The 112,046-nt window shown below is 61.2% G+C and carries 106 protein-coding genes, 1 tRNA gene, 1 pseudogene and 2 riboswitches (2 of these 110 only partly in view); of the genes and pseudogenes, 39 read left to right on the top strand and 69 right to left on the bottom strand.

What is annotated here, in order from left to right:
- The 3 genes from FHT87_RS17935 to FHT87_RS17925 all read left to right on the top strand — a co-directional run.
- Positions 1–148, top strand: the end of a protein-coding gene (locus FHT87_RS17935) for a zinc ABC transporter substrate-binding protein (RefSeq protein ID WP_183736278.1). 833 nt of this gene lie to the left of the window's left edge; only the last 148 of its 981 coding nucleotides appear in the window; its start codon lies off the left edge, out of view; the stop codon is at positions 146–148.
- A 177-nt stretch (positions 149–325) separates the two neighbouring features.
- Complete coding sequence (zigA, locus tag FHT87_RS17930; protein WP_183736279.1) at positions 326–1,531, top strand: zinc metallochaperone GTPase ZigA; 1,206 nt, start codon at positions 326–328, stop codon at positions 1,529–1,531.
- A complete protein-coding gene (locus FHT87_RS17925) occupies positions 1,528–1,707 on the top strand; it encodes a hypothetical protein (protein WP_183803693.1) in 180 nt (59 codons plus the stop codon). The genes zigA and FHT87_RS17925 overlap by 4 nt, the downstream gene beginning before the upstream one ends.
- A gap of 181 nt (positions 1,708–1,888) precedes the next feature.
- Here the strand turns inward: FHT87_RS17925 and FHT87_RS17920 are convergent, their stop codons facing one another.
- From FHT87_RS17920 to FHT87_RS17870, 11 genes are all read right to left on the bottom strand, one after another.
- Complete coding sequence (locus FHT87_RS17920; protein ID WP_183803691.1) at positions 1,889–2,239, bottom strand: RcnB family protein; 351 nt, start codon at positions 2,237–2,239, stop codon at positions 1,889–1,891.
- Between the two features lie 303 nt (positions 2,240–2,542).
- Positions 2,543–3,043 (bottom strand): GNAT family N-acetyltransferase, encoded by a 501-nt coding sequence (locus FHT87_RS17915; RefSeq protein ID WP_183803688.1) that lies wholly within the window; start codon positions 3,041–3,043, stop codon positions 2,543–2,545.
- Between the two features lie 8 nt (positions 3,044–3,051).
- A complete protein-coding gene (locus FHT87_RS17910) occupies positions 3,052–4,665 on the bottom strand; it encodes a glycoside hydrolase family 43 protein (RefSeq protein ID WP_183736283.1) in 1,614 nt (537 codons plus the stop codon).
- A 257-nt stretch (positions 4,666–4,922) separates the two neighbouring features.
- Positions 4,923–5,954, bottom strand: a complete 1,032-nt coding sequence (gene mgrA, locus FHT87_RS17905) for an L-glyceraldehyde 3-phosphate reductase (protein ID WP_183736284.1) — start codon at positions 5,952–5,954, stop codon at positions 4,923–4,925.
- Positions 5,955–6,282: 328 nt separating this feature from the next.
- Entirely contained in the window at positions 6,283–7,416 is a 1,134-nt protein-coding gene (locus tag FHT87_RS17900) for a Gfo/Idh/MocA family oxidoreductase (RefSeq protein ID WP_183736129.1), read from the bottom strand.
- 8 nt (positions 7,417–7,424) lie between these two features.
- On the bottom strand, positions 7,425–8,189 hold the full coding sequence (locus FHT87_RS17895) for a sugar phosphate isomerase/epimerase (protein WP_183736128.1): 765 nt from the start codon (positions 8,187–8,189) through the stop codon (positions 7,425–7,427).
- A gap of 39 nt (positions 8,190–8,228) precedes the next feature.
- The gene (locus FHT87_RS17890) at positions 8,229–10,685 is read right to left on the bottom strand and encodes a glycoside hydrolase family 2 protein (RefSeq protein ID WP_183803685.1); all 2,457 of its coding nucleotides are present in this window, start codon (positions 10,683–10,685) and stop codon (positions 8,229–8,231) included.
- A gap of 238 nt (positions 10,686–10,923) precedes the next feature.
- Positions 10,924–12,030, bottom strand: coding sequence for an ABC transporter ATP-binding protein (locus FHT87_RS17885; RefSeq protein ID WP_183736126.1), 1,107 nt, complete (start codon positions 12,028–12,030; stop codon positions 10,924–10,926).
- 4 nt (positions 12,031–12,034) lie between these two features.
- Positions 12,035–12,979 carry a carbohydrate ABC transporter permease gene (locus tag FHT87_RS17880; protein ID WP_183736125.1) on the bottom strand — a complete coding sequence of 315 codons (945 nt, stop codon included), beginning with the start codon at positions 12,977–12,979 and terminating at the stop codon, positions 12,035–12,037.
- Positions 12,972–13,877, bottom strand: a complete 906-nt coding sequence (locus tag FHT87_RS17875) for a sugar ABC transporter permease (RefSeq protein ID WP_183736124.1) — start codon at positions 13,875–13,877, stop codon at positions 12,972–12,974. Before FHT87_RS17875 ends, FHT87_RS17880 begins: the two co-directional genes overlap by 8 nt.
- 172 nt (positions 13,878–14,049) lie before the next feature.
- Complete coding sequence (locus FHT87_RS17870) at positions 14,050–15,285, bottom strand: ABC transporter substrate-binding protein (RefSeq protein WP_183736123.1); 1,236 nt, start codon at positions 15,283–15,285, stop codon at positions 14,050–14,052.
- Between the two features lie 455 nt (positions 15,286–15,740).
- On the opposite strand from FHT87_RS17870, the gene FHT87_RS17865 reads away from it, so the two are divergent.
- Positions 15,741–16,781 (top strand): LacI family transcriptional regulator, encoded by a 1,041-nt coding sequence (locus FHT87_RS17865; RefSeq protein WP_183803682.1) that lies wholly within the window; start codon positions 15,741–15,743, stop codon positions 16,779–16,781.
- A 401-nt stretch (positions 16,782–17,182) separates the two neighbouring features.
- On the opposite strand, the gene gndA is transcribed toward FHT87_RS17865, so the two are convergent.
- A complete protein-coding gene (gene gndA, locus FHT87_RS17860) occupies positions 17,183–18,613 on the bottom strand; it encodes an NADP-dependent phosphogluconate dehydrogenase (RefSeq protein WP_183803679.1) in 1,431 nt (476 codons plus the stop codon).
- 155 nt (positions 18,614–18,768) lie between these two features.
- Here gndA and FHT87_RS17855 point away from each other — a divergent pair, with 155 nt between their 5' ends.
- The 3 genes from FHT87_RS17855 to FHT87_RS17845 all read left to right on the top strand — a co-directional run bounded on the left by FHT87_RS17855 (position 18,769) and on the right by FHT87_RS17845 (position 20,380).
- Positions 18,769–19,554, top strand: a complete 786-nt coding sequence (locus tag FHT87_RS17855) for a DUF6597 domain-containing transcriptional factor (RefSeq protein ID WP_183803676.1) — start codon at positions 18,769–18,771, stop codon at positions 19,552–19,554.
- Positions 19,555–19,617: 63 nt separating this feature from the next.
- Positions 19,618–20,016 carry an SRPBCC family protein gene (locus FHT87_RS17850; protein ID WP_183736117.1) on the top strand — a complete coding sequence of 133 codons (399 nt, stop codon included), beginning with the start codon at positions 19,618–19,620 and terminating at the stop codon, positions 20,014–20,016.
- A gap of 1 nt (position 20,017) precedes the next feature.
- Positions 20,018–20,380: a VOC family protein gene (locus FHT87_RS17845; protein ID WP_183803673.1), complete on the top strand. Its 363-nt coding sequence runs from the start codon at positions 20,018–20,020 to the stop codon at positions 20,378–20,380.
- A gap of 2 nt (positions 20,381–20,382) precedes the next feature.
- On the opposite strand, the gene FHT87_RS17840 is transcribed toward FHT87_RS17845, so the two are convergent.
- From FHT87_RS17840 to FHT87_RS17810, 7 genes are all read right to left on the bottom strand, one after another.
- Complete coding sequence (locus tag FHT87_RS17840; protein WP_183736115.1) at positions 20,383–21,075, bottom strand: PAS domain-containing protein; 693 nt, start codon at positions 21,073–21,075, stop codon at positions 20,383–20,385.
- Positions 21,076–21,273: 198 nt separating this feature from the next.
- Positions 21,274–22,209 (bottom strand): lipid A biosynthesis lauroyl acyltransferase, encoded by a 936-nt coding sequence (locus FHT87_RS17835; protein ID WP_183803669.1) that lies wholly within the window; start codon positions 22,207–22,209, stop codon positions 21,274–21,276.
- A 4-nt stretch (positions 22,210–22,213) separates the two neighbouring features.
- The gene (locus tag FHT87_RS17830) at positions 22,214–23,242 is read right to left on the bottom strand and encodes a zinc-binding dehydrogenase (protein ID WP_183803667.1); all 1,029 of its coding nucleotides are present in this window, start codon (positions 23,240–23,242) and stop codon (positions 22,214–22,216) included.
- A 167-nt stretch (positions 23,243–23,409) separates the two neighbouring features.
- Positions 23,410–24,696, bottom strand: a complete 1,287-nt coding sequence (locus tag FHT87_RS17825) for a beta-ketoacyl-ACP synthase (RefSeq protein WP_183803664.1) — start codon at positions 24,694–24,696, stop codon at positions 23,410–23,412.
- Positions 24,697–24,708: 12 nt separating this feature from the next.
- Positions 24,709–25,914, bottom strand: a complete 1,206-nt coding sequence (locus FHT87_RS17820; protein ID WP_183736111.1) for a beta-ketoacyl-ACP synthase — start codon at positions 25,912–25,914, stop codon at positions 24,709–24,711.
- On the bottom strand, positions 25,914–26,408 hold the full coding sequence (locus tag FHT87_RS17815) for a 3-hydroxyacyl-ACP dehydratase FabZ family protein (protein ID WP_183803661.1): 495 nt from the start codon (positions 26,406–26,408) through the stop codon (positions 25,914–25,916). Before FHT87_RS17815 ends, FHT87_RS17820 begins: the two co-directional genes overlap by 1 nt.
- A 114-nt stretch (positions 26,409–26,522) precedes the next feature.
- Positions 26,523–26,801, bottom strand: coding sequence for an acyl carrier protein (locus FHT87_RS17810; protein ID WP_007814022.1), 279 nt, complete (start codon positions 26,799–26,801; stop codon positions 26,523–26,525).
- 419 nt (positions 26,802–27,220) lie between these two features.
- On the opposite strand from FHT87_RS17810, the gene FHT87_RS17805 reads away from it, so the two are divergent.
- Positions 27,221–27,943 carry a Crp/Fnr family transcriptional regulator gene (locus tag FHT87_RS17805; RefSeq protein WP_183803658.1) on the top strand — a complete coding sequence of 241 codons (723 nt, stop codon included), beginning with the start codon at positions 27,221–27,223 and terminating at the stop codon, positions 27,941–27,943.
- 5 nt (positions 27,944–27,948) lie between these two features.
- Here the strand turns inward: FHT87_RS17805 and FHT87_RS17800 are convergent, their stop codons facing one another.
- Positions 27,949–28,377, bottom strand: a complete 429-nt coding sequence (locus FHT87_RS17800; protein ID WP_183803656.1) for a L,D-transpeptidase — start codon at positions 28,375–28,377, stop codon at positions 27,949–27,951.
- 136 nt (positions 28,378–28,513) lie between these two features.
- Positions 28,514–30,016 (bottom strand): winged helix-turn-helix domain-containing protein, encoded by a 1,503-nt coding sequence (locus tag FHT87_RS17795; protein WP_183803653.1) that lies wholly within the window; start codon positions 30,014–30,016, stop codon positions 28,514–28,516.
- A 139-nt stretch (positions 30,017–30,155) separates the two neighbouring features.
- On the opposite strand from FHT87_RS17795, the gene plsY reads away from it, so the two are divergent.
- Positions 30,156–30,818 (top strand): glycerol-3-phosphate 1-O-acyltransferase PlsY, encoded by a 663-nt coding sequence (plsY, locus tag FHT87_RS17790; protein WP_183803650.1) that lies wholly within the window; start codon positions 30,156–30,158, stop codon positions 30,816–30,818.
- A gap of 33 nt (positions 30,819–30,851) precedes the next feature.
- On the opposite strand, the gene FHT87_RS17785 is transcribed toward plsY, so the two are convergent.
- Genes FHT87_RS17785 through FHT87_RS17775 form a run of 3 tightly spaced genes read right to left on the bottom strand, consistent with a single transcriptional unit; the run spans position 30,852 to position 32,563 of the window.
- Positions 30,852–31,760 carry an agmatinase gene (locus FHT87_RS17785; RefSeq protein WP_183803647.1) on the bottom strand — a complete coding sequence of 303 codons (909 nt, stop codon included), beginning with the start codon at positions 31,758–31,760 and terminating at the stop codon, positions 30,852–30,854.
- Between the two features lie 19 nt (positions 31,761–31,779).
- A complete protein-coding gene (locus FHT87_RS17780) occupies positions 31,780–32,235 on the bottom strand; it encodes an SRPBCC domain-containing protein (RefSeq protein WP_183803644.1) in 456 nt (151 codons plus the stop codon).
- A gap of 1 nt (position 32,236) precedes the next feature.
- Complete coding sequence (locus FHT87_RS17775) at positions 32,237–32,563, bottom strand: metalloregulator ArsR/SmtB family transcription factor (RefSeq protein ID WP_183803641.1); 327 nt, start codon at positions 32,561–32,563, stop codon at positions 32,237–32,239.
- Positions 32,564–32,631: 68 nt separating this feature from the next.
- Between FHT87_RS17775 and FHT87_RS31035 the strand changes: the two genes are divergently transcribed.
- On the top strand, positions 32,632–32,913 hold the full coding sequence (locus tag FHT87_RS31035; protein ID WP_210277859.1) for a hypothetical protein: 282 nt from the start codon (positions 32,632–32,634) through the stop codon (positions 32,911–32,913).
- A gap of 74 nt (positions 32,914–32,987) precedes the next feature.
- Positions 32,988–34,190 (top strand): MFS transporter, encoded by a 1,203-nt coding sequence (locus tag FHT87_RS17770; RefSeq protein ID WP_183803638.1) that lies wholly within the window; start codon positions 32,988–32,990, stop codon positions 34,188–34,190.
- A gap of 8 nt (positions 34,191–34,198) precedes the next feature.
- On the opposite strand, the gene cbiB is transcribed toward FHT87_RS17770, so the two are convergent.
- From cbiB to FHT87_RS17740, 6 genes are all read right to left on the bottom strand, one after another.
- Positions 34,199–35,179 (bottom strand): adenosylcobinamide-phosphate synthase CbiB, encoded by a 981-nt coding sequence (gene cbiB / locus FHT87_RS17765; protein WP_183803635.1) that lies wholly within the window; start codon positions 35,177–35,179, stop codon positions 34,199–34,201.
- A complete protein-coding gene (gene cobD / locus FHT87_RS17760) occupies positions 35,176–36,177 on the bottom strand; it encodes a threonine-phosphate decarboxylase CobD (RefSeq protein ID WP_183803632.1) in 1,002 nt (333 codons plus the stop codon). The genes cbiB and cobD overlap by 4 nt, the downstream gene beginning before the upstream one ends.
- Complete coding sequence (locus FHT87_RS17755) at positions 36,174–37,481, bottom strand: cobyrinate a,c-diamide synthase (RefSeq protein WP_183803628.1); 1,308 nt, start codon at positions 37,479–37,481, stop codon at positions 36,174–36,176. Before FHT87_RS17755 ends, cobD begins: the two co-directional genes overlap by 4 nt.
- Positions 37,478–38,326 (bottom strand): uroporphyrinogen-III C-methyltransferase, encoded by an 849-nt coding sequence (cobA, locus tag FHT87_RS17750; RefSeq protein ID WP_183803625.1) that lies wholly within the window; start codon positions 38,324–38,326, stop codon positions 37,478–37,480. Before cobA ends, FHT87_RS17755 begins: the two co-directional genes overlap by 4 nt.
- Before the next feature lie 315 nt (positions 38,327–38,641).
- Complete coding sequence (locus tag FHT87_RS17745) at positions 38,642–39,592, bottom strand: nucleoside hydrolase (protein WP_183736097.1); 951 nt, start codon at positions 39,590–39,592, stop codon at positions 38,642–38,644.
- A 69-nt stretch (positions 39,593–39,661) separates the two neighbouring features.
- Positions 39,662–40,081, bottom strand: a complete 420-nt coding sequence (locus FHT87_RS17740) for a cobalamin biosynthesis protein (protein WP_183736096.1) — start codon at positions 40,079–40,081, stop codon at positions 39,662–39,664.
- 127 nt (positions 40,082–40,208) lie between these two features.
- Here FHT87_RS17740 and FHT87_RS17735 point away from each other — a divergent pair, with 127 nt between their 5' ends.
- Entirely contained in the window at positions 40,209–40,994 is a 786-nt protein-coding gene (locus FHT87_RS17735; protein WP_183803621.1) for a TSUP family transporter, read from the top strand.
- On the opposite strand, the gene FHT87_RS17730 is transcribed toward FHT87_RS17735, so the two are convergent.
- Positions 40,991–41,638 carry an isochorismatase family protein gene (locus tag FHT87_RS17730; RefSeq protein ID WP_183803618.1) on the bottom strand — a complete coding sequence of 216 codons (648 nt, stop codon included), beginning with the start codon at positions 41,636–41,638 and terminating at the stop codon, positions 40,991–40,993. The two genes, FHT87_RS17735 and FHT87_RS17730, sit on opposite strands and share 4 nt — an antisense overlap.
- A 243-nt stretch (positions 41,639–41,881) precedes the next feature.
- Here FHT87_RS17730 and FHT87_RS17725 point away from each other — a divergent pair, with 243 nt between their 5' ends.
- Both FHT87_RS17725 and FHT87_RS17720 read left to right on the top strand, forming a co-directional pair.
- Positions 41,882–42,262 (top strand): nuclear transport factor 2 family protein, encoded by a 381-nt coding sequence (locus FHT87_RS17725; RefSeq protein WP_246699616.1) that lies wholly within the window; start codon positions 41,882–41,884, stop codon positions 42,260–42,262.
- A complete protein-coding gene (locus FHT87_RS17720) occupies positions 42,262–43,056 on the top strand; it encodes a helix-turn-helix transcriptional regulator (RefSeq protein WP_183803612.1) in 795 nt (264 codons plus the stop codon). Before FHT87_RS17725 ends, FHT87_RS17720 begins: the two co-directional genes overlap by 1 nt.
- A 64-nt stretch (positions 43,057–43,120) precedes the next feature.
- On the opposite strand, the gene cobO is transcribed toward FHT87_RS17720, so the two are convergent.
- From cobO to cobU, 4 genes are read right to left on the bottom strand one after another with little or no spacing between them, the layout of a single operon-like run.
- Positions 43,121–43,753 (bottom strand): cob(I)yrinic acid a,c-diamide adenosyltransferase, encoded by a 633-nt coding sequence (gene cobO / locus FHT87_RS17715; RefSeq protein WP_183803609.1) that lies wholly within the window; start codon positions 43,751–43,753, stop codon positions 43,121–43,123.
- Entirely contained in the window at positions 43,750–47,832 is a 4,083-nt protein-coding gene (gene cobN, locus FHT87_RS17710) for a cobaltochelatase subunit CobN (RefSeq protein ID WP_183803606.1), read from the bottom strand. The genes cobO and cobN overlap by 4 nt, the downstream gene beginning before the upstream one ends.
- A 9-nt stretch (positions 47,833–47,841) precedes the next feature.
- On the bottom strand, positions 47,842–48,888 hold the full coding sequence (cobW, locus tag FHT87_RS17705) for a cobalamin biosynthesis protein CobW (RefSeq protein WP_183803603.1): 1,047 nt from the start codon (positions 48,886–48,888) through the stop codon (positions 47,842–47,844).
- A gap of 4 nt (positions 48,889–48,892) precedes the next feature.
- Positions 48,893–49,402 (bottom strand): bifunctional adenosylcobinamide kinase/adenosylcobinamide-phosphate guanylyltransferase, encoded by a 510-nt coding sequence (cobU, locus tag FHT87_RS17700; RefSeq protein ID WP_183803599.1) that lies wholly within the window; start codon positions 49,400–49,402, stop codon positions 48,893–48,895.
- Positions 49,403–49,752: 350 nt separating this feature from the next.
- Positions 49,753–50,147: riboswitch (cobalamin riboswitch) on the bottom strand.
- Between the two features lie 207 nt (positions 50,148–50,354).
- Between cobU and FHT87_RS17695 the strand changes: the two genes are divergently transcribed.
- Complete coding sequence (locus tag FHT87_RS17695) at positions 50,355–52,145, top strand: chloride channel protein (RefSeq protein ID WP_183804021.1); 1,791 nt, start codon at positions 50,355–50,357, stop codon at positions 52,143–52,145.
- 35 nt (positions 52,146–52,180) lie between these two features.
- Here the strand turns inward: FHT87_RS17695 and FHT87_RS17690 are convergent, their stop codons facing one another.
- Both FHT87_RS17690 and FHT87_RS17685 read right to left on the bottom strand, forming a co-directional pair.
- Positions 52,181–52,951 (bottom strand): SDR family oxidoreductase, encoded by a 771-nt coding sequence (locus FHT87_RS17690; protein WP_183803597.1) that lies wholly within the window; start codon positions 52,949–52,951, stop codon positions 52,181–52,183.
- A gap of 104 nt (positions 52,952–53,055) precedes the next feature.
- Complete coding sequence (locus FHT87_RS17685) at positions 53,056–54,510, bottom strand: cobyric acid synthase (RefSeq protein WP_183803594.1); 1,455 nt, start codon at positions 54,508–54,510, stop codon at positions 53,056–53,058.
- A 662-nt stretch (positions 54,511–55,172) separates the two neighbouring features.
- Between FHT87_RS17685 and FHT87_RS17680 the strand changes: the two genes are divergently transcribed.
- Together FHT87_RS17680 and FHT87_RS17675 are read left to right on the top strand one after the other, a co-directional pair.
- Positions 55,173–56,165, top strand: a complete 993-nt coding sequence (locus FHT87_RS17680; RefSeq protein ID WP_183803591.1) for a glycine betaine ABC transporter substrate-binding protein — start codon at positions 55,173–55,175, stop codon at positions 56,163–56,165.
- Positions 56,166–56,197: 32 nt separating this feature from the next.
- Positions 56,198–56,548 carry a hypothetical protein gene (locus FHT87_RS17675; RefSeq protein ID WP_183736084.1) on the top strand — a complete coding sequence of 117 codons (351 nt, stop codon included), beginning with the start codon at positions 56,198–56,200 and terminating at the stop codon, positions 56,546–56,548.
- 6 nt (positions 56,549–56,554) lie between these two features.
- Here the strand turns inward: FHT87_RS17675 and FHT87_RS17670 are convergent, their stop codons facing one another.
- The 3 genes from FHT87_RS17670 to FHT87_RS17660 all read right to left on the bottom strand — a co-directional run bounded on the left by FHT87_RS17670 (position 56,555) and on the right by FHT87_RS17660 (position 59,217).
- The gene (locus FHT87_RS17670; protein ID WP_112569658.1) at positions 56,555–56,710 is read right to left on the bottom strand and encodes an entericidin A/B family lipoprotein; all 156 of its coding nucleotides are present in this window, start codon (positions 56,708–56,710) and stop codon (positions 56,555–56,557) included.
- 95 nt (positions 56,711–56,805) lie between these two features.
- On the bottom strand, positions 56,806–57,705 hold the full coding sequence (locus FHT87_RS17665; RefSeq protein ID WP_183803588.1) for a LysR family transcriptional regulator: 900 nt from the start codon (positions 57,703–57,705) through the stop codon (positions 56,806–56,808).
- 108 nt (positions 57,706–57,813) lie between these two features.
- Positions 57,814–59,217, bottom strand: a complete 1,404-nt coding sequence (locus tag FHT87_RS17660) for a DUF882 domain-containing protein (protein WP_183803585.1) — start codon at positions 59,215–59,217, stop codon at positions 57,814–57,816.
- 289 nt (positions 59,218–59,506) lie between these two features.
- Between FHT87_RS17660 and FHT87_RS17655 the strand changes: the two genes are divergently transcribed.
- Both FHT87_RS17655 and FHT87_RS17650 read left to right on the top strand, forming a co-directional pair.
- Complete coding sequence (locus FHT87_RS17655) at positions 59,507–60,811, top strand: hemolysin family protein (protein WP_183803582.1); 1,305 nt, start codon at positions 59,507–59,509, stop codon at positions 60,809–60,811.
- A 139-nt stretch (positions 60,812–60,950) separates the two neighbouring features.
- Entirely contained in the window at positions 60,951–62,852 is a 1,902-nt protein-coding gene (locus tag FHT87_RS17650; RefSeq protein ID WP_183803579.1) for a potassium transporter Kup, read from the top strand.
- 5 nt (positions 62,853–62,857) lie between these two features.
- Here FHT87_RS17650 and FHT87_RS17645 read toward each other — a convergent pair whose 3' ends face one another.
- Positions 62,858–64,630, bottom strand: a complete 1,773-nt coding sequence (locus FHT87_RS17645; RefSeq protein WP_183736079.1) for an AAA family ATPase — start codon at positions 64,628–64,630, stop codon at positions 62,858–62,860.
- A 216-nt stretch (positions 64,631–64,846) separates the two neighbouring features.
- Here FHT87_RS17645 and FHT87_RS17640 point away from each other — a divergent pair, with 216 nt between their 5' ends.
- The 3 genes from FHT87_RS17640 to FHT87_RS17630 all read left to right on the top strand — a co-directional run bounded on the left by FHT87_RS17640 (position 64,847) and on the right by FHT87_RS17630 (position 66,659).
- On the top strand, positions 64,847–65,014 hold the full coding sequence (locus FHT87_RS17640) for a hypothetical protein (protein ID WP_183736078.1): 168 nt from the start codon (positions 64,847–64,849) through the stop codon (positions 65,012–65,014).
- A 116-nt stretch (positions 65,015–65,130) separates the two neighbouring features.
- Positions 65,131–65,334 (top strand): hypothetical protein, encoded by a 204-nt coding sequence (locus FHT87_RS17635; protein ID WP_183736077.1) that lies wholly within the window; start codon positions 65,131–65,133, stop codon positions 65,332–65,334.
- Positions 65,335–65,636: 302 nt separating this feature from the next.
- The gene (locus FHT87_RS17630; RefSeq protein ID WP_183736076.1) at positions 65,637–66,659 is read left to right on the top strand and encodes a GlxA family transcriptional regulator; all 1,023 of its coding nucleotides are present in this window, start codon (positions 65,637–65,639) and stop codon (positions 66,657–66,659) included.
- Between the two features lie 199 nt (positions 66,660–66,858).
- Here the strand turns inward: FHT87_RS17630 and FHT87_RS17625 are convergent, their stop codons facing one another.
- The 9 genes from FHT87_RS17625 to FHT87_RS17585 form a co-directional block, all read right to left on the bottom strand.
- The gene (locus FHT87_RS17625; RefSeq protein WP_183803576.1) at positions 66,859–68,190 is read right to left on the bottom strand and encodes a diguanylate cyclase; all 1,332 of its coding nucleotides are present in this window, start codon (positions 68,188–68,190) and stop codon (positions 66,859–66,861) included.
- Between the two features lie 201 nt (positions 68,191–68,391).
- Positions 68,392–69,222: a response regulator gene (locus tag FHT87_RS17620; protein ID WP_183736074.1), complete on the bottom strand. Its 831-nt coding sequence runs from the start codon at positions 69,220–69,222 to the stop codon at positions 68,392–68,394.
- Between the two features lie 168 nt (positions 69,223–69,390).
- Complete coding sequence (locus FHT87_RS17615) at positions 69,391–71,904, bottom strand: FAD-dependent oxidoreductase (protein ID WP_183736073.1); 2,514 nt, start codon at positions 71,902–71,904, stop codon at positions 69,391–69,393.
- A gap of 203 nt (positions 71,905–72,107) precedes the next feature.
- Positions 72,108–72,383: a hypothetical protein gene (locus FHT87_RS17610; RefSeq protein WP_183803573.1), complete on the bottom strand. Its 276-nt coding sequence runs from the start codon at positions 72,381–72,383 to the stop codon at positions 72,108–72,110.
- A gap of 101 nt (positions 72,384–72,484) precedes the next feature.
- On the bottom strand, positions 72,485–75,097 hold the full coding sequence (locus tag FHT87_RS17605) for a mechanosensitive ion channel family protein (RefSeq protein WP_183803570.1): 2,613 nt from the start codon (positions 75,095–75,097) through the stop codon (positions 72,485–72,487).
- 90 nt (positions 75,098–75,187) lie between these two features.
- Positions 75,188–75,745, bottom strand: coding sequence for a DUF924 family protein (locus FHT87_RS17600; protein ID WP_183803567.1), 558 nt, complete (start codon positions 75,743–75,745; stop codon positions 75,188–75,190).
- A gap of 37 nt (positions 75,746–75,782) precedes the next feature.
- Positions 75,783–76,838, bottom strand: a complete 1,056-nt coding sequence (locus FHT87_RS17595; protein ID WP_183803564.1) for a response regulator — start codon at positions 76,836–76,838, stop codon at positions 75,783–75,785.
- 272 nt (positions 76,839–77,110) lie between these two features.
- Positions 77,111–78,556, bottom strand: coding sequence for an MFS transporter (locus FHT87_RS17590; protein ID WP_183803562.1), 1,446 nt, complete (start codon positions 78,554–78,556; stop codon positions 77,111–77,113).
- Between the two features lie 166 nt (positions 78,557–78,722).
- Positions 78,723–79,802, bottom strand: a complete 1,080-nt coding sequence (locus FHT87_RS17585) for a glycosyltransferase family 2 protein (RefSeq protein ID WP_183736067.1) — start codon at positions 79,800–79,802, stop codon at positions 78,723–78,725.
- A gap of 188 nt (positions 79,803–79,990) precedes the next feature.
- Here FHT87_RS17585 and FHT87_RS17580 point away from each other — a divergent pair, with 188 nt between their 5' ends.
- Positions 79,991–80,680 carry an isoprenylcysteine carboxylmethyltransferase family protein gene (locus FHT87_RS17580; RefSeq protein WP_183803559.1) on the top strand — a complete coding sequence of 230 codons (690 nt, stop codon included), beginning with the start codon at positions 79,991–79,993 and terminating at the stop codon, positions 80,678–80,680.
- Positions 80,681–80,695: 15 nt separating this feature from the next.
- Here the strand turns inward: FHT87_RS17580 and FHT87_RS17575 are convergent, their stop codons facing one another.
- The 8 genes from FHT87_RS17575 to FHT87_RS17540 all read right to left on the bottom strand — a co-directional run bounded on the left by FHT87_RS17575 (position 80,696) and on the right by FHT87_RS17540 (position 87,422).
- Complete coding sequence (locus FHT87_RS17575; RefSeq protein ID WP_210277875.1) at positions 80,696–81,313, bottom strand: DUF1442 domain-containing protein; 618 nt, start codon at positions 81,311–81,313, stop codon at positions 80,696–80,698.
- Between the two features lie 111 nt (positions 81,314–81,424).
- Complete coding sequence (locus FHT87_RS17570) at positions 81,425–81,568, bottom strand: hypothetical protein (RefSeq protein ID WP_183736063.1); 144 nt, start codon at positions 81,566–81,568, stop codon at positions 81,425–81,427.
- An 18-nt stretch (positions 81,569–81,586) separates the two neighbouring features.
- Positions 81,587–81,662, bottom strand: a tRNA-Lys gene (locus FHT87_RS17565).
- 127 nt (positions 81,663–81,789) lie between these two features.
- Positions 81,790–82,701, bottom strand: coding sequence for a PhzF family phenazine biosynthesis protein (locus tag FHT87_RS17560; protein WP_183803555.1), 912 nt, complete (start codon positions 82,699–82,701; stop codon positions 81,790–81,792).
- 70 nt (positions 82,702–82,771) lie between these two features.
- On the bottom strand, positions 82,772–83,509 hold the full coding sequence (locus FHT87_RS17555; protein WP_183736061.1) for an NUDIX hydrolase: 738 nt from the start codon (positions 83,507–83,509) through the stop codon (positions 82,772–82,774).
- Positions 83,510–83,735: 226 nt separating this feature from the next.
- Positions 83,736–84,755: an ABC transporter ATP-binding protein gene (locus tag FHT87_RS17550; RefSeq protein ID WP_183803553.1), complete on the bottom strand. Its 1,020-nt coding sequence runs from the start codon at positions 84,753–84,755 to the stop codon at positions 83,736–83,738.
- Positions 84,743–86,437: an iron ABC transporter permease gene (locus tag FHT87_RS17545; RefSeq protein WP_183803551.1), complete on the bottom strand. Its 1,695-nt coding sequence runs from the start codon at positions 86,435–86,437 to the stop codon at positions 84,743–84,745. Before FHT87_RS17545 ends, FHT87_RS17550 begins: the two co-directional genes overlap by 13 nt.
- A 7-nt stretch (positions 86,438–86,444) precedes the next feature.
- A complete protein-coding gene (locus FHT87_RS17540) occupies positions 86,445–87,422 on the bottom strand; it encodes an ABC transporter substrate-binding protein (RefSeq protein WP_183803549.1) in 978 nt (325 codons plus the stop codon).
- 349 nt (positions 87,423–87,771) lie between these two features.
- Here FHT87_RS17540 and FHT87_RS17535 point away from each other — a divergent pair, with 349 nt between their 5' ends.
- Entirely contained in the window at positions 87,772–88,830 is a 1,059-nt protein-coding gene (locus FHT87_RS17535) for an aldo/keto reductase (protein WP_183736057.1), read from the top strand.
- A 95-nt stretch (positions 88,831–88,925) separates the two neighbouring features.
- On the top strand, positions 88,926–89,969 hold the full coding sequence (locus FHT87_RS17530) for a DUF2278 family protein (RefSeq protein WP_183803547.1): 1,044 nt from the start codon (positions 88,926–88,928) through the stop codon (positions 89,967–89,969).
- A gap of 23 nt (positions 89,970–89,992) precedes the next feature.
- Here FHT87_RS17530 and FHT87_RS17525 read toward each other — a convergent pair whose 3' ends face one another.
- A complete protein-coding gene (locus FHT87_RS17525; RefSeq protein ID WP_183803545.1) occupies positions 89,993–91,210 on the bottom strand; it encodes a PLP-dependent aminotransferase family protein in 1,218 nt (405 codons plus the stop codon).
- 315 nt (positions 91,211–91,525) lie between these two features.
- Here FHT87_RS17525 and FHT87_RS17520 point away from each other — a divergent pair, with 315 nt between their 5' ends.
- From FHT87_RS17520 to FHT87_RS17505, 5 genes and pseudogenes are all read left to right on the top strand, one after another.
- Positions 91,526–92,623, top strand: coding sequence for a branched-chain amino acid aminotransferase (locus FHT87_RS17520; RefSeq protein WP_183803543.1), 1,098 nt, complete (start codon positions 91,526–91,528; stop codon positions 92,621–92,623).
- A 163-nt stretch (positions 92,624–92,786) separates the two neighbouring features.
- Entirely contained in the window at positions 92,787–92,996 is a 210-nt protein-coding gene (locus FHT87_RS17515; RefSeq protein ID WP_183736053.1) for an AbrB/MazE/SpoVT family DNA-binding domain-containing protein, read from the top strand.
- On the top strand, positions 92,996–93,373 hold the full coding sequence (locus FHT87_RS17510) for a type II toxin-antitoxin system VapC family toxin (RefSeq protein WP_183736052.1): 378 nt from the start codon (positions 92,996–92,998) through the stop codon (positions 93,371–93,373). The genes FHT87_RS17515 and FHT87_RS17510 overlap by 1 nt, the downstream gene beginning before the upstream one ends.
- A 50-nt stretch (positions 93,374–93,423) precedes the next feature.
- Positions 93,424–93,558 (top strand): annotated as a pseudogene (locus FHT87_RS31240) (type II toxin-antitoxin system RelE/ParE family toxin); the annotation flags it as partial.
- Positions 93,559–93,573: 15 nt separating this feature from the next.
- Positions 93,574–94,164 (top strand): class I SAM-dependent methyltransferase, encoded by a 591-nt coding sequence (locus FHT87_RS17505; protein WP_183736051.1) that lies wholly within the window; start codon positions 93,574–93,576, stop codon positions 94,162–94,164.
- 51 nt (positions 94,165–94,215) lie between these two features.
- Here FHT87_RS17505 and ilvC read toward each other — a convergent pair whose 3' ends face one another.
- The gene (gene ilvC, locus FHT87_RS17500) at positions 94,216–95,235 is read right to left on the bottom strand and encodes a ketol-acid reductoisomerase (RefSeq protein ID WP_183736050.1); all 1,020 of its coding nucleotides are present in this window, start codon (positions 95,233–95,235) and stop codon (positions 94,216–94,218) included.
- A 47-nt stretch (positions 95,236–95,282) separates the two neighbouring features.
- A complete protein-coding gene (locus FHT87_RS17495; protein WP_183736049.1) occupies positions 95,283–95,948 on the bottom strand; it encodes a TetR/AcrR family transcriptional regulator in 666 nt (221 codons plus the stop codon).
- Between the two features lie 174 nt (positions 95,949–96,122).
- On the opposite strand from FHT87_RS17495, the gene FHT87_RS17490 reads away from it, so the two are divergent.
- Positions 96,123–96,479, top strand: coding sequence for a DUF4087 domain-containing protein (locus tag FHT87_RS17490; RefSeq protein WP_348649376.1), 357 nt, complete (start codon positions 96,123–96,125; stop codon positions 96,477–96,479).
- A gap of 2 nt (positions 96,480–96,481) precedes the next feature.
- Here the strand turns inward: FHT87_RS17490 and FHT87_RS17485 are convergent, their stop codons facing one another.
- The gene (locus FHT87_RS17485) at positions 96,482–97,390 is read right to left on the bottom strand and encodes an AraC family transcriptional regulator (protein ID WP_183803538.1); all 909 of its coding nucleotides are present in this window, start codon (positions 97,388–97,390) and stop codon (positions 96,482–96,484) included.
- Between the two features lie 200 nt (positions 97,391–97,590).
- On the opposite strand from FHT87_RS17485, the gene FHT87_RS17480 reads away from it, so the two are divergent.
- A complete protein-coding gene (locus tag FHT87_RS17480) occupies positions 97,591–98,637 on the top strand; it encodes an NAD(P)-dependent alcohol dehydrogenase (protein WP_183803536.1) in 1,047 nt (348 codons plus the stop codon).
- 231 nt (positions 98,638–98,868) lie between these two features.
- On the opposite strand, the gene FHT87_RS17475 is transcribed toward FHT87_RS17480, so the two are convergent.
- Together FHT87_RS17475 and FHT87_RS17470 are read right to left on the bottom strand one after the other, a co-directional pair.
- Positions 98,869–100,134: an NAD(P)/FAD-dependent oxidoreductase gene (locus tag FHT87_RS17475; RefSeq protein ID WP_183803533.1), complete on the bottom strand. Its 1,266-nt coding sequence runs from the start codon at positions 100,132–100,134 to the stop codon at positions 98,869–98,871.
- 88 nt (positions 100,135–100,222) lie between these two features.
- Positions 100,223–100,684 (bottom strand): Lrp/AsnC family transcriptional regulator, encoded by a 462-nt coding sequence (locus FHT87_RS17470; RefSeq protein WP_183736044.1) that lies wholly within the window; start codon positions 100,682–100,684, stop codon positions 100,223–100,225.
- A gap of 150 nt (positions 100,685–100,834) precedes the next feature.
- Between FHT87_RS17470 and FHT87_RS17465 the strand changes: the two genes are divergently transcribed.
- From FHT87_RS17465 to FHT87_RS17450, 4 genes are all read left to right on the top strand, one after another.
- The gene (locus FHT87_RS17465) at positions 100,835–101,557 is read left to right on the top strand and encodes an aspartate/glutamate racemase family protein (RefSeq protein WP_183803530.1); all 723 of its coding nucleotides are present in this window, start codon (positions 100,835–100,837) and stop codon (positions 101,555–101,557) included.
- 62 nt (positions 101,558–101,619) lie between these two features.
- Entirely contained in the window at positions 101,620–102,537 is a 918-nt protein-coding gene (locus FHT87_RS17460; RefSeq protein WP_183803527.1) for a bifunctional helix-turn-helix transcriptional regulator/GNAT family N-acetyltransferase, read from the top strand.
- Positions 102,538–102,597: 60 nt separating this feature from the next.
- The gene (locus FHT87_RS17455) at positions 102,598–103,221 is read left to right on the top strand and encodes a TetR/AcrR family transcriptional regulator (RefSeq protein WP_183803525.1); all 624 of its coding nucleotides are present in this window, start codon (positions 102,598–102,600) and stop codon (positions 103,219–103,221) included.
- A 94-nt stretch (positions 103,222–103,315) separates the two neighbouring features.
- The gene (locus FHT87_RS17450; protein ID WP_183803522.1) at positions 103,316–104,524 is read left to right on the top strand and encodes an MFS transporter; all 1,209 of its coding nucleotides are present in this window, start codon (positions 103,316–103,318) and stop codon (positions 104,522–104,524) included.
- 40 nt (positions 104,525–104,564) lie between these two features.
- On the opposite strand, the gene FHT87_RS17445 is transcribed toward FHT87_RS17450, so the two are convergent.
- Entirely contained in the window at positions 104,565–105,008 is a 444-nt protein-coding gene (locus tag FHT87_RS17445; protein WP_183803519.1) for a helix-turn-helix domain-containing protein, read from the bottom strand.
- Positions 105,009–105,127: 119 nt separating this feature from the next.
- Here FHT87_RS17445 and FHT87_RS17440 point away from each other — a divergent pair, with 119 nt between their 5' ends.
- Positions 105,128–106,009: an SDR family oxidoreductase gene (locus tag FHT87_RS17440; protein WP_183736038.1), complete on the top strand. Its 882-nt coding sequence runs from the start codon at positions 105,128–105,130 to the stop codon at positions 106,007–106,009.
- Between the two features lie 49 nt (positions 106,010–106,058).
- Here the strand turns inward: FHT87_RS17440 and FHT87_RS17435 are convergent, their stop codons facing one another.
- Positions 106,059–106,811: a pyridoxine 5'-phosphate synthase gene (locus FHT87_RS17435; protein WP_183736037.1), complete on the bottom strand. Its 753-nt coding sequence runs from the start codon at positions 106,809–106,811 to the stop codon at positions 106,059–106,061.
- 447 nt (positions 106,812–107,258) lie between these two features.
- Between FHT87_RS17435 and FHT87_RS17430 the strand changes: the two genes are divergently transcribed.
- Positions 107,259–107,951, top strand: coding sequence for a MerR family transcriptional regulator (locus tag FHT87_RS17430; RefSeq protein WP_183736036.1), 693 nt, complete (start codon positions 107,259–107,261; stop codon positions 107,949–107,951).
- Between the two features lie 100 nt (positions 107,952–108,051).
- Here the strand turns inward: FHT87_RS17430 and FHT87_RS17425 are convergent, their stop codons facing one another.
- The 3 genes from FHT87_RS17425 to FHT87_RS17415 form a co-directional block, all read right to left on the bottom strand.
- A complete protein-coding gene (locus FHT87_RS17425; protein ID WP_183736035.1) occupies positions 108,052–109,179 on the bottom strand; it encodes an ATP-dependent RecD-like DNA helicase in 1,128 nt (375 codons plus the stop codon).
- 125 nt (positions 109,180–109,304) lie between these two features.
- Positions 109,305–110,036: an alpha/beta hydrolase gene (locus tag FHT87_RS17420; RefSeq protein WP_246698252.1), complete on the bottom strand. Its 732-nt coding sequence runs from the start codon at positions 110,034–110,036 to the stop codon at positions 109,305–109,307.
- A 207-nt stretch (positions 110,037–110,243) separates the two neighbouring features.
- The gene (locus tag FHT87_RS17415) at positions 110,244–111,545 is read right to left on the bottom strand and encodes a Mur ligase family protein (RefSeq protein ID WP_348647673.1); all 1,302 of its coding nucleotides are present in this window, start codon (positions 111,543–111,545) and stop codon (positions 110,244–110,246) included.
- A 21-nt stretch (positions 111,546–111,566) separates the two neighbouring features.
- Positions 111,567–111,647: riboswitch (ZMP/ZTP riboswitch) on the bottom strand.
- Positions 111,648–111,833: 186 nt separating this feature from the next.
- Between FHT87_RS17415 and FHT87_RS17410 the strand changes: the two genes are divergently transcribed.
- A protein-coding gene (locus tag FHT87_RS17410; protein ID WP_183736033.1) for a hypothetical protein crosses the window boundary here: on the top strand, positions 111,834–112,046 show its 5' portion. It continues 168 nt past the right edge of the window; 213 of the gene's 381 nt are visible here — the first part of the coding sequence; its start codon is at positions 111,834–111,836; its stop codon lies beyond the right edge, outside the window.

Here is a 112,046-nt window from a genome sequence, read left to right as displayed (position 1 = left end):
CCTCGTCAATGTCGTCATCGAAGGCACAAAGGCGAAGTCGGGCGTGCTGGACCCCGAAGCCGCCACCCTGCCCGCCGGCCCGGAGCTTTATTTCACCCTCATGCGCGGCATTGCCGACAGCATGAGGAATTGCCTCGCCAGCGCATAATCCGAACGATCCTCGACAGGAATATGCGCCGCTCTATCAGGAAGGGAGCGTCTCAACGCTTCCCTTCGGACTTGCAGCCCGCCCCGCGAGCGCTGCGGCGAAAGAAGGCGGCGACACCCCCGTTCCGCCTTTTTTTGCTATCTATTAATGTTACGTTATAACATAAAGGATTACATCATGGACAACAGGCTGCCCGTTACCGTGCTCTCCGGCTTCCTCGGCGCCGGCAAGACGACGCTGCTCAATCACGTGCTCGCAAATCGCGAGGGCATGCGCGTCGCCGTCATCGTCAACGATATGAGCGAGGTGAATATCGACGCCGCGCTGGTGCGCGATGGCGGCGCCAATCTCTCGCGCACCGAAGAGCAGCTGGTGGAAATGACCAATGGCTGCATCTGCTGCACGCTGCGCGACGATCTGCTGAAGGAAGTCCGCCAGCTCGCCGAACAGGGTCGCTTCGATTACCTGCTGATCGAATCGACCGGCATTGCCGAGCCCCTGCCCGTCGCCACCACCTTCGAATTCCGCGACGAGAATGGACTCAGCCTCTCGGATGTCGCCCGCCTCGATACGATGATCACCGTCGTCGATGCCGCCAATCTGCTCGCCGATTACGCCTCGGCCGACTTCCTCGCCGACCGCGGCGAAACCGCCGGCGACGGCGACAACAGGACGATCATCGATCTCCTCGTCGAACAGATCGAATTTGCCGATATCGTCGTGCTGAACAAGATCGGCGCGGCAAGCGAAGAGCAACGCGATGCGGCTCGCAAGATCATCACCGGCCTCAACCCGGATGCCCGTATCATCGAAACGGATTTCGGCAAGGTCGCGCTGAAGGATGTGCTCGGAACCAGCCGCTTCGATATAGACAGGGCCGAGACCCATCCGCTCTGGTACAAGGAACTGCACGGCTTCAAGGACCATGTGCCGGAAACCGAGGAATACGGCATCCGCTCCTTCGTCTACCGCGAGAGGCGCCCCTTCCACCCCGCGAAACTGCAGGCCTTCCTCGACAAAAGCTGGCCGGGCATCGTGCGCGCCAAGGGCTTCTTCTGGCTCGCCACCCGCCCGCATTACGTCGGCGAAATCAGCCAAGCCGGCGCGATCGTGCGCACCAGCAAGATGGGCCTCTGGTGGGCGGCCGTCCCGCGCGAACAATGGCCTGGGGAACCTGCCTTCCTCCGTGCCATCGGTCCCTACCTCGACCCCATCTGGGGCGACCGCCGCCAGGAAATCGTCTTCATCGGTGCCGACCCGATGGATGAGAGCTGGATTCGCGCAGAGCTCGACGCTTGTCTGATCGAAAGCGACGCCTTCACGCCCGAACGCTGGCGCAACCTGCCGGATCCGTTCGTCGGCTGGAGCCCGCAGGCAGCATGAGGGCAACGGCAATCAAACCCTACCGGTGCCTGTGCATCGAGTGCGAACCGCTGCCGCCGATCGAGGGGCTGCATCCCCTGACCTATGGGGATACGGCGGAGAGCGAGGCGCGAAAGCCGAAGGGGTTGTTCGGTATGATCGCCGAGCGGGTGATGCCGTCGCGGCGACAGAACTAAATCGACAGGTCTATTCAGCAATGTAAACCCGGTTTTGGGCAGCGACGCTGACCCCAATCTCCCTCATTCCTGTGCTTGTCACAGGAATGAGGGATGCTGGGGTCGCGCCGTCCGCAAAAACTCTCCCGACAAAAACAAAAGGGCGGCCGAAGCCGCCCTCTTTTCGGGAGTGTGCGTGAACTCAACGACCCGCAGCGATGATGCTGGAGATCACACCCGTGGCGACACCGACGAGAAGATAGTCGTTATCGGCCTTCACCCAGTGATAGCCGCGCGGCGGCGGTGCCAGGCGGTAGCGGCGGTAGTCGCGGACTTCGCCGTAACGGCCGCGCTCGGCAGCCGACATGCGATAACCCTTGGACCAGTGATGACGGCGGACCACCTTTTTCTCGACGACGACCTTCTTCTGGACGACGACTTTCTTCTCAACAACGACCGGCGGACGACGATGATCGGCAGCACTTGCTTGCGGTGCAACGATCGGCGAGAGCAGGAAAGAGGCAGAAAGAAGAGCTGCAAAAATCTTTTTCATGAGGGCTTCCTCGTGTTGAACACGCCCCGAAATTACGTCTTCAAAAATGAACGAAATCTGAAAATAAAATTAAAGATCTGTAATGAAATCGGTAGCTTATAACTGATTCCTAATGTTCTTATTTCGGGATAACGAACGACTGTCAGATCATGCCGTCGGGGATCACATAGAGGTGATCGGGCGTGATGAGAATGGCATTGCGGTGTGATGAACCGCTCCATTGAAAATGGGGAAACGAGACGTTGCGGCGTTTCCCCTTCGCCCCAGCGAGGAGAAGAGGAAACCAGCCGCTGCCGATCGCAACTATCTAAAAATCATCGCCATATTGATGACACCAGTATAGTGCCCATCGACGCAGAACGCATCGCGGCTCACCCCTTCCCGCACGAAACCCACGCTCTCGTAAAGCCGGATCGCTCGCGCATTGTCGGCATGCACGCCGAGTTCGATACGGATCATGCCCGCTTCACGCGCCGCCTCTATCGCCGCCGCGATGAGGCGCCGGCCGAGCCCCCGCCCGCGATAGTCCGGCAGCAGACCCATGCCGAGCGCGCCGCAATGAGCACGCGATGGAAAGAAGTGCCGTCTTATATCGCACCAGCCCACCAGCTCGCCGCCATCGAGAGCGACGAGATGCACATTGCCGCCGGCGATCGACGACAGCGCGAATTTGCGCGTATCTTCAATCGGCGGGGCTTCGAGCAGGGTCAGATATGTCCGCTCGCGTGCCACGCTATCGAGAACCCGGTGAAAGCCCTCGATATGCCCCTCGGTCATCGGCTCGATGCGGATATAGCCTGACATCGCCGCCCTCACAGTTCCTCGTAGTTGAACCAGTCGAAATCAGCCGTCTTTGCCCGGCCGGACGTATCGAAGGCGAGGACACCTGCGAAGGCACCGGTAAACGAGCCATGCTCGCCGCGCCCGCCCTCGTCCGAGACGACGCCGGCATCGAGAACCGGGCCGATCGGCTGCCAGGCGCCCTTGCCTTCCGTCTGCCAGAAGAACTGCAGGTCGTTGTCACGGATCTCCATGGCAAGCTGCACGCGGCCGTCGGCCGGAAGCGCCACGCCGGCCTCGGCCGGGAAGGTCATGCGGCCATCAGGATAATCGCCGTTGCAGGAGAAGATCGTGACGCAGCGGCCGAGCTTCTCATGCAGCGTGACGACGACGGCATGGAACTTGTGGCGATTATAGTAGTGCGTCAGGCCCGCGACCTGCTGGTAGGTATCGGGCGTGAACTCCACCACCGTCTCGGCGCGGAAACTGTGATGCTCTTGCCGGCGAGCGACCAGCGCCTGTTCGAACCACGAACCGACACTTTCACGGCCGATCAGCCGCAAATGGCCGGGACGCTCCGTGAGATTGAAGATACGCTCCGGCTGGGGTGTACGCAGCCACTGGAAATCGGCCGGCAGCGTGCCGCCATCGAAATTATACTCGCTGCGAACAGGCTTTTCGGCCAGCACGGCACCGCCAAGTCCGGGCACCTCGACATCGGGAACAACAGTGCCGTTTTCCAAATAGAGCCAGCCATCCTCGCGCCAGACGCATTTCTGCAGCGCGGTTTCGCGTCCCAGCGTGCAGCGGCGCTTCGGCGGCAGCGGCCGGCCGCAGAGATGCGTGTGATAGACCTGCCCGTCGGGCGTCTCGACATATTGTCCGTGCCCTGCCCGCTGCAGCGCCGCTTCCGGATGATCCTTCGAGGTGATCAGGTGCCGGTTCGGATGCAATTCATAGGGTCCGTCGATATTGCGCGAGCGCGCCATCGTCACGGCATGATCGTAGCCGGTGCCGCCTTCGGCCGTCGTCAGATAGTACCAGCCGCTCTTCCGGAAGAGATGCGGGCCTTCCACGAGCCCGAGCGGGCTGCCGGCGAAGATGTTCTTGATCGGGCCTTTCAGGGCCTTGGTCTGAGCGTCCCATTCCTGCAGCAGGATGCCGTCGAAGGCCGGCGACTTCGGCGAGCCGCCATAGCTCTCGGTGCGATGGTTCCACTGCATGTTGACGAACCACTTGCGCCCGTCCTCGTCATGGAAGAGCGACGGGTCGAACCCCGAGGAATTCACATAGACGGGCTCGGACCATTCGCCCTCGATGGTGGGCGCGGTCACGATATAATTATGCGCATCCTTGAAATTGCCGTCGAAGCGCTTCACGTCCGTATAGACGAGCCAGAACTGCCCGTCCGCATAGGAAAGGCACGGCGCCCAGATGCCACAGCTGTCAGGGTTGCCGCGCATGTCGAGCTGTGAGGCGCGCTCCAGCGGCCGGCGCACCAGCGTCCAGTTCACCAGGTCGCGCGAATGGTGGATCTGCACGCCCGGATACCATTCGAACGTGGAGGTCGCGATGTAATAATCGTCGCCAACGCGGCAGATGGACGGGTCGGGATTGAATCCTGGCAGGATGGGATTGCGGATCATGGCGGCTCCTCCAAAAGAAAAATTGCAGTACGTACGTCAGATGATAGTGAGGAGCTCTCCTCCTCCCTCATCTCTGTGCTTGTCACAGAGATCCAGCCAGCCCAAGTCCTTGGGCTGAAAGGACTCTTCTCGCCGCGCAGACGCGCGGCGGCTGGATTCCTGTGACATCCCTCGTGCCTGCACGAGGACACAGGAATGAGGGAATTTGGGGCGACGCGCTGCCCCAAACCCCACATCGAGGTTGCCTTTCGGCTAGCTTATTCCAGCTCAGCCGACTTGGCCCAGAGATTGATGTCGGCCTCCTTGGCGTAGACATCGATTTCCTTCAGCTCCGCAGCCGTGAATTCGAGATTGCCGAGCGCTGCAACACAATCGACGATCTGCGAGGAACGGCTGGCGCCGATGAGCGCCGACGTCACGCGTCCGCCGCGCAGCACCCAGGCGATCGCCATTTGCGCTAGCGTCTGGCCGCGCTTTTCGGCGATCTCGTTGAGCTTCTTGATATTGTCGATGATCGAGGGACGGATGAAGTCCTTCTTGAGGAAGTGGTTCTGCGCCGCGCGGCTGTCGGCGGGAATGCCGCCGAGATATTTCGTCGTCAGCATGCCCTGGGCAAGCGGCGAGAAGACGATCGAGCCCATGCCGACCTCGTCAAGCGTATCGAGCAGCTTATCGTCCTCGACCCAGCGGTTGAGCATGGAATAGCTCGGCTGGTGGATGAGGCATGGTGTCCCCAAATCCCTGAGGATGGCGGCAGCCTCGCGGGTACGCTGCGAATTATAGGAGGAAATGCCGACATAGAGCGCGCGGCCCGAACGCACGATGTAATCGAGCGCGCCGCAGGTTTCTTCCAGCGGCGTTTCCGGGTCGAAACGGTGCGAATAGAAGATATCGACATAGTCGAGGCCCATGCGCTGCAGGCTCTGATCGCAGGAGGCGACGAGATACTTGCGGCTGCCCCATTCGCCGTAAGGACCCGGCCACATGTCGTAACCGGCCTTGGAGGAGATGATCAGCTCATCGCGCAGGCCAGCAAAATCGGTGCGCAGGATTTCGCCGAAAGCGGTTTCGGCACTGCCCGGAGGTGGGCCGTAATTGTTGGCGAGGTCGAAATGGGTGATGCCGAGATCGAAGGCCGTGCGGCACATGTCGACCTTGCGGTCATGCGGGGTGTCGCCGCCGAAATTGTGCCAGAGGCCGAGGGAAACGGCCGGCAGCTTCAGGCCGGAACGGCCCGTGCGGTTATACTTCATCTTCGAATAGCGGTCTTCGGCCGGTTGCCAGCTCATCTGAGGTCTCCTCAACCTGTAAAAGTGCTTCTCTCTCGTCTCCGCACCAGTGGCGGTCGAAAGCTGAAAACGTCGCCGCCCTCGTGTCGGGCAAAGCGCGACGGCACTATTGGATTAAGCACGCCGATACGGCAAGCGCGTGACGCGTGTTCCCGACAACTACGACGGTGGAAGGCCCGATGGCAGACATCCGCCGTCCAATGTCGTCATCCTCGGGCTTGTCCCGAGGATCTGCCGCGCCATCAGTAGATCCTCGGGACAAGCCCGAGGATGACGGAAGCGTTGGAGCAAGCGCGCCGCACGAAAAACGCACGGCGCACCCCTCACCTTACTTCAACAGCGCCTGCGCCTCTTCAATGCCCAGAGCCGCGGGCTGCGTGCAGGTCGTCGTCAGATCGACGAAACGGCCTTCCGCACCCGACTTCAGGATCGAGGTCATGATGTCGACGCCGTGCAGCGTGCGGTCGAGCGAGCAGCGCGCATCGCGGCCCTCGATCAGCGCCATGGCCATGTCGGCAAGGCCGGCCGTGCGGTAATTGGCGCGCGGGCCGTTCGGGCTTTCCTGGTTGAACTTGCCGAAGGGGTGATCCCAGGCTTCCAAGGCCTTGATCTCCTTGTCGCGGCCGCTGGCCTCGACGACACCGCCGAAGAAATTCGGGTCCGGCACGTAGAGCGATCCATCCGTGCCGTAGAGCTCCATGTTGGCATGGCGGTGCGACCAGACATCCCAGCTTGCCGTCAGCGTGATGGTGGCGCCGGAAACGAATTCGAGCAGCGCCTGGATCGTCGTCGGCGTCTTGACCGGAATGGTCTCGCCGCTGCGTGGCTGGCTGGTGATGGTGCGGGTTTCCGACGCCATCGAGGTCATGCCGACAACACGCTTCACCGGCCCGATCAGGTTGATCAGGTTGGCGATGTAATACGGCCCCATGTCGAGGATCGGGCCGCCGCCCGGCAGGAAGAAGAAGTCCGGGTTCGGGTGCCACATTTCCATGCCCGGCCCCATGACATAGCAGGCGCCCGACGTGATGCGACCGATGCCACCGTCATCGACGAACTTGCGGGCGAGCTGATGCGCGCCGCCGAGGAAGGTATCGGGCGCGCAGCCGACGGAAAGCCCCTTCTCCTTGGCGATGCGGCGAAGCTCCTCGCCCTGCTCCAGTGAGAGCACGAGAGGCTTTTCCGAATAGACATGCTTGCCGGCTTCGAGCGCTGCCTTCGACACCGGATAATGCGCATCCGGGATCGTCAGGTTGACGACGACGTCGATCTCGTCATTGGCGAGAAGCTCTTCGATCGTCTGCGCGACAACGCCATATTCCTCGGCGCGAAGCTTTGCGGCCTGCACGTTGATATCGGCGCAGGCCAGCACCTTCAGCCCCTTGAAGAGCGGTGCGAGCGAAAAGTAAGTGGTGGAGATATTGCCGCATCCGATGATGCCGACGCCAAGTTCCCTAGTCATGGTCTGCCTCAGTAGGTCTTGAAGGAAGCGATCGAGCGCGTGATGTTGCGGTCGATATCATTGGGATTGTCGTGCTCGACGACGAAATGCTTGGCCTTGGTCTTCGCCTTGACGACCGGAAGCAGCTTCGCCCAGCCGATCGTGCCATGGCCGACATCGGCCCAGCCGCCTTCATCAGCGGCTTCGCCAGCCGGCGCAATGTCCTTGACGTGCACGGCGCTGATGCGGTCCCCAAGCTTCTCGACCCAGGCATAGGGGTCAGCACCGCCGCGAACGACCCAGGCGATATCCGCTTCCCAGGTGATGCCGGGCGCGCCTTCGAAAATACGCTCGATCGGCAGCGAGCCGTCCGAAAGCTTCACGAATTCGAAGTCGTGATTGTGCCAGCCGAATTCATAGCCCGCATCCTTGTAGGGCTTGCTCATTTCCTGCAGGCGCTTGCCGAAGGCGAGCCAGCCGGCTGCATCCGTCGGGCGCTGGTCGGGCATCAGATGCGGCGCGTAGATGGAATCCATCCCGAGGACCTTGGCGATCTGCAGCGACTTCTCGACGTTGCCGTCGAGGAAATCGGGGCTGAAATGGCCGGTCGCCATCACGAGGCCGTTCTTGTCGAGATCGGCGCGCAGGCTCTTCAGGCCGGCTTCGTCGAGTTCGGCATAGATGCCGCCGAAACCTTCGACTTCGCCATAGCCGGCCTTGCCGAGCTTTTCGAAGATCGCCGACAGCGGCGGGAAATTGCGGGCGCTATAGAGCTGATAGCTGAGCTTGGTCATGTCATCCTCCTCGGGCCTCGTGCCCGTTCTCACGTAAGATCAATCTGCCGACTGGCAGGAATGCAGGTCGTAGAAGCGGAATTCCGGCAGCTTGCCCTTTTCGAGCGGCTTGGCCGGGGTGAAGGTGATGCGGCGGCTTTCGCCTGACGCAAGGTCGAAGGCGTTGTCGGAATATTTGCCATCGGTGTCCGTCTCGATCATCACGAAGAGCGCCAGCCCCTTCGCGGTGACGTTGATATCGACGGAGCCGTTCGCTTCGACGAATTCATGGGTGACCGTCAAACCTGCAGGCTCCAGTTCCAGCGCCTTGTAGGTGCCGTTGACATAGTGCCCCTCGCCGCCCATGCCGTTCGACGCGGTGAAGTGCCAAGCAAGCAGCGTGCCCTCGGGGATCTCGGACATGTCGAGCGTCGCCGCTGTGCAGGCCGCATCCGGCGCGCACATGGCCTGCGCATTTTTCAGATGCTTGCGCTCGCCCTTCATTGTCAGGATGGAGATCGCAAGATCGACGCTGACATCGGCAAGCGTGTCATTGACCAGCGAGAAGCGGATCGACTTGCCGTCGTCGGACGGAATGGCGGCAACCGCCACCGGCTGGAAGAAGCGCTTGACGAGATAGTGCATCGCCTTCCAGCGACCGCCGTAATCGAGGCTCGACCATGAGGCGACCGGCCAGGTGTCGTTGAGCTGCCAGTAGATCGTGCCCATGCAATGGGGTTTCAGCGAACGCCAATATTCCACCGCCGTTTTGATCGCCAAACCCTGCTGGATCTGGGAGAGATAGACGAAATTCGGGAAATCCTTCGGGAAGCGGAAGTAGCGGAACATCGTGCCGGCAATGCGCTCATTGCCGCCGGCATTCTTCTGATGCAGCTCCATGACGGGCGACGCGACATTCATGTCCTTGGCGTCGGCATAGGTCTTGATGACAGGCAGCGACGTATAGGACTGGAAGCCGAATTCCGAGCAGAAACGCGGCCTGACCGAGCGGTAATTGTCGAACGACTTGTTCTCGTGCCAGACCGACCAGTAGTGCATGTCGCCGGAACCATCGGCATGCCAGGCATCGCCGAAATCGAGATAACCGGAAGCCGGGCTCGACGGCCACCAGAGGGCGCCCGGCATCGCCTTCTTCACCGCCTGTTCGATCGTACGATTCAGCCGGTCATAGGAAACGAGATAGCGGTCACGATCCCTACGGGACTCCTCGAACCAGGTCAGCGCGCCGACGAGCTCGTTGTCACCGCACCAGAGCGCGATCGAGGCATGCGAGGAGAGCCGGCGGACCTGATAATCCACCTCGACAGCGACATTTTCGAGGAAATCCTCGGTCGAAGGATAGAGGTTGCAGGCGAACATGAAGTCCTGCCAGACCATCAGGCCGAGCCGGTCGCAGATGTCGTAGAACCAGTCATGTTCGTAGAAGCCGCCACCCCAGACGCGGATCATGTTCATGTTGGCGGCCTTGGCCGACTGCAGCAGATCCTCTGTCTTTTCCTCTGACGACAACGAGAAGAGCGCATCCGCCGGGATCCAGTTGGCGCCGCGGCAGAAGATTTCGCGGCCGTTGACCTTGAAGGCAAAACGGCTGCCGGCGGCGTCAGGCGTGGTGATGAGTTCGATGGTTCTGAGGCCGATCTGCTTCGTCACACTGTCAGACGGCAGTTCGACGGTCAGCTTATAGAGCACCTGCTCGCCACTGCCCGAAGGCCACCAAAGGCACGGATTGTCGATCTGGAAGACATAATTGACGTTCGTCTCGCCGACGTTGACGCCGACATCGAGCCGTACACGCTCGCCGTGGAGATCGAAATGCAGTTCGGCGATGCCGGGGTCTTTGGCATAGAGCGTCACCGTGACCTGCAGTTCCACCGAACCATCGGCATTATGGGTCTGACGTGTCAGCACATGCTCGATGCGCGCCGTCTCCAGCTTCTTCAGCGCGATCGTGCCGTAAAGGCCGAGCGGCGCAATGGCGATATTCCAGTCCCAGCCGAAATGGCACTGCGGCTTGCGCAGCATGTTGCCGTCAGGGATCGGCGAGTTACCCGTGCTGTAGGGAATGTAGAATGGCTGCTGCCTCTGCCGTTCAGCGCCGACAGCGACGTTGGAGGCAAAGACGATGCGTATGGAATTGTCTCCCGCCTTCAGCATGCTCGAAACATCCGGACGGTAGCGGCGGAAGCTGTTATCGGCTTCGAGCGCCAGGAAGCCATTGACGTAGACGCTTGCGACCGTGTCGAGATAGTCGATGTCGAGGTACCAGTCGCCCTCGGCATCAGGAAGCGTGAAGCTGCGCTCCACCGTCCATTCGCGACGCGCCACCCATTGCACCACTTCCTCGTTGCGCCCGAAATACGGATCGGGAATGAGATTGGCCCGGTGCAGCGCCGTATGCACGTCGCCGGGAAGCGTGATCCCACATTTCGCTTCGCCGTCGCCGGAAGAGAGCTGCCAGGAGCCGGACAGGTCGATGGAGGTCGTGGACTGGGTCATTGCTTGATCTCGATCTTGGACGAGGGACGGCGCCCCCTTGATGATTGAGCCGGAACAGAGGATGTTCCCGCCGGTGCCGGGCGAAGCCCCCGCACCCCCCCGCCTCTCCCCGTGAGCCGGGAAAAGGCCAGGGGGAAAGGACTGTCTTTCATTCTGCGTTGCCGCCGGGCCGGGCAGCGCTGGCGGACTCAGGCGAAGGTACCACCACCCTCGCCTTCATCTGCCTGGGGTCAAGGTCTCAGATACGGTTTTCCGTCGCCGCGTCGAAAAGTGAAGCGACCGACATGTCGAAATTCAGCTTCACCTTGGCCCCGACATTGAAGCGGCGCGCGCCGTTGACGCGGACGGACATCGTGTGGCCGGCATGTTTCAGCCAGAGCAGATTATCCGCCCCCATGGGTTCTTCGATATCGACGGTGGCATCATGTTCTTCGCCACCCGTATTCTCGTTGACCTTGATGTGCTCGGGGCGAACGCCGAGCACCACCTTACGGCCGGGCTGCAGCGTTTCACCGGCGTCGTAGCCGGCAAGCGAGAAGTTGACGCCGTTGGCGGTAAAGGCCATCCCGTCGCCCGTGCTGACCAGTTCGCCACGCAGGAAATTCATCGACGGCGAGCCGATGAAGCCGGCGACGAAGAGGTTGCGCGGCCGGTTGTAGATCGTCGTCGGATCGTCGAGCTGCTGGATGATGCCGCTCTTCATGATGGCGATGCGGTCGGCCAGCGTCAGCGCCTCGATCTGGTCGTGCGTGACGTAGATCATCGTGTTCTGTAGCGACTGGTGCAGGCGCTTGATCTCGACGCGCAATTCCGAGCGCAGCTTGGCATCGAGGTTCGACAGCGGCTCGTCGAAGAGGAAGACGTCGACGTCGCGCACCAGCGCACGGCCGATCGCCACACGCTGGCGCTGCCCGCCGGAAAGCTCCGCCGGCTTGCGCTTCAGGAGCGGCTGGATCTGCAGGATCTCGGCCGCGCGCGCCACGCGCTTGTCGATCTCGGCCTGCGGCACCTTGGCAACGCGCAGACCGAAGGAGAGGTTCTTTTCGACACTCATCTGCGGGTAAAGCGCATAGGATTGGAAGACCATGCCGATGCCGCGGTCCTTCGGCTCTTCCCAGGTGACGTTCTTGCCCTTGATGAAGATCTGCCCTTCCGAGGCGTCGAGCAGGCCGGCAATGCAATTCAGCAAAGTCGACTTGCCGCAGCCGGACGAGCCGAGCAGCACCAGGAATTCGCCATCGTTGATGTCGAGGTTCAGGTCCTTGAGCACGCTGACCGAGCCGAAATTCAGCGACAGATCCCTGATGGAGACGCTGGAGTTGGAGACACTTGAATTCATGTTCATGGGATCAACCCTTCACTGCGCCGGCGGCGATGCCACGGACGAAAAGCCGCCCTGAGACGAAATAGACGATCAGCGGCACGAGACCGGTGAGGATCGTTGCCGCCATGTTGACGTTGTATTCCTTCACGCCCTGGACGGAATTGACGATGTTGTTGAGCTGCACGGTCATCGGATAGGTATCCGGCCGGGTGAAGACCACGCCGAACAGGAAGTCGTTCCAGATGCCGGTGACCTGCAGGATCATCGCGACGACGAAGATCGGCAGCGACATAGGCAGCATGATCTTCAGGAAGATCTGCCAGAAGCCTGCCCCATCGACACGCGCCGCCTTGAACAGCTCCTCCGGCAGCGACACGAAATAGTTGCGGAACAGCAGCGTCAGGATCGGCATGCCGAAGATCGAATGCACGATGACGAGGCCGGTGAGCGACCCGTAGAGGCCGATCTCGCGCAGGATGATGACGATCGGATAGATCATCACCTGATAGGGAATGAACGCCCCGATGATGAGTATCGAGAAGAAAAGCTCGGATCCCTTGAAGCGCCAGTTTGCAAGCGCATAGCCGTTCACGGAGGCGATGGCGATCGAGATGACGACCGACGGCACCGTGATGCGCACCGAGTTCCAGAAACCGCGCGACAGACCATCGCAGTTGAGCCCGGTACAGGCCTCCGCCCAGGCCTTTACCCAGGGTTCGAAGGTGATCTCCATCGGCGGCGAGAAGATGTTGCCGAGACGGATTTCCGGCATACCCTTCAGCGAGGTCACGACCATCACGTAGAGCGGCAGCAGATAGTAGAGCGCCGCGACGGCCAGCGTGCCGTAGAGCATGATATTGCGCGACGACAGCACCGGGCGCGGCTTGGCGCCGCTCGGGCCTTCGCCGAGCCTCGGCGCAACGGCGTCGATACCGGCGGCAACGGTGTTGAGAGTTCCTGTATTAGCCACGCTTGCGCCCTCCTCCGAATTCCAAATAGGCCCACGGGACGATAATGATCGCGACAGTGACCAGCATCATCGTCGAGGCGGCAAAGCCCTGTCCCAGGTTCTGCGCCTGGAACATGTAGTCGTAGACGTATTTCGCCGGAACTTCCGATGATATGCCTGGACCGCCGGATGTCTGCGCGACGACGAGGTCGTAGACCTTGACGATGCCGGAGGCGATGATGACGATCGTCGTGATGAAGACCGGCCGCATCATAGGAATGACGATGAAGAGATAGGTCTTCCACATCGGGATGCCGTCGACGCGTGCCGCTTTCCAGATGTCCTCGTCGATCCCGCGCAGGCCCGCAAGCATCAGGCACATCACGAGACCGGTTCCCTGCCACAGCGCCGCGATCAGAATGCCGTAGATGACGATTTCAGGCGTATAGAGCGGGTTAAAGGTGAAGCTCGTCCAACCCAGCGAACGCACAACCGACTGAACGCCGAAGTCGGGGTTCAGAATCCACTGCCAAACGAGGCCCGTCACGATGAAGGACAGCGCGAATGGGTAGAGGAAGATCGTGCGGAAGGTATTTTCGAAACGGATCTTCTGGTCCATCAGCGCAGCAAGCAGGAAACCGATGACCAGGCTGAAGATCAGCGAGAGAATGCCGTAGAGAGCCAGATTCTCGATCGCCGTCACCCAGCGGGGCGCCGCCCAGAGACGGTGATACTGGTCAAAGCCGACGAAGCTCAGTCGCGGAAGGAGCTTCGAATTGGTGAAGGAATAAAAGACGGTCCAGAATGTGCCGCCGACAAAAATCACCAGCGCTGTCAGGATCATCGGTATGGATGCAATCTTGGCATTCAGATTGCGCAGTAACTTGATTGGCCGGCCTGCTTGCGCTTGCCCCGTCATGAACACTTCTCCTCAAATCGCAACTGCGACCTGCGACAGACCGGCATGAGGCCGTCTGCCACCCTGCCCCCCGGATTTGCCGGGGATGTCGGAGAGACGCCGCCATCCGGACATTCGTCCGGAACGATCCGGCTCTTACGGAGCCGGATCGCAAAGGCAGCGAATCTATCGATCAGTCAGCCGAAGCGATGATCTGGGCAAAACGCTTCTGAGCGTCTTCCGGCGTCATCGACGGGTTGGCGAAAAATTCGGAGAAGAGGTCTTCCTTCTGCTTCTGGCTGTCGGCCGAAAGCAGCTGGTCGGTGCCTTCGATCACGTTGCCCTTCGCCAGGATATCGAGACCCTTCTTCATGCAATCGTTGGCGGCGGCGAGATCGACGTCGCCACGAACCGGCAGAGAGCCCTTTTTCAGGTTAAACGCAACCTGGGTCTTGGGATCGAGCAGGGTCTTGGCGAGCACGGCCTGAGCCTTCGACTTTTCCTCGTCTTTCAGCAGCGGGAAATAGAAGGCGTCGCCGCCGGTCGAGATAATCTCGTTCACGCCGAGGCCAGGCAGGCAGGTATAGTCGGTGCCAGCCTTCTGGCCGGCAAGCGCGAATTCGCCTTGCGCCCAGTCACCCATGATCTGACCGCCGGCCTTGCCCGTGATGACGAGGTTGGTGGCCTGGTTCCAATCCTGAACGTTGCTGCCCTTCGACATGCGGCGAGCGTCGTCGGCAGCCTTGAAGACCTTGGCGATCTCAGGGCCGGCAGCAGCTTCCGCATCCTTGTCCTTGAACACCTTGTTGAACGTATCCTTGCCGGCGATCGCGACCATCAGCACGTCGAAGGCGCCCGCAGCCTGCCACGGCTGACCGCCGACGGCGAGCGGAATGATACCGGCTTTTTCCAGAGCCGGACCAGCAGCGACGAACTCGTCCCAGTTCTTCGGAACGGCTACGCCGGCCTTCGTGAAGGCCGCATTCGACAGCCACAGCCACTGCCAGGAATGGATGTTGACGGGAGCGCAGTAGATCTTGCCGTCGATCGTGCAGGAATCGAGCAGGCTCGACGGACGAATGATGTCCTTCCAGTGCTCGGCGGTCGCCACATCGGTCAAGTCGCGCATTAAGCCGGCCTGAACCAGCTCCTCGGCCTGGCGGCCGTGGTTGAACTGGGTGGCGCCCATCGGGTCGCCGCCGGTGATGCGGCTGATCATGATCGGACGTGCAGTACCGCCGGAACCGGCGATAGCGCCGTCTACCCAGTGGTTGCCGGTGGCGTCGAATGCTTTTGCAAGCTCGGCGACAGCCGCGGATTCACCGCCCGACGTCCACCAATGCGTGACTTCGAGATCGGTCGCATTTGCGGCACCAAACGGAATGGCCACGGAAGCGGCAAGCACAGCCGCCATCATACGGATTTTCATGAGTTCTCCTCCCTCACTGAAACGTTGCCGGAAAAACTTAGAACAATCGATTTATCCGCGCAACCGCCTGCTCGCAAAATTTTCTGCGAGAGACGCCAATACAGCCTATGAGGGCAGTTGCCGATCCCATCTTTGCTCGATGAGAAAAGCGTAAGCAAACGATCTCGCAATTGCGGCATGAAATTAATTCTCTGATTTTGTTATTTAATTTTTGATTAATCTGATAATTTCAGTCTTTCCCTATTTCGCAGGCGCAAAAAATCGTGGGATCAACAGGCGATTCAACCAGAGAGGAACACTCTGCAATGTTGATCGGAAAAAGGGCTCGACATTTCTACTGTATCGTTACAGATTGTCTCGCTCAGGGAGGAGAGCTTTTTGAGCGGCGGCATACTTACAGTGCGCCAAAAAGCCTCTATAAGGCGAAGCAAATCGCGCGAGGCGGGCCTAGAGGGATGGAAAACAACGGAAATTTCGGCGGAGCGGCATCGAGTCCCGTTCAGCGCGAGCGCCCGACACTGAAGACGATCGCCTTCATGACGGGCCTCGGCGTGACGACCGTGTCGCGGGCGCTGAAAGATGCACCGGATATCGGCGCTGAAACGAAGGAACGGGTGCGCATGGTCGCCCGCCAGCTCGGCTATCAGCCGAATAGGGCCGGCGTGCGCCTGAGAACCGGCAAGACCAACGTCATTGCGCTGGTGCTCAGCATCGACGAGGAGATCATGGGCTTTTCCAGCCAGATGGTCTTCGGCATTTCCGAGGTGCTGACCGGCACGCCCTACCATATCGTCGTCACCCCGCATTCGCACAGCAAGGACCCCATGCTGCCGGTGCGCTATATCCTGGAAACCGGCTCTGCCGACGGTGTCATCATCTCGCGCGTCGAGCCTGACGATCCGCGCGTACGCCTGCTCGCAGAAAGCGGCATGCCCTTCACCACCCACGGCCGCACCGATGGCGGCCTCGTGCATCCCTACCACGACTTCGACAACGAGGCTTACGCCCATCAGGCCGTGCAGAAGCTCGTCCAGCGCAGCCGCAAGCGCATCGCCCTGCTCCAGCCGCCGAGCAAGCTCACCTATTACACCCACACCCGCATCGGCTTTCAGACCGGTCTGCACGACTACGGCGCCGAGGAAGTGCCGCTGCGCGTCAATATCGATGCCCCGCTCGCCGAAATCCGTGACGCCGTGGAGCAGCTGATGCGCTCGCCGGGCGCGCCCGATGGCATCGTCTCATCCGCCGGCAGCGCCACCATCGCCGTCAACGCCGGCATCGAAGCCGCCGGCAAGCGCCTCGGCCACGACGTCGACCTCGTCTCCAAACAATCCGCCCCGATCCTCAACTGGATCCGCCCGGAGATCATCACCGCCTACGAAGACGTCCGCCACGCCGGCCGCGAGATGGCGAAACAGGTGATTGCGCGGATCGATGGCGTGGATGCGGAGCTGCTGCAGTCCATCAGCAAGCCGGAATGGCCGGAGGGGGTGTAGGTCGGCTCCCTCACCGCAAGCGATAGGTTGCTTTGGGCACCTGCGCCTCCTCAATCTCTCCTCATCCCTGTGCTTGTCACAGGGATCCAGCCTGCCCAAGTCCTTGGGCAGAAGAGACTTTTCCCTTGACGGCAAATGAGCCATTCACCGCGCAGACGCGCGGTGGCTGGATCTCTGTGACAAGCACAGAGATGAGGGAGGAGAAAGCTTCGACTGCGGCAGACAGGCACCGCCCTCTGGACGCATAGCCGAGCGAATTGAGGCAGCCGCGTAGAATCGGCTACTCCTTCGATATCGGCCGCCTCGAAGGAGGCATAGAGGAGCAAGATGGACCGTCGTGTTCGCCCCCCAAACAAAGCCCGGCGCAACGGCCGGGCTCTTCAACTCTATTCCCACAAACCTCAGAAGGTCGACGCACCGCTGCCCCAAGGGCCATGGTGGAAGTCCTTGCCGTCGAGGCGGTCGAAGCCGTGGGCGCCGAAGAAGTCGCGCTGCGCCTGGATGAGGTTGGCAGTGCCGCGGCCCTGGCGGTAGGCGTCGAAATAGCTGAGCGCCGAGGCCAGCGCCGGAACCGGCAGGCCGGCGGCGAGTGCTGCGGTCACGACGCGGCGCAGCGCCGGGATCGATTCCTTGACCATGCCGGAGAAGGCCGGCGTAACGATGAGGTTCGCCGCGTTAGGCGCATCGGTGAAGGCCTTGGTGATCTCGTCGAGGAACTGCGAGCGGATGATGCAGCCGGCGCGCCAGATACGAGCGATGGTCGGCATCGGCAGCGACCAGTTGAACTCCTTGGAGGCTTCGGCCATGACGGCAAAGCCCTGCGCATAGGCGCCGATCTTGCCGGCAAACAGTGCCAGTTCCAAATCCCTGTTGAACTCAGGGCCGTAGGCGGTCGGGAAGGCAGCACCGAGATCGCCGAAGATCTTTTCGGCGGCGACGCGCTGCTCCTTCATCGACGACAGGCTGCGGGCCGCCACGGCGGCTTCGATGCCGGTCGCCGGAATGCCCATGTTCTGCGCTTCGATCGCCGACCACTTGCCGGTGCCCTTCTGGCCGGCCTTGTCGAGGATCATGTCGACCATCGGCGTCTTGGAGATCGGGTCGGTAGCGGCCAGAACCTTTTCGGAGATTTCGATCAGGTAGGAGTTCAGGCGGCCCTTGTTCCACTCGCCAAAGATGCCGGAGATTTCCGAAGCGCTCTTGCCGAGGCCGTCGCGCAGGATGCCGTAGATTTCGGCGATCATCTGCATATCGGCATATTCGATGCCGTTGTGGATCGTCTTGACGAAGTGGCCGGCGCCGTCATTGCCGAGCCAGGCGACGCACGGATCGCCATCATACTTGGCGGCAATCGAGGTCAGAACCTTCTCGACGCGCTTCCAGGAATCCTCCGTGCCGCCGACCATGATTGACGGGCCGTGGCGGGCACCTTCCTCACCACCCGAAACGCCCATGCCGATGAAGGTCAGGCCGGTGTCCTTGAGGCGATCAAAGCGGGCAACCGTGTCGCGGAAGTTGGCGTTGCCGGCATCGATCATGATGTCGTTCTTTTCGAGATGCGGGCGCAGCGCCTCCATCTGTTGGTCCACGGCATCGCCTGCCTTGATCATGATGATGATCGGGCGTGGCGGGCGGATCGCCTCGACGAACTCCTCGATCGTCTTGCAGGGAATGATCTGCTTCTTCAGATCGCCGGCACTCTCGTAGAATTCATCCGTTTTTTCAGGCGTGCGGTTGAAAACCGCAATCTTGTTGCCCTTTTCCGCAATGTTGAGAGCCAGGTTGGATCCCATGACGGCAAGGCCGATCAGTCCGATTTCTGCCTTTTCCACGACAAACCTCCGATGAGTGAAATGGTGCGATGTTGTGGCACTCTCTCGGCCAAACGGCAAGGTCGAAGACCGCGATTCGGCTCGAAAAAAGGCTGTCGGAACAGGCTTTTCGAATGGCCTTGACAGCACCATATGCATGGGTTTGGGAGGCTGAAATGACTGCTGCTGCAGCAAGGCAGAGCGATAACGGGTCGCTGCTCGCAAAGAGAGCGGGGCGCTACCGCGAATATGCGCCCTCGCCTGCCCTCGCCCCGCATTTCCGCTGTCTCTGGTCGCATGAGATTCGAACCGCAGGCCCTGTCGCCATCGTGCCCGATGGTTATTGTGACCTGCTTTTCGCAGACGGCCGCCTCTTCGTTGTCGGACCAGACCGCACCGCCGCCTTCCCGCCGATAGCGCCGGGCATGCGCATTATCGGCGCGCGTTTTGCACCAGGCGCCGGCGCCGTCTGGCTGAAGCTGCCGCTGTCGGAGATCACCGGCCTTTCCATTCCCTTGAGCGATCTCGCGCAGGAAAAGGCTGCCCTCCTCGAACCGCGCCTGTCCGACTGTCTGGATGAGGCTGCCGCCCTCCCTCTCTTCGCCGCCCTGTTGAGTGAACTGGCAAGGGAAGAAGCGGAGCCAGATCCTGAGGCTCGCCTGATCTTTGCCGCCGCAGACCATGGATCGGGCCGCATCGGCCACCTGCAGCAGAGGCTCGATATCGGCGAACGGCAGTTGCGCCGCCGCGCCCACCACCATTTCGGCTACGGCATCAAGACGCTCGAACGCGTCCGCCGGCTGCAGCGTTTCATAGCCTTGTGCCGTGCAAGCAAGACCCTGTCCCTTGCCGCCCTCGCCCTCGAAGCCGGCTTTTCCGATCAGGCCCATATGACCCGCGAGATCGGCGACCTGACGACACTGACACCATCCGCCATGCTCGCTCAATTGACGACCCGCTGACCGTTTTGTTCAAGACGGCCCGGGCCGGCCTGCTAGTCTGACACAAAGCAAAAGGACAGACCGATGAACACAATGCCCGCCCGCATCGTCCACATCACGATCAAAAGAGACTGGCGCGATGTCTATGATTTCGCCGGCAGGCCGGAGAACATGCCGCTGTGGGCCTCCGGCCTTGCGAGCGGCCTGGAACCCGACGGCGAGGACTGGATCGCCCATGGCCCGCTCGGCATCGTCCGCGTGAGCTTCGTGCCGGCGAACGAATTCGGCGTCATCGACCATACCGTCACCATCGAATCCGGCCTGCGCGTCTATAACGCGCTGCGCATCGTGCCGAATGGCGATGGCTGCGAGGTGATGTTCACGCTTCTGCGCCTGCCGGGCATGACCGACGATCAATTCGCCGCCGATGCCGCTCATGTCCAGAAGGATCTGGCGGCACTCAAATCGCTGATGGAGAAATAAGATGGCCAGCAACGACGCTCAAAATGACCGCCGCATCGACTATGTCGAGTTTAACGTCGCCGATATTGGCGCGGCAAAAGCCTTCTACGGCGCGGCCTTCGGCTGGCGCTTCACCGATTATGGGGAGAACTACTGCGAGTTCGACGATGGAAGGCTGAAAGGCGGCTTCACCAATCTCGGCCCGGTGCGTGCCGCAGGCGGCCCGCTCGTCATCCTCTATGCCGAAAAGCTGGAAGATGTGCTGGCAAGCGTCGAAAAGGCCGGCGGCACCATTGCAAAACCGATCACGCCCTTCCCCGGCGGCCGGCGCTTCCATTTTATCGACAAGGACGGCTACGAACTCGCCGTCTGGAGCAAGGACTGAAATCAGGCGTCCGCAGCGCCGAGATTCTGAATGGTGATGAGCGCCCCTATCACTTTCTTCGCTGCGTCGTGGAGCGGCACCATCCGGCAGCGATTGTGCCGCTCATCCCGCGCGTAGGTGTAATCTGCCGGCACGCCGTCGAAGCAGGCGTCGAGCTTTTCCTTCACCTCGTCGGCAAAGCGCTCCTCGCCGATGAACTCGACGATATGGCGGCCGATGAGCTGCATGGCATTCTTGCCGAGATGGGCGCAATTGGCCGGATTGGAATAAAGATAACGATAATCCTTCGTCAGAACCGCCACGCGGTCCGGCAGCGTCTGCAGGATCGCCGCGTTGAGAAACTGGCCGTTATCGGTATCGGGAACATAGGCGGGCGGCGGCCTGAGCTTCATGTCCGGTAGCGGCACGCGCCAGTCCGGCGCATGGGCGCCGAAATAACGGTCGAGCAGATAGGAGAGCACGGCGGCATATTGCGTCACGAAAGCCCCGTCATCGGCATCCTGACCGATGAGATAGCTTACAAACTGAAGTTGCATGTAGACTTCGATGAGACTGGACGCCCTGCATGCGAGAATCGCCTCGACCAGCGGCTGAATATCGCGGTCGAGCGCCTCCACGCGCCCATCATCCCCTAGCCTTATCGCTTCCTCAATCTGCGCGCAGCGCAAGGAAAAGGCCCTGAACAGCTCAAGCAAGATACCCCCATATCCATTTCCTGAGAAACGCTCCGAAACCGGTCGAGGCCTATGCTTAATGAAAGATTACGCCTTACGGTAGGCACTTTACGCGCCCTAGTAGAGACGCGTAACATGAACCGTACTCAGTTTCAATCGAAGCGGACCTGTCGCTTTTAATCGATTATAAATCAGGAGCAAAATCTTACAGGCAGAATCTTACAGGCTGACAGAACGCTTGATATCCCAACGGTCGTGATACCACAACCATTGGGCCGGATATTCGCGCACCCAGCTCTCCACCTTGTCGTTCATCATCTGGGCCGTAGCGGGAAGATCCAGATTGCCCTTCTCGTCACGCGGCATCTCCATCTTCGGCTCGATCTCCAGGCGATAACGATTGCCGGGAAGACGGATGCAGCGGGCGGGATAGACCTCGCAATTGAACTGCCGCACCAGCTTCGGCAGCAGCGGATTGGTCTTGGTGTCGAGCCCGAAGAACGTCGTCTTCAACCCGCGGCTGAACTTCTGGTCAACCAGCACGCCGACCCCTTGGCCCGCCTCGAGCTGGCGGGCCAGCGCAAAGGAGGAACCGGCATGTGAGGGCACGAGCTTACCCATGCGGCCGCTGCGGAAATCGAAGACCTTCTGCGCGATGTAAGGATTGTTCGGCGGGCGGAAGAGCACGGTCACGCTGAGACCGAAGGCGTTGCCGGCGACCGGCAGCAGCTCGAAATTGCCGGTATGGCCGGTAAAAACGATAAAGGGGCGTGGATTGTCCCGCAGCTCAAGGAAGATCGGAATGCCCGAGACCTCCACCCTGCCCGGCTCGGATCGTTCAGGGTCGAAATCGAAGAGCTGGTCGAGGAAGACATATTCGGCTGCAAGCCGGCCCATATTGCCCCAGCTTTCGAGCGCGATCTCTTCGAGCTCGGCCTCGCTCTTTTCCGGAAAGGCCCGGCGCAGATTGTAGAGCATTAGCTTATGGCGCTTCAGCCGCTTGCCGATCTGGCGGGTCATCCAGTCGGCAAAGCGCATCGCGCCATCGGCCGGAAAAAGCTTCAGGAAATTCAGGAAGCCGAACATCACCTGCGCCACCAGCCATTGCTGGAAACGCCTGAGCGCCAGAACGATCCTGGTGATGAAAAGCTTCACCCGGTCAGTCCATCTTCAGGATGATCTTGCCGAAGATCTGCCGGCTTTCAATCCGCTCCAGCGCGCGGTCGATATCGTCGAAGCCGACTTCCGTGTCGATGACGGGATGAACGAGGCCGCGGCCCATCTTCTGCATGGCGTCGGCCATGTTCTCCATGCGGCAGCCGAAGGAGCCGAAGAGCTTCAGCTGCTGCTGGAAGAGCATCATCAGGTTCATCTCGGTCGAGACGCCCGAGGTCGAGCCGCAGGTGACGAGACGGCCGCCGCGCTTCATGCAGAGCATGGAGCCTGCCCAGGTATCCTTGCCCACATGTTCGAAGACGACGTCGACGCCCTTTTTCTTGGTGAGCTTGCGCACCACGCCTTCGAAACGGTCGGTGCGGTAATTGATGACGTGATCGGCGCCGATCGCCCTAGCCTTCTCGATCTTGTCGTCGGAGCCGACGGTGGTAATGACCGTGCAGCCGATCTTCTTGGCAAGCTGGATCGCCGCCGTGCCGATGCCGGAGCCGCCGGCATGCACGAGGATTGTTTCACCGGGCTCGAGCTTGGCATTGTCGAAGAGCATATGCTCGACCGTGCCGAAGGTGACGGGCGCAAGCGCCGCCCCGATCGCATCGACACCGGGAGGTGCGGGAACCAGCAGGCGCGCCGGCAGGTTCACCTTCTCTTGCGCAAAACCATCGAGATGGAAACCGTGCACGCCGGAAACATGTTCGCAGAGATTGTCGCGGCCCTCACGGCACGGACGGCAGAGGCCGCAGGTGCGCGCACCATAGATCGACACGAGCTGGCCGGGCAGCACATTGGCAACGCCGGGACCGATCGCTTCGACGACGCCGGAGGCTTCCGCACCGATGACGAGCGGCATCTTGCGCTTGGCGAATGCCATGCCGCGCCAGCCCCAGACATCGATATGATTCAGCGCAACCGCCTTGACACGCAACGTCACTTCGCCGGCGGCCGGGGCATCCGGTTCCGGCAGGTCGGTGATCTCGAGTTTGCGGTCATCGATCAGTTGCAAAGCGCGCATGATGTATAATTCTTTCTTCTACTTAAACCGTCGTCTTCTACGTGGGACGTCGTCATCCTCGGGCTTGTCCCGAGGATCCAATCACATCAATCAATGGCACTCGGCAGATCCTCGGGACAAGCCCGAGGATGACGTCAGAAACCACCTAGTCAGAGAGCCAAGGGTCTCTAAGCCGGTTCGAGCGCCATGACAAGGCTGGCATTCTGTCCGCCGAAGCCGAAAGAGTTGGAAAGCACGGCCGAAACCTGCGCTTCCCGCTTCTTGTTCGGCACGACATCGAGAACGATCGACGGGTCCGGATTGTTGTAGTTGATCGTCGGCGGCAGCGTGCCTGATAGCATCGTCTGCAGCGAGAAGACCGCCTCGACCGCACCGGCTGCCGTCAGCGTATGGCCGATCATCGACTTGTTGGACGAGACGGGAATACCAACCAGCTTCTCGCCGAAGACGGCAGACATGGCGCCATATTCCATCTTGTCGTTTTCCGGCGTCGAGGTGCCGTGCGCGTTGATATAGCCGATATCGTCCTCGCTCATGCCGGCATCGGCGAGCGCTGCGCGGATCGTCGCAATCGCCGGGCCTCCATCAGGCGAAGAGCGCGTGCGATGGAAGCTGTCGGCCTTGTCGCCGGCGCCCTTCATGATACCGAGAATCTTAGCGCCGCGGGCAACTGCCGATTCCAGCGATTCCAGCACCAGCGTTGCCGCGCCTTCGGCGATGACGAAACCGTCGCGATCCTTGCTGAAGGGCTTGGAGGCCTTGGTCGGCTGATCGTTCTGGGTCGAGAGGGCAGAGAGCAGCGAGAAGCGGATCAGCGCTTCCGCACTCAGCGAACCATCGGTCGCAACCGTCAGCGCCCGCTCGGTGCGGCCCTGGCGGATCGCCTCGATGCCGAGCTGGATCGCCGTCACACCCGATGCACAAGCCGTCGACAGCGTCACCGGCAGGCCGCGCGTGCCGAAGCGGTCGGACAGACGCTCGGAAATAGCCCCGAAGAGCGCCGCCTCATGAAAGGCCGGATCGGGGCGCTGGCGCATGGCGGCAAGGAACCGCTCATAGGCATCGCCCGGATGGTCGGCCGCCGGCGAGCGGTCGGCAAGCTCGAAACGAGCGCTCCATTCCGGCTCGATCGGCGGGGCCGCGAGGAACAGCGGGCCATTGAAATCGCCGGACAGACCAGCGTCGGCGAGCGCTTCGATCGTCGTCTCGCGTGCAAAGGCATAGGAGCGCTCGACGGCGTTCGGCACGGGAATGTCGATGAAATCGACCGTACCGGCAATGCGCGTCGAAAGTCCGTCCGTGGGGAAGCGGGTGATCTCGTGAATGCCCGATGTGCCGGACGAAAGAGCCGACCAATTATCCCTAAGGCCCTGGCCGAGCGAGGTGATGATGCCCATGCCGGTGACCGCAACGATCGGACGGCCGAGATGATCCCTATAAGCGGACGCTGTCATTTCAGTCACTCCTCACGCTTCTGCGGAAAGAACGGCGACGCCTTCGCCGCGCTGATGCCCAACGGTTGTGACGACGGCGGCTTTCGTGCCGGCCTTCATCGGTGCTTCATGCGCAGCATCGAAAGGCGGAACCTTGGCCTTGGCATCGATGGCGAGCGCTGCGAGCGCGAGGCCGAGCGTGAACTGCGCCTCGAGCGTGTGACCGGAAACGCCGCCGAAACCGCGGATCGCAGCCCCCGGAAGCTGATGCTCCAGAACCGTCTTTTCGCGGGCGGCAATCTCATGCATGCCGGTCGAGCCGGAGAAGATCGCCGTGCTGTCGGCCGGCAGGTCCGCGGCAGGCTTCAGGAGCTGCTCCATGCGCACTTCGAAATTGCCCGCAGCGCGATTGCCGCGATCGCCTTCGACTGCGGCAATCGTCGCATAGATATGCGCGCCGCGCCCTTCGGCGTGCTTGCGCGATTCCAGCACCAGAAAGGCACCGGCAGAACCGGGGATGATGCCGCCGCCCTCAAGGCCGGATCTCGACCAGAGCGGCGCCCATTGGCCGCGCGTATTGGCGCCGATCGCTTCCGTCAGCAGGATCATGTCCTGCCGCTCCGCGGCAAAGGCGCCACCCACGAGCGCATGGGTGGATTCACCCGACTTGATGCGCCAGAAAGCCGTTTCGACGGCCGAAATGCCCGATGCTTCCTCACCCATGAAGGTACGCGAGGAACCGGTGACCTTATGAACGATGGAGATATTGCCGGCAAGCAGGTTGGAAAGCTGGGCTAGGAAAAGCGTCGGGCGCAGCTCCGTCGTCAGCTTTTCGTTCAGCAGCAGCTCGCGGTCGTTGCGCTTCAGGCCCTCGTCGACGATCAGCGTATCGACATTGATGTCGCGCTCGCCGCCGCCGGCCGCCACGATCATGTCCATCGTACCACAGGCTTCGAGATCGTCCTTGAAACCGGCGTCGTCGAGCGCAAGGCCGGCGGTGAAGACGCCGATGCGCTGCCAGTTTTCCATCTGGCGCTGATCGCCGCGCTTGGCGATCTGCTGCGACCAGTCGATCTCGGGAAGCGGATGAACCGGATAGGGCTTGAACTTCTCGGTCTCGACGACCGGATCGGGTGCGCGGTCAGCGGTTAGCAGCGCGATATGCGCATCCTTGCCGACACCCTGACAGGTCACGATGCCGATGCCGGTGATGACGACGTCATTGGCGGCCTTGCTCATTATTTACTCCCCTGGGCGTTGGCCCCCTGCGCAGCGATGGCGGCCATCAGGCCCACCTCTTCAGCACGTTTTCTAACGATATCGCCGAGCGGAATCTCGCTGAAAGGCATGGTGCGCAGTTTCAGCTGCGCATCGCAGACCTTCTTGCCGCCGCTGGTGATCTTTGCCTTGGTGACGGCAAAACCGGAGCCGTCATGTTCGAGGAAAGCCTCGATGTCGAGCACCGCTTCCGGCTCGACGAAGGTGCGCATCTTGGCGCCATCGACCGACATCAGGAAGGGCATGGATGTAAAATCGGTGGCGGCCAGCACCAGCATGCCGGATGCCTGCGCCATGGTTTCGATGAGAAGCACGCCTGGAACGAGCGGCATGCCCGGGAAATGCCCCTCGAAAACGGGGCTCTTGGCCGGCACGACCGAGCGCGCATTAAGCGTGCGCTTCTCAAGGTCCACCGCCTCGACATGGTCAATCATCTGGAAATATTCCAGCAGCATCAGTCTTCTCCGGCGCGACGGACAAAAGCCCGTCGGAAGGCCTACTTAGGAACAAAATCGCCCGGCCGCCATATCAACAGCGGCAGGGCGTGAAAAAAACACGATGACGTTGCTTCAAGCCTTGGCGGCGCGCAACTCGTCGATCTTGGCACAGAGGTTCTTCAGCACGAAATATTCCTCGGTGGAAACCTTGCCCTCGTTGACTTCCTGCGTCCACTTTTCGAGCGGAATCTTGATGCCGAATTCCTTGTCGATGGCGAAAACGATATCGAGGAAGTCGAGGCTGTCGATACCGAGGTCGTCGATCGTGTGGCTTTCCGGCGTGATCGTTGCGCGGTCGATCTCGCTGGTTTCAGCAATGATGTCGGCAACTTTATCGAATGTAGCGGTCACTCGCTCTACCTCTTGGAAATGAAGATTCTCCTCCTCATAGGCAAATCCATTTCAAAAGCCAATGCTTTCGTCCCGGTTGCAAGCCAATTTGGCGGAAAGGTGTTGCCTAAACAGCAATGGAACGGCGCCTTTTGGCCTGCGACAGATAGGCATCGAAGCGCCAGGCGATCACCCGGCTAAAAGCTTTTTCGCCTTCCGCAATCACGAAAACGCCCATCTCGACGCTGAGACGATGCTGATCCTGGGCTGCAATGTGCCCTGCCGCCCATATCGGCGGCTCAGTTTGATCTGGATCAAATAGGCCTCGGGTCGGAATTGATAAACATCAAGACGCAGACGCAAGAAATCGGGATAGATGACGTTGGGGCCGAAGCGTAACACAGACACGCAGGCAATATGGTCGGATCGGGGCATCGAACATGGACATCGCGCGCAGTGAAGATCCTGACATAAGTATTCCGGCGACCTGCCGCGTCTGCGAGGCACGCCAAGGTGTCGTCTGCAGCGCGCTGACGGCTGCCCAACTGCGCGAACTCTGCCGGCATTCGACGCGCCGCAAACTCGATTCCGGCTGCGAGATCGTCGCCCAGGGCGAAGAGGTCTCCTCCTATTCCAACATCATGAATGGCGTCGTGAAGCTCTGCAAGGTGATGTCGGACGGGCGCCAGCAGATCGTCGGCCTGCAATTCGCGCCTGACTTCATCGGCCGCCCCTTCGTGCCGGAGAGCACCCTGTCGGCCGAAGCGGCCACGCCGACGGAAATCTGCGTCATCCCGCGCGGACTGCTCGACCGGATGATATCGGATACGCCGGAGCTGCAGCATAACCTGCATGCCCAGGCGCTGAAGGAACTGGATGCGGCGCGGGAATGGATGCTGACGCTCGGCCGCCGCACGGCCCAGGAAAAGGTCGCAAGCCTTCTCTATCTCGTCGCCACGCACGCAGAGCCGGAAACGACCAGCAGCACGGCTTTCGACCTGCCGCTCTCACGCGCCGAGATCGCCGATTTTCTGGGGCTGACGATCGAAACCGTCAGCCGCCAGATGACGAAACTGCGCAAGCAGGGCGTCATCCGCATCGAGAACAACCGTCATATCGTCGTTCGCGATATGGATGAGCTGGAGCGCCTGGTTACTGCCTGATTTGATTACTGCGTGATCACCACGCGGGTATTGGCAAGGCCGTTTTCCTGCGTCATCGAGAAGAACTGTGCCGCATTGTTCGGATCGAGGCGCACGCAGCCATGCGAGGCCGGCGTCCCGAGCCGCTTGCGGTCGAAAGTGGCATGAACGGCATAACCACCGTTGAAGAACACGGCGAACGGCATCGGCGCATTGTCGTATTTCTTCGAGCGATGATCGCGCGACAGCCACTTGGCACTCCACGAACCGGTCGGCGTGGAATAACCCTTGCGCGCCGTCGAAACCTTCCAGCGATACTTCACCCAACCGTTTTCGGTGACGGTCATCGTCTGCTTGCTGAGGCTGATATTGGCAACCAGCGTGGCCGCCTCGGCGGCAACGGGAGAAAATTGCAGCAATAATACTGCGGTCGCAGCCGCAAAAAACGTCTTCATGGTCGTCCCTCTATCGAACCTTTAAAGGCTTATTGTCGTCAACAAGGGAAGAGACTACAGCAATACTTGTTATTTTGCTTTAAGACGAATGGTAATCACATTTTTAACAGATGAGGGCGAATTGCGGCACGCGATGTCACTCTGGAAAACCGGCCTTGCGGTATCCATCGACGAAATGCGCAAGCGTTGCTGCGTCACGGAACGGTTCCGTTTCGGCCCAATGGCCGATCGAAAATAGCGGATTGGCGACGAGGAACAGGTTGACCTCTGCGCGCGCCTCATCGAGCCGGCCGAGCTGGGCAAGGCCCGCCGCCAGGAAACGGCGTGAGCTTGTACGATAGGTCTCGTCCCGGCGCAGCGTCTCGACAACGGCTTCGTAATCGCGGGCTGCATATTGGGCCTGGCCGAGCGTCAGATAATACCAGCTTGCCGGAAACGGGTTCAGCCGGAACGCCTTGCCGATATGTTGAAGACCCTCGTCGATCCGCCCGGCGAGAACAGCGATATCGGAAAGTGCCGCCCATGTATCGGCCTCGTTCGGATCGAGCGCGATCGCCTTTTCGAATTCTGCATCGGCCTCGGCAAAACTGCGCTCATAGGCCAGCAGATAAGCCAGTACCCAGCGGCAGCCGGCATCGTTGGGATCGAGCGCAACAGCCTTGCGCGCCAATTCCAGGGCCACGCTGCGGTTTTTCTCCGTCGGCCCGCCGCTATGCACCCAGCCCATCCAGTGGTTCAGGGCCAGCCAGCGATGGGCCTCGGCATAATCGGGATCGAGCGAAATTGCCCGCGTCAGCATCAGCTGCGTTTCCCGCGCCGTTTGCGGCGCATCATCCATCAGCGTGCGCGCCCGCACGCAGAGGTCGTAAGCCTCGATGTTCCTGGGCCGATTGCGCGGCGGCGGCGGGCGCAGCCGGCCGAGCAGCGCCTCGACGATCTTGCCGGTGACTTCGTCCTGAACCGCAAAAATATCGTCCAGGCTGCGATCGAAACGCTCCGCCCACAGATGCTCACCCGTGAGTGCATCGACCAGCCGGGCATTGATGCGCACACGCCCGGCAGCGCGCCTTGCGCTGCCGTCCAGCAGGTAGCGCACGCCAAGTTCCCCAGCGATATCACGCACGTCCATCGCCTTTCCCTTATAGGCAAAGGCCGAGTTGCGGGCGATGACGAACAGGCCCGATATGCGCGAAAGATCGGTGATCAGATCCTCGGTCAGGCCATCAGCAAAGAAGTCCCGCTCGGGGTCGCTGCCCACGAAGGGCAGCACCGCAATCGATGGCTTGTCGGGCAGCGGCAGCGATTTTCGCTTCGCTCCGGCAAGCTGCCTGACCGCCCCCGTGAAGCGATAGCCGATACGCGGAACCGTGGAAATCCACTCCCCGTCGTCCTCGGCCGGCCCCAGCAGCTTGCGCAACTGCGCGATCTGGACGGTGAGATTGCCCTCCTCGACCGCCATGCCCGCCCAGGCCGCATCCATCAACTCGGCCTTGCCGAGGATTTCGCCGGGCCGCCGGACGAGCGCGGCAAGCAGTCTGACCCCGCGGTGGCCGACGGCAACGGGATCGTCGTTCCGAAGAAGCGTCCCCGCATCCGGATCAAGCACGAACGGACCAAAGGCAAAACGCGCTCCCTGCATGGCGCGTATCCTAGAGGCTTTCATGCGGGGTTGGAACCGCGCTTGGCATCGAGGAGGCGATCCGTGTAATCCTGCAGCAGATGGTGGCGGCGATACCGAAATAATGACCACCTGAAAATTGAGCGTCGAGGAGGTTCCCATGGTTTTCTGGATAGCAAGTCTGGTTGGACCAGCGATCGCTTATCTCCTCGGCTCCTTACCCACGGGCTATCTGGCTGGAAAACTGCTGGAGGGTATCGATATCCGCGAGCACGGCTCCAGGTCCACCGGAGCAACCAACGTATTGCGAACCCTGGGCAAATGGCCTGCGCTGGCGGTTCTGCTGATCGACGTGCTGAAAGGTGTGGCAGCAGTCGTCTTCGCCCGCTGGTTTTATCTCTGGTTCTCGACAGTCTCGTCAGGCATCCCGCCGGCAGCGTCTGATCTGCAAAGCTTTGAGCCTTGGGCTGTTTGCCTGGCTGGCCTTGGCGTGCTGTTGGGGCATGGCCGTTCGATCTGGCTGAACTTTACGGGAGGCAAGTCGGCTGCGACGGGGCTCGGCGTGTTGCTGGCGATGTCCTGGCCTGTCGGCGTGGGTGCCGCCGTGGTTTTTGGCGTTGCGCTGGCGGCCTTTCGGATTGTTTCCCTGAGTTCGATGCTCGCGGCATTGACGGCCATCGCCCTCGTCTGCGGCCTCGATCAGCCGTTGCCCTATCGGTTGCTGGTGATCGCAGGCGGCCTATACGTCATCCTTCGCCATCGCGCCAATATCCGGCGACTGCTGTCAGGGACGGAGCCACGCCTCGGGCAAAGCAGCCTTTGATCGACCCCATATGTCGCGAGAGAACGCCTGGTTTCACTGCCGGACGATGGCGCCGATCGCGTTGACGAGCAGGCGCGATGCTGTCAGCGCCGACAGGCCGTCAATGTCGGCCGGTGGATAAAGCTCCACGAGGTCGAAGCCGGCAATGCGCGCCCGCCTGCCGAGACCGGCGATCAGGTCGATCACCTGCGTGTAGGTGAGCCCGCCGGGGGTTCGCGCCGCCACGCCCGGCATGATGCCGGGATCAAGGCCATCGCAATCGAGCGTGACGACCACTTGCGCGCCCTCGGGAATATGCAGCAAGGCGGCTTCGACGCCGGCGGCATGGATTTCACGGGCGGTCACGAGGTGGCTGCCATAGCGCAACGCCGCTTCGATCTCGCTCAGGCGCGCGCTGCCGACGCCGCGCATGCCGACCTGCACGATGCCGGCGACATGCGGCATCTCGCTGACCCGTCGCATCGGGTTCGAATAGCCGTAGCGCTCGCCATGGAGCTCGTCGCGCCAGTCGATATGGGCATCGATCTGCAGGACCCAGACCGGTCCGTGATCCGCGAACCCCGCAAGGAAGGGAATGGGTACGGAATCATCGCCGCCGATCAGGATAGGCACAGCCGGCAAGGCCAGGATCTCACGCGTCTTCGCCTCGATCAGCGCCCTGTTGCCTTCATTGTCATGCATTCTGGTCTCGATCTCGCCGGCATCGACGCAGGAGACCGGCCCGCCGGCAAAGAGCGGGCCGCCGAAATCGAAATCCCAATGCTCGATGAGACCGGCATCCTCCTGGCTCGCAGCCCGAATGGCATCGGGGGCGAGCGCATAGCCGCTGCTGTCCTTGCCGGGATAGGTGCTGCCGTGAGCGGCCGAGAAGATCACCGCCTGCGGCGTGCGGCCATCGGCGAGGCGATGGGGAAGGCCGAGAAAGGAAGATGAGGCGGTCATGTCCTTTTGTCCTGATGGGTCACGCCGACACCATCGTATCGGTGGCCAAAAACTCCTCCAGCGCCTTCAGCAATGCCGTCCATCCATGCTTGCGGCCTTCGGCACCGTCGCTTGGCGGAATGACGCACATTTGTTCGGTATAGGTCAGTCGGGTGCCACCGCCGTGGTCCGCAAATGTGACGGTGGCGAGCGACACTGAATGGATTCTCCCGTTCAGCGCCATCGAATAGGCGAAGACGATCCGTTCGCGGTCCGCAATCTCGAAATACCGGGTTTCGTTGGTATGCGTGCCCATATCCGAGATGTGCGTCAGATGCTCGGCCCCGCCTGGCCAGAACTCCAGTTTGGTCATGCCCTGGCCGAGCCACGCTTTCTTCTTTTCCATCAACGCCCAGGCAGACCAGACATGGTCACGGCAATTCGGCAGGACGCGTTCGATCACGATCGTTTCGTGAACTTGCTTTGGATTTGTCATCTCATTGCTCCTGATTAAGAAACGTGGCCAGGCGATCGAGGTTGCCTTCCAAGGCCCGGCGATGCTCGTGCACCCATGACTCGACCCAACCCAGCGCATCCGGCGCGAGACTGACGGTTCGAACCCGACCCAGTTTGACAGATGTTACAAGCTCGGCCTCTTCGAGAACCCGCAGGTGTTTGAGAAAGGAGGGACGCGCCAGGTCAAAGGGTTCGGATAGCTCGGAGACTGACGCAGGCCCCTTCACAAGTCTTTCGACGACTGCGAGCCGCGTCGGATCGGAGAGAGCGCCAAAAATGCGTGGCAGGTTGGGTTCATACGTAGCCATATGGCTACCTAACCACAGGGAGGCCCCACTGTCAACATAGGTAGCCAGATGGATACCTTTCTATACCTTTGGAAATTTTTGAGAACTTTTTGGAGGCGCTTAATTACGGCACTCGCCGCATCCTCCAGACTCCGGCCTCGTTCGAAATCGAAGGTTTTAAACCTTCAAACCTGATGGAGGTTGATCATGAGCGATTGCTGCACTCTTGCATGCGCCTCGCATCGCAGACCGTCGCACAGGCATCATGGCCTGATCGTTCTGCGAAGCGTCATCGTGCGCTGGTTCTGGCGCTTCCGCATCCGCCGGGAGCGGAACCAAAGGTCGAAGATCAGCCCTGCCCTGCTCGATGACATCGGCCTGACGCAGCAACAGGCAGGGTCAGAGGCCACTGGGTTCTTCTGGCGCGTATGAGGCAAATGCCGCGATGACAGACGATCGCCAGTTTCCCCGAACCGCAACAATCGACCGGCTCGCCACGACACTGCCGCAGGGCGCGCGCCTCCCATGGGCCGCGATGACAGGCATCATCGCGACGGTCTCGGTCTTTGCCATGGCGCAGGGCCTGACATATCCACTTCTGAGCTTCATCCTCGAGCGGCAGGGCATCCCATCCGGCCTGATCGGCCTGTCGGCGGCGATGACACCAACCGGCTTCATCGTCTCGGCCCCCTTCATTCCCGCCCTGTCGCGCCGCGTCGGCGCCATCAGGCTTGCCATCCTCTGCTCGATCCTCGCAGCGCTGAGCCTGATCGCCATTGCCGCGATACAAGATATCTGGGCCTGGATGCCGCTGCGCTTCCTGCTCGGCTTCTTCGCCAATCCGCTTTACGTCATCAGCGAGACGTGGCTGCTCGCCATCACGCCCGCAGCGCGCCGGGGCCGCATCATGGGCCTCTATTCCTCGATCGTTTCGGGAGGCTTTGCCATCGGTCCGCTTTCGCTCGGCCTCGCCGGCACCGAGGGCTGGCCGCCCTTCCTGATCGGCATCGCAGCCTTCCTTGCCTGCGGCCTGATCGTGCATGCGGTCACCCCTCGCCTGCCGGCCATGCCGCGAGAAGGCGAAGCCACATCGGTCGGCGGCTTCTTCAAGCTGGCGCCGCTCCTGCTCTTTGCCGTTTTCGTCGCTGCTGGTTTCGAGCAGATCCTGCTCGCGCTCTTCGCCGTCTACGGCGCCGCCCTCGACGGCACCGAACAGCGCATCGCCTCGCTGATCACCTGTTTCATCGCAGGCAATGCCATGCTGCAGATCGTGCTCGGCCGCATCGCCGAAAACCTCGGCTCGCGCCACACCCTGCTCCGCTGCGTCCTCGCCTGCCTCGCCGGCTGCCTGCTTTTACCGGTCGTCTTCGATACCTGGCTCATCTGGCCACTGGTCTTCGTCTGGGGCGGCGTCTCCTTCGGCATCTACACTCTGTCGCTGATCCAGCTCGGCGAGCGCTTCACCGGCCAGTCCCTCATCGCCGGCAACGCCGCCTTCGCCCTGGTCTGGGGCCTCGGCGGCATCGTTGGCTCACCCGCGACTGGCATCGCGATGCAGATGATAGGCCACCAGGGCCTGCCGCTGTCGCTCGGCCTGCTGAGCGGTGCACTGGCGGTATTGCTGATGGCGAAGAAAAGGCTGGGCTGACAGCGAGCCTAAAGCAGGCAGACGAAGGCCACGAAAGCGAGCAGCGTCAGCGCCATGCAGCTCGCCTGGAAAACCAAAATCCCGTCCTCGACATCATCAGCCGTCGCCACATCCCGGCCCGTGCCGTTGATCATCGGCTCGCGCACGACCATACCCGAATAAACACGCGGGCCGGCAAGCTGGAGATCGAGCGCCCCTGCCATCGCCGCTTCCGGGCGGCCGGAATTCGGCGAGCGATGCAGCTTGCCGTCGCGGATGCCGACACGGAAGGATTCGCGGAAGGCCGATGTGCCGCGGCGGATGCCGGCGCCGACGGCGATCAGCAGAATGGAAAGACGAGCGGCCGGCCAGTTGGCGATATCGTCGAGACGGGCCGAAGCCCAGCCGAAATCGACATATTTTTCCGATCGGTGGCCGATCATCGAATCCGCCGTATTCAGCATCTTGTAGAAAAACAGTCCCGGCAGGCCGAAGATCGCATACCAGAGAGCCGGCGCCACCACGCCATCGGAGAAATTCTCCGCCAGGCTCTCGATCGCTGCGCGACAGACGCCCGGCTCATCCAGCGTTTCCGGATCGCGCCCGACGATGCGCGACACCGCCTTGCGCCCGCCGACGAGGCCTTCGGCTTTCAGCGCCGTGGCAACCGCCGCGACATGGTCCGACAGACTCTTCTGCGCCAGGAAGATCGCCACGCAGAAGACTTCGAGCAGGATGCCGACCGGGCCGAAGAGCATGAGGAACCAGTGCAGCACCAGCCCGGTGACCACAGCAAGCGCCGAAAGCGCTGTTATCGCCACCACGCCATTCTGCCGGCGCTGCGCCTTGCTCAGGCTCTCGCGGTTGAAATGCTGGTCGAAATAGCCGATCGCCCGGCCGAAGATCGCAACCGGATGCGGCACCCGCAGCCACAGCCATTGCGGATCGCCGACGATGCGGTCGAGCAGCAGCGCCAGAACCAGCACAAGAAAATGTTCATCCAAACTCATCGCTCAAAGCTCCGAAGGGCCGCAGCCAGTCTCGCGTCATCAGCAGCGCCAGGCGTTAGGCCGAAGCGCAGCCAGTCCGGCGCGTAATCGAACCGGCGGACGAGAATATGATGGCGGCAGAGAGTCGTGTAAACGTCACCGGCTCTGGCGTCGGCAACGAGCGTGAACAGCGGCGTGCCGCCCGCAATGGCAAGGCCGGCGCCGGCAAGAACGGCATGAAGCCCCCGATGGCGCTCTGCAATCGAGCCGGCAATCGCGGAGACATCCGAATTCAGCAGCGAGCCCGCAAGCGACAGCGCCGGCCCCGATACCGCCCAGGGACCGAGCCAGTCCTCGAAGCGAGCGAGAATATCGCCCCGCGCAATGGCAAAGCCGAGCCTCAGTCCTGCAAGCCCGAAGAACTTGCCGAAGGAGCGGAAGATGACGAGGTTCGAAAGCGCCGACGCGCGGAGCGCAAGGCTGGCCTCCGGGCTCGTATCGCCGAAAGCCTCGTCGACCACGAGAAAACCGCCGCCCGCCTTCAGCCGCTCGTGCAGCGCTTCCAGCCTATCGGCCGCGTATATCCGGCCATCCGGATTGTTCGGGTTGACGACTACGGCCAGCCCATGCTCCGGACCGATATCCTCGATATCGCCGACCGCATCGACAGCAAAACCCGCAGCACCAAAGGCCCGCGCATATTCCCCATAGGTCGGCGACAGGATCGCAACTTTTCTGCCCCGCTCGACGAGCCGCGGCAGAAGCTGGATGACCGATTGCGTGCCGGGGACCGGAAGCGGCAGGATCGCGCCACTGCGATAATGATCCCGCGCCGCATGTCGCGCGGTCTCGATCAGATGCCGGTCCGGCAGCCGATGCCAAGCCCCTGCGGGAATCTCCGGCAATGCTGCCGGGTTGGGATTGATGCCGGTCGAAAGATCCAGCCAATCCTCCAACTGGCCGCCGAAGCTTGCTGCCGCCGCGGTGATGCCGCCGCCATGCACGATCGGCGCATTCATGCGGCTGCTCCCGCAAGATCGATCAGATGCATGTAGGAGCCGGCCACCTGCCCGCGCCGCAAGCCGGCTAGGCCGAGATCGTTGCCGAGCGCATCCTGCGTGGCGAAAAGCCGGTCGGCCTCCCCTTCGGAAACGATCGTCGAATAGTGGAATTCATGCGCCGTCATCGGCTTGTCGAAGAAGCCGCTCGCGAGCGGCGTCACGCGCCGGTAGCCGAGATGCCGCTTGCGCGTCTCGTAGCTGGTGACGACCGGCAGCAGGCCGAGCATTTCATGGCGCACGCCTCCCCCGTCGATCAGGCCCTCGCCGAGCACCATGTAGCCGCCGCATTCGCCATAGATGCGCACGCCGCGCGCCGCCGCAGCTTTCATCGCCGCGGCAAAATTCTGCGAGGCCGAAAGCCTGCCGGCATGCAGCTCGGGATAACCGCCCGGAAGATAGATCGCATCGGCACTCTCTGCCGGCGCTTCATCCGCCAGCGGCGAGAAGAAAGAAATCTCTGCCCCGCGCCGCCGCCAGCCGAGCAGCATATGCTCGTAGCAGAAGGCAAAGGCGATATCGCGGGCAACGGCAATGTGCCGGCCGAAGGGCATCAGCCGGGCGATATTGGCAGCCGACGGGCGGTTCATGCCCTGACGCGCGATGCGCAGCAGGAACTCGAAATTGCACTCTTCGGAGACGGCATTGGCGGCATAATCGATGAACGCGTCGAGCGCCGCATGCTCACCCGCCTGTACCAGCCCGAGATGCCGCTCCGGTAGGGCGAGCATCGCATCCTTGCGGATGACGGCGACAACTGGCATGCGGATCGCCTCCAGCGCCTGGCGCAGCATCGCCTCATGCCGGTCGCTGCCGACCTTGTTCAGGATGACGCCGGCAATGCGTACATCGGCGCGGAACCCGGCAAAGCCGCTGACGAGCGGCGCCACCGACTGCGACAGCCGCGAGGCGTCGACCACGAGCACCACGGAAAGCCCGAGCTGTGCGGCGAGTTCTGCCGCCGTGCCGCGCCCGTCCGCAGCGCCGTCGAACAGGCCCATCATGCCCTCGATGAGCAGCACCCGGTCGCCGGAACGGTGCAGCGTCGCATTGGCCGAAATCAGTTCCGGCCGCATGCCCCAGGGATCGAAATTCAGGCAGAGCGTGCCGCTTGCCGCCGCATGAAAGGCCGGGTCGATATAATCAGGCCCGGCCTTGCCGGGCGCCACCGCCACGCCGCGATTGCGCAGCGCCCGAAGCAGCCCGAGTGTCACCGTCGTCTTGCCGGAACCCGAGGATGGTGCGGCGATCAGCAACCCGCTCATGCGCTCTCCCTCCCTTGCCCGCCGGCCTGTCGAAAAGGATCGGGCTGCAGCCGCCGTCCGCCAAGCGCACCAAGCCAGTCGAGCGAGGCCCGCAGCCGCACCACTTCGCCGACGACGACGATCGCCGGCGGCTCCAGCCCGGAGGCGGTAACGGCAACGACCGCTTCGCCAAGTGTCGTTTCCAGCACCTGCTGGTCGCCGGTCGCCGCATTGCAGACGAAGGCGACGGGCTCGGATGCCGGGCGGCCGGATGCAATGAGGTTGGCGCTGATCTGGGCGATATGTTTCATCGCCATATACATGACGATGACAGGCGAACCCTTGCCGATCGCTTCCCAATTGATCGCATCAGGCACAATGCCGGAGGAATCATGACCGGTGAGAAAAGTCACTGCATGATTGATCTCGCGATGCGTCACCGGAATACCGGCATAGGCAAGCCCGCCGATACCGGCAGTAATGCCCGGCACGATGCGGAAGGGGATATTGTGCTCGACCAGCGTCAGGGCCTCTTCCCCGCCGCGTCCGAAGACGAAGGGATCGCCGCCCTTCAGCCGCAACACGCGTTTGCCGGCCCGCGCCAGCTCCACCAGCCTCAGAGAAATATCCCGCTGCTTGGCCGAGGGCTTGCCGCCGCGTTTTCCGGCATATTCGAACTCGGCGCCCGAGCGCGCGAGCTTCAGGCATTCCTCATTCACCAGCGCGTCATGGACAATCACATCGGCCTCGGCGAGCCCCTTGGCAGCAAGGAGGGTCAGCAGGCCGGGATCGCCCGGACCGGCGCCAACGAGCCAGACGCTGCCCGGCTCCAGCGCCGGCAGATGTGAGAATGCGCTATCAATCATCCCGCTGATCTAGGCCCGGCAAGAGGCAAGGTCAACGCCGTCCGCCCCACCTCACTTGAAGTTGCTGAGATCAAGATGACTCACTTTGCAAACAGGTGGATTCGATCTTGCAGGAAAGCGACGCAATGATATGAATATGTTGTAATATTACTCAAGCGGGGCTGCCCGCAGCACCGACCATCGCCAAAGTCGCTCAACTCCTCTTTCGTCATGCTCGGGCCTGTCCCGAGCATCTGCAGCGGCCGCAGCAGACCCTCGGCACAAGGCCGAGGGTGACGCCGCGTGATGCATGCGGCAGTCGTCGATTGAAGTCGCTCACGCGCGCAGAAGCGTCTCGCGGATCAAGCCGATCACTTTTTCCGACTCGATGCCGGTGGCAACGATCTGGCTCGGCAGGTCATCCCAGTGACCCGGTGGGAAGTGGCGGCCATCCGGCTTGATGACCGTTTGGCCATCGGCAATGCCGCCGCAGACAACGCGCACCGTGCCCGTGATCGTCTTGAACAATTCCGGTGCCACGACATAGACGCTGGCGCAGCTGTCATGCACCATCATGCCGTCTTCGACCGCATGCTTGTAGAAGTCGATATAGGACTGCGAAAGTGCGTTGAGCTGCTTGACCGCCTTGTCGCCCTTGGCGGCCATGTCGCCCAGATAGCTGCGACTCATCGTGGTGATCGCCGTGACATCGAGACCGATGACGACGACCTTCCACGGCGCGGTCAGCACGATATCGGCGGCTTCCGGATCGCCGTGAATATTGGCTTCGGCAACCGGCGAGACATTGCCCGGCATATAGAAATTGCCGCCCATGATGACGACGTCCTTCACGAGGCTGGCAATCTCGGGGTCTTCCTTCAGCGCCAGCGCTAGGTTCGTCATGCGGCCGACGGCGACCAGCCTCACTTCGCCCGGATTGGCGCGCACGGTCTCGATGATGAAACGATGCGCCGGACGCGGATCGAGCGGCAGGTCGATGACATCAGGCACCGGCATGTCGCCAAGGCCATTTTCGCCATGCACCATGGTCGGCCACGGACGCTCGTGGCGCGACGGATCGATGGTCACGCTCGCCCCCTTCGCTACGGGGGCGGCAATATCCCATTCCCGCTTCAGGAACAGCGCATTGCGCGTCGTCGTCTCGATCGAGGCATTGCCGAAGACTGTGGTGATACCAATGAGATCGATCTCGGGATGGCGATGCAGGAAAAGCAGCGCCATTGCGTCATCGACGCCCGGGTCCGTGTCATAAATGACCTTGTGCATGTATATCCTCTAGATGTGAATCGCTGGCCTGCCGGACGGCGCCGCGAGATGCCGCCACCATAACGCCCGTCAGGCTTTCTGCAACCCGATGCGGGCGACAGCCGCTGTCGCATGCCGAGATTTGATCTTGCCGAGCGTCAGTTCCGCCTGCGCGCCAAGAGCTGCAAGTGCCGCCGCTTCCGCCACGCCATGGCAGCCGACTCGGGCAAAGACGATCTCGGAGGGATTCCTGAGCCGTGGCGTCTCCGCCTCCAGCCGCGCCGCATCGAAGAACACGGAGGGCACGGCAAAATGCGCCGCAACGGCAAGGATTGCCCGTTCCTCCCTTCGGCTGTCGATCGAAGCGACAGCGGCAAGCCCCGCCCCGCTGATGCCGGCCGCTTCAAGCGCCTCGACAGCCAGCGCCATCACCTCGCCAACCGGAGCCCCGCGCTCGCAGCCAAGCCCAAGCACGTGCCGTCTTGCCTCATCGATGATGATCTCACTCATTCCCGTCAGCCGATTACGCCCCGCCGTGTCCCTGGAGCCATTGCAGCTTGGGACCGGAAATGCAACAAGGCCGCCCGAACGCCCCGCCCCGTGCACTCACCTTGAATGCCCCTCCCGGAATAGCCTCGTGCCTGACATTGCCCTCCATCTGCTTCTGCTGCTTTGTGCGGCTGCCTTCTTTGCCGGTTTCGTCGATTCCATTGCCGGCGGCGGCGGCCTGATCACCGTTCCCGCCATGCTGATCGCCGGCATCCCGCCGCTGCAGACGCTCGGCACCAACAAGGTGCAGTCGCTCTTCGGCGCCGCCTCGGCAACCATCGCCTATGCCCGCAAGGGCCATGTGAAGCTTTCGGAACAATTGCCGATGGCGCTGATGGCCGTCATGGGTGGTTCGCTGGGTGCCGCACTCGCCACGCTCGTTCCCGGCCAGGTGCTGCAGGCCGTCATGCCGGTGCTGCTGGTGGCGATCGCCATCTTCTTCGCCGTCAAACCGAACCTCAACGATTCCGACACGCACCGCCGGATGACGCCCTTCCTCTTCGGCCTGACGCTGGTGCCTGTCATCGGCTTCTATGACGGCGTCTTCGGCCCCGGCACCGGCTCCTTCTTCATGCTGGCTTTCGTCACCCTCGCCGGCTTCGGCATGCTGAAGGCGACGGCCCACACCAAGCTTCTCAATCTCGGCTCGAATTTCGGCGCGCTCGTCGTCTTCGCAAGCTTCGGCGCCACGCTCTGGAAGATCGGCCTTTTGATGGGCGTCTGCCAGTTTCTCGGCGCGCAGCTCGGCTCCCGGCTCGCCATGCGCATCGGCGCAAAACTCATCAAGCCGCTGCTCGTCATCGTCTGCATCGCTTTCGCGATCAAGCTTCTGGCCGATCCGACAAACCCGCTGCGTGTCTGGCTCGGGGGCTAGAACTTGATCTCATCAATCGTGGTGAGCGTCGTCTTGGCCGAAACACCCGGCGCATTGGCAAAGTGCCAGGCGACATACTGCTCGGCATAGGGGTCGGTAGACGACATGCCGTCGACGGGCAGGATGACGTTCATGCCCTTCAGCGCCGCATAGGCCGCCGTATTCAGCACCGCGCCTTCTGATGCCGTGCCGGCCACGATGATGGTCTTGATGTGTTTCTCGCTCAGGATCTTTTCGAGATCGGTGTTGATAAACTTGTTGGCGCCGGCTTGTACGATCGCATCGCCCGCCTTCGGTGCCAGCACGCTGGCTATGTCGGCCTTCGTAGCACCACCGGTGATGCTGTAGATCACGGGCACGCCGCTCTTGCGCGCCTCGTTCATCAGCTTTTCCACCTTCGGAAGCGAGGCGATGCAACGCGGTTTGTTCTTCGTGTTGCATGGCCCTTTGGTCGGGTCCTGCGCGCCGTTGAAATCGAGGAGCAGCAGTGCCGTATCCGACGTATTCACGCTGACCGGCTTCAGCGCCGGTGCTGGCGGCACCTTGATCGTATTCCAGTCATCGATAATAGTCGCCTGCGTCGCGGATGCGCTGAGAAGCGCGATGGCGAATGCGGCTAAGGCTTTGTACCTACGGGTTTTCACCAATGTCTCCTCCGGGGCAAAAGGGTCGCCGCAAATCTCCAGGCTGCCTCCACGCCTGTCAAATCACCAAGCCGCGAGATGAGGAATTCCAACAAAAATGTACAGCGATTTTGCATCCGCAATTGCGAGAAAACCGATCGTCGATCTGTCTTCCATTACCTCCCGCGTAATTGATAGGCTGCACCGCTTTCGCCGATGATCGCCCTGCCTGAACATGACAGGCAACCAAAAGGAGATGATCCGATGAACGATGCCCCGACAAACGACGCAACCACCAACGCCGAGCGCTACCTCGCCATCTGGAACGAGACGGACGCCGCCCGCCGCCGCGCTCTCATTGCCGAGAGCTGGGCGGATTCCGCAACCTATCTCGATCCGCTGATGCGCGGCGAAGGCCATGAGCAGATCAACTCGCTGGTCGAGGCCGTGCAGAGCCGCTTCCCCGGCTTTCGCTTCGAACTGATCGGCACCGCCGACGGCTATGGCGATGTCCTGCGCTTCTCCTGGGGTCTCGGGCCTGCAAATGGCGAAGCGCAGATCAAGGGCACGGATTTTGCCGAACTCGAAGGCGGCAAGCTGAAATTCGTCTGCGGCTTCATCGACCAACTGCCGGAAGCCGCCTGATGACGCCGACCGCCCGCTCTCTCGGAGATCACCTGCGCGAATGGCGCCAGCGCCGCCGCATGAGCCAACTGGACCTGGCGCTGGAAGCCGATATCTCCCAACGGCACTTGAGCTTTATCGAGAGCGGGCGCTCGACCCCGAGCCGCGAGATGCTGCTGCATCTGGCCGAACGGCTCGGCGTGCCCTTGCGAGACCGGAACCCGCTGCTGCTGGCGGCGGGTTTCGCCCCGGTCTTTGCCGAACGCGCGCTCGACGATCCGGCCTTCGAGCCGGCGCGGCGCGCCATCGACATGGTGCTGAAAGGCCACGAGCCCTTCCCCGCCATCGCCATCGATCGCCACTGGACGCTGGTTGCGGCCAATGCCGCCATCGCACCGCTGCTGCAGGCCATTGCCGATCCATTCTTGCTGGAACCGCCGGTCAACGTACTGCGCCTCAGCTTGCATCCGCAGGGCCTTGCGCCTGTCATCGCCAATCTTGCCGAATGGCGCGCCCACCTTCTCGACCGCGTGCGCCAGCAGATATCGGTCTCCGGCGATCCCGTCATGGAAAAGCTTCTGAAGGAACTGCTCTCCTATCCCGCACCCGAAGCTGCCGGCGAGAGCCATGCCGACCTTGCCGGCATCGCCGTACCGCTAAAACTCGCGACGAAAGCAGGCCTGCTCTCCTTCATCTCGACAACGACCGTCTTCGGCACGCCTGTCGATATAACCCTGTCGGAACTGGCGATCGAAACGCTCTTCCCGGCCGATGAGGAAACGGCCGCGATCCTGCGCGGCCATCTCGCGAACTAGAGCAATTCCAGCAAAAGTGTGCAGCGGTTTTGCGTCCGGAATTGCGTAAAAAAGAGATCGAGGATCAGAATTCCACGCCCGGCTGCCCCTTGATGCCGGAGCGGAAAGGATGCTTGATCAGCTCCATCTCGGTCACGAGATCGGCGATCTCGATCAACTCGTCCTTGGCATTGCGGCCCGTCAGCACGACATGCGTCATATAGGGCTTCTCGTTCCTAAGAAATTCCACCACCTCGTTGATATCGAGATAGTCGTAGCGCAGCGCGATATTGATCTCGTCGAGCAGCACCATGGAATTGCGCTCGTCGCGGATCAGCTCCTTGGCCTTTTCCCAGGCCGCACGGGCAGCCGCCACGTCGCGCGCCCGGTCCTGCGTTTCCCAGGTAAAGCCCTCGCCCATCGTATGGAACTGGCAGACATCGGAGAAATGCTTCTCGATCAGGTCGCGCTCGCCCGTCCACATCGCGCCCTTGATGAACTGCACGACGGCAGACGGCTTGCCATGGGCGATATGGCGGAAGATCATGCCGAAGGCGGCTGACGACTTGCCCTTGCCCTTGCCGGTGTGGACGATGATCAGGCCCTTCTCATCCGTCTTGGTCGCCATGATCTTGTCACGGGCGGCCTTCTTCTTCGCCATCTTCTCGGCGTGACGGGCATCGTCCTTTTCGGCTGGTACGACTGGCTCTTCGCTCATGGCTGTCTGCCTGCTCTTTTCCTGGTTTCGTTGACTTCACTGAGGTCGAATTGGGCGGAGTTGCTGCGCGGCGTCCAGAGCTTGCGCTCGATCGCCTCCGCCAGCCGCTCTTTCATCTCGGAAAGGGCGGCCGGGTTCTTCTCGGCCATGAAATCGCGCACCTTGGGGTCGGCGACGAAGGCCTGATAGACGGCCTCGAAATGATGGTTGCCGACCGCTCCCGTCGTCGCTGCAAAGGCAAAGAGATAATCGACCGTCGCTGATATCTCGAAGGCGCCCTTGTAGCCGTGGCGCATGACGCCCTCGATCCATTTCGGATTGACGACGCGCCCGCGCACCACCCGCCCGATCTCTTCTTCTAACGAACGGATCACGGGCTTTTCCGGCCGAGAATGGTCGTTGTGGTAGATCGCCGGCCGCGCACCGCCCAGCGCTTCGGCCGCCGCCGCCATGCCGCCTTCGAACTGGTAATAATCGTCGCTGTCGAGCAGGTCATGCTCGCGATTGTCCTGGTTCTGCACCACAGCCTGGATGGACCGCAGTCGTTCTTCGAAAAGCCCGCGTTCGGCCTGCCCTTCTTCGCCCGCGCCATAGGCATAGCCGCCCCAGACGAGATAGGCTTCGGCAAGATCCGCCCGCCGCTCCCAGCCCTTCTCGTCGATCAGCGCCTGCAGACCGGCGCCATAGGCGCCGGGCTTGGAACCGAAGATACGATAGCCGGCCCGCTTTGCCGCCGCCTTCTCATCGAGCCCGGCCGCCGCCAGCCGCGCCGCCTCGCCGCGCATGCGCCCGGCTATCGGATTGTCGGCCGCATCCTCATCCAATCCGCCGACAGCGCGGATCGCCTTGTCGAACAGCGCGATCTGCTCCGGAAAAGCATCTCGGAAAAAGCCTGAAATCCGCAGCGTCACATCCACCCGCGGCCGCCGCAGCATGGCCGGCGGAATGACCTCGTAGCCGGTGACCCGCCGCGAGGCCATGTCCCACACCGGCTTGACGCCGATCAGCGCCAGCGCCTGGGCGATATCGTCGCCCCCGGTGCGCATATTCGACGTGCCCCAGGCCGTCAGCCCAAAGGAGACGGGCCATTCGCCATGATCCTGAACATAGCGGCGGATCAGCAGTTCGGCGGATTTCTTGCCGAGCTCATAGGCCGCCGGCGTCGGCACCGCGCGACTGTCGACGGAGTAGAAATTCCGCCCCGTCGGCAGGACATCAGGCCGGCCACGCGTCGGCGCGCCGGATGGACCGGGCGGGACGAAACGGCCGTCGAGGCCACGAAGCAGACTGGCGATTTCGGCCGGGCCGCAGGCGATGATGGAAGGTTTAAGGCGGGCTTCGATTTCGTCGAGGACGGCTCTGGTTTGGGACCAGAGGTGTGGGCAGGTGATTTCACCGGAGACAAGCTTGGCGGCGAGCAGTTCGATGCGCTCGACGGTGTCGCCATTGGTGCGCCAGGGGGCGTCGGTGACATCGGCGAGGATTGGCGGGCGCGAGCCTGTCCAGGGAGCGGCCATATCGCAATCGAGGGGGTCGAAAGAAGACCCCTCCCCAACCCCTCCCCACAAGGGGGAGGGACTTGCCGCCGCGCTTGCGGCAACCTCAGCAGCCGTATGCGAAATTGAAACGGTGCACCCAGCTAGTCCCTCCCCCTTGTGGGGAGGGGTTGGGGAGGGGTTTTTCAACGCATCCCCAGCAATCGCCCGCTGCAAACTCGCATCCCCACCCTCACCCAGCCCACGCGGCACCCGCGCCAACGCCACGGTGAGATCCGTCAGCAACCGCCCTTCCGGCGACACCCCAAACACATGCAACCCGTCACGGATCTGCATTTCCTTGAGATCGCAGAGATAGGCATCAAGCTTCTTCAACGCCTCGCCTTCACTCTCCCCCCTGGCGATCCCCGCATCCCGATCCAGCCCGATATCGGCAACAAGCTCGAGGATCTGCCGCGACAGCAACCGGATCCGCCTGGGATCGCCACCCGAAGCCTCATAATATTCATCGACCAGAGCCTCCAGATCCTTGAGCGGCCCATAGCTTTCGGCCCGCGTCAGCGGCGGCGTCAGATGGTCGATGATCACAGCGCCGGTGCGGCGCTTGGCCTGCGTGCCCTCGCCGGGATCGTTGACGATGAAGGGATAAAGATGCGGCAACGGTCCGAGGATCGCTTCGGGATAACAGGTTTCCGACAGCGCCAGCGCCTTGCCCGGCAGCCATTCCAGATTGCCATGCTTGCCCATGTGAATGACGGCATCGGCGCCGAACTCTTCACGCAGGAAAGCATAAAAGGCGAAATAACCGTGCGGCGGCACGAGATCGGGTGAGTGATAGCTTTCCTTCGGATCGATATGATAGCCCCGCGCCGGCTGGATCCCGATCAACAACCCGCCGAACCGGGCAAAGGGCAGCGCGAAGCCACCCTCTCGCAGATAAGGATCGGCCTCGGGATCGCCCCATCGGCCCGTCACCTCATCCTGAATCTGAACGGGAAGAGACGAGAAGAAGCTCGTGTATCGACTCAAGGAAAGCGTCTCGCGCACCACCCTGCCGTCAAAGCCGGAATTGGTCGGCCCCGCCATCAAATGCCGCATCAACGCATCACCATCAGCGGGAATATCGGCGACAGGATAGCCGGCCGCCTCCATCGCCCGCATCACCTCGATGGTGCCAGCCGGCGTATCAAGACCGACGCCATTACCAAGTCGCCCGTCACGGTTCGGATAATTCGCCATGACGAGCGCGATACGCCGCTCCGCCGCATGCCTCTGCCGCAGCCGCGCCCAGTTGGCGGCAAGGGCGGCCACATATCTCGTGCGCCCGGCATCAGGCTCGCTGGAAACGATATTGGCCTCGACCGCGGCATCATAGCGGGCGGCCGCCTTGAAGGAGACGGCGCGCGACAGCACGCGGCCATCCACCTCCGGCAGTGCAACATTCATGCCGAGATCGCGGGCCGACAGTCCCTGCGACGAGCCGGCCCAGACCTCCCGCGACGAAGCGGAGAAGATCGCCTGCAGCACGATGGCGTCATTGGCCTCCAGTACCGTCGGCTCACGATCGGCGCCGGGGGCGGAGACGGCAAAGCCGGTGGTGTTGATGACGACGTCGGGCTTGAGGTCCACGAAGATACTTTCGAGGATGCCTTTGGAGACCGGGTCCTTGAGGCTGTAGGCGAAGACCGGCAGCGGACGCAGGCCTTGCGCCTGCAGAGCCTCGATCAAGGCTTCGACGGGGCGGGTTTCGCCGCTCTGCACGAGTGCGCGGTAGAAGGCGATGGCGACAGTCGGGCGGGCGGTTGCACCCTCGGCCGTCGAGTGTGCAATACCCCCCTCTGCCCTGCCGGGCATCTCCCCCACAAGGGGGGAGATCGGCAAGAGGCGAGACCTCCGCCCGACATCCGTTGTTTGGGGAGACCCGTCCCACGAGTCGATCTCCCCCCTTGTGGGGGAGATGTCCGGCAGGACAGAGGGGGGTGCCTCCGCAGGAACACTGGTAACTAACCCCTTCCACTCCTCAACGCCAACCAGCCCCCGCCCCGGCCACCAGATCCCCGCCTTCATCAGCGGCGCAGCCGGCGCCGGCTTCTCCGCTCCCGAGAGCATCGCCGCCGCATAGGCAAGAAAGCCCCGCGTGTTAGCGTCTCCACCCTCGATCAGATAGCCCCACAGCGCATTGAGATCTTCAAGCGCCACATTCGAAAACGGCGTCAGCCCGGCATCCGGCTTGGAATCCCCCGGCAACACCGCAATCAGCGCACCACTGCGCGCCGCCACCGCATGCAGCGCCTCCAGCGCATAGTGAAAATAGCTCGCCCCACCCAGCGCCCGCACGATGATCAGCTTCGCATGCCGCGCCGTGCGTTCAACGTAAGTATCGACCGACATCGGATGCTTCAGGCTCATCAGGCTCGCAAGCCGCAGCGAATGGCCGGCCGCCCCGCCGGCATGAGCCGCGGCAATTGCCGCAAGCTCGGTGTCGGCAGCCGACAGGAACAGGATATCGCCCGGCGACTGGCCGAGGTCGATTGCCTCGTCCCCGTCGCTGATCGTTCCCTGCTGGGCCAGAAGCAGATGCATTTTATATCCTCAGACGAGCGCTTCGATCGCCTTGCGTACCGCGTCCTGATCCATCTCGTGAAGGCCGATGACGACGAGGCGCGTGCTGCGCGTTTCACCCGATGCCCAGGCGCGGTCGAAATACTGGTCGATACGGGCACCCACGGCCTGCAGCTGCAGGCGCATCGGCTTGCCGGAGACGTCGATGAAGCCCTTGAGGCGCAGCACGTCATGCTCGGCAATGATGCCCTTCAGCTTCTCGACGAAACCGGCCGTATCCGAGATCGCGCCAAGCTCGACGACGAAACTGTCGAATTCGTCGTGGTCATGCGGCGTGCCATCCTCATGCTCCAGTTCGTGATGGGACTTGCGGTTGACGACGTCGTCTTCCGTGCCGATGCCGAGGCCGAGCAGCACGCTTGCCGGCACGTCGCCATTCCTGGCCTCGATCATCACCGGCTTGCGGACAATGCGCGAGGCAACTTCGCTCTTCACGCGGCCGAGCCCGTCGCTGTCGATCAGGTCGGTCTTGTTCAGCACGATCAGGTCGGCGCAGGTCAGTTGATCCTCGAACAGTTCCTCGATCGGGCTTTCATGGTCGAGCGATTCATCCTCGACGCGGCGCGCATCGACGGCATCGTGGTCATCGGCAAAACGACCGGCGGCGACGGCTGCGCTGTCGACCACGGTAATGACGCCATCGACGGTGACTTCGCTGCGAATATCCGGCCAGTTGAAGGCGGCCACCAGTGGCTGCGGCAGCGCGAGGCCCGAGGTTTCGATAACGATATGGTCCGGGCGCTGCTCACGCTCCAGAAGCTTGGTCATGGTCGGAATGAAATCGTCGGCGACCGTGCAGCAGATGCAGCCATTGGTGAGCTCGATGATGTCGTCCTCGGTGCAGTTTTCCGCCCCGCATCCCTTCAGTACGTCACCATCGACGCCGAGATCGCCGAACTCGTTGATGATGAGCGCGATCTTCTTGCCGCCGGCATTGGCGAGCAGGTTGCGGATCATGGTCGTCTTGCCGGCACCAAGGAAGCCGGTGATGACGGTTGCGGGAATTTTCTGCTGCATGGAACTAACCCTTCATTTTCAGCGGCAGTCCGGCCGCGATGAAATAGACGTCGTCGGCATTTGCCGCGATCATCTGGTGCAACCGGCCGGCATGGTCGCGAAACTCGCGCGCCATGCGGTTCTCAGGCACGATGCCGAGGCCGACTTCATTGGAAACGATGACGAGCCGCGCCTTCGCCCGCGGCAGGAAGGCGGCGAGCGCTGCGGACTGGGCAGCGATATCGCGCCCGTCCATCATCAGGTTGGTGAGCCAGAGCGTCAGGCAGTCGACCAGGATCGCCCTGCCCTCGCCATCGATGGCCGCAAGGCGCTCCGTAAGATCGAGCGGCTCCTCGTGCGTGGTCCAGGAGGGACCGCGATCGGCCTTGTGCTGGTCGATGCGCGCCTGCATCTCGTCGTCCCAGGCGCGGCCGGTGGCGATGTAGTGCCGGTCGAGGCCGCCGGACGTGACAAGGTTTTCGGCGAAACGGGATTTGCCGGAGCGGGCGCCGCCGAGGATGAAGGTGGCGGTCATGACAACACCGCCTGCGGAGGATGGGCGCGGCCCCCTCTGCTTCCCTCATTCCTGTGCTTGTCACAGGAATCCAGCCACGGCGCGTCTGCGCCGTGAATGAATCCATGCCAATGTGAAATGAGTCTAGCGTGCCCAAGGACTTGGGCACGCTGGATTCCTGTGACAAGCACAGGAATGAGGGAGGAGAGGAAAGCACGCGCCGGCTGACGTCCAATGACAGGCACCAAGGCTCCATCATTTCGAGCTCCCGGCCAGCGATCTCTTATACGCACTGCCAGAGGCAGCGCTGATTCACATTCTTCAGCCAAAACAACCTCCGTGCTGGCAGCGGGCAAAACACCCAGTTGGGCACTATGCCCGGCACGGACGGCAGGTCTCCTGGCTCGCAGTTGTCGGCGGCGATAGGGGCAACCGTTTCCGGTCGCCCCTGATCGTGCCAGCGGATCTGCCTCGCCTTCCCGGCTGCATCTCGTGAAAAGGCGGACGATTCGTAGAAAGAGAGGCGTCCTGCCCCGGCTGATCACGATGCATTTCCAGTGGCTTTTCCGGCACCTGTTCCACCTTGCCCGCCCGCAGGATGCGGGCCGTCGGCGCGGCGGTCGAAATGCCGGACGGAAGACCCTGACTGCTCTACAGTCGCGGGGTCGGCTGTGATGAAGGCCCCCGGTTTGGGTCCGCCTCGTCACATTCCCTTTTCATCCGGAAGGCGTCGGGCCGATCCGGAACCATCCATTATGTGGTTTCATGGTTAGGCGCGCGCAACCCCCATGTCAATTGCCGCGCACTGTGCCAGAGAGGTTCATCTCTACTTACACTACCAAGATTATCGTGTTTATTCAAAAACTTATGTCATAGAAACTTTACTGCCCGGCCGGTATTTAGCCGCAATTGGCAGGCATGCGGTGCCGCCTGCCACCCTTGACCGCCGCTCCTGTCGCCTAGTTCTCCTATGATGCTCTCCCGAATGGATATCCGCCGCTTCCGGCCCTTCACAACCATATTCGATTTGGGACGTCTGCGCGCCCTCGCCAGACAAAGTGAAATAGGCCTGGTCTTTGCCGGCGCGCTGGTCGGCATCGCTGCGGGGCTGGCGGTCAGCGCCATGAGTTTCGTGTCCGAGGCAATGCATCGGTTGATCTTCGGCATCGAAACCGAAACCCGGCTCAGCGCTTCGCAGATCGACAACCAGTTCCTGCTGATGACGGCGCCTTTCGCCGGCGGCATCCTGCTCGGCTTGTTGTTCTTCATCCTCGCCAAGTGGCGCAAGAAGCCGTTGGTCGACCCGATCGAGGCCAATGCGCTGCATGGCGGCCGCCTGTCGTTGACCGACAGCATCCTTGTCGCCGTCCAGAACGTCGTCTCCAACGGCTTCGGCGCCTCCGTGGGGCTGGAAGCCGGCTACACGCAGCTTGCCGCCGGCATCGCCTCGAAGTTCGGACTGAAGCTGCAGCTTCGCCGAGCGGACCTTCGCATCCTCGTCGGTTGCGGCGCCGCCGGTGCCATCGCGGCCGCCTTCAATGCGCCGCTGACCGGCGCCTTCTACGCCTTCGAGCTCATCATCGGCACATACGCCATCGTCTCGCTGACACCGGTCGTCGTTGCAGCCCTCGTCGCCACACTGGTTGCCCGCCTGCTTGCCGGCAGCGATTTCATCATCGATGTCGGCAGTTTCGGCGCTGTCCAGCCGGCCGATTACGTGCCGGCGATCGCACTCGGCGCCTTCTGCGCCGGCATCGGCATCCTGCTCATGCAGGGCGTCGCCTTCGTCGAGGAACTGGCGCGAAAGAGTTCCGTCCCGCTGCCCTTTCGCCCGGCGCTCGGCGGCATCGTCGTCGGCCTGCTGGCGCTGGTCTCGCCGCAGATTCTGGCCGCCGGACATGGCGCACTGCATCTGAACCTCGCCAACGAAGTGGCGATCCCCGCCCTTATCAGCCTGTTTTTGCTGAAATCGGTCGCTTCGGCCGTCTCGATCGGCTCCGGCTTCAGGGGCGGCCTGTTCTTTGCCTCGCTCTTCATGGGTGCCCTGCTCGGCAAGCTCTTTGCCTATTCCGCCCCCTATTTTGCCGATGCGACGCTGACCCCCGTCATCTATGCCGTGGTCGGCATGAGTTCGCTTGCCGTCGCCGTCATCGGCGGACCGCTGACCATGACCTTCCTGGCGCTGGAGATCACCGGCGACTTTCCGATCACCGCCCTGGTACTCGCCGCCGTCATCACCTCCTCGCTCGTGGTGCGCACCACCTTCGGCTACTCCTTCGCCACATGGCGCTTTCACCTGCGCGGCGAGAGCATCCGCAGCGCCCATGACGTCGGCTGGATCCGCAACCTGACCGTCGACAAGCTGATGCGATCAGACGTGAAGACCGCAAGACTTGGAATAACGATGGACGCGTTCAAGGAGGCCTTCCCGATCGGCTCGACGCAGCGCGTCATTCTCGTCGAAGACGGCGACAAATATGCCGGTCTCGTGCTCGTGCCGGAAATCTACGCAAACCCCACCAGCGCGCAGGACGAAGCCCAGAATCTCGCCGATTTCATCCGCTACAAGAACGATTTCCTGCAGCCGCAGATGAACGCCAAGCAGGCCGCCGCGATCTTCGACAAGACCGAAAGCGAAGCGCTCGCCGTCGTCAACAACCTCATCGAGCGCAAGGTGATCGGCCAGCTCAGCGAAAGCCACACACTGCGCCGCTACAGCGAAGAACTCGACCGCCGCCGCCGCGAAGTTTCAGGCGAGATTTGAGACATCTGCCGCAGGAATGAAGGAGGGATCTCCCCTCACATCCTGACCGTCATGCCGCCGTCGACGGTCAGGATGTGGCCGTTGACGAAGGAAGCGGCGCCGCTTGCGAGAAACAGCGCCGCGCCGGCGATCTCATCCGGGCGGCCCCAGCGCTGGACCGGGATGCGCTGGCGCACAAAGGGCATCAATTCCTCGTTCGCAGCCATTGCCGCGTTCGTCTCGGTAGCGAACCAGCCGGGCGCAATCGCGTTGCTGGTGATGCCGTGCGGGCCGAATTCGACCGCCATGCCGCGCATCAGGCCGGTGAGGCCCTGCTTGGCCGCCGGATAGACACAGTCACCGGGCATGACGACATGGCCGCTGATCGAAGTCACCGCGATCAGGCGGCCGTGATTATGCCGCTTCATCCGCACGGCAGCATCCCGCGAAAGCGTCATCGCCGCGGCCAGATCGGTGCGCAACAGTTCGATGATGGCATCGTCGTCGAATTCGGCCAGCGGCCGCCTGTCGCGGGCGCCGACATTGTTGATCAGAATATCGAGACGGCCATGGATCTTTTCGATGTCGGCCATGAGCGCACGCTGAGCCTCTCGGTCGACGATATCGAACGCGGCCGCCTCCGCCGTGCCACCGGCGCCGCGAATGGCCCTTACGGCACCGTCCAGCGTCGCCGCCGTGCGCCCGGTAACGACGATATGCGCGCCGGCCTCGGCCAGTGCGCGTGCCATCTCGAAACCCAGGCCACGGCCGCCGCCGGTCACGAGCGCCACCTGGCCCGCCAGTGAAAATCTATCCAGTATGCTCATGGTTTCATCGCTCTCGACCGGGTGCGTCGGAGCAATAATTAATGGACTGAGTCAACTAATTTGGCAATAGCAGAACGACTCCGATGAACACAGGCCACATCCGCCTAGCCGAGCAGCCCTGCAAGCCAGCGCGGATCGAGATGTTGCTCCAGGCCGCTTGCGACCTCGTCAAGCGCCCGGTCGACACTCTGGCGGTAGTTGCCGCCTTCGCCCGAAAGGCCAAAGCTTTGAAGCAGCCGGGCGCGGTAGGCGTCGCTGCCGAAGAGGCCGTGCAGATAGGTACCCATGATCCGGCCGTCGGCCGAAAGCGCCCCATCCGGTACACCGTCGACGATCGCCGAAGGCCTGATGCAATCCGGCCCGCGGGTCATGCCGAGATGGATCTGGTAGCCGGCAAGCGGCACGTCATATTCGGTCGAGCGGGCCGCACTGTTGCGCACGGTCTTTTCCGGCGCCATCTCGGTCTCGACGTCGAGAAGCGAAAGCCCCGGCATCTCCGCCCTCCCGCCTTCGATACCGAGCGGATCGTGTACCATGCGGCCGAGCATCTGGTAGCCGCCGCAGATGCCGATCACCCGGCCGCCCCGCCTCACATGAGCGGCAAGGTCACGGTCCCATCCCTGCGCCCTGAGATCGCTGAGATCCGATATGGTCGATTTCGAGCCAGGCAGGATGATGAGCCCAGCATCATCAGGCAGCCGCTCGCCTGATCGCACGAAGACGAGCTCGACGTCAGGCTCGGCCCGCAGCGGATCGAGATCGTCGAAATTGGCAATGCGCGGCAACACCGGCACGGCAATCTTCAGCGCCCCTCGCTCGCCCTTGGCCAGCCGCTCCAGCACGACGGAATCTTCCGCCGGCAGCCGCCCCGCCGCCTTCAGCCAGGGTACGACGCCGAAACAGGGCCAGCCGGTGAACTTGCCGATCGACGTGATCCCGTCGTCGAACAGGCTCGCATCCCCACGGAACTTGTTGATGATATAGCCCGAAATCATCCTGCGATCCTCTTCGGCAAGGATCGCATGGGTGCCGACGAGCGAGGCGATGACCCCGCCGCGGTCGATATCGCCGACGAGAACGACAGGCACATTTGCCCGTGTCGCAAAGCCCATATTGGCGATATCACCGGCCCTGAGATTGATTTCTGCCGGCGAACCCGCCCCCTCGACCACGACGAGATCGGCACCTTCCGACACCTTGGCGAAACTCTCCAGCACGGAAGAGATGAGCTGCGGCTTCAGCCGCTGATAGTCGCGCCCCTTGGCCTGTCCGAACACCCTGCCCTGCACGATGATCTGGCTGCCGTTCTCGGACTGCGGCTTCAGGAGCACCGGGTTCATATGCACTGATGATGGCGTGCGGGCGGCAAGCGACTGCAGCCATTGCGCCCGGCCGATCTCGCCGCCGTCGTCGGAAACCGCCGCATTGTTCGACATGTTCTGTGGCTTGAACGGCCGCACCGTCAGCCCGCGATTGGCCGCCAGCCGGCAAAGCCCGGCCACCAGCACCGTCTTGCCGACATCCGAGCCGGTTCCCTGCAGCATGATGGCTCTGGTCATTAGGGTCTATCCGTGAAGCGTTTCCCGCAGGCCTACAATGAGCGTTGTCGGCGGGTCAACAAGAACCCAGAAATGCGAAAACCGCGATCAGGCCATCAGCCCAACGCGGTTTGCCATAAAACGCTGACGCCTTCACCATTACGCGATGAAGCTCGCTTTCTCCGGGACGCTCTACCTGATCCGGAGAAGCAGCGGTTGTCCCCCGCCGCGTCACAACTGATAACGGCACATTCTTACCGGATGGTTATTGAAAGCGCGCCTTGAAGCGAATTTCGACCTTTTTTGCACTTTTTCTAATTTTTCTCGTGTGAAACCGTTTTCAGCTCTTTCCGCAGGGGCACATTTGCCTCCACCGCGCGCAAGGTCGCACCATCATGAGCGCCGGCATAAATTCTTCGAATTCAATTATTTAGTGGCTAATGGAAGACAGAAAAGAGAGTTGATTTCTTGCCGCAAATCCGTAGGCTTGTTCATCATCAGCCATCGATAGAAATGGCCAGCGACGAGCCGCCGGAAAACCAGACGAACGGCGCCGCAGACAGGAAGGCCCACCGAGCATATTCCGGCCGGGCGATGGGCACCTGAAGCGGCGGAGAGATTTGTCGGCTAATTGCCCCGGTGCATGCACGTTCGATCACATAGAAAATTTCGGGGGACTTATAATGAAGACATTTTTCACGTCGTTCATCCTTGCCGTCTGTCTGTATGCGGGAATTGCGCAAGCCGCCGGATGCGGCAAAGTCTCGATTGCCGAGATGAGGTGGGGTTCCGCCGGCATCGCCGCGAGCTTCGACAAATTCATCCTCGAGAAAGGCTACGGCTGCTCCGTCTCGATTGTCCATGGCGATACGCTGCCGACCTTCGCCTCCATGAATGGCAGGGGCACGCCCGATATCGCCTCGGAATTCTGGACAAAGGCCGTCCAGCCGCAGCTCGATACCGCCATCAAAGAGGGCCGGCTGGTGAAGGGCGCCGAAATTCTTGCCGACGGCGCGATCGAAGGCTGGTACATCCCCAAATTCATCGCCGATGCAAACCCGGATATCGGCTCCGTACGGGATGCGCTGAAGCACCCGGAACTCTTTCCCGATATCGACGCCCCCTCGCACGCCGCCGTCCACAATTGCCCGGAATCCTGGGCCTGCAAGATCTCGACCGGCAATCTCTTCAAGGCGCTCGATGCCGACAAGCTCGGCTTTGCACTGGTCGACAGCCGGACCCCTGAAGATTTCGACGATTCGATTGCCCGCGCCTTCGACAACAAGGTCGGCTGGCTCGGCTATTACTGGTCGCCGACATCGGTCATCGGCAAGTATGACATGAAGCTTCTGGATTTCGGCGTGCCGCACGATCAGGCCGAATGGGACGCCTGCACCTCGGTTCGCGGCTGCGCCAAGCCCAAGGTGAACGCCTATCCAGTGTCGCAGGCCTTCACGCTGATGACTCGGTCCTTTGCCGACCGCGCCGGCCCCGTCATGACCTATCTGAAGGCGCGCAGCTGGGATAACGAGACCATCAGCCAGATCCTCGCCTGGCAGGATGAAAACGGCGAGGACAACGAAAATGCAGCCCTCTATTTTCTGCAGAATTATGAGGAACTCTGGAGCCGCTGGGTTCCGGCCGATGTAGCCGAGAAGGTCAAGGCCAGTCTATAAACCTTCCGATAACAAGGACTGGACGATTCGTTATGACTGGCACGGTGCCCTTCCCCGATCGCGATACCGTCGCGGAAAAACTCGCGGCGCTCTCGGAAACCGACAAATCCTATCTGTCGCTGCTGATGGAAAATCCGGTGCAGGACGACAACCTGCTCGCGGGCCTCTATCGGCACCTCGATCTCGCCTCCGCCTCGCGCCTTCTCAATTCGCTGAAGCTTGAAACCCTCGGCAAGTGGATCGGCGGAGCTGCGCCCGACCGGCTGCAGATCAGGCTCATGGAGGCGGCGCGTTCCAGCCAGCACCCGGCCTATGCCGCATTCCGGACCGGGCTGACCCGATCCGGCGGTCTGGAAAAAGCCTATCCGGCTTCGAAAATCTGAAAGCAATTATCTCTTCGCTGCGCGATCGACACTGCGGCCGGCATCCTGTGTGGCATTGACGGCATTTGCCGTATCCCTGCCCATGCCACGGATCGTGTTGGCGCAGGAAGAAAGCGCAAGAAGGATCATCAAGGCGGATGCGATTTTACCCGTGGTCGTCATGTGCGAAATCCTTTTATGAAATCAACCCCGAACGGCTGATGCCGTCCGGGCGGGATAACGCGTTCGTGAGCGAAAAGTTCACCGGCTAACCGAATTCAGGCAGCAGCAGCTTTCGATCTTTCGGCGAAGGATGCACGGATGCTGTCCGCGACCGTTTCGATCGGCCCCGTCATCTGCGATGCCGTCAAAAGCTGGATATCGAAAGACCCCAGCTCCGGTAGCCCTTCCTGGATGCCGAGGATCGCCATGTCATCGCTGACATAGGAGAGCGGCAGCGGCGCAATGGCGAGATCGGAGACCACGGCGGCGCGCTGCGCCATCGTGTGGGCGCTGAGATAGGCGACGCGATACGGCCGCTTGTTGCGCTCGAGCTGGGTGATCGCTTCCTGCCGCCAGATGCAGCCGTCTTCCCAGATCGAGATCGGCAACGGATCGCGCCGATGCGCCGAACCGCACTTGGCGCCGGCCCAGACGAGCCGTTCGCGATAAACGACTTCGCCATTGGTCGGGAAAGGCCGCGTGGCGCAGTTGATGAGCGCGAGATCGAGGCGCTGCTCCTCCATCCGCTTTTTCAGGCCGATGCTCATGTCGATCGTCACATCGACCATGATGCCCGGATAGGTCTGTGCAAAGCTTTTGAGGACCTGCGGCAGCAGCCGCTCGCCGATATCCTCGGGCGCGCCGAGCCGCACCACGCCGCTGAGCTCGGGCATGATGAAGCGCGATACCGCCTCGTTGGAAAGCGCCAGGATGTTGCGTGCATAGGACAGCAGCATTTCGCCGTGCTGGGTCAGCGTCACCGAGCGCGCATCGCGGCGAAACAGCATCACGCCCAGCTGCTCTTCGAGCTTTTTGATCTGCATGGAAACGGCCGACGGCGTGCGAAACACGGTCTCGGCCGCAGTCGAAAAATTACCGGTCTCTGCAATAGCGACGAAGGTGCGCAGCACGTCATTGTCGAGCAGAGGAATGGGACGGCGAAACGGGATGGTCATCGTCACATCTTTCAATTTTTCTGAACGACGAAGGTTATCATTCCATTTGATTGAAAGTCAATCTGACCTCTATTTTTCTGGGGCGATCCCTATCGAGCCTATTTGAGTTCAGCCCTCGGTGCCGAAACGGCTGGTCTTGAAGCTGGTTCCAGCCGCACCTGAGGCAACCGTCCTGCCCTCGCCGCCCCCCTTCGGATAGGTGTTGCCGATCATGGCAGGCGCCGTGAGTTCAACTGACGTTTCCGGTGACCGTACCGCCCAGGCAATCAGCGCTCGTGCGGACATCTCGCCGACGCCGCCCGAGACATGCTCCGACGCGGAGACCGGCAACACCGCGATCTGCTCGGCCGTCGGTGCGGGATGGGTCAGCCGGTCGGCGATATCTGATGTATTGGCCGGCTTGCGACCGACGACGAAGCGCGTGAAATCAGCCGGGGCCGGCTGGACGGATGCCAGAACCGGCGCAACCGCGGGCACAGGTGCGGGTGTCTCGCTTTCCACGGCCTCGATTTCAACAGGCCGCAGCACCGGCAGCGGAACGGTCAGTGAGGCAAGATCGGCAAAGGCCCGGTCGGCAACCGCCTTGTCCTCCGGCTTGGCAAGCTGCGGCGCCAGTCCGATCTCGGCCCGCTTCTGCGGCGTCGGCAGCATGGCGGTGACAAGGCTTCCGGTCACGACGGGATCAGGTGCCTTCACAGGTGCTGCGCGTGCCGTCAGCAGGGCCGGTGCCGCTGCCTTTGGCGTTACGGGCGCATCGTCATCCTCATCCTCACTTGCGGCAATCTCTATCGGCGCGGAGCGGATGCCCTTCTTGCGCTCGGCAAGCGCTACCTGATAGCCCGGCAGCGGACGTCCGTCCGCCGGCAGGTGGATGGTACGTCCGTCAGGGAACAGCCGCGCCAGCTCCTGGCGCGACATGCGCGGCCAGGCGCGCACATTGCCGACATCGAGATGCACGAAAGGCGAACCCGATGTCGGATAATAGCCGACGCCGCCGACCTGCATCTGCATGGCAAGCGCGCGCAGCGTCGCAAGCTTGACGCCCGGAATATAGAAATCCATCGCCTTGCCGAGCATGTGCTGGCTGCGCTTGGCGACACCTGTATTCCGCGAACGGTTGCGCAGCATGTTGTTGGTTGCCGGCGAGCGATAGGCGGAGACGACGTGGATCGTCTCCTTCGCCCCGCTCTTGCGATAGACTTCCCAGACGAGGTCGAGCAGCCGCGGGTCCATCTTCGCCGGCTCGTTACGGCGCCAATCGCGCAGAAAACGGTTGATCTGGTTGAGGCCGCGCTGGTCGTATTTGCCGTTGCGCTTGAACACGATCGTCGCCCGCTCGCCCGTATGCGTGAAGTAGAGTTTCAGCGCCCTGTCTTCGGCCGCCGCCTCGCCCGATCCGGCAATGACCGCAAAGAAGAAGGCCGCAGCAATCGCCATGCGATGGGCAACAACAGACAAAAGCCACGCAGAGGCGGTCGTCGGGATGGCGGCGATGGCTTGATGAAGGGACACAGGCTTCGTCCTTGGCGCGAGACACGAAAACATCACAGGCACGGCACACGTGCGCGGCGTTAAGCCTTCATTATGGTCAACAGATCCTTAAGAGGGGGTTTATGAGCTACGGACTTATGAGGCGCTGTTTCAAGGAGATGCCGTCTTGCGGTTCTCCAGTTGCGCTGGCAGCGAGAAGTTCGCCATAATTATCTTGCTTGAGCAGCCATGATCTTCGACGGGAACCCTCGCAAAGCGAGACGAGATCGCATAGTTTCGACGGATCATTATCATCGAAACAGGCCTAAGTTTGTATACCGAAATAGCCATCGTCATCCTCCTCACCATTCTCAACGGCGTCCTGGCGATGTCGGAGCTCGCAATCGTCTCCGCCCGCCCGGCACGCCTCAGGGTTATGGCAGACCAGGGAAGCAGGGGAGCGCGACTGGCGCTGCGCCTCGCCGAGGATCCCGGCCGTTTCCTGTCGACGGTTCAGATCGGCATCACCCTCGTCGGCGTGCTGTCAGGTGCCTTCTCGGGTGCGACGCTCGGCGCGCGGTTCTCCGCCTGGCTTCTGGCGCAGGGGCTTCCCAATGCCTGGGCGGACGGGCTTGGCGTCGGTACGGTCGTCGTGGCGATCACCTATCTCTCCCTCATCATCGGCGAGCTGGTGCCCAAGCAGATGGCCCTTCGCGCGCCGGAAGCAGTCGCCGCCAGGGTCGCTCCGACAATGACCTACCTGTCGAAGGCGGCACTGCCGCTCGTCTGGCTGCTCGACGGCTCGGGCAAGCTCGTTCTCGCGCTGCTCGGCCAGTCCGGAAAGAACGCCGATGGCGTCACCGACGAGGAGATCAAGACGGTACTCGCCGAAGCCCAGAGCGCCGGCGTGATCGAAAGCGGCGAATCCGCCATGATCACCGGCGTCATGCGCCTTGCCGACAGAACGGCGCGCGCGCTGATGACGCCGCGGCGCGATGTCGAGCTTGTCGATATCGAGGATTCGGCCGAGGAGATCCGCAAGACCATCCAGTCGACCGCGCGAACGCGACTGCCGGCCCGCAAGGGCAGCTCCGACGAGGTTCTCGGCGTTCTCGCCGTCAAGGATTATTACGATGCCCTTGCGGCCAGCCGGACGGTCGACATCATGACGCTGGTCCACGATGTTCCGATCATCTCGGACCTCGCTCCCGCCTCATCGGTGATCGAATCCATCCGCAAGTCGTCGCAGCATATGGTCCTGGTTTTTGACGAATACGGCCACTTCGAGGGTGTGATCACGTCAGGCGACATCCTCGAATCGATCATGGGCGTTTTCGGCAACGCGGCCTCCGGCGAGGAACCGGCGATCAAGCGACGCGAGGATGGATCCTATCTGGTTTCCGGATGGACGCCGATCGACGAGTTTTCGGAATTCATGAACTTCCCCGTTGATGAAGACGTCGAATACCAGACCGTCGCCGGTCTCGTTCTGGAAGAACTGAAGCACCTGCCCGAGCTCGGGGAAACCTTCGTCAAGAACGACTGGAAATTCGAGGTGATCGACCTCGACGGGCGGCGCGTCGACAAACTGCTCGTCAGTGCGCTGACGAAAGACGAGGCACGGGCGGAGAACTGATCGGCGCGATCAGGGCCGGGATGCGGCCGGCTTGGCAGCCTTGCCCCTACTCGCGGTCCGACGTGCCATTCTCAGGCTTGCGCCCCATATCTTTCGTTCTGAGCAGCAATCAGGGCCGAACAACAATCAGGGAATATCCATGTCCGCCACCACCCACGACGCAGACCGGCCCCATGCAGGCCAGCAAAAGTTTGCGGCCCTGCTGCTCGGGGCGATCGGCGTAGTCTATGGAGATATCGGGACGAGCCCGCTCTATGCCTTCCGCGAAGCGCTGCGACCCTTCGTCCATGACGGCGTCACCCCAAACGAGGTCATCGGGCTGATCTCGTTGATGATCTGGACGCTGACGATCATCGTCACGTTCAAATACGTGCTGTTTCTGCTGAGGGCAGACAACGAGGGCGAAGGCGGAACCCTTTCCCTGCTGGCCCTCCTCATGAAAAAGACCAGCCGGCATGCGACCGTCTTTTTCTTCGCAGGCATCATTGGTGCCGCGCTTTTCATCGGCGACGCCATGATCACCCCTGCCTTATCGGTGCTGTCGGCGCTCGAAGGGCTGAAGCTCGTAACCCCGGTCTTCACCCCCTATGTCCTGCCGATCGCCGTCGCGATCATGCTGCTGCTGTTTTTCGTCCAGTCGGTCGGCACCGCGTCCGTGTCGAAGCTCTTCGGCCCGATAACGCTGCTGTGGTTTCTCGTGATGGGGTTTGGCGGACTTGTCCATATCGCCGACGATCCCGCGATCTTCGCAGCACTCAATCCGCTCTACGCCTTCGACTTCATCACGCATGCCGGTCTTGTCGGCCTCGTTGTCCTCGGCGCCGTCTTCCTCACCGTGACGGGCGCGGAGGCGCTTTATGCCGACCTGGGCCATTTCGGCAGGAAACCGATCCAGGCGGCTTGGTTCGTCGTGGTCTTCCCGTCGCTTGCGCTGAACTATCTCGGCCAGGGCGGGCTGGTGCTTGCCAACCCGCAGGCTGCGTCCGATCCGTTCTTCCTGATGTTTCCGGAATGGGCGATCCTTCCTGTGGTCATTCTCGCCACGGCAGCCACCATCATCGCCAGCCAGGCGGTCATCACCGGGGCGTTCTCGCTTGCCCGCCAGGCGATCCATCTCGGCTTCCTTCCGCGGCTGGAGATCTGCTTCACCTCTGCCTCCAACACCGGCCAGATCTATGTCCCGGCGGTGAATATGGCACTGCTGTTTGGTGTACTTACCCTGATCTTCGCATTCGGCTCCTCCGAGGCCCTTGCCACCGCCTATGGAATTTCGGTCACGGGTGCGATGGTCGTCACGACGATCCTGTCCTTCCAGTTTCTCCGCGTCGTCTGGGGATGGAACGTGGCCACGGCACTGGCGGCACTCCTGCCGCTCCTTATGCTTGAAAGCATCTTCCTGGGCGCGAACCTCCTGAAGATCCACGATGGCGGCTATGTCCCGATCCTGATTGCCGGCGCGCTGATGGTGATGATGTGGACCTGGAAGAAGGGAACCCTGCTGGTGCGCGAGAAATCCGCAAGGAGCGACATACCCCTGATGCAATTCCTTGCGTCGATCGAACGAAAGTCGGATCATGCTCCCGCCCAGGTCCTCGGAACTGCGATCTTCCTGACCAGCCTTCCCGACATGACACCCGGCGTGCTCCTGCACAATCTGAAGCACAATCGCGTTCTCCATGCGCGTAACGTCATCCTCAACGTGAAGACCGCGCCGCGCCCCTATGTGCCGGAAACGGAGCGGGTGACAATCGAAAGGCTGTCGGAGCGCTTCATCAAGATCCAGCTCCTGTTCGGCTTCATGGAAGATCAGGACGTCTCCAAGGCCCTGCCGCTCTGCCGCAAGGCGGGCTTCGACTTCGAGATCATGTCGACCTCGTTCTACCTCGGCAGGCGCAAGCTCGTCGGCGATCCGAACACCGGCCTTCCGGCCTGGCAGGACCGGCTCTTCATCGCCATGGCCGGCTTCGCCATCGACCCCTCGGACTATTTCCAGCTTCCCAGCAACCGCGTGGTGGAACTCGGAGAGCAGATGGTGATTTGAGGGCTCTACAGCGGCGTCAGATCGTTAGCGCTGCGAATAAACTCCAAAAGTTCACTGATTCTCAGTTTGAGATCTAGGATGGAAAGATCAGCTTTGCCTTCGCACACGGCCTTGGCAACCCTTACTTTGTCCACATCCTTTTGAAGCATGTCTTCTGCAGACGAACCTCCTTTCCCCCTGGCTTTTGGTGCCTTGCGCCAGAAGTAAAGTGCGTGATCGAATTGGCCGCTACCGTCGGCTTTATCGTAGACATCGCCGTATACACCGGCAACGGCACGTTGAAGTGCTTGGTGATCGATGTAGTTTTCGATCTCCCTGCCTTTTGTTATCCAGCAAAACCCCTTCCCCTTGCTGATTTCGCTCTGGAGGCGGACCTTCGTTGCGTTGACGCTATTTTTCGCGCTACCTTTATCGCTGTCCATTATCAGTGCGAGATTTTGATTGAGCGAACGAAGTGCGATGAACTCGTTTATTTCGTCGGCCTCAGCGCTTAGGTGACTCAAGAGGCGCCCACCGTAGAACATAATTGAGTAGTGTATACCCTCAATCAACTTCTGTTCGTCCTTCCCCACCGCGGCTTTGATCCAGTGATTGAGGTATATGCGGTCAGAAGGGCCTTCAACCCAGATTACAGCATTAGACTGAACAATGTCCGATGCCTTGTACCCCAAGTCGATGCAGATCTCATGTCGTTGGCTTCTCAGAATACTTTCCGAGATTCTCGTTTGATCTCCGTCATTTGCGACATGAAAAATAGCGGCACCCGGAGTGTCGATAAAGCTCGCGGAGTGAGTGGCGACGAAGTACTGATTCTTTGTATACTCCCCCAAATACTTCATAAGTTTTCTCTGCAGTATGGGGTGAAGATGTATCTCCGGCTCTTCCATGCAAATTATTTGATTGTCAAATAATGTGCAGAACGACGCAATCATCACCACCTCATGTATACCGGTACCTAAGGACGAAAGAGGGAGAACCTTGTTATCCATGTGCACTAAAATGTGCTGACGATTATGAGGCACCTCGATGGTCGCGTCTTTCCTGTCCGTAACGCTCCGCAGGAATAAGTTGATTTTGTCGAATAGTAGTCGGTCCGCACGTTTATCGTGGTCTGGGCTCTGAACTTCAGCCAATCTATCAATCAGTCCCTGGCCGCTAAGGTCAATAAGCTCGACACCAGTTTGGCCGATTTGACGTTTTGCAGGGATTATTCGCGTGTTGGGCAGCTCAAGCGTCTGCGCAGCAAGAAGGCTTTTAATCGTTTCGGGCACCCAATTTTGGGAAATGCTTCCGCCGCTCTGACCGGTCAACGCCGTCCAAAGATTGTACCATTCCTGCGATGTGAGAACATCCGGGTTTACGGGTTTACCCGCCGCTAACGACGCACCGGCTTGATTTGCACTCGGCCTCAGCCAAACTACGTCGTTATCCGCAAAACTCGTCGCAACCTTCGTGAAGCTTGGCCAGAATTGTGCAGGAAGTTGGGTATGCAGCTTGCGGACAGCATCCATAAAAACATCTATGGGAAGACCGACGGCTGCCTCAATCGAGCCGGTCTTAGCGCCTCGGAACCGTTCGATAGGTGTCGTCGCACTGCCCTCAATTTCATTATCACCTCGATATGGCAGGTACTTGGAGATGAAGTTAAGGACCGTGGACTTTCCAGCGTTATTCGTTCCAATGAAAAAGTTGAAATCGCGAAAGTCCCTCAGCTTTTGCGCCTCGCTACCAATACCTCGATAAAACTTGAGCGATAGTGCATGCAAAAAGACCGTCATATTGTTTCCTTTAAAGATTGTATGCCTACCTCGGCAAAGGCCACCGAGCCAGCCTTACCCTTTAAAGTCGAAGAAGAGATAAACGCCACACGCACCTTTCTCCGTCTATCTTTCAATTTCTCTGAACCTAAAGCCCAGTTCATTTCATTTGTTTGAACTGCCCTGAGTACCTATATTTTAGTTGTAACGATGAGGCTGAAGAAAAGGAGGCCGGTCATGTTGCAGACAGTAGGCTTCAATATCCTCCAGGCTTTTTTCGCCTTCCGCGCACGCATGTTTCGGGTGGCGGCACGTGAGCATATCAGGCAGGAAATGAAGCATTATCCGTCGCATCTCGCGGCCGATATCGGCGCACTGCCCGCTCTCGATGAGCAGCAGCGATAGTTCAAAATCGCTTATGGTACTTATAAAATCTATTCGTTTGAATGATGGGTGCCGTAAGCGCATATTTCATCTCGAGGATACGGTAATCCCGTGTCCCGCAAGGAAAGGAAACGGCAATGACCTCGATGACCTACAGAGATGGCGGCAAGGGTCTGTCATCCTACGGCAGACATTCTTCGCTTGGTTCCTATGCCGACAGGCTCGTGCGTGCATGGCGCCGCTGGCAGACGGAACGCCAGATCGAATCCATGCCCCTCGACATCCGCAAGGATATCGGCTGGCCGAGCGCCGATGAGAGCGGCAAAGACCGCACCCATTAAGAACAGGGCTCGTGAATGCAACCATATGCAATGAATGCGACATACCTCCCAAGCTAAAGGCGGTGCCTGCCCCATGCAGCACCGCCTTTTTCATATCCGTCGCCTGCCTTTTCCCCAGTGAATTTCACAGCACTACCGGCCCGCAGCGACGCCTTTTGCTCCGCTCGCGCCGCAAATTGTGGCCAATGTCGCAGATTTGCTCTTCCTAGCCGCATTTATCCATGCCAGTGTCGCTTTTGGAACATCGGAACGACGCATTCCACGCGACCAATATGCAGTCGCCCTCGAGCATGGATTTTCCAATGAACAAGATGCAGCTCAAGAAACGTTCCGTAGTCTTCTTCATGGTTCCTCAGTTCACCATGCTGCCCTTTTCGGCGGCGGTGGATACCCTGCGTATCGCAAACCGCATGCTCGGCTATCAGGCCTATACATGGCGCCTGAGTTCCGTCGACGGCGAAAAGGTCTATTCCTCCTGCGGCATCGGCGTGGAGGCCAATTCGTCGCTTGCCGAAGAGCGCCGCCATCTGGGCGGCGAAAACCGGCCCGGGATGGTGCTCGTCTGTTCCGGCATCGATGTCGAGACCTTCAACAACAAGTCCGTCAATGCCTGGCTGCGGGAATCCTACAATCGCGGCGTCGCCGTCGGTTCGCTCTGTACGGGCGCGCATGTGCTTGCCCAGGCGGGTCTCCTGAACGGCAAGCGCTGCGCGATCCACTGGGAAAACCTGCCGGGCTTCTCCGAGGCCTTCCCGCAGGTCGAGGTCTATGCCGATCTCTATGAGGTCGACAACAATCTCTATACCTGCGCCGGCGGCACGGCCTCGCTCGACATGATGCTGAACCTCGTTGGCGAGGATTTCGGCGAAAGCCTCGTCAACCGCATCTGCGAGCAGCACCTGACCGATCGCGTGCGCAACCCGCACGACCGCCAGCGGCTGCCGCTGCGTGCCCGCCTCGGCGTGCAGAACGCCAAGGTCCTGTCGATCATCGAGCTGATGGAAGGCAATCTCGCCGAGCCGCTGTCACTGCTGGAGATCGCCGAAGGCGCCGGCCTGTCGCGCCGCCAGATCGAGCGCCTCTTCCGCCAGGAAATGGGCCGGTCGCCAGCCCGCTACTACCTGGAAATCCGCCTCGACCGCGCCCGTCACCTGCTGGTCCAGTCCTCCATGCCGGTCGTCGAAGTGGCCGTCGCCTGCGGCTTCGTCTCCGCCTCGCACTTCTCCAAGTGTTATCGCGAACTCTACCAGCGCTCGCCGCAGCAGGAGCGCGCCGATCGCAAGATGACCATGGCGACAGCCCGTCAGCAGGCGGTGGCGGCCTGAGGCTGGCATACAGTTGGCAATGCAGAAAGGCGGCTCACTGAGCCGCCTTTGATATTCTGACTAGGGCACCAAACTCTCTTCGTCATACTCGGGCTTGTCCCGAGTATCTGCTACCGTCCAATATCTTGGTATGTCGCAGATCCTCGGCACAAGGCCGAGGATGACGCCAAGCGGCGAAAGGCGCGCATCAAGGGCGCCCTTACTGCGCCGCCTCCTCCGTCATCTTGGCGTCGGAATAGACAAGGTTTCGCCCCTTGTGCTTGGCCATGTAGAGGAACTGGTCTGCGGCGTTCAGATAGTTCTCGAAGGTCTCGTAACCGGTGATCTCGGCCAATCCGATTGACACCGTCACCGACAATTCCTCGTCATCGGCCGTCACTCTCAAGCGGGAAATCTCCGAGCGAATCTCATCGCAAAGCTTGGTGGCGGCCAGCGAATCCATCTGCGGGAAGAGAATGGCGAATTCCTCGCCGCCGAGGCGCGAGAGAAGATTGTCGCTGCCTTCGAAGATCGCCTGCAGCCTGTCTGCGACAGCCCTCAGCACCTTGTCGCCGATCTCGTGGCCATAAGTGTCGTTCAGCCGTTTGAAATGGTCGATGTCGAGAATGGCGACCGCGCTCGACATTTTCAGCCGCAGGCATTCGTTCACCAGCTTCGGGCCGTTGTCGTAGAAATAGCGGCGGTTATAGAGGCCGGTCAGGTAGTCGCAGGCCGCCGCCGCCCGCAGCTGCTTCATCTGCGTCAGCGTCTCCACATTGTTGGCGATGCGGCACTGCAGCTCTTCGGCGACGAACGGCCGGTAGACGAAGTCGCTGGCGCCGGCCTTCAGGAAACTTGCCGACAGCATGCGGTCGTTCGAGGAGGAAACGCCGATGACGCGCATCTTGTCCGAACCGAACCGGTGGCGGATGCGCCGCGTCAGCTCATAGCCGCTCATGTCGGGCATATGATGATCGGTGACGACGAGCTCGATATCGCTGTAGGCCTCGAGTGCCGCGATCGCCTCAAGCCCGGAATTGGCTTCGACGACCATATATTGCTGGGCCTTCAGGAGATCGACGAGTACCTGACGCGCGGATGAAACGTCGTCGACGACGAGTACCCGGGTCTTGCGGTTCATGATCGCCCGGCGCACGGTCGCGACCAGATTGTCGAGCGCGAACTCGTTGTCCTTCAGCACATAGTCTATGACATTGCGCTCAAGGATGCGGGCGCGGGTATTGAGATCGAAGGTCGCGGTAAAGACGATGGCCGGAATATCGTGCTCGATCGTGCAGTCGAGCGCCTCACCATAGGGTGCGTCAGGCAGGTTCAGGTCAACGACGGCCATGCTGTAACCGTGCCCGTCCTGCGAGAGCTCTTCACGTAACGCCTTCAGCGAGGAACAGCAAACAACGCTGAGGTTGAGCTCGGTCTGGAACCGATGGCAGAGCACGGCAGAAAACATTCGGGAATCCTCAACCAGAAGTATGCGGATTCCTCCGAACCGAGGACCTGCATTCTCCCGCTGAAAATCCCTCTGGAATGTCACGGCTACCTACCCCTCCACATGCACGAGAGGGTCGACTCGCCCTCTCTTGCAGTGCCGGACGATAGCCGAGGCCTCCCCTTCCGTGAAGAGGCAAATGACGGAAACAACACCTGTGATTGCAAAAATATGAGCCTCCGTCATATCTTTTCGGTGTGGGCCGATCACGGAGGCGTTTCCCTGCACCCGATCTTCGCGGCCGGATCAGGCAACCGCCCGTTCCCTGCGCATCGACTGGATCTGGAGGAGTGTGTCGAGGTTCTGGTTGACGCGGCAGTAAAACTCCTCGTCGATGAAGGGACGCAGCATGAAGTCGTTGCCGCCGGCCTTCAGGAACCGCGCCGAAAGCAGGCGGTTGGAAGAGGAGGAAACGCCGATGATGCGCAGCTCGTGCGAGCCGATCGAGGCGCGGATGCGGCGCGTCAGCTCGAAACCGTCGATATCGGGCATGTTGTAGTCGGTGACCATCAAGCCGATATCTCTGTTAGCCTTGAGGATCTCCAGCGCCTTTGCGCCGCTCTCGGCGGTGCTGACGCGGAAATTGTAGCGCTTCAGGCGGCTCGACAGCAGCGCGCGGGCCGTGGCGCTGTCATCGACGATCAATACATGATGGCGATGGTTGGTCAGGAACCGGCAGATCGATTCCGCCAGCAGGTCGACGGCAAAGACATTGTCCTTGAGGATGTAGTCGACAATGTCCTTGGCAAGCAGCTTGTCGCGCATGCCTTCATGGAACGTGCCGGTAAAAACGATCGTCGGGATCGACAGATCGACAAGGTATTCCAACGCCTCGCCGTTTTCGGCGCCCGGCAGGTTGATGTTGGAAATCGCCAGTGTAATCGGATCGGAAGATTTATCGTAGGAAAGCTGCAGCTCTTCGAAGCTGCGGCAAATCTCGACCTCGATATCGAAGAGTTCCTTCAGCCGCTTTCCGATCATCGACGTGAAGACGTTGGAATCTTCAGCGAGGATAATGCGCGCGCCGGCAAACATTTCTCCGGAATATTGCATCCCCGAAATACCTAGAAACGCCATGACAAACCTTTAAATGGAAATTGTGTCCCCGAACGCAACGGTTACATGAATTCATTTGAACAATTGTTAATCGAGAGGCTGCAGCCAGCTACGAAAAAGGCGGCCGATGGTGCGGCCGCCCTTTTCTTCTTCATATGCTTAAGAAACTAGAACATGGAACACGGAGCCTCAGCCACGAAGTGCTGCATTCTCCGTGTCGAACGGGCTCTCGCCGACCACGGTCGCATTGTAGGTCGTACCGAGGATCTTGATCTTCAGCTTCGTGCCTTCCTTGGCATAATCGGGCCGCAGCATGGCGAGCGCCAGCGAGCGGTTGATGCGGAAGCCGAAAGTGCCGTTGGTGGCGCGGCCGACGAGCTCGCCAGCCTCGTTGTAGATCGCTTCCGAACCACGCGCATCGACGTCATTGCCGGTCTCGACGACGAGCGTGGCAAAGTTCCACTTCAGGCCCTTTTTCTTGTAGGCAAGCAAGCCCTCGCGGCCGAGGAATTCCTTTTCCGGCTTGATGAAGCGGTCGAGGCCGGATTCATAGGCATTGTACTCGATCGACATTTCGCGCGGGATCAGGCGGTAGGACTTCTCGACCGACATGGAGAGCATGGCGCGGATACCGAAAGGCTTGATACCGAATTCGGCGCCGGCCTCCATCAGCTTGTCGAAGATGTAATTCTGCATCTCGATCGGGTGATGCAGTTCCCAGCCGAGTTCGCCGACGAAGTTGACGCGCAGCGCATGGGCGCTCGCCGCACCGACCGAGATTTCCTTGCCCGAAAGCCAGGGGAAATCCTTGTTGTCGAGGCTTGTGCGCGTCAGCTTCTTCAGGACATCGCGCGACTTCGGACCGGCGAGTACGAGCACGCCCCAGGCCTGGGTGATCGGCGTGAACTTCACGCTGCCGTCTGATGGCAGCAGCTTGCGCATATAGTCGTGGTCATGCGCCTCATAGGCGCCGGCCGAGACGAGATAGAAAGTGCCGGGCGCGCTTTCATAGACGGTGAATTCCGCGCGCACGCCGCCTTCCTTGGTCAGCATGTGGCAAAGCGCGATACGGCCTCGCTTCTTCGGGATCGCATTGGCAAAGATCGATTCCAGCCATGCGCGCGCGCCGGGTCCGGTGACCAGCGCCTTGGCGAAAGCCGACATGTCGAGCACGCCGACATTCTTGTTGACGTTCATGACCTCGTTGCCGACATGCTCGAAATAATTCGAGCGGCGGAACGACCAGCGTTCCAGAATGCGGCCGTCTTCGGTCGGATCGGAATGATTGTGGTTGGTCAAAACGTCGGCGCCGACGCCGATCTGGTCTTTCGGCAGATCGTAGCCTTCGGGCGCAAACCAGTTGGCGCGTTCCCATCCGTAGACGGAGCCGAACACGGCGCCGAGCTTCTTTAGCCGGTCATAGACCGGCGTTGTCTTCAGCGGGCGGGCAGCGGCACGTTCCTCATCCGGATAGTGCATGGTGAAGACATTGGCATAGGCTTCCTCGTTCTTGGCGATGAGGTAGCCTTCCTTGGCATAGGGACCAAAGCGGCGCGGATCGACGCCCATCATGTCGACGGTCGGCTCGCCATCGACGATCCATTCGGCCAGCTGCCAGCCGGCGCCCCCGGCCGCCGTGATGCCGAAGGAATGGCCTTCGTTCAGCCAGAAATTCTTGAGACCCGGTGCGGGGCCGACGATCGGGTTGCCGTCGGGCGTATAGGCGATGGCGCCGTTATAGACCTTCTTGATGCCGACTTCGCCGAAGGCCGGCACACGGGCGATCGCCGTTTCGATATGCGGCATCAGGCGATCGAGCTCTTCCTGAAACAACTCGTATTCGCTCTCGTCGGAGGGACCGTTGACATAACAGACCGGCGCGCCCTGCTCGTAGGGGCCAAGCAGCAGCCCGCCATTTTCCTCGCGCATGTACCAGGCGCTGTCGGCTTCACGCAGCACGCCCATTTCCGGCAGGCCCTTTGCCTTGCGGGCCAGAATGTCGGGATGCGGCTCGGTGACGATATACTGGTGCTCGACCGGAATGACCGGAATGTTGATGCCGACCATCTCGCCGGTCTTGCGGGCGAAATTGCCGGTGCAGGAGATGACGTGTTCTGCGGTGATCTCGCCCTTGTCCGTCGTCACCTTCCAGAGCCCGTCTGCCTGCTGCTCGATCGCGGTGACCGTCGTGTTGCGGTAGATCGTGGCGCCGAAATCGCGGGCGCCCTTGGCGAGCGCCTGAGTAAGATCCGCCGGCTGGATATAGCCGTCATCGGGATGCTGGATTGCGCCAAGCAGGCCGTCGGTCTCACAGAGAGGCCAGATCTCCTTCACCTGCTCGGGCGTCAGGATATTGACCTTTACGCCGATCGTCTCGGCAATGCCGGCATAGTACATGAACTCGTCCCAGCGGTCTTTGGTACGGGCGAGACGGATGTTGGAGACCTGGCTGAAACCGACATTCATGCCGGTTTCCTGCTGCAGTTCCTGATAGAAGCGGACGGAATATTTATGGATCTGGCCGACCGAATAGCTCATGTTGAAGAGCGGCAAGAGGCCCGCCGCATGCCATGTCGAGCCTGATGTCAGCTCCTTGCGCTCGATGAGCACGCTGTCGCCCCACCCCTTCTTCGCAAGGTGATAGAGCGTCGAAACGCCGACCACGCCGCCGCCGATGACCACTGCCCGCGCATGTGACTTCATGGAAAAATACCCTCTTTTATCGAATGTCCGGCAGCCCATACCGAACGAACCATTGTCGCGAACTATGCAGCGAGGCATGCCTCATGAGAGGCCTGTTTACGACATGGGAAAAGCTTGCCGCGACGACGCGCAAATAGGCAAGCGTCAAAAGTCGCAAGCCTCGAAAATTCATGAAAACGGCAGGGAACGGGCTGAAGCCGCCGTCACTTGACGACGGCGGAACCCTTGACGATCTCGATAATCTCGTCGCCCGAAAGCCCGATACGGTCGCCATCGGGCGTCGTCATGAAACAGCCGGAGGGGCAGACCCGTTCGGAAGCACCGGCATCGACGACAACTTCCACGCGGTTGCCGCCTTCGGTGACGGTGAGCACCACGGGTGCCTCATCCTTGTTGGTGACGGAAGCCGCCAGCGCGAGAGGTGCGGCGGAAAGGAGAAGAAGAAATGCGACTGCGGAACGTGTCACGGTATGCGACATGGGCTTTACGCCCTCCCCTGGAGCACTCGTCGCTGCACCAGCAGCGATCGATTACATGGGGTTATAGCAGCACAGCCGTGAATGAGCGCTGAATGAGCTGTTCAGCCTTTTAACTTGCCGTCTGCCGTCTTGCCCCGCAATTGGCGCACCGGCTGCTCCTCTTCCACCATCTCGTTCCTGCCGGCCTCGTCTTCGGCAATCTCGTCCTCGGGCTCGTCAGGCTTCCGGACAAGCGCCTTCTCGGCTTCTGCATTCGCCTGCCGGTGAATGGTCAGATCGCTCTGCGGCAGCGGGATCTCGATGCCCTCGGCGCGGAAGCGCTTGAGGATCTCGATCCTCAGATTGTTGCGCACCGTCAGGCCGTCACCCATGTCGGCCAGGAAGAAGCGCAGCTCGAAATCCAGCGAATAAGGTCCGAAGCGCAGGAATTCGACATGCGGCTCGGGATTGCGCAGGATCAACGGCACGGCGGCCGTCAGCTCCAGCAGAATATCCATCACCTTGCGCGGGTCGGCCTCATAGCTTACGGAAACCGGGATTTCCGAACGGCCGAGCCTGTTGCGATGCGTCCAGTTGCCGACGAGCCCGTTGATCAGATCCGAGTTCGGCACGATGATCGACTGCTTGCGGAAGGTCTCGATTTCGGTGGCGCGCACCGAAATGCGCTTGACGATGCCTTCGGCGGTGCCCGAAACGACATGGTCGCCCACCTTGAAGGGCCGCTCGACCAGCAGGATCAAGCCCGAAACGAAGTTCGACACGATATTCTGCAGGCCGAAACCGATACCGACGGAGAGCGCCGAGGCAACGAGTGCAAGGTTCGAAAGGTCGATGCCAGCAGCCGAAACGCCGAAAATCGCCGCAACGCCTACGCCCAGATAGCCGATGCCGGTCTTGACGGAATTGCGCACGCCGAGATCGACATGGCTGCGCGCCATGACATTGCTGTCGAGCCATTTCTGTACCCAGCGCGTCGCAAGATAACCTCCGGCAAAGAGCAGGATGCCGGTGAAGATGCCGAGCAGCGAAATGCTGATGCCGCCGAGCCGCACCTCTGTAAACAGCCGGTAAGCAAGCAGTTGCAGATCCTGCACATGAAAGCCCCAGAGCAGCAGGATGAGTGGAATGCCGGTCAGGAGCGCCACGGCGTAGATGAGGAGGCCGACGACCAGCCCCACCTGATCGATCGCCACCGGCCCGAGCTTGAAGCGGGTTTCCAGGAAACGGCCAAGGAACGTATCGCCGAAATTGTCCTGTCGTGAGATCGCCTTGCCGAGCAGCAGGCCGATATAGGTCGTCACGATGATGGCACTGGTGATGATGAGCTGGGTGGCGACGAACCGCGCCAGGCCCACATAGCCCGAGAGCGCCGCAAGGATGAGGCCTGCGCCGAAGACCCGCAGCAGGATCGCCATGCCGCGCGGCCAGTGGCGGCCCGGCGCATCGGGATCGCCGTTCTTGGCCAGCATCGGCTTTCCGAAGGACACGGCAATCAGGATGAGGCCGATGATCAGCGCCGCAAGCAGGCTGCGCACGACCGTCAGAACCAGCGGCGATCCCATCGCCTCGCCGACGGCACCGAAGAGATAGTCGAGCGCGTTGACGACGGCCATGGCGATCAGGCAGTAGCCGACCGAGCGGGCGCCGAGATTGGAAAGGCGCACCAGACGCCAGGACGGATCATTCGGCGCAAAGACGGCGTTGACGAAACGGCCGACGAAATAGACGAGGCCGATCGAGCCGAAAAGCGCGCCGATCACGGGCGTGATATCGCTTCTCAGCACATTGAAACCGTCGAGGAAGATCAGCGACGTCACCAGGAGCACATCGAGCGCGGCCGTGCGGATCAGCGTCGACCAGAAGGCAAAGGCAAGGCGGCTGATATAGGAAGGCTCCTCGACATTGACGTCGCGCCGCAGATACTGGCCGAAAAGCCGGTAGCCGCCGGAGAGCAGGATCAAGGCTGTCGCAAGCGACAGGAAGATCGCGGCAAAGAGCTGCAGGCTCTTGAACTTCCAGACAAAGGTGATCCAGCTCGAAAGCGTCTGGGAAAACTCGCTCGCCTCCTGGACAAAAGCGCCCGCCGCATCGTCGATGACGGAGGCGGAAATTTCGGTGCGCCGGAACAACGTATCGGCAAAGAGCTGGCGCCGTGTCGCCGTGATCACGTTGGAAAGCTTGGTGATCGCGATCGACAGGTTTTCCGCGTCTCCCGTGACGGCATTGATCTGCGAGCGTTCCGCCGTCAGCGCATTGCGCTCGTCGGTGACGATCTGCGCCTCCGGCGGCTGGCCGTCCTTCGGCGGCTCGCCAAGTTCGGCCAGGCGGCTCTTGATCTGATCGAAACGCGGGCGCAGGCTGACGGATGTGGCGATAACGCCGCGGCCGAGTTCGTCCGCCTGGCCGGCAAGCTCCACGAGAGCGTCGTCGTTGTCGGCATTCTGCTTGACGCGATCCTGCAGCGAGACAAGCTGGTTCTTCGCCTTGTCGATATCCTTCAGCGCCTGATCGAGGGCGGTATTGGCAAGCGGCGCCTCGGCCGGAGCTGCTTGGGCCGGAGTTACTTGGGCCGGAACGGCCTGCGTCTGGGCTGGCTGTGTCTGGGCCGCCGGCTGCGGCGCCTGCGCGAAGGCAGCCTCCCCATCGAGATGCAGGCCGGCAACCACCAGCGATATCAGAAGAACGGTGCGAAGCAGCCAGTGTGTCAAGCGCAAGAAGCCCCCGCGTGGATTCGTCTCATGATCAAGATGACCGCTTTTATAGGAAAGAAAGGCAACAGAAAGGCGGAATTTCCGGATGATCGCTCAGAAACCGGCGCCGGGGCGCGCGAGATAAGCGAGTTCGGCCTCGCTCGACTGCCGCCCGACAATGCCATTGCGATGCGGAAAACGCCCGTAAGCGGCAATCACCGCCCGGTGGCGAAGCGCATAATCGTGGAATTCCTCATCGCCGAGCGCGGCAAAGAGCGCCACCGAACGGTCCTGCTCCACCAGATCTTCCGCATGCTCGAACGGCATGTACAGGAAGGTCCGTTTGATGCCCTCCAGCGACCGATCGGCGCCGACGGCAAGCGCAAGCTTTGCCTCGCGCAACGCCAGCCCGTCGGTCGCAAAGGCAAGCGGCGTCGCCCGGTAGATATTGCGTGGAAACTGGTCGAGCACGATGACGGCGGCAAGCCGGCTCTCGGGGCTGGAGCGCCAGTCCTCGGTCACGCTGCGGGCAAGCGACAGGTGGGTTGCGCGAAACCGCGCCCGGATTTCCTCGTCCAGTTCGGCAGTCGAGCTGAACCATTCCTTCCGGCTGCAGCGGACGAACCAGAAGTCATAGACTTCATCCGGTGTGCAGACGATATCGGTATTCATGACGGCTCTCCCAGCGTCAGCTTACAGAAAAGATCGGTCAGCTTACGGAAAAGACCAGTATCGCCCTCGTGCCGCGATGCTCCGGATCATAGGCAAGTTCGGATTTCAGACTGCCGGCCATGGCGTTCAATATCTTCATGCCGAGACCGGTTCCCTTCACCGGATCGGACGGGTCGAAGCCCTGGCCGCCATCCTCCACGATAACCCTCAGCGCATCGTCCTCCTGCTCGACAATGACATTGATCTCCCCCGGGTCGCCATCCGGATAAGCATATTTGAAGGCGTTGGTGACAAGTTCGCTGACGATCAGGCCGAGCGTGATGACCTTGTCGGTCGCAAGATTGATCGGCTGGGCGGTCAGCACCACGCGATGCGGCCGCTTCTCGTCTCGCATCGAGGCTTCGATCTCGGTCAGGAGGCTGCTCAGATATTCATCCACCTGCACCGTGCCGACCTGCCGGTTGGTGTAGAGACGACGGTGGATGCTGGCGATCGCATTGATGCGCATCTGCGTTTCCTGCAGCGCGTCGATCGCCACCTGGTCGCTGGTCATGGATGACTGCATGCGGATCAGCGCGCCGACGAGGCCGAGGCTGTTGGCGATGCGGTGATTGACTTCGGCAAGCAGCATTTCCGCATGGTCGCGCTGCTGGCGGATCACCTCCTGCGCGTGCGCCGTTTCCCGAAGGAAGCGCGCCCGCTCCAGCCCCTGTTCGAGGGCCGCGGCCAGAAGATCGAAATAGTCGGGCGAAATGCCCTTGAGAACATAGTCGTCGGCGCCGGCCTTCAGCGCTGCGACCGCAATGCTCGTATCGTCGGAGCCGGTGGCATAGATGACAGGCGGATGGTCGGGCATCGCCACGATGCGCGGCAGGATATCGAGCCCCGTCTCGGCCTCCAGGACATGATCGAGAACGACGGCGTCGATACCGCCTTCGGCAAGCAGCGTAAGGCCGGTCGCCCCGTCGCTTGCCCATTCGAGCGTAAAGCCGCGGCGGCCGAGATTCTTCTGCATCAACTGCGCGAGCGCCTCGTCGTCATCGATATAGAGGATACGGATTGGAGCGCCCGTATCACCACTGGACTCGCTCATTCTGCCTCCGGGCATTTTCCCGCAGCAATACCGGCTGTGAGGCCGCCGAGTCTTTCTGCATGCGACTGTCGTATTGCATCGAAAGGCGCGCGTAAACAGCACTTGGCCTTAGGTACGAGAAGACGCCTCATATCAGGCAGATCGAAGGAGAATGCCATCGAGAATGTCGACCCCTGCCCGGCCACGGCCGGAAGCCCCTCTAAAAAAATGCGAACACGGATACTGAAAATCAGTGCCCTAAACGCAGGGGAAGGCAAATGGTTCCGCGACGGTCAGCTTTTTTGAAAGCGGCGGTGGTGAGAAACTTCGGCACCCGCATCGGCAGCAAGCTGCAGGAAGCGCAGGCAGGACAGGAAGCCGATCATGCCGACCACGAAGAAGGCCCAGCGGAAATCGCCGAGCGTAGCATCCGCCGCACCCCGAAGCCCCGAGGAAATGTTCAGCACGGCGGCCGCCACCGCAACGCCGAGCAGCATGGAAATCTGCTGCAGCATGCTCGACAGCGTCGAGGCCGAGCTTCTCTGCGCCGGGCCAATATCGGCAAAGGAGAGCGTGTTGAGCGCCGTGAACTCCATCGACCGCGAAAGCCCGGCAATCAGGAGCAGCGCCGAGATGACGATCTCGGGCGTTTCCGGCGTCAGGAAACCACAGGCGACGATCGAGGCAGCGGCGATGACACCGTTGAAGAAAAGCACGTTGCGGAAGCCGAAGAACCGCAGGAGCGGCGTCGTCACCACCTTCATGCCGAGATTGCCGAGGAAATAGACCAGCAGATAGGTGCCCGCGGCCATCGAACTCAGGCCGAAACCGAGCTGGAAGAGCAGCGGCAGCAGGAACGGCGTCGCATTGACGGCGACGCGACAGGCCGTGCCCGCCGAAAGCGTCGCAATAGAGAAGGTCCGCACCTTGAAGGCGGCGAGATCGAGCAGCGGATTGGTGGCCCGCAGGAAGTGCCGCATCGCCATGACCGAAAGCACGATGCCGGCCGCAAGCAGCGCGATGAGCGGCAGGAAGCCGCCCTGCCCTTTGACGGACAGTTCGAGCCCGGCAAGCAGCAGGGTCAGCCCCGCTGCACTCAGGAAAAAGCCCTTGATGTCGAGCGGTCCGACGCGTTCCTCGCGCTGCTCCGGCACGAAGCGCAGCACCAGCGCAATGCCGATAATGCCGATCGGAATGTTGATCAGGAAGTTCCAGTGCCAGCTGGCATAGGTGGTGATGAAGCCGCCGAGCACGGGGCCGACGACAGGCGCCGTCAGCGCCGGCCAGGTGATCAGCGCGATCGCCTGCACCAGCTCGGACTTGCGGGCGTTCTTCAGCACGATGATGCGCCCGACCGGCGTCATCAGCGCGCTGCCCACCCCCTGCACCGCGCGCGCAATAACGAATTCGGTGAGGCTTCCCGACAGGCCGCAGAACAATGATGCCACGGCGAAGACGGCAATCGACATCAGAAAGACGCGCCGCGCCCCAAACCGGTCGCCGAGCCAGCCGGAAAGCGGAATGAAGGCCGACATGGTGAGCATATAGACAGTGATGCCGATGCTCATGGCGACCGGCTGCACACCGAAGCTCGTCGCCATCTGCGGCAGCGAAGTGGTGACTATCGTACCGTCGAGGATCTGCATGAAGAAGGAAACGGCAACGACCAGCGCTACGATCTTCGCCTGGCGGGCGCTCGCCGCCTCATCTGTGTTCTCACTCGTCTGAACTGCAGTCATCGATCTGCCAAATGCGAATTCCGGATTGCGCGGGAAAAGGCGGGAGAACCGACAGGGCAAGCCGCGCGGAGGGATACAGTCTGCATACGCCCCTTATGCCGGATCGGAAAGGTCAAATGCCGCCAGGTCCGAGACTTTTGTCAACATGCTCGGCAACAATCCCAGATCAGCGGCCAACAGCCGTTTCAATCGGCTTGGCGGTCACGCTTGCCGCCGAAAGCCTGCCGAGTTCCGACCTGCGGCTGGCGGTATCGAGTTCGGAGAAATCGTCGGGCAATTCGGACGTAACCTCGCCCTGCACCACGCAGTCGATCATGAACATCGGCCTGCGCTTATGCTCCTGCACGAGGCGCCCGACATATTCGCCGAGCGTGCCGAGCGCGATGAGCTGGATGGCGCTCAAAGCGGAAATAGCCGCCATGATGCTCGACCAGCCGGTGATGACATTGCCCTCGAACCATTGCACGAGCGTATAGATCAGCAGCCCCACGGCGAAGACCGCCGAGATCAGCCCCATCCAGGCGCTGACACGCAGCGGAATGATCGAGAAGCTGGTGATCGCATCGATCGCGAAGCGGATCATCTTCTTCAGCGGATATTTCGTCGAGCCGGCATAGCGGGCATCGCGTGTATAACGCAGCGCCACCTGCCTGCCTCCGATCCAGCTTACCATGCCGCGGATGAAACGATGCCGCTCCGGCATGTTGAGAAGGATATGGACGATGCGCGCCTTCATCAGCCGGAAATCGCCGGTGTCTTGCGGGATCGAAATGGATGTCAGCCGCGTCAGCAGCCGGTAGAAGACCGAGGCGGTGATGAGCTTGAACTTCGTCTCGCCCTTGCGCTCGCTCCGCTGCCCGTAAACAACATCGGCGCCCTGATCCATGATCGCCATCATCTCGGAAAGCAGCTCCGGCGGATCCTGAAGATCGGCGTCGATGAGCAGCACGCGCTCGCCGCGCGCCACCGCAAGGCCCGAGGTCGCCGCAAGCTGGTGGCCGTGATTGCGCAGAAGCTTGACGCCGAGTACCTGCGGAATGTCTGCCGCAAGCCCCGATATGACGCTCCACGTACCATCGCTGGAGCCGTCGTCGACGAGGACGATCTCGAAGGATTGGCCGGCAACCGCCTCCGCCGCTGCCCGCGCCCGCCGGCAGAACTCGTTCAGCCCCTCGGCCTCATTGTAACAGGGCGCGACGATGGAAAGCCTGATCTTCACACCACCGTCATCAACGGATTTGCCCATTTCCACCGAATCTCCCAATCCCCGCAGGAAAGCATGCCCAATCGCCCGAGGGCACACAAGGCAGAGCACCCCTGCCCTGTCTGCTGAAACCTGCGCCTCCGGCAATGGTTTGATATCATGCACCTGCTTTGCATATCCTAAAGACAAAGCCTCAAATGGATCGCGAAGCATGAGCGCAGGGAGGCGTCATGCAGAATGCAGCACCCGATCTCGGCCGCAGGGCCGCCGAAGCCAACGCCAAGTTTCTCGTGGCTCTCGCCGTCATGGTCTTCCTGGCGGCAGGCACGCTCGCTTATTGGCAGGGCTGGCTCTTCCTCGCCACCTTCGCCGCCTGGTCGGCCGGATCATCGGCCTATTTCTACTATCGCGACCCGGCACTTCTGGAAAAGCGCATGCGCGCCGGGCCGGCCGCCGAAACGGAACCGGTGCAGAAGCGCATCCAGCTCTTCACCAGCGTCGTGATGATCGCCCTCATCCTGGTTTCGGTACTCGATTACCGCTTCGGCTGGTCGACCGTTCCGGTATGGGCGGTGATTTCAGGCAATCTGTTGATCTCGGCAGGCTTCGCTTCCTTCGTGGTCGTCCTCAGGGAAAACTCCTTCGCCTCGGCAACGATCCAGATCTCAGAGGACCAGAAGGTCGTCTCCACAGGGCCTTACGCGTTGGTGCGCCACCCCATGTACGCCGCCGTCCTGCCGCTCGCATCCGGCATCCCGCTGGCGTTGGCCTCGCTGTGGGGCCTCGTCATCGTGCCGCTGATCTTCATCGGCCTGATCCTGCGCCTCATCGACGAGGAAGGCCACCTGCGACGTGACCTGCCCGGCTATGAGGAATACTGCCGCAAGGTGAGATACCGGCTGTTTCCCGGCCTCTGGTGAAAATCTGCCTGAGACTCACGCCGGCTCGTAGCGGCTGACCTCCAGCCCCGATCCGACCGGCAGCAGCACGCTGGTGATGCCGGGCCTGGCTCTGATAGCCCGGGCATAGATCTTCACGTCTTCAGTGGCAGGATAAATCATGTTGTCGGCAACGATGATCGCGCCAGCATTGAGCTTCGGATAGAAGGCTTCGAGGCACGGCAGATAGAGATCCTTCCAGAGATCGACGAGCACGAAATCCACCTTGCCCCGCAATTCGCGGATCATGGCGACCGCATCGCCCACCCGGAAATCGATATGCTCGGCAAGCCCGGCTGTCTCCGCCATCGCCTGTGCATAGGCGGATTTATAGCCATGCACTTCCATGGTGATCACCCGCCCGCCGGTCGCCCGCGCGGCCTCTGCAAGCCAGATGCCGGAATAACCGAAGGAGGTGCCGAGTTCGAGAATCGTCGGCGCCGTCAGGCTGCGGACGAGAATATTGAGAAACCGCCCAGTCTCCGGCCCGACTGCCCGCATCCGCTGATCCTGCCCGCCATCGCGTCCTCCCGGCGCCTCCGGACGCGGATCGCGGCGCTCCTCATCGATTCGCCGGTGATAGGAATGCAGAACATCGAGAACTTTCTCATCCAGCCGATGTTCGCCGACCAAGGTGGCATGGTCCTGCTTATCATTGCGCATCGACATTCCTCCAGGGTTCGGCCAGCGGCGGCAGATGCCGCGGCAGTGACCTCGGCCCACGAGTTAAATACCGAGCGAGATTTCCGGCAAGCGCAGAATGATGAAGACAAGGCCGCCGATGATTCCCGCTTGCAGGATCATCGGAATCAGAAAACCCGAACAAGCCGACAAGCCCTTGGTATTAAAGGCTTTATCTGCGACGTCCATTCTCTTTGAAGGAGAAATTGGTGGGTGATGTAGGGCTCGAACCTACGACCCGCTGATTAAGAGTCAGCTGCTCTACCAACTGAGCTAATCACCCGTACCGTGCTTGGCTGCGCGGTGTGACGGGGCATATAAATAGGATCGTCCGGCTTGTCTAGCGCCCTGTCGAAAATTCTTTGGTTAATTGCGAAGTTTTTTTGTCAGGGGCCGGAAATGCAATGAAATCAAAGGTCGAGCGTGCCGGTCGCAATCCGAACCGCCTGGCCGCCGATCCGGGCATTCGAAATGGTCCCGCCTTCGATATCCATATGTAGATGAATGAAGGACGGGCGGCCCATCTCCACGCCTTGCTCGATGAGAACAGGGTAATGCCCATCCGTCAGCCGGTCGAAATGGTTGATCGCGCCGGAGAGAGCGGCCGCCGCCGAGCCGGTGGCCGGATCCTCGGAAATGCCCATGCCGCTTGCAAACATGCGGGCATGGAACTTGGCGACATGGTTCACGCCGCCGCGACAGTAGATATAGGCCGAGGCGAGCGCGCCATCGACGAAGGGCACGGTCTTTTCCCAGAGCTGCGGATCGAATTCCATCCGCCTGGCCGCACCGACGTCGTGGACCGGCACCATGAGGAAGGGAACGCCGGCGCTCCAGATCGAGGGCACGTGATTCTCGAAGCCGATCTCGGTCGTCTTCAGCGACAGCGCGTCGGCGATGCCGGCCTTGTCGAGCGAAAGCTGGATCTGCTGGGATTTGCGCGGCAGGTCGAATTCGGCGAAGCTCGCCTCGCCTTCCCGGAGCCTGACGGCGCAGCGCACCGGGCCGACATTTTCCTCCAGCACCGAAACGAGGTCGAGTGATCCTGCCCCATGCGCCTTCTCCGCCAGCGCAATCGCCGTACCAACCGTGGGATGGCCGGCAAAGGGCAATTCACGGCCGGGCGTGAAGATGCGGATACGCGCCGTATAGGCGGGATTATCGGCCTGCTGCACGAAAACCGTCTCGGACAGGTTCATTTCGCTGGCGATCGCCTGCATGGTGGCATCGCCAAGTCCCTCGCCGTCGAAGATCACAGCCAGCGGATTGCCGGCAAGCTTGGTGTCGGTGAACACGTCATAGACGCTGTAGCTCAACGCCACATCGGCCTCCTTGAATCGGTCATCGAACCGCCAACCTGCCCGACAGCACACGCAAGTGCAAGCTTCAGGCCTACTTGCCCGCGAAATACCAGTCGATGATCGGCAGCATCGCGGCATTGTAAGGCTGAGCTTTCGGATCGGCCGTGCGGATCGCGACCGCGCCCGATATTTCCTTGTCCTCGGCAACCAGCATGTGCCGGCCAATGAAATCGACCATCTCATCGGCCGTCATATCGAAGCGGAAGAGCTTGAAAATCGAAACCGAGCGGCGGATGTGGCTGGCATGCAGCCCCTCGCCCGCAACGGCATCGGCGAGATCGAGGCCCGTCTCCTCCATCACTTCGCGGGCCATGTTGCTGTCGATATCGCAGCGCCCGTCAACGACATCCTCGGGCTCCAGCGAACCGGCGGCGAAATAGACCTGGCCGGGATTGGCCGTATGCTCCCCCATGCGGATCGCGACCAGCGCGCCATCCGATGATTCGAGCACGGGATAGGCGAAGAGATGGATGGCGCCCTTCCGCTCCGGCTGCCTGCGCCACCACATGAAGGTCGAGAAGGGAACGGTGTGAGCCTCGCTCGCAATCCCGTCTTCGGAAAGCTTCAGCCGGTGCTGCAGCACCATGCGGCCATCGAAGAGCGCCGGATTGACGGCGATTTCCCGTTCCCAGTTCTCGCGGATCGACGCCCTGTTGGCAGTCAGCAGCGGATGATCGCCGTCAAGTACGCGCAGATTGGTGCCGGCGATCGGAAAAACCGTCTGTTCCGGCGGAAAGGCTGAAAGATCTTCTGAAAAATTTGGTGTCATAGGAGATCCAATGTCATGACGACGGGGCAATGGTGGGATGCCTTCGGCCTGTCCCACCCGGTACGCGGGTAGCGCTCCACCTCCTGCCCCGGCGGGTGAAATCGAAGCGGGTCAGCAAGTTCTCGACATTGAAAGTGGCAAGGCGAAGCGACATCAGGCATTCCCGGTTGGCATCAAAGATACAACTAAAGACGAAAGAGCGCCTCGCAAAGCCCTGTTTGTCCCTTCAAAGCCGCCAGCCGTTCCGGATGACGACATGTACCATCTCATCAGGCACGACGGCCACGCGGCTGTAGGCACGCAGTGCCTGGCCGTTGCCGAGCATCAGCTTCACGGCATAACGCTCTCCCTCGAAGAGCACGGATTCGACGGTCGCAGGAGCCCCCTCACCGCCGATGATGACATCTTCCGGCCGCACCAGAATATCGGCGCCATCGATATTGGCGGCATGCAGCGCGCCCTCCAACTCGTCCCATTCGAGCTGCCGTTCGCCGCCCATGACCGGCAGCGTGACGATCGCACCGCGGCCGATCAGCCCGCCGACCATCCGTCCTTCCGGCCGCGCATAGATCTCCGCGGGCGGCGCCACCTGCAGCAGCCGCCCCTCGGACATGACGGCGACGTCGGTTGCGAGCGCCATCGCCTCGCTCTGGTCATGCGTCACATAGATCATCGTGGCACCCGAGCGCTGATGGAACTCGCGGAACGTCTCCTCCATCTCCTGCTTCAGATGCCGGTCGAGATTGGCGAGCGGCTCGTCGAGCAGCACGACATCGGGCGAGGTCACCAGACAGCGGGCAAGCGCCACACGCTGCCGCTGGCCGCCGGAGAGATCGGCCGGCCGCCGCTCGGCATAATCGACGAGGCGCACGGTCGACAGTGCGTCACGCACCTTGGCCTTATAAGCTTCGCCGGAGATGCCGCGCACCTTCAGCGGATAGCCGACATTGTCGGCGACACTCATATGCGGCCAGAGCGCGTAGGACTGGAAGACCATCGCCATGTTGCGCCTTTCCGGCGGCAGCGATTGCGAGGCGTCGGCGAGCAGCCGCTCGCCGAGATGGATGGAACCATCGCTCGGCGTCTCGAAGCCGGCAATCATCCGCAGCACCGTGGTCTTGCCGCAACCGGAGGGTCCGAGCAGCGCCAGGAAGCCGCCCTCGCGCACATCGAGCGAAAAGCCGCTGACAGCAGCCCTGCCCGTGCCGAAATCCTTGGCCACCTGATTGAGGATCAGCTTCGCCACGGCACCACTCCCTTGGGCAGATGTTTCGCCAGAAGCTCCAGAAGCAGCATCATGGCGACGACCATGAAGACGACGAGCACTGACAGAGCCGAGGCAAGATCGGAACTGCCGCTGTCATCGAGATTGTAGATGGCAACACCCAGCGTCTGCGTGCCCGCCGACCAGAGCAGCGCCGAAATCGTCAGCTCGTTGCAGGCGATCAGAAAGACGAGGATGACCGAGGCACCAGCCGCCGGCGCAATCAGCGGCACGATAATATCCTTGAGCCGCCGGAAGAAGCCGGCGCCGGACAGCCGTGCTGCCTCCTCCAGCGCCGGATCGAGCTGATGAAAGGCACTGACCACAGGCTTCAGGCTGACGGCGAAGAAGGAGGAGAAATAGGCAATGAGAATGATCCAGACCGTGCCGTAAAGCGTCACGTTCAGCACCGGGATCGGCGCCGCAAAGACCAGGATGAAACACACTGCCATGACGATACCGGGCAGCGAATAGGGTATTTCGACAAGGCTGGAGACGACACGCGACAGCATATCCTTGCGCCGCGTCAGCGCATAGGCAGCCAGCACCGTGACGAACAGCAAGCCGACTGCAGCCCCGCTTGCGAGCGACAGCGAATTGACGAAAGCCGTGCGCGTCACCGCCTGCCGGAAGAGGATTTCCTCGAAAGCATGAAACGTCATGGTCTTGAAAGTCAGCGGCACGCCGTAAGCCGGCACCAGTGCGCCCGCCACCAACGCAAAGAAGGGTGCCGCCAGCATGAAGAACAGCACGATCCACAGCAGCGGCGTGAAAATGAGCTTCCACCCGCCGAGTTCGAAGGCCGCCGTTGCGCCCGACAGACCGATGACGCGATAGTCACGCCCACGCAACGCCCGATCCTGAATGGCAAGTCCGGCGACCGAGATCAGCGCGATGATGGCAGAAAGCAGCGCCACATCGCCAAAGGTGCGGCCGGTGAAGGCCGTGAACTTGGAAAAGATCAGCGTCGGCAGCGTGAAGATCGAGGCGGGAATGCCGAGAATGGCCGGAATGCCGAAGTTACCGGTGCAGGAAACGAAGGAAATTGCCGCTCCCGCTATGACACCCGGCAACGACAGCGGCAGGATGATATCGCGAAAGACACGGAGACTCGATGCGCCTGATAGTCTTGCCGCCTCCACCCCGTCGCGCGGTAGGATCATCAGCCCTGCCCTCAGCGCCAGATAGACGAGCGGCGCATGCTGCACGCCATAGAGCAGCGCAATACCAGCAACCGAATAAAGCGGCTGCGGCGACCCCAGCGGCGGGGCGATATGCAGCGCCTTCAGAAGCGGGCTCGACGGCCCCGACATCTGCACCCAGGCAAGGGCCGTCACCTGTGGCGGGATCATCATCGGCAGCACGAAGAAGAAACTGAGCGGTCTCTTGGCCGGAATATCCGTCAGTGTCAGCAGATAGGCGAAGGTGCAGCCGATGACGAGCGAGATGATCGTGCCGATGACAGCCGTGACGATGGTGTAATAGACCGCCGACCAGACCATGGGATCGGACAGAACCACCATGACGCCGCCATTGGCAAAGGCGGAAATGCCGACGACCGCGAGCCGCGCCAAGGGCAGCACGCTGAGGAAAAGAACCACCGATACAATAAAAGGAAACAGCCAGACGGGCTGGCTGCTTCTTGCACGTACATAACCCTGCATGGGTCTATTATTTCGAACCGAACAGATCCGTAAAGGTCTTCAGGTCCTTATCCGTATTCTTGAGTGCTTCGGCGGCATTGATCGGCAGAACCTTGATCGTGTCGCGTGCCGGGAAACCGGCGGGCAGCTTCATGCCGTTGCGGGCCGGGATATAGCCGAGCTTCAGGAAGCCTTCCTGGCCCTTTTCGGAGAGAACGTAATCGACGAACTTCTTGGCGGCATCGGCATTCTTGGCGCTGGCAAGAATACCGACCGGCTCGGTCACGGCCGAAACGCCTTCGCTCGGGAAGACGAACTCGACCGGGGCGCCCTTGGCCTTCTCGCGGATCGGCAGGTAATCGACGACCATGCCGTAAGCCTTTTCGCCCGAAGCAACGGACTTCAGGACGACACCGTTGCCGCCGGAGGCGACCGCAGCATTATCGGCGAGCGACTTGTAGAAATCCCAGCCGAGACCGGGAACGGCAGCCAGCGTCTGGGCGTGGATCAGAGCAGCGCCCGAAGCGAGCGGGCTCGGCATGGTGACGAGGCCCTTGGCTTCCGGCTTTGCAAGATCCTTCCAGCTCGTCGGCCTCATGGCAGCCGACGTGTTGTACATGATGCCGGTCGTGATCAGCTTGGTGGAATAGTAGTAGCCGCCGGCATCATAGAGCGTGGCGTCGTAATTGGCGGCTTCCGGCGACTTGTAGGCGAGCAGCTTGCCCTCTTCCTTGAGGCGCTCGAGCGTCACGACATCGGCGATCAGCAGAACGTCGGCAACCGGGTTGCCGGCCTGAATTTCAGCCTGCAGCTTCGCCATGATCTTCGGCGTGCCGTCGCGCACCCAGTCGACCTTGATATCGGGGTTTGCGGCCATGAAGCCGTCGACGGTTGCCTGCGCATCTTCGTTCGGCTGGCTGGTGTAGAGAACGAGGTTGGCAGCCGAAGCCGGGATAGCGAGAAGGCTCGCGGCGAGAAGGGCTGCGGCGGAGACTAGCGTTTTCATGGAAGGAATCCTCGGATTGCGATGCCCCTCCCATATTAGGGGCGTTTTACAAAGGTATGACAGGTCACCACAGCCATGGCACCGCTGTCGATCGCGCCGGAAATCTTTGGATTCGCCGAAAATACCAGTCTTTTTGCGGCTGGATTCGTGGGCCGAGCCGGCTTCACGCAGCGAAGCGCATTTTGCTGTCAAAAGAACCCCGATCTCTTCGTCTTTACCGGACCGGCTGTTTATGCTCGCGCGGGCGTCAGCGAAGGCGTAAATTCACGCAGGCGTGAACGCCCCGCGGCTTGTCTCGGCACGGCATTGCGGTACGTCACTCAGGCCATTTTCATGAGGAGGAATTTCAATGGAATATCGTTTGCTCGGCCGTTCCGGCCTGAAAGTTTCCACTGTGACCATGGGTACGATGACCTTCGGCGGCCTCGGCTGGGCAAAGACGGTCGGCGATCTCGGCGTGCAGGAAGCCCGCCGCATGGTCGATATCTGCCTCGATGCCGGCGTCAACCTGATCGATACCGCCAATGTCTATTCCAACGGTGAGTCCGAGCGCATCGTCGGCGAAGTGCTCGGCGGCAAGCGCCCTGATGGAGTGCTGCTTGCCACCAAGGCCCGCTTCGGCATGGGCGAAGGGCCGAACGACCGCGGCCTGTCGCGTTACCACCTGATCCGCGAGTGCGAGGCAAGCCTCCAGCGCATGAAGACCGATGTCATCGACCTCTACCAGGTCCATGAATGGGACGGTCAGACGCCGCTCGAAGAAACGATGGAAGCGCTCGATACCCTGATCAAGCAGGGCAAGGTGCGCTACGTCGGCTGTTCGAACTATTCCGGCTGGCACATCATGAAGGCGCTCGGTATCGCCAACGAATACAAGTACCAGCGCTTCGTCAGCCAGCAGATCCACTACACGCTGGAAGCCCGTGACGCCGAATATGAACTGCTGCCGATTTCCATCGACCAGGGTCTCGGCGTGCTCGTCTGGAGCCCGCTTGCCGGCGGCCTACTCTCCGGCAAGCATCGCCGCAACGCGGCCGCCCCCGAGGGCACCCGCCAGTTCGCCGGCTGGACCGAACCACCGATCCGCGACGAAAACCGCCTCTGGAACATCGTCGAGACGCTGGTGGCGATCGGTCAGGAACGCGGCGTTTCCGCAGCCCAGGTGGCGCTTGCCTGGCTGATCGGCCGCAAGGCGGTCACATCGGTCATCATCGGCGGCCGCACCGAAGCGCAATTCAAGGACAATCTCGCCGCCGCTGAACTGAAGCTTTCGGATGACGAGCGCAAACGCCTCGATGATGTCAGCGTGCCGCCGGTCCTCTATCCCTATTGGCACCAGCTCAACACCGCCAATGAGCGGCTGAGCGAAGCCGACATGGAACTCTTCGCGCCGCACCTGAAGAAGTAAGCTCTCCAAAGCGTTGCATGGCGGAAGGTCAGCGTCACAAAAGATGCATTTCCGCCATGCTATCCTGATACCTCGCCCCCACCACGAGGTTCACCATGCTCCGCAATTACAAGGTGCTGAAGGGTACGGCTTCGGCGCTCGCCCTTGATGACGACAACGATCCGCATATCGAAATCCGCATCGAGGCCGGCGGCGTGAGCTATCGCATTGCCATGAACGTGCGCTCGAAGGAATCGCCGCATGACTTGCTCTACGCCAATGTCATGGATTTCCAGCACGCGGAACTGACCGCAGAACTCGCCGCCCTGCCGATGGGCCTGACCGATATCAGAAGCGACCGAAAGGACTTGGCGATCGACTATGTCCGCGGCGGCATGATCGAGCGCGAGGATATGAATGTCGCCCCGTTCCAGCTCGACGGACCAAAGAACGACCTGCGCGATTTCATCGAACCGATCGTGCAGGAAGGCATTGCCGACAAGTCCATCCATTTCTACGCCTTCGGCGAAGCCTGGGGGCCGGAAAACAACAAACCAGATGAATATTTCGGTTTCGAGCCCGGCAACGGCATTCACGACATCCATATGAATCAGGGTGACAGCGGCAGTTTCAGTGAAACCAGCGGCCCCAATCAGGACGGCGCGCTGCTGATCCACTTCTCGGACGAAGACCATTGGGCAGCAATCTTCCTCGGTTTCCAGTCGCAGAACTGGAACACCGACGCCAACACCGGCCATCCCGTCGGCGACAACAGGGGCGGTCAGGGCCGCGGCGAAGGCACCCGCCGTCCGCAGCCGATCGTCGCTTCGTCGTTGCGCATCGTTGCTGCCATGATCAATCCGGTGAACCATCCCGACGGCACGGAGGATGAGACGGTGACGCTCGTCAACCGCTCCGACGTTGCGGCATCGATCGAAGGCTGGGCGCTGGAAGATGGCGAAGGCCGCCGTCAGAAGCTTTCAGGTTCGCTCGCTCCAGGCGAATTCCGCACCATAGAGCTTGATCCCGAAAATGGCGGCCCGCAGCTCGCCAATAAGGGCGGCGACATCATCCTCACCAATGCCGATGGCGCGGTCGCCGATCGTGTCGGCTACGGCAAGAGCGAAACCGCCAATGAAGGCTGGACGACGATCTTCTGATCGCCGCCCATTCCTGAATTATATCAGCCGATCTCGCTGGCGATCAGCTTGCCGAGACGGCTGATACCCTCGTCGATCATTTTCTCGTTGGCGCAGGAGAAGCTGACACGGAACGTGTTGGCGCCCGAACCATCGGCAAAGAAGGCCTTGCCCGGAACGAAGGCCACCTTGGCGCTTTCGAGAGACTTGGCAAGCAGCTCGGCACCGTCCATGCCCTTGGGCAACGTGACCCAGATGAACATACCGCCTTCCGGCTTTGTCCAACTCGTGCCCTCAGGCATATACTTTTCGAGGGCGGCCAGCATGCAATTGCGGCGATGGCTGTAAGTGGCCCTGATCTTGGCGACCTGCGCATCAAAACCGCGCTCGGCAACCTCCGATATCGCCATCTGGTTGATGGTCGAGGAATGCAGGTCGGCAGCCTGCTTCATCAGCACCAGCTTGCGGATAACGGGCGCATTGGCAACGATGAAGCCGACGCGAAGGCCGGGCGCCAGTGTCTTGGAGAAGCTGCCGCAATAGATCGTGCGCGTATTGTTGATATCGCCCTTCTCGGCGATCTCCAGCGCCAGGATCGGCGGGATCGGATCGCCATCGTAGCGCAGCGACTGGTAGGCAGCATCCTCGATGACGGCAATGTCGAGTTCATCGGCAAGCTTCAGGAGCTTCTCGCGGCCATCGCGGTTGACGGTCTCGCCGGTCGGGTTGGAGAAGTCGGCCGAAAGATAGGCAAACTTCACCTTGCCGCCCTTCTGCGCCGCAGCCTCGCGATAGGAGTCCGGCGTGCGGTTACCGCCGGGCGTCAGTTGATCGTAGGAGGGCTCATAGGCATTGAAGGCCTGCAGCGCGCCTAGATAGGTCGGCCAGGTAACGAGCGCCGTATCATTGGGCGAGAGAAACAGCTTGCCGAGATAATCGAGGCCCTGCTGCGAACCGGAAACGATGAAGACATTGTCGAGCCCGCAGGGAATGCCGAGCTCCGCCATCTGCTTGACGAGCCACTCGCGCAGCGGCTTGTAGCCTTCGGAAACCGAATATTGCAGGGCGGAGTTCACGGCCGAACTGTCGAAAATATCCGCATAGGCCTGCTTGAATTCCTTGTCCGGAAACAGCGCCGGGTCCGGAATGCCGCCGGCGAAGGAGATGATGTCAGGCCGGTCGAGAAGTTTCAGAAGCTCGCGGATTTCCGAAGCGCGCATCCGTGACGAGCGCGTCGCAAACATTGCGTCCCAGTTCAGCATGGGGTTTCCTCGTATTTTTTATAATATCAGCAGCTCAACACGCAGCGGAATTTATGTCAACAATGCTGACCTATTTTCTTGTCACTGTGACAAGATTGAGCTCTTATAATTGAAAGCCTTGGGGCCGATTGGGCTGACATCAGAGATTTCATCCAACCGGACCGAATGACCTGCCTCGTTTCGTGAAGGTTCGCCACATCAAGCGATTATTCCTCTGATCAAAAAGCCGAAACCGGCCGATTCAGACCTTTCCAAAACCAGCCCGGCGGCAGTAGTGTGCGCGCCATTATTCAATGGACTATCAAGGTGCCAGCAATGACCGCGACGTCGACCTCTCCCGAAATCAAAATCGAATTCCACAAGTCTCCCGTTTCCGACGCCGACCGCATCAAGGCACTGGAGGCACCCGGCTTCGGCAAGGTCTTCACCGATCACATGGTTTTGGCACGCTGGACTGCCGACAAAGGCTGGCACGATGCGAAGGTTACTCCGAGACGTCCTCTGGAGCTCGATCCTGCGAGCGCCGTGCTGCACTACGCCCAGGAAATCTTCGAAGGCATGAAAGCCTACAAGGCGGACGACGGCCGGATCCTGCTTTTCCGGCCTGAAGAGAACGCCCGCCGCTTCGCGCAGTCGGCAGCCCGCATGGCAATGCCGGCTGTGCCGGAAGACCTCTTCCTGAAGGCGGTCGAAGAACTGGTCCGTGTTGACAAGGCCTGGATACCCTCAGGCGACGCCAGCCTCTACCTTCGCCCCTTCATGTTCGCCAACGAAGCGTTCCTCGGCGTTCGTCCGGCTCAGGAATATATCTTCTGCATCATCGCCTCCCCGGTCGGCGCCTATTTCAAGGGCGGCGCGAAGGCCGTCTCGCTCTGGGTCGAAACCACCTATACCCGCGCAGCCGCTGGCGGCACGGGTGCTGCAAAATGCGGCGGCAACTATGCAGCGAGCCTCGTCGCACAGGCCGAAGCCGCCAAGAAGGATTGCGACCAGGTCGTCTTCCTCGATGCGGCCGAACACCGCTGGGTCGAAGAACTCGGCGGCATGAACGTCTTCTTCGTCATGAATGACGGAACGGTCGTCACCCCGCCGCTCGGCGGCACGATCCTGCCCGGTATCACCCGCGCCTCGGTCATCGTGCTGGCTGAAGAAAAGGGCCTGCGCGTCGAGCAGCGCCCCTACTCCTTCCAGGAATGGCAGGCCGATGCGGCAAGCGGCAAACTCGTCGAAGCCTTCGCCTGCGGCACGGCCGCGGTGCTGGCCGGCATCGGTCTGGTTCGCCATGCCGACGGCGAGTTCAAAATCGGAGACGGCCAGACCGGCAAGCTGACCACGGACCTGCGCCAGCAGCTCGTCAGCCTGCAGAAGGGCGTCACGAACGACGAGCGAGGCTGGACGCGCCGGGTTCTCTGAACTCCGGATACAGGGAACGCTGCGGCGTTCCCGACCGATTTTTCGATAAAATGACACGTCTAAACCGGGCTTACAGCCCGGTTTTTTATTGCTGAAAGCGGCTCCCTATTGACGTAGCAAACCAAATTCTTACTATCTAATCATCGATAGAGGAAAGGTAAGAATGGCAACCGCAACTCTCTCCGCCAAGTTCCAGATCTCCATTCCGAAGGAAGTGCGCGAACAGCAGCACTGGTCCGCAGGCCAGGAATTCGTCTTTATCCCGAAGGGCAAAGGTGTCCTGCTCATCCCCATTCCCGAACTCGCCGATCTCAAGGGCATGGCCAAAGGCGCCGACCCCACCAACTATCGCGACAGGAAAGACCGGTTCTGATGCGCGTCGTCGACAGCTCGGCTTGGATCGAATGGCTGACACAAGGCCCGGCAGCAGACCGCCTGCAGGGCGAAATGCCCATGCGCACAGAATGTATCGTCCCGACTATCGTCCAACTCGAACTCGCCAAATGGCTGGAGCGCGAACGTGGTGAGGACGCCGTCGATTCATTCTTCGCCTATACAGCCACCTGCATCATTGTGCCCCTCGATACAACGCTCGCTCGCCGCGCCGCCGAAGTGTCGGCCAGACGTAAACTCGCGCTCGCCGATGCGATCATCTATACCACAGCCGAATTGCACGATGCGGACGTCCTGACACTGGACGCGCATTTCAAAAACCTGGACCGCGTGGTTTATATCGAGAAGAACTCGTGATCATGTTTTTTGATCGCCGGACTCTCGCGGCGATTAGAACGCTTGCTTCTATCGGCGCCGGCCTTCGCCGTATCCTTCACAAACGGCATGTCGCCTTCTATCGCATAGAACCGGAAGGCGTGCTCATCCTTGATATTATCGGAGCTGACCAACTCCCCGAAAAACATCTTCAACCCGACCAATAATCGAGATCGATACCCATGACTCGCCGAGATGACACATCCGCTTTTTACGACGACAACGCCGAGACTTACGCCACCCGCGATCGCAAGCCGAAGGCGACAAGGCTCGATGCCTTCCTAGCCGCCCTCCCCGAACAGGCACGCATCCTGGAACTTGGCTGCGGTGGTGGACAGGACTGCGCCTACATGCTGTCCAAGGGCTTCGACGTCACTCCGACGGATGGCTCGGCTAAGCTTGCCCGGCAGGCCGAGAAGCTGGTCGGCAGGCCGGTAAAGGTCATGCGCTTCGAAGATCTCTCGGCCAGCGAGGAATTCGGTGGCGTCTGGGCGGAGGCGAGCCTCCTGCATGTGCCTCGCGCAGATCTCCCCAGCATCCTCACCCTCATCCGCAACGCCCTGAAGCAGCAGGGCGTCTTCCACGCGAGCTTCAAGGCCGGTACCACCGAAGGCCATGACAGCTTCGGTCGCTATTACAACTATCCTTCGAGCGAATGGCTGCAGGAGTTGCTCGTTGCCGGAGGCTGGAGGGATATCGCGATCAATGAAGCCGATGGCGGCGGCTACGACAACAAGCCGACCCGCTGGCTGTATCTCAGCGCCAGTAAATGAAAAGGCCGGAACTTTCGTCCCGGCCTCTCATAATCACAATCTTGGAACCGCTTAGTTGACCGACTTGTCGACCAGCTTGTTCTTGCCGATCCAGGGCATCATGGCGCGCAGCTTCGTGCCCACTTCTTCGATCTGATGGCTGTCGTTCAGGCGGCGGATGCCCTTGAAGCGCGAGCCGCCGGCGCGGTATTCCTGCATCCACTCGGAGGTGAACTTACCGGTCTGGATGTCCTTGAGGACGCGCTTCATCTCAGCCTTGGTCTCGTCGGTGATGATGCGCGGACCTGTGACATATTCGCCCCACTCGGCCGTGTTGGAGATCGAGTAGTTCATGTTGGCGATGCCGCCTTCATAGATCAGGTCGACGATCAGCTTCACTTCGTGCAGGCACTCGAAATAGGCCATTTCCGGAGCGTAACCGGCTTCGGTGAGCGTTTCGAAACCGGCGCGGATGAGCTCGACGAGACCGCCGCAGAGAACGACCTGTTCGCCGAAGAGGTCGGTTTCGCACTCTTCGCGGAAGTTGGTTTCGATAATGCCCGAACGGCCGCCGCCGACGCCGCAGGCGTAGGAGAGAGCGAGTTCAAGCGCGTTGCCGGACGCGTTCTGGTGAACGGCGACGAGGCAGGGAACGCCGCCGCCCTTCTGGTATTCGCCGCGAACCGTGTGACCCGGACCCTTCGGGGCGATCATGACGACGTCGACCGAAGCCTTCGGCTCGATGAGGCCGAAATGAACGTTGAGGCCATGTGCGAACGCGATGGCTGCGCCGTCGCGAATGTTCGGAGCGATGTCGGCCTTGTAGATATCGGCCTGCAGTTCATCCGGGGTTGCCATCATCATCAGGTCGGCCCAGGCGGCAGCTTCGGCAACCGTCATGACCTTGAAGCCGTCGGCTTCGGCCTTCTTGACGGTCGGCGAACCGGCCTTGAGCGCGATGACGACGTTCTGGGCGCCGGAATCCTTGAGGTTCAGCGCATGGGCACGACCCTGCGAACCATAGCCGATGACGGCGACCTTCTTCGACTTGATGAGGTTGAGATCGGCATCACGATCGTAATAGACGCGCATTGAAATTCCTTCCCTTTTGCTTGTCTTGTTGACTGTCAGTAAAGCGGTCAGCCGAGGATCGGCATCTCCGCCAGAACTTTCTCCGTGCCGTAGAGGCGCAGGAAGGCTGTGACCGCCTTCTCCGCCTGACGTGCAGTATCCTTGAGCCCCGGTTCTCCGAGCAGCATGCGCACATGCAAATCGGAAACGATGAGGCCGTAAAGCGTATGATAGGCCTCATCGGCATCCATAAAACGCAGCAGCCCTGCCCTTTTTCCCGCATCGATCAGCGCCATGGCACGGCGGTCGATCTGCCGGCGGCCGCGTTCGAGCAAGAGCTTGCCGAGCTTGGAACCGTCGCGATGCGCCTCATGTGCGCTGGCATGGCCGATCGCCAGCCGGTTCAGCGCCAGCGATACGTCACCGGCCAGAACCTCCAGCAGATCGCGGGCGAAGATGACGAGATGGTCGTGCAGGCTCGTATAGGTTAGCCGCTCGCCGCTGCGCTCGAAGGTGCGCACCTTGCTCGCCTGATAGGCGATCATCGCAGACAGCAGACCGTCACGATCGCCGAACCATTTATAGAGGCTTTCCTTGGAGCAGTTGGCGGCACGCGCCACGCCCGAGGTCGTCAGCGCCTTCTCCCCGCCATCGACGAGAAGCTGCAGCGCCTGCTCCAGAACAGCGTTCTGGCGTGGCGAAAACTCGCTCGGCTCTGCGACATCGACTGACACGGTTTCAACTCCCCAATTACGTACCGTACGGTACGGTTCGCGGCGTTTATGCGCCAAATCGCAGGCTCCCGTCAAGAACCGTCAGGAGATTTTTTCGTATCATATGAAACAGTGGAATTCGGCTGTTCGAAGGCAGACAAATCGCCGAGCATCGAAGCCCAAGGAGAATCGCCCGTGAAAACAATAGCCCTCACCGCCGCCCTGTCGCTTACCCTCGCTCTCCCGGCCTTTGCCGCCGAGACGCGCTGCGGCTGGATCCAGAACCCTACGCCTGCCAACTGGTGGCTGGACGATGCGGAAAACACCTGGACGATCATGACGCAGGGGAGCGATGACGAGCCCGAAGGCATGGATCTCATCCCCGACATTTCAGAGCACGACTATGTGCGCACCAACGGCAATTACGGCTATGCCTGCGCCTGCATGAGTGTCGAGACCGATGGCAAGGAACACATCACGCGCATACTCTCCTTCCGCCAGCTGAACCTCGCGAAATGCCGCAACGACAAGGCACTGAAATTTCCGGGCTGAGCTTATTCCGCTGCGACAGCATCCCGCGCGCCATCGACATCGCGTGCGGGCGATGCGCCGTAGAGGCGGCTGTACTCGCGGCTGAACTGCGACGGGCTCTGATAGCCGACCTGATGGCCGGCAGTCCCTGCATCCAGCCGCTCCACCAGCATCAGCCGGCGCGCCTCATGCAGGCGAAGCTGCTTCTGATATTGCATCGGCGTCATCGCCGTCACCGATTTGAAGTGGTGATGAAAGGAGGATGCGCTCATGCTGACATGGTCGGCCAGTTCCTCGATGCGCAGCGGCCGGGCGAAATTCTCCTTCAGCCAGGCGACGGCGCGCGCGATCCTGTTGCTGTGGCTGTCGGCCGTGGCGATGTTGATCAGCCGCTCGCCATCCGGCCCGGTCAGGATCCGATAGAGGATTTCCTGCTCGATCAGCGGCGCCATGGCCGGAATGTCGTCTGGACGATCGAGCAAGCGTAAGAGGCGCACGGCAGCGTCCAGAAGCTCCGGCGGTGCGACGTTGACGGTCATGCCGCGCTGCCCGTCCGTATGGGCGGCCGGGCGCGGAATATCGATGCGGCTCAAGAGTTCGAGCAGCTTTTCGGAGTCGATCGCGAGCCCCAGACAGAGATGCGGCACCTCGGGGCTCGCCTCGGCGATACGCCATGCGACCGGCAGATCGAGCGAGGTCAGAAGATAGTCTCCGGTTCCATAGCTGATGAATTCACTGCCGAGACGAAGGCTCTTGGCGCCTTGCAGCACAAAGGCAAAGCAGGGCTTGTAGCTGCTATGCAGCGGATCGCTGGGATTGGAGCGGCGGCTGATGTGGAGATTGCCGATCGACGTACGGAACTCGCCATCATCAGGCGCAAAGCGCATCGCGATATCGACGATTTCCTGATAGGGATTGAAGGGCAATGTCATGCGGCAACTCTTTCTGTGCGACGCCGGGGATACCGCTTCTATCTAGGCCGCCTTTTTCATTTCGCAAACAGGTGGCCCGCTCACTTTTGCAGGATCGTGCAAAAAGCTGAGAGTATCGCTCTAACGCCTTGGCACAGTTCGGCGCAATAGTCCGACAATCCTCTTACCCACCCCTCCAAAAACGAAAAAGGATGGTTCCCATGCCTATCGCAAGAGGCTACGCCGCGACTGACGCTTCCAAGCCGCTGACCCCCTTCACCTTCGAACGCCGTAATCCGAACCCGGATGATGTCGTGATCGCGATCAAGTTTGCCGGCATCTGCCATTCGGATATCCACACTGTCCGCAATGAATGGAAGAATGCCGTTTATCCGATCGTACCGGGCCATGAGATCGCCGGCATCGTCACGGCTGTCGGTTCCGAAGTGACCAAGTTCAAAGTCGGCGACCGCGTCGGCGTCGGCTGCTTCGTGGATTCCTGCGTCGGCTGCGCTACCCGCGATCTCGACCGCGAACAGTATATGCCCGGCCTCGTCGGCACCTACAACGAGTTCGAAGCCGACGGCAAGACCCGCACCCAGGGCGGCTATTCCGACTCGATCGTCGTCAAGGAAGGCTATGTCATGTCCATTCCGGACAACCTTCCGCTCGATGCCTCCGCGCCGCTGCTTTGCGCCGGCATCACGCTCTATTCGCCGCTGCGCCACTGGAAGGCCGGTCCTGGCAAGAAGGTCGCGATCGTCGGCATGGGCGGCCTCGGCCATATGGGCGTCAAGCTCGGTGCGGCCATGGGTGCCGATATCACCGTGCTCTCCCAGACCCTTTCCAAGAAGGAAGACGGCCTGAAGCTCGGCGCCAAGGAATATTACGCCACCAACGACCCAGAGACCTTCACGAAGCTCCGCGGCGCCTTCGACCTCGTCATCTGCACCGTCAGCGCCGAAATCGACTGGAACGCCTATCTCGGTCTCGTCAAGGTTGACGGCGCCTTCGTTGTCGTCGGCGTTCCCGAAAACGCGATCCCGGTCCACGCCTTCTCGCTGGTCCCCGGCCGCAAGAGCATTTCCGGCTCGATGATCGGCTCGATCAAGGAAACCCAGGAAATGCTCGACTTCTGCGGCGAGCATAACATCGTTTCCGAAATCGAGAAGATCAACATCCAGCAGGTCAACGAAGCCTATGAGCGGGTGCTGAAGAGCGACGTGCGCTACCGCTTCGTCATCGACATCGCCTCGCTGGCAGCCTGATGAAATGAAAAGGGCGGCTCCGGAAGCCGCCCTTAGACTGCTGAGCCCGCATCCGCACTTTCGTCATGCTCGGGCTTGTCCCGAGCATCTGCGACGTAGCGGATCCTCGGGACAAGCTCGAGCATGACGCCGAGCAAGCAGCGGACGCTCGTCAATAAACTGATGTCAGCGTCAAAAACTGCCCTTTTCCTGCCGGCACCCTCACAAGACGTGAAAGCAAAATACCTCTCCCTACCCGTCGTCGCGCATCGTCTCGCGCTGGGTGATCAGCCGGGCGCTGTGCTGGCCGCTAAGATAAATCCACAGCCAGTTCCAGGCGACGGTAAAGCGCGAGCGCGTGCCGATCAGGAAGTAGATATGCGCAAGACCCCAGATCCACCAGGCGAGCCAGCCCTTGAGCTTGAAGCGGCCGAAATCGATGATGGCAGCACTCTTGCCGATCGTCGCCAGGCTGCCCTGATGCCAGTATTTGAACGGCGCCGGCGCAGGCTTGCCGGATATGCGGGCGCGAATGACCTTCGCCACATAGCCGCCCTGCTGCTTGGCGGCCGGCGCAATGCCCGGCACCGGCTTGCCGTTTTCCCTGATGACGGAGGCCGTATCGCCGATCACGAAGACATCGGGCAGGCCTGGTGCGGTCAGATCCTTCTCGACGATAGCGCGCCCTGCCCGGTCGGCCGGCACGCCAAGCCAGCGCGCCGCATGCGAGGCCTGCACGCCCGCCGCCCAGACGATCGTCCGGCTCGGAATGAAGTTTTCGCCAACAGTCACGCCATCAGCCGTGCACTGCGTCACCGGCGTTCCCCTCAGCACCTCGACGCCGAGCTTTTCCAGTGCCTTCTGCGCATAGGCCGAAAGCTCCTCGGCAAAGGCGGGCAGCACGCGCGGACCGGCCTCGATCAGCACGACGCGGGTCTTGTGCGTGTCGATCTTGCGGAATTCCTTCGGCAGCGTGAAATGCGCCAGCTCGGCAATGATACCGGCAAGCTCGACGCCCGTCGGGCCTGCGCCGACGATGGAAAAGGTCAAAAGCGCGTCGCGTGCGGCCGGATCACTTTCCACTTCCGCTCGCTCGAAGGCGAGCAGCACGCGGCGGCGGATCGTTGTCGCATCCTCCAGCGTCTTCAGGCCAGGTGCCACCGGCTCCCATTCGTCGTGACCGAAATAGGCATGCGTGGCGCCGGTGGCGAGCACCAGCGTGTCGTAGTTCAGCACCATGCCGCTGCGCAGCGAAACACTCTTTGCCTTGACATCGACGCCATTGACCTCGCCGAGCAGCGTCGTCACCTCGGGCCGGTCGGCGTAGAGATGGCGGATCGGCCAGGCGATCTCCGAGGTGGATAGGATTGTCGTTGCCACTTGATAAAGCAGCGGCTGGAAGAGATGGTGGTTGCGCCGGTCGATGAGCGTGATCTTCGCACCCGCACCCTTCAATCCGTTGACGAGCTGCAGCCCGCCGAAGCCGCCGCCGACAACGACGACATGATGTTCGCTCATGACCCTACCCTTTCGTCATTGCGCTGCAACAAATGTCGCCTTTCGAACGAAGGTTTCAACCGCCGTTTCGGCATATCTCCCCACAACGTCAGGCATAGGAGACGGGTATGGACGTACCATGTTTCAACAGTTCCATCGAGATCGAAGCCGACACGTCGAAAAGCTCGATTCTGCGCACGATCCGTTTGTAGATGACATCGTAATGCTCCACGCGCGGCAGTACGATCTTGAGGATGTAATCATAATTGCCCGTCAGCCGGTGCGCCTCGACAATCTCGGGAATGTCACTGATCGCCCGCCGGAAGCTCTCCGTCCACTCGTCGGAGTGATGTGCCGTCTTGATGAGCGCAAACAGCGTCGTCGGCACGCCCATCCGCTCCCGGTCGAGCACGACGATGCGCCGCGCGATATAACCGCTCTCCTCCAGCCGCTGGATGCGCCGTGAGCAAGCCGAGACCGAAAGCGCCACGCGTTCTGCAAGATCGGTCACGGAGATGCTCGCATCATTCTGCAGGATATCGAGAATCCGCCTGTCGCGATCGTCGATCATGATGAACCTACGCTGGAATTTTGCAGGAAACTGAAAAATGACACAAAAGTTTAGCACAGAACAATGCCAAAGCACAAACAACGCAAACACACCGCGCCCGATTTGCCGCATCATCAACGCATCCTAAAACACCAGAGGGAGCGACCATCCATGAAAACAATCGGCCTGATCGGCGGCATGAGCTTTGAAAGTTCCGCAGTCTATTACCGCCTCATCAACGAGATGGTGCGCGAGCGCCTGGGCGGACTGGCCTCCGCCGAGCTCGTTCTGCATTCAGTGAATTTCGAGGAGATCGTTGCCCTGCAGAAGGCCGGCGCCTGGGATATGGCTGCCTCCCGCCTCGGCGATGTTGCGTTGCGCCTGCAGATTGCCGGAGCCGATTGCGTGCTCATCTGCACCAACACCATGCATCTGATCGCGCCCGAAGTTGCAACACACATCTCCGTGCCGCTGATCCACATTATCGACGAGACCGCCACGACGATCCATGCAGCAGGCTGCAAGCGCCCGCTGCTGCTCGCCACGCGCTACACGATGGAGCACGGCTTCTATACCGACCGCATGAAGAGCCTCGGTCTGGACATCGTCGTGCCTGATGCCGCCGACCGCACGACCGTCCATGACATCATCTTCAACGAGCTCTGCGCCGGCAAGGTGCTCGACAGCTCACGTGAAAAACTGATGGCCGTAATCGAACGCGCCCACGCCAAGGGCGCCGACAGCATCATCCTCGGCTGCACCGAGATCTGCCTCATCCTCGATCCCGATCATCTGCCCCTGCCCGGCTTCGACACGACGACGATCCACGCCCGCGCCGCCGTCGATTTCGCCTTCGAGGGAGAACTCCCAAACGAAGAAGAAGACGCGGCTTGAGTCATCAATTTAGTTGACTCAGTCAAATAAAAGCAGCAGGGTTTCTGTCAGGAGACCCTGCCATGACCGATATTGCCCTCATCGAATCCGCCCGCGAATTCAATCGCTTCTACACGAACTTCCTCGGCCTTCTGAACAAGGCCTATCTCGATACCTCCTTCACGCTGACGGATGCGCGCGTGCTCTTCGAGATCGGCGCCCACAATGGCGTCAATGCCGGCGCCCTCGCCCGCGACCTGCAGCTAGACCCCGCCTATCTGAGCCGCATCCTCAAGCGCTTCCGCGAGGAAGAGCTGATCGAGGCAACGCTCGATCCCGCCGATCAGCGCAGCCAGATTCTCACTGTCACCGCCAAGGGACGCGCTCAGTTCGAAGAGCTTGGCAGCCGCTCCAATGCCCAGATCGCTGCCCGCTTCGACACGCTGGCCGATGGCGAGCCGCAGGCCGCCGTTGCCGCGATGCAGACCATCCGCGCGATCCTTGACCCTCAGGCAAAACCGGCGAGCGCCATCATCCGCCCGCATCGCGCCGGTGACATCGGCTGGATCGTCCAGAGCCAGGGACGCTTCTATGCCGAGGAATATGGCTGGGACCTGCGTTTCGAAGGGCTGGTCGCCGAAGTCGCCGGAAAGTTCCTCGCCAATTTCGACCCCGAGATGGAGCATTGCTGGATCGCCGAGCGCAGCGGCATTAATCTCGGCTCGGTGCTGATCACCAATGGCGGCGACGGCATCGCCAAACTCCGCCTGCTCTATGTCGACAAGGCCGCCCGCGGCCTCGGTCTCGGCAAACAGCTTGTCGATGAGTGCATCACCTTCTCGCGCCGCAAGGGCTACAAGCAGATCTCGCTCTGGACCAACGACTTCCTCCATACTGCCCGCGCCATCTACCAAAAGGCCGGTTTCCGGCTTGTCTCCGAGGAGAGACACCGAATGTTCGGCCCTGAGGCCAATGGCCAGACCTGGGTACTCGATCTCTGATTTTGCTGCGTCGCAGAAATTTTACTTGATTTGGAAACGGTCATTCCCTAATTAGGCGCCATGACCGTTGACACCCTGACATCCGATGTGAAGACCCGCAGCCGTGGCCGCCCGCGCGAGTTCGATATGGACGCAGCCCTCGATGCTGCGCTGCGCGTCTTCTCCGAGCGCGGCTACCACGCCGCCTCGATCAGCGAACTGACCGAAGCCATGGGCCTTGCCTCAGGCAGCGTCTACAAGGCTTTCAAGGACAAGCGCGGCATCTTCCTTGCTGCCTTCAAGCGCTATCGTCAACTCGGCCGCGGCCGGCTGGAGGCGAAAATCGCATCCGTAAAGACCGGCCGCGAAAAGGTCTTCCAGATGGTCACGTATTACACCGAGCTTTCCCATGGCGAAGCTGGCCTCAAGGGCTGTCTCGTCGTCGGCGGCGCAAACGATCTCTCGCTGCTGGACGAAGAAGCGGCAGAACATGTAGCCGCCGCCTTTTCCGCCGACGAAAAGCTGATGGCCGATCTCATCCGTATCGGCCAGGCCGATGGCACCATTCCGCCGACCGTAGACCCGGATGCCACGGCCCTCACCTTCCTCTGCCTCACCAAGGGCCTGCGCGTCATCGGGAGGACGGGACGCGGCGAGAAAGAGATGATGGCTGCGGCAGAGGCCGCAATGCGGCTCGTGACTTGACGACCGAAATACCGTCATTCGGTCAGGGATCGGGTGGCGGCAGACGATTAAATTGCATTCAATCCTCCCAATTATTGCCCTACTGGAGTTTCTGATGAGCGTTTCAGCCACCACGCCGGATGCGGCCATGCCCCGCGCCCTATCCCCCTGGCTAACCTTCCTTTTTGCAGCTTCCTGCGGCTTTGTCGCCGCCAACCTCTATTACGGCCAGCCGCTTGCCGGCCTGATCAGCGCCGATCTCGGCTTCTCGCCGGCCGCAACCGGCCTCATCGTCACGCTGACGCAGATCGGCTACGGCCTTGGCCTTCTGCTCCTGGTGCCGCTTGCCGACCTCTTCGAAAACCGCCGTCTCATCCTGACACTGACTGTCGGCTCCGCACTTGCCCTCATCGGCGCGGCCTTCTCCTCCACGCCATCAATGTTTCTGACGGCCTCGCTCTGCATCGGCCTCGCCTCGGTCGCAGCTCAGGTTCTCGTTCCCTTCGCCGCCAGCATGGCGCCGGATGCCACGCGCGGCCAGGTCGTCGGCAATGTCATGAGCGGCCTGCTCTGCGGCATCATGCTCGCCCGCCCCTTCGCAAGCCTCGTTGCCGAAGCATCCTCATGGCACATGGTCTATTACGTCACAGCCGCCGTCATGATCGCACTCGGCATCGTACTGCGCGCCAACCTGCCGGCCCGCGTCCCTCACACGAAGCTGCGTTATGGGGAGCTGCTGGCCTCCATGGGACATCTGGCGCTGAACTCGCGCGTGCTGCAGCGCCGCGCCCTTTATCAGGCCGGCATGTTCGGTGCCTTCAGCCTCTTCTGGACGACGGCGCCGCTGCTGCTCGCAAGCCCCGCCTTCGGCATATCGCAGAGCGGCATCGCCCTTTTTGCGCTCGCTGGCGCCGCCGGCGCCATCGCCTCGCCGATCGCCGGTCGCCTGGCCGACCGCGGCATGACGAAGGTCGCCTCCACGCTCGCCATGCTGCTCGGCATGGGCTCTTTCCTCATCAGCCATTTCGCCACGGACGGCTCGCTGACGGCGCTCATCCTGCTGACGGCCGCGGCGATCCTCCTGGATTTCGGCGTGACGACCAACCTCGTCTGTGGCCAGCGCGCGATCTATGGGCTGAGCCCGGAACATCGCGGCCGCCTGAACGGCCTGTTCATGGCAACCTTCTTCACTGGCGGTGCCATCGGCTCCGCACTCGGCGGCTGGGCTTACGCAACCGGCGGCTGGACGATGGCCGCCTGGATCGGCTTCTGCTTCCCGGCGCTCGCCTTCCTGTTCTTCCTCACGGAAGGCCGTGAGAAGTAATCAAGTCCGGATCAGGCGGCTCGTCCCCCTGATCCCTCTTTTATTGTTCTGCGTCAAAGCGCAGCCGCGCGGCGCGAACCTCGTCATGGTTCGCCTCGGCCCAGTTCAGAAGCTGCGACAACGCCGTGTAGAGCGAGCGGCCGAGATCGGTCATCCGGTATTCCACGCTCGGCGGCTTCGTCGGAAAAACCTCCCGCTCGATATAGCCGTCCCGCTGCAGGTCGCGCAGCGACTGGGTCAGCATGCGCTGGGAAATATCGGGGATCATTCGGCGCAACTCGCCGAAGCGATAGGGCTGCTTGGCAAGCGCCTCGAGAAGCAGCGTCGACCACTTGCCGCCGATCTGCTGCAACACGTCTCGAACCGGGCAATTGGTAAAATCCAGGCTGGCAAGATCGATCTCCCGCCGCGCACCTCCCGGCCCATCGGCCGGTCCTTTTGGTTGGCGCGCTCTGGCTTTCAGACTGACGACTGTTCCGGCCATAGATGGTTCCCTTTTGGTAACGAACTCCCGAAAAACTGCCTTCTTTACAGCCTCAGGTCAATTCCTATTCTAGTGTTACTCTCTTTTTGAGACCACCTGTCAAACCACTAGAGGACACCATGAGCGAAACCATTCTCGTCACCGGCGCTGCAGGCCAACTCGGCCAGCGTGTCATCCATCATCTGGTCGAAAGCTATAAGGTCGCTCCGGCCAATATCGTCGCCGCGACCCGCAGCCCGGAAAAGCTCGCGACCCTCGCCGCCACGGGTGTCGTAACCCGCAAGGCAGATTTCGATGATGCCGCCAGCCTCGAAGCCGCTTTCGCCGGTGTCGACCGTCTGCTGATCATCAGCACTGACGCCCTCGACACGCCGGGCAAGCGCCTGACCCAGCACAAGGCTGCTGTCGCCGCTGCCGTAAAGGCCGGTGTGAAGCACATCAGCTACACCTCCATGCCCGCCCCTGATAATTCGCTCGTCACCTTCGCGCCCGATCATCTCGGCACCGAAAACGCCATCAAGGAAAGCGGCATCCCCTACGCGATCGTGCGCGACGCCTGGTATCACGACAACTATCTGCACGGCATGCCGCACAATCTGCAGACCGGAAAATGGTTCACTTCGGCCGGCGACGGCAAGATCTCGACCATCTCGCGTGACGACTGCGCACTCGCCATCGCTTCGGTCCTCGCCGCCGGAAGCACCGGCACCTACACGCTGACCGGCAAGCAGTCGCTGACCTCAAAGGAAATCGCCACCCTCGTTACCGAGGCCACCGGCAAACCGCTTGATGTCGTTGATGTGACCGACGAACAGCTCGGCCAGGGCATCCGCGGCGCCGGCCTGCCGGGCTTCGTCGCCGACATGCTGGTTTCTGCCGACGCCACGATCCGCGCCGGCAAGTTCGACATCGTCACCGACGATTTCACCAAGCTGACGGGCAAGGAGCCACAGCCGCTCAAGGACTATTTCGTCGCCAACAAGGCCGCTCTCACCGCCTGAGCCGGCCTCAAGGCTCGCCCTCGCGTCCACCGAGGGCGGGCCTCTCCTTTCAGATCTTCTGGCCGCAGGCCCGGCAGAAACGGCGCACCGTTTCCGCCATGCCATATTCCAGCGCATCCGCCGTCAGCCCGTGACCGATCGAAACTTCGGCGAGAGCAGGAATGCGCTTCACAAGCGCGGGCAGGTTTGCCACTGTCAGGTCATGGCCGCCATTGACGGCAAGGCCGAGCGCTATCGCCGCATCCGCCGTCTGGCCGAGCCCCTCGAGAATCGGCCCTACCCGCTCCGGCGCATCGTAGCAGCCGCCATAGGGACCGGTGTAAAGCTCGATTCGATCGGCGCCCGTCGCCTTCGCGGCTTTCACCGCCTCCGCGTCGCCATCGCCGTCGGCAAACAGTGAAACGCGACATCCCATCTTTTTCAGCCGCGCCACGACATCGGTGAGAAACGCCTGATGCTTGCGGAAATCCCAGCCATGGTCGGAGGTCGCCTGCGAGGGATCGTCAGGCACCAGCGTCACCTGCTCCGGCGCAGCACCAGCACAAAGCTCCAGGAATTCCTCGGTCGGATAACCTTCGATATTGAATTCGGCTTCCGGAAATTCGTCGTCGATCAGATTGCGGATGACCGGAAGGTCGGAAAAGCGGATATGCCGCTGGTCCGGCCGCGGATGCACGGTCAGCCCCGAAGCGCCGGCGGCAAGCGCGATGCGCCCGAGCCCTTCCACGCTTGGCCAGGGCAGATCGCGCCGGTTGCGCAGCATGGCGATGGCATTGAGGTTCACGGAAAGTTTGGCGGGCATGGCGAGATCCATCAGCGCTTGAAAAACTGGCCCTGCTTTTAAGCCAAGCAGCCCGCGAAGGCCAATGAGATTCGCGCATGCATTCATGCCTGGCCTTGATGGCTGCACGCCACGATGATTGAAGTCAGGGCGGACCGAAAAACAGTAATTCTCGCTCCCGTCGAAGATCATTGGTCAACGACGGCGAACAGTGTGGTTTCATCATACCACACGTCAAGCAAGAGGCGGATTGAGATGCCGCAACATTGCTATCCCATTTAAAAACGGTTATTTTTAGCACTTACAAAAGAACACGTCCGCGCCTAATGTGGACGTCGCGTAACGAGTAAGTACGCCGAGTCCTGCTTCTTCCAACGATAAGAACGCTAGAGGAAAACCCCGCTCGCCGCGCTCCGGAAGCAACTGGCAAAGCCGCATGAGGTGCAACTATCTGCCCCAGGAGGGTTCATGCCAGACGGTTCCAAGCGTTTGTTTGCTGCCGCCGGTATCGCTTCGGAGGCCCGGTCGAAATACCGGTTCCTGCCTTCGGCCGCTTTGCCGCCGGATCTCCCACACGGTCCCGTTCCGATCGCCGACATGGCGAACGCTTTCGGCGTCACGCACAGGACATTGCATTTCTACGAAGAGAAGGGCCTGATTTCCGCAAACCGCATCGGCCTGATGCGCGTTTACGATCAGGATGACGTCATGCGCATGGCAGTCATCACCGCCTGCCGCGAAACCGGCATGCCGATCGCCGTCATCCAGGAATTGATGGATGTTTTGCGCGGCGCGGCCTCGCAGGAAGAGGCCGAGTCGATCTTCCACGAGGCCCTTTCCCAGCGCAGGCGCGAGCTGACGGCCGAGATGTCGACGTTGCATCGACAGCTGCAGCAGGTGAGCGACCTTCTCGATTACGACAGCAGCCTCGACCTGCCGCCGATCAACGACAACAGGGATCCGGCAAGCCTGACCGATCAGGAACGCCAGTGCCTGGAGCTGATGGCCGAGGGATATTCGACGCCGCGCATCGCCCGCGCCCTCGACCTCAAGCATGAGGAAGCACGCGCGCTCGAAGCCGATATCATTCTGAAATTCCACGCCAACAACCGCTTCCAGGCCATCGCCAAGGCGGTTCTCCTCGGCGTTGTGCAGGCCTGATTCCCATCTCCGTCAGCGGCCGCCACCGCTTTCCTGCGCGCGAACATTATTCTTCGGCAAGGCCCGTCAGCCGACGCCAATCCCTAGCGGACGCCAACCTTCAGCGGACGATCGTAAGCGTCTCTGCCGCGCGTGTGATCGCCGTATAGAGCCAGCGCTCGCGCGTGTCGCGGAAGGCCCAGCTTTCGTCGAACAGCACGACATTGTTCCACTGCGAACCCTGCGCCTTATGCACCGTCAGCGCATAGCCGTAGTCGAACTCGTCATAGCGTTTGCGCGTGTTCCAGGGAATCTCGCCTTCCACATTCTCGAAGGCCTGCTTCAGGAGCTTGATCTTCGCAGCCCCCCGATCCATGTCGTCGTCTTCAGGGCGGACCAGCAGGTTGATGCCGGGCTTCGTCGTTTCCTTGGACGAGGTCATGACCTGCCAGAGCGAGCCGTTGAGCAGGCCCTTGGCCGGGTCGTTGCGCAGGCAGACCAGCTTGTCGCCGGTCTGCGGATGTTCGGTCGTAAAACCTTTGAGTTCCCGCAGGCGCTGATTATAGCGTCGCCGCGTCTTGTTGGTGCCGACGAGCACCTGATCGGCATCCATGACCAGCGGCTGCGTCACCTCGTTCTTCGAGATCACCTGCGCCGTGCCATAGTCGCCATACATGATCTCGTTGCCCTCACGCACCTGCATGGCAAGCTTGATGATCGGGTTGTCGCGTGCCTGCCGGTGGATATCCGTCAGCAGATAATCCGGCTCCTGATTGGTGAAATAGCCGCCGCCCGACACCGGCGGCAGCTGGCCGGGATCGCCGAGCACCAGGATCGGCGTGCCGAAGCTCATCAGGTCCTTGCCGAGCGCCTCGTCCACCATCGAGCACTCGTCGACGATGATCAACGCCGCCTTGGCGACCGGGCTCTGGCGGTTGATGGAAAACATCGGCGCGATCGAGGTCTTGCCGGTTTCCTCGTCCTCCACCTCTTCCTCGCCGCGCGGCCGGTAGATCAGCGAATGGATGGTCTTGGCATTCGATGCCCCGCGCGAGCGCAGCACCTGCGCCGCCTTGCCGGTGAAGGCGGCAAACAGAACATCGCCATCGACATGCTCGGCAAAATGCTTGGCAAGCGTCGTCTTGCCCGTTCCGGCATAGCCGAACAGACGGAAGAGCGGAGACCTACCTTCCTTCAGCCAGTTCGAAACGGCCTTCAGAGCTTCATCCTGTTGAGGGGCGAATTGCATGGAAGCGACTTGGCAGGATTCGCATCGCGTAGGCAAGGCGGAAATTCACCTCAAACGCAGACGTGCCGGAGCGAAAATCTCCGGCACGCTTTATTCGCGCTGGCTCCAATGAGCAGCATCATCGCTTACTTGCTCGAAGCCGCCTCTTCGATCAGCTTTGCGACCTTGTCGGGATGTGAGACCATCACGACATGGGATGCGCCCGATACCACGACGGTATCCTTCGAATGCGCGCGGTCGGCCATCCACTGCAGAGCCTTTGCCGGAATGTTCTTATCTGCATCGCCATAGACGAAATAGGCCGGGATCGTCTTCCAGGCTGCCTTGTCGCTTGCCTCGTTAAGCGCGGCGTCGGTGATCGGGCGCTGCGTCGCCGCCATCAGCTTGGCCTCGTCTTCCGGCACGTCGGCTGCAAACTGATCATGGAACTTGGCCTGATCGATATAAAGATCCTTGACGCCGCCATCGAGCGCAACGGGCTCGGCAAGCGCGGTTGCCAGCGTGCCGCCCGGAAATTTGCCCGAGAGCGCCGCCGCCGTTTCACCGCTATCGGGTGCGAAAGCGGCGACGTAGACCAGCGATTTCACGTTTGTTGACGAAGACGCAGCCTCTGTTATCACAGAGCCGCCATAGGAATGGCCGACGAGTACGACAGGGGTTTTGATGCCCGCAACGACGCGCCTGATATAATCGCCATCAGACTTAACCCCGCGAAGCGGATTGGCAGCAGCGACCACCGAGTAGCCATCCTTTTCGAGCTTTTCGATGACGCCGTTCCAGCTCGACGCATCGGCAAAAGCGCCATGCACCAGAACCACCGTCGGCTTCGCATCTGCCGAAAACGAAGGAGAAGCCATCGCGGCTAGCGCACTGGCAACCAGTGCAATCTTCAGAAAATTACGCATGTTGTGTTCCTTTCGAATGCCAACGCTAAAATCAATAATGCACAATTTAATTGTGCGCAATAGAAATAGAACGCACGAAGGCTTCACTCTTCCGTGAGACTGAAATTTCAGGATCGCAAGCCGACCGAGGATGATCGCAATCGGCCCTATTTCGCGCCGCTAGCTTTTCGCGGCTTCCCGAATGATCCGCTCACGTAGAACCCCAACGAGATAAAGCGACCCCGTGAGGATCACCCAGGCGCCGGTGCCGGCAGCCCGCTCGAGCGCCTTCTCGTAAGCCTTCTGCGGATCGTCGATCACTTCGCTGGCAAGGCCGATCGTGTCGGCAAGCTCTCGCAGTTCGGCAGGCGAACGAAAACGGTCCGAAACCGACGTGAAGATCGGCGAGACACCGTAACCGCCCATCACTTCGAGGAGCCCGGCGGCATCCTTATCCGCCGCAATCGCAACGACCGCGATACCCGGTCCGGCAAACCCCTCCATGCCGAAGAGATCGTCCAGCACAGCTTCGAGATTGAAGGGCACATGCGCCCCGTCGAGCGCGACGGAAACGCCCCTGCCCGCGACGGGCACGACGAAATGCTCCAACCGACCCGGCAATTGTGATTCCTGCTCGGCCGCCTTGTCGATCAGCCATCCGCCGACCTTCCGGCCATCCTGCGCCTCCACGCCGAGTTCGCCCAGCACGTCGAGTGCGGCACCTGCAACGGCGACATTGCGCTCGGCAATCGTCTTCAGCCCGGAAAAATCCGGCCGGATAAGCCGCGCTTCGATTTCGACAGCGCGCTTGGCAATGACCGCGCCCGCCTCATCGTCGGCCTCAACCGGTGTCACCACCGTCGAATGCGGCTTGATGATGCCGGCCTTTTCGAAGGCGATGGCGGCGCGCGTCTTGCCCAATATCTCCGTATGTTCGAGGCCGATATTGGTGATGATGGAAACGTCGCTCGCAACGATATTGGTGGAATCCAGCCTCCCGCCGAGACCCGTCTCGACCACGGCCCATTTTACGCCCGCATCCCGGAAGATCAGGAAGCCGGCCGCCGTCAGCATATCGAACCATGTCGCAGCCTCTGCCGCTGTCCCTTCCGTCCTTGCAGCGCGCAAGGCATCGAGCGCCAGGAAGAGCGCCTCGGCCAGCACAGCCTCCTCAACCGGCCGGCTGTTGATGCTGACACGCTCGGAAATGTGCTCCACATGCGGCGACGCATAACGCCCGACGGAAATGCCGGCATGGCGCAGCCCCGCTTCGAGCAGCGCCGAGGTCGAGCTCTTGCCCTTGGTGCCCGCCACATGGATCGAGCGGAAGGCGTGGTGCGGATTGCCGAGACGGGCGGAGAGATCAATGATCGGCTCCAGTCCGACGCGCATTTCGCCGCGCGGACGCTGTTCCCAGTTGGTGAGCTGATCAAGTTGCGAAAGGGCTTCGATAAGGCGAGGATTCTGGTTCTGCATGGGCATGGTACACGGCTACAAGGATTCATTTTGTGCCCAGGCGAGCGGCATCGACAACCTGCGCTTCCCGATGGTTCTCCATCTGTCTCGCCAGTCACGCAGGCGGGCCGACACTAGCATATTCCGAGACCCTGCCTAGCCTTCGAAGCGTCATCGAAACCGCTCCGCCGCGACCCCATGTGGCTTTCAACGGGAGCTGCGGATCGGGAAAAAGAAAGCGGGAATAAATCGGCAGCCTGCCGTGTCTCATGTCCGGTAACGCAAGAATGCGTGCCTAACCCGAGGAGAGAGACTATGAAGTCCGTGAAATTCCTGTCCGTGCTGGCGCTCGTCGCTGCCACCGCCACCGCAGCCTTCGCCGCCCCCGCCGTCACGTCAGTCGAATCGGCCAAGGGTAAGGTTCTTGCCGGCGAAAAGGGCATGACGCTCTACACCTACAAGAAGGACGAAAAGGGCGTCTCGAACTGCTACGACAAGTGCGCCACCAACTGGCCGCCCTTCCTCGCC

Source organism: Rhizobium sp. BK316 (assembly GCF_014193695.1).
In the GTDB taxonomy this organism is placed as follows: domain Bacteria; phylum Pseudomonadota; class Alphaproteobacteria; order Rhizobiales; family Rhizobiaceae; genus Rhizobium.
The sequence above is the reverse complement of the archived record's forward strand: the minus strand, read 5'-3'. Positions and strand labels throughout refer to the sequence as shown.

What these genes read in the sequence shown, in the direction of transcription:
- FHT87_RS17600 (WP_183803567.1), bottom strand. Translation starts at nt 75,745, where the DNA reads ATGAATACCGATATCGTCTGCACACCGGATGAAGTCTATGACTTCTGG.
- FHT87_RS17650 (WP_183803579.1), top strand. Translation starts at nt 60,951, where the DNA reads ATGTCCGCCACCACCCACGACGCAGACCGGCCCCATGCAGGCCAGCAA.
- plsY (WP_183803650.1), top strand. Translation starts at nt 30,156, where the DNA reads ATGGTTTTCTGGATAGCAAGTCTGGTTGGACCAGCGATCGCTTATCTC.
- FHT87_RS17725 (WP_246699616.1), top strand. Translation starts at nt 41,882, where the DNA reads ATGAACGATGCCCCGACAAACGACGCAACCACCAACGCCGAGCGCTAC.
- FHT87_RS17690 (WP_183803597.1), bottom strand. Translation starts at nt 52,951, where the DNA reads ATGAGCATACTGGATAGATTTTCACTGGCGGGCCAGGTGGCGCTCGTG.
- cobU (WP_183803599.1), bottom strand. Translation starts at nt 49,402, where the DNA reads ATGACCGCCACCTTCATCCTCGGCGGCGCCCGCTCCGGCAAATCCCGT.
- FHT87_RS17585 (WP_183736067.1), bottom strand. Translation starts at nt 79,802, where the DNA reads ATGGGCAAATCCGTTGATGACGGTGGTGTGAAGATCAGGCTTTCCATC.
- FHT87_RS17595 (WP_183803564.1), bottom strand. Translation starts at nt 76,838, where the DNA reads ATGAGCGAGTCCAGTGGTGATACGGGCGCTCCAATCCGTATCCTCTAT.
- FHT87_RS17785 (WP_183803647.1), bottom strand. Translation starts at nt 31,760, where the DNA reads ATGACCGCCTCATCTTCCTTTCTCGGCCTTCCCCATCGCCTCGCCGAT.
- FHT87_RS17755 (WP_183803628.1), bottom strand. Translation starts at nt 37,481, where the DNA reads ATGAGCGGGTTGCTGATCGCCGCACCATCCTCGGGTTCCGGCAAGACG.
- FHT87_RS17895 (WP_183736128.1), bottom strand. Translation starts at nt 8,189, where the DNA reads ATGACCAAGCTCAGCTATCAGCTCTATAGCGCCCGCAATTTCCCGCCG.
- FHT87_RS17445 (WP_183803519.1), bottom strand. Translation starts at nt 105,008, where the DNA reads ATGGCCGGAACAGTCGTCAGTCTGAAAGCCAGAGCGCGCCAACCAAAA.
- FHT87_RS17615 (WP_183736073.1), bottom strand. Translation starts at nt 71,904, where the DNA reads ATGAAGTCACATGCGCGGGCAGTGGTCATCGGCGGCGGCGTGGTCGGC.
- FHT87_RS17520 (WP_183803543.1), top strand. Translation starts at nt 91,526, where the DNA reads ATGACCGCGACGTCGACCTCTCCCGAAATCAAAATCGAATTCCACAAG.
- FHT87_RS17800 (WP_183803656.1), bottom strand. Translation starts at nt 28,377, where the DNA reads ATGAAGACGTTTTTTGCGGCTGCGACCGCAGTATTATTGCTGCAATTT.
- FHT87_RS17845 (WP_183803673.1), top strand. Translation starts at nt 20,018, where the DNA reads ATGGCCAGCAACGACGCTCAAAATGACCGCCGCATCGACTATGTCGAG.
- FHT87_RS17885 (WP_183736126.1), bottom strand. Translation starts at nt 12,030, where the DNA reads ATGAACATGAATTCAAGTGTCTCCAACTCCAGCGTCTCCATCAGGGAT.
- FHT87_RS17475 (WP_183803533.1), bottom strand. Translation starts at nt 100,134, where the DNA reads ATGAGCGAACATCATGTCGTCGTTGTCGGCGGCGGCTTCGGCGGGCTG.
- FHT87_RS17875 (WP_183736124.1), bottom strand. Translation starts at nt 13,877, where the DNA reads ATGACGGGGCAAGCGCAAGCAGGCCGGCCAATCAAGTTACTGCGCAAT.
- FHT87_RS17535 (WP_183736057.1), top strand. Translation starts at nt 87,772, where the DNA reads ATGGAATATCGTTTGCTCGGCCGTTCCGGCCTGAAAGTTTCCACTGTG.
- FHT87_RS17680 (WP_183803591.1), top strand. Translation starts at nt 55,173, where the DNA reads ATGAAGACATTTTTCACGTCGTTCATCCTTGCCGTCTGTCTGTATGCG.
- FHT87_RS17805 (WP_183803658.1), top strand. Translation starts at nt 27,221, where the DNA reads ATGGACATCGCGCGCAGTGAAGATCCTGACATAAGTATTCCGGCGACC.
- zigA (WP_183736279.1), top strand. Translation starts at nt 326, where the DNA reads ATGGACAACAGGCTGCCCGTTACCGTGCTCTCCGGCTTCCTCGGCGCC.
- FHT87_RS17555 (WP_183736061.1), bottom strand. Translation starts at nt 83,509, where the DNA reads ATGACACCAAATTTTTCAGAAGATCTTTCAGCCTTTCCGCCGGAACAG.
- FHT87_RS17415 (WP_348647673.1), bottom strand. Translation starts at nt 111,545, where the DNA reads ATGCCCATGCAGAACCAGAATCCTCGCCTTATCGAAGCCCTTTCGCAA.
- ilvC (WP_183736050.1), bottom strand. Translation starts at nt 95,235, where the DNA reads ATGCGCGTCTATTACGATCGTGATGCCGATCTCAACCTCATCAAGTCG.
- FHT87_RS17630 (WP_183736076.1), top strand. Translation starts at nt 65,637, where the DNA reads ATGAACAAGATGCAGCTCAAGAAACGTTCCGTAGTCTTCTTCATGGTT.
- FHT87_RS17795 (WP_183803653.1), bottom strand. Translation starts at nt 30,016, where the DNA reads ATGCAGGGAGCGCGTTTTGCCTTTGGTCCGTTCGTGCTTGATCCGGAT.
- FHT87_RS17925 (WP_183803693.1), top strand. Translation starts at nt 1,528, where the DNA reads ATGAGGGCAACGGCAATCAAACCCTACCGGTGCCTGTGCATCGAGTGC.
- FHT87_RS17425 (WP_183736035.1), bottom strand. Translation starts at nt 109,179, where the DNA reads ATGCAATTCGCCCCTCAACAGGATGAAGCTCTGAAGGCCGTTTCGAAC.
- FHT87_RS17665 (WP_183803588.1), bottom strand. Translation starts at nt 57,705, where the DNA reads ATGACCATCCCGTTTCGCCGTCCCATTCCTCTGCTCGACAATGACGTG.
- cobN (WP_183803606.1), bottom strand. Translation starts at nt 47,832, where the DNA reads ATGCATCTGCTTCTGGCCCAGCAGGGAACGATCAGCGACGGGGACGAG.
- FHT87_RS17470 (WP_183736044.1), bottom strand. Translation starts at nt 100,684, where the DNA reads ATGATCGACGATCGCGACAGGCGGATTCTCGATATCCTGCAGAATGAT.
- FHT87_RS17590 (WP_183803562.1), bottom strand. Translation starts at nt 78,556, where the DNA reads ATGACTGCAGTTCAGACGAGTGAGAACACAGATGAGGCGGCGAGCGCC.
- FHT87_RS17430 (WP_183736036.1), top strand. Translation starts at nt 107,259, where the DNA reads ATGCCAGACGGTTCCAAGCGTTTGTTTGCTGCCGCCGGTATCGCTTCG.
- FHT87_RS17850 (WP_183736117.1), top strand. Translation starts at nt 19,618, where the DNA reads ATGAACACAATGCCCGCCCGCATCGTCCACATCACGATCAAAAGAGAC.
- FHT87_RS17485 (WP_183803538.1), bottom strand. Translation starts at nt 97,390, where the DNA reads ATGACATTGCCCTTCAATCCCTATCAGGAAATCGTCGATATCGCGATG.
- FHT87_RS17530 (WP_183803547.1), top strand. Translation starts at nt 88,926, where the DNA reads ATGCTCCGCAATTACAAGGTGCTGAAGGGTACGGCTTCGGCGCTCGCC.
- cobD (WP_183803632.1), bottom strand. Translation starts at nt 36,177, where the DNA reads ATGAATGCGCCGATCGTGCATGGCGGCGGCATCACCGCGGCGGCAGCA.
- FHT87_RS17870 (WP_183736123.1), bottom strand. Translation starts at nt 15,285, where the DNA reads ATGAAAATCCGTATGATGGCGGCTGTGCTTGCCGCTTCCGTGGCCATT.
- FHT87_RS17460 (WP_183803527.1), top strand. Translation starts at nt 101,620, where the DNA reads ATGACCGATATTGCCCTCATCGAATCCGCCCGCGAATTCAATCGCTTC.
- FHT87_RS17830 (WP_183803667.1), bottom strand. Translation starts at nt 23,242, where the DNA reads ATGCGCGCTTTGCAACTGATCGATGACCGCAAACTCGAGATCACCGAC.
- FHT87_RS17910 (WP_183736283.1), bottom strand. Translation starts at nt 4,665, where the DNA reads ATGATCCGCAATCCCATCCTGCCAGGATTCAATCCCGACCCGTCCATC.
- FHT87_RS17505 (WP_183736051.1), top strand. Translation starts at nt 93,574, where the DNA reads ATGACTCGCCGAGATGACACATCCGCTTTTTACGACGACAACGCCGAG.
- FHT87_RS17435 (WP_183736037.1), bottom strand. Translation starts at nt 106,811, where the DNA reads ATGCCCGCCAAACTTTCCGTGAACCTCAATGCCATCGCCATGCTGCGC.
- FHT87_RS17640 (WP_183736078.1), top strand. Translation starts at nt 64,847, where the DNA reads ATGTTGCAGACAGTAGGCTTCAATATCCTCCAGGCTTTTTTCGCCTTC.
- FHT87_RS17695 (WP_183804021.1), top strand. Translation starts at nt 50,355, where the DNA reads ATGCTCTCCCGAATGGATATCCGCCGCTTCCGGCCCTTCACAACCATA.
- FHT87_RS17675 (WP_183736084.1), top strand. Translation starts at nt 56,198, where the DNA reads ATGACTGGCACGGTGCCCTTCCCCGATCGCGATACCGTCGCGGAAAAA.
- FHT87_RS17515 (WP_183736053.1), top strand. Translation starts at nt 92,787, where the DNA reads ATGGCAACCGCAACTCTCTCCGCCAAGTTCCAGATCTCCATTCCGAAG.
- FHT87_RS17740 (WP_183736096.1), bottom strand. Translation starts at nt 40,081, where the DNA reads ATGAGTGAGATCATCATCGATGAGGCAAGACGGCACGTGCTTGGGCTT.
- cobW (WP_183803603.1), bottom strand. Translation starts at nt 48,888, where the DNA reads ATGCAGCAGAAAATTCCCGCAACCGTCATCACCGGCTTCCTTGGTGCC.
- FHT87_RS17720 (WP_183803612.1), top strand. Translation starts at nt 42,262, where the DNA reads ATGACGCCGACCGCCCGCTCTCTCGGAGATCACCTGCGCGAATGGCGC.
- FHT87_RS17510 (WP_183736052.1), top strand. Translation starts at nt 92,996, where the DNA reads ATGCGCGTCGTCGACAGCTCGGCTTGGATCGAATGGCTGACACAAGGC.
- FHT87_RS17620 (WP_183736074.1), bottom strand. Translation starts at nt 69,222, where the DNA reads ATGGCGTTTCTAGGTATTTCGGGGATGCAATATTCCGGAGAAATGTTT.
- FHT87_RS17685 (WP_183803594.1), bottom strand. Translation starts at nt 54,510, where the DNA reads ATGACCAGAGCCATCATGCTGCAGGGAACCGGCTCGGATGTCGGCAAG.
- cobA (WP_183803625.1), bottom strand. Translation starts at nt 38,326, where the DNA reads ATGATTGATAGCGCATTCTCACATCTGCCGGCGCTGGAGCCGGGCAGC.
- FHT87_RS17545 (WP_183803551.1), bottom strand. Translation starts at nt 86,437, where the DNA reads ATGCAGGGTTATGTACGTGCAAGAAGCAGCCAGCCCGTCTGGCTGTTT.
- FHT87_RS17775 (WP_183803641.1), bottom strand. Translation starts at nt 32,563, where the DNA reads ATGGCTACGTATGAACCCAACCTGCCACGCATTTTTGGCGCTCTCTCC.
- FHT87_RS17670 (WP_112569658.1), bottom strand. Translation starts at nt 56,710, where the DNA reads ATGACGACCACGGGTAAAATCGCATCCGCCTTGATGATCCTTCTTGCG.
- FHT87_RS17815 (WP_183803661.1), bottom strand. Translation starts at nt 26,408, where the DNA reads ATGCTGCTGGAATATTTCCAGATGATTGACCATGTCGAGGCGGTGGAC.
- FHT87_RS17865 (WP_183803682.1), top strand. Translation starts at nt 15,741, where the DNA reads ATGGAAAACAACGGAAATTTCGGCGGAGCGGCATCGAGTCCCGTTCAG.
- FHT87_RS17420 (WP_246698252.1), bottom strand. Translation starts at nt 110,036, where the DNA reads ATGGCTTCTCCTTCGTTTTCGGCAGATGCGAAGCCGACGGTGGTTCTG.
- FHT87_RS17745 (WP_183736097.1), bottom strand. Translation starts at nt 39,592, where the DNA reads ATGCACAAGGTCATTTATGACACGGACCCGGGCGTCGATGACGCAATG.
- FHT87_RS17890 (WP_183803685.1), bottom strand. Translation starts at nt 10,685, where the DNA reads ATGACCCAGTCCACGACCTCCATCGACCTGTCCGGCTCCTGGCAGCTC.
- FHT87_RS17610 (WP_183803573.1), bottom strand. Translation starts at nt 72,383, where the DNA reads ATGTCGCATACCGTGACACGTTCCGCAGTCGCATTTCTTCTTCTCCTT.
- FHT87_RS17900 (WP_183736129.1), bottom strand. Translation starts at nt 7,416, where the DNA reads ATGACTAGGGAACTTGGCGTCGGCATCATCGGATGCGGCAATATCTCC.
- FHT87_RS17580 (WP_183803559.1), top strand. Translation starts at nt 79,991, where the DNA reads ATGCAGAATGCAGCACCCGATCTCGGCCGCAGGGCCGCCGAAGCCAAC.
- cbiB (WP_183803635.1), bottom strand. Translation starts at nt 35,179, where the DNA reads ATGAGTTTGGATGAACATTTTCTTGTGCTGGTTCTGGCGCTGCTGCTC.
- FHT87_RS17525 (WP_183803545.1), bottom strand. Translation starts at nt 91,210, where the DNA reads ATGCTGAACTGGGACGCAATGTTTGCGACGCGCTCGTCACGGATGCGC.
- cobO (WP_183803609.1), bottom strand. Translation starts at nt 43,753, where the DNA reads ATGAGCGAAGAGCCAGTCGTACCAGCCGAAAAGGACGATGCCCGTCAC.
- FHT87_RS17635 (WP_183736077.1), top strand. Translation starts at nt 65,131, where the DNA reads ATGACCTCGATGACCTACAGAGATGGCGGCAAGGGTCTGTCATCCTAC.
- FHT87_RS17820 (WP_183736111.1), bottom strand. Translation starts at nt 25,914, where the DNA reads ATGAGCAAGGCCGCCAATGACGTCGTCATCACCGGCATCGGCATCGTG.
- FHT87_RS17465 (WP_183803530.1), top strand. Translation starts at nt 100,835, where the DNA reads ATGAAAACAATCGGCCTGATCGGCGGCATGAGCTTTGAAAGTTCCGCA.
- FHT87_RS17540 (WP_183803549.1), bottom strand. Translation starts at nt 87,422, where the DNA reads ATGAAAACGCTAGTCTCCGCCGCAGCCCTTCTCGCCGCGAGCCTTCTC.
- FHT87_RS17450 (WP_183803522.1), top strand. Translation starts at nt 103,316, where the DNA reads ATGAGCGTTTCAGCCACCACGCCGGATGCGGCCATGCCCCGCGCCCTA.
- FHT87_RS17825 (WP_183803664.1), bottom strand. Translation starts at nt 24,696, where the DNA reads ATGACAGCGTCCGCTTATAGGGATCATCTCGGCCGTCCGATCGTTGCG.
- FHT87_RS17645 (WP_183736079.1), bottom strand. Translation starts at nt 64,630, where the DNA reads ATGACGGTCTTTTTGCATGCACTATCGCTCAAGTTTTATCGAGGTATT.
- mgrA (WP_183736284.1), bottom strand. Translation starts at nt 5,954, where the DNA reads ATGAGCTGGCAACCGGCCGAAGACCGCTATTCGAAGATGAAGTATAAC.
- FHT87_RS17480 (WP_183803536.1), top strand. Translation starts at nt 97,591, where the DNA reads ATGCCTATCGCAAGAGGCTACGCCGCGACTGACGCTTCCAAGCCGCTG.
- FHT87_RS17455 (WP_183803525.1), top strand. Translation starts at nt 102,598, where the DNA reads ATGACCGTTGACACCCTGACATCCGATGTGAAGACCCGCAGCCGTGGC.
- FHT87_RS17915 (WP_183803688.1), bottom strand. Translation starts at nt 3,043, where the DNA reads ATGTCAGGCTATATCCGCATCGAGCCGATGACCGAGGGGCATATCGAG.
- FHT87_RS17440 (WP_183736038.1), top strand. Translation starts at nt 105,128, where the DNA reads ATGAGCGAAACCATTCTCGTCACCGGCGCTGCAGGCCAACTCGGCCAG.
- FHT87_RS17570 (WP_183736063.1), bottom strand. Translation starts at nt 81,568, where the DNA reads ATGGACGTCGCAGATAAAGCCTTTAATACCAAGGGCTTGTCGGCTTGT.
- FHT87_RS17770 (WP_183803638.1), top strand. Translation starts at nt 32,988, where the DNA reads ATGACAGACGATCGCCAGTTTCCCCGAACCGCAACAATCGACCGGCTC.
- FHT87_RS17920 (WP_183803691.1), bottom strand. Translation starts at nt 2,239, where the DNA reads ATGAAAAAGATTTTTGCAGCTCTTCTTTCTGCCTCTTTCCTGCTCTCG.
- FHT87_RS17780 (WP_183803644.1), bottom strand. Translation starts at nt 32,235, where the DNA reads ATGACAAATCCAAAGCAAGTTCACGAAACGATCGTGATCGAACGCGTC.
- FHT87_RS17855 (WP_183803676.1), top strand. Translation starts at nt 18,769, where the DNA reads ATGACTGCTGCTGCAGCAAGGCAGAGCGATAACGGGTCGCTGCTCGCA.